Annotated in this window: 91 protein-coding genes and 2 pseudogenes (1 of these 93 cut by a window edge); 34 read left to right on the plus strand and 59 right to left on the minus strand. The window is 71.4% G+C overall.

The genetic code is table 11. From position 1 onward, the window contains the following. The 4 genes from MF672_RS39145 to MF672_RS39160 all read right to left on the minus strand — a co-directional run. Positions 1 to 40: the 5' portion of a GntR family transcriptional regulator gene (locus tag MF672_RS39145; RefSeq protein WP_247815650.1), read on the minus strand. It extends 458 nt beyond the left edge of the window; only the first 40 of its 498 coding nucleotides appear in the window; the start codon lies at positions 38 to 40; the stop codon falls past the left edge of the window. A gap of 41 nt (positions 41 to 81) precedes the next feature. Beyond that, entirely contained in the window at positions 82 to 558 is a 477-nt protein-coding gene (locus MF672_RS39150; RefSeq protein ID WP_247815651.1) for a GntR family transcriptional regulator, read from the minus strand. 1,919 nt (positions 559 to 2,477) lie between these two features. Then, on the minus strand, positions 2,478 to 3,134 hold the full coding sequence (locus tag MF672_RS39155) for a JAB domain-containing protein (RefSeq protein ID WP_242373839.1): 657 nt from the start codon (positions 3,132 to 3,134) through the stop codon (positions 2,478 to 2,480). Between the two features lie 1,066 nt (positions 3,135 to 4,200). Then, positions 4,201 to 4,572 (minus strand): winged helix-turn-helix transcriptional regulator, encoded by a 372-nt coding sequence (locus tag MF672_RS39160; RefSeq protein WP_242373840.1) that lies wholly within the window; start codon positions 4,570 to 4,572, stop codon positions 4,201 to 4,203. A gap of 78 nt (positions 4,573 to 4,650) precedes the next feature. Between MF672_RS39160 and MF672_RS39165 the strand changes: the two genes are divergently transcribed. Beyond that, entirely contained in the window at positions 4,651 to 5,061 is a 411-nt protein-coding gene (locus tag MF672_RS39165; protein ID WP_242373841.1) for a RidA family protein, read from the plus strand. A gap of 403 nt (positions 5,062 to 5,464) precedes the next feature. Here the strand turns inward: MF672_RS39165 and MF672_RS39170 are convergent, their stop codons facing one another. Then, positions 5,465 to 6,520 carry a GntR family transcriptional regulator gene (locus tag MF672_RS39170; RefSeq protein WP_308210615.1) on the minus strand — a complete coding sequence of 352 codons (1,056 nt, stop codon included), beginning with the start codon at positions 6,518 to 6,520 and terminating at the stop codon, positions 5,465 to 5,467. A 135-nt stretch (positions 6,521 to 6,655) separates the two neighbouring features. Between MF672_RS39170 and MF672_RS39180 the strand changes: the two genes are divergently transcribed. From MF672_RS39180 to MF672_RS39190, 3 genes are all read left to right on the plus strand, one after another. Then, positions 6,656 to 7,108 (plus strand): GNAT family N-acetyltransferase, encoded by a 453-nt coding sequence (locus MF672_RS39180; RefSeq protein ID WP_242373842.1) that lies wholly within the window; start codon positions 6,656 to 6,658, stop codon positions 7,106 to 7,108. A gap of 171 nt (positions 7,109 to 7,279) precedes the next feature. Next, entirely contained in the window at positions 7,280 to 8,197 is a 918-nt protein-coding gene (dapA, locus tag MF672_RS39185; protein WP_242373918.1) for a 4-hydroxy-tetrahydrodipicolinate synthase, read from the plus strand. A 54-nt stretch (positions 8,198 to 8,251) separates the two neighbouring features. Next, positions 8,252 to 9,937 carry a ribonuclease J gene (locus tag MF672_RS39190; protein WP_242373843.1) on the plus strand — a complete coding sequence of 562 codons (1,686 nt, stop codon included), beginning with the start codon at positions 8,252 to 8,254 and terminating at the stop codon, positions 9,935 to 9,937. A gap of 813 nt (positions 9,938 to 10,750) precedes the next feature. Here MF672_RS39190 and MF672_RS39195 read toward each other — a convergent pair. The 3 genes and pseudogenes from MF672_RS39195 to MF672_RS39205 form a co-directional block, all read right to left on the minus strand. Further along, positions 10,751 to 11,527, minus strand: coding sequence for an ABC transporter permease subunit (locus tag MF672_RS39195; RefSeq protein WP_242373844.1), 777 nt, complete (start codon positions 11,525 to 11,527; stop codon positions 10,751 to 10,753). Positions 11,528 to 11,621: 94 nt separating this feature from the next. After that, entirely contained in the window at positions 11,622 to 12,386 is a 765-nt protein-coding gene (locus tag MF672_RS39200; protein WP_242373845.1) for a DUF2705 family protein, read from the minus strand. A gap of 62 nt (positions 12,387 to 12,448) precedes the next feature. After that, positions 12,449 to 13,102 (minus strand): annotated as a pseudogene (locus MF672_RS39205) (ABC transporter ATP-binding protein); the annotation flags it as partial. A 113-nt stretch (positions 13,103 to 13,215) separates the two neighbouring features. Here MF672_RS39205 and MF672_RS39210 point away from each other — a divergent pair. Then, a complete protein-coding gene (locus MF672_RS39210) occupies positions 13,216 to 14,517 on the plus strand; it encodes a sensor histidine kinase (RefSeq protein ID WP_242373847.1) in 1,302 nt (433 codons plus the stop codon). Continuing rightward, positions 14,514 to 15,155 carry a response regulator gene (locus MF672_RS39215; RefSeq protein ID WP_242373848.1) on the plus strand — a complete coding sequence of 214 codons (642 nt, stop codon included), beginning with the start codon at positions 14,514 to 14,516 and terminating at the stop codon, positions 15,153 to 15,155. The genes MF672_RS39210 and MF672_RS39215 overlap by 4 nt, the downstream gene beginning before the upstream one ends. 104 nt (positions 15,156 to 15,259) lie before the next feature. Here MF672_RS39215 and MF672_RS39220 read toward each other — a convergent pair whose 3' ends face one another. Beyond that, positions 15,260 to 15,574, minus strand: a complete 315-nt coding sequence (locus tag MF672_RS39220; protein ID WP_242373849.1) for a hypothetical protein — start codon at positions 15,572 to 15,574, stop codon at positions 15,260 to 15,262. A gap of 942 nt (positions 15,575 to 16,516) precedes the next feature. Between MF672_RS39220 and MF672_RS39225 the strand changes: the two genes are divergently transcribed. Then, a complete protein-coding gene (locus tag MF672_RS39225) occupies positions 16,517 to 16,981 on the plus strand; it encodes a TspO/MBR family protein (protein ID WP_242373850.1) in 465 nt (154 codons plus the stop codon). 474 nt (positions 16,982 to 17,455) lie between these two features. Then, a complete protein-coding gene (locus tag MF672_RS39230) occupies positions 17,456 to 18,229 on the plus strand; it encodes a transposase family protein (RefSeq protein ID WP_242373851.1) in 774 nt (257 codons plus the stop codon). A 403-nt stretch (positions 18,230 to 18,632) separates the two neighbouring features. On the opposite strand, the gene MF672_RS39235 is transcribed toward MF672_RS39230, so the two are convergent. Beyond that, positions 18,633 to 19,763 carry a glycoside hydrolase family protein gene (locus tag MF672_RS39235; RefSeq protein WP_242373852.1) on the minus strand — a complete coding sequence of 377 codons (1,131 nt, stop codon included), beginning with the start codon at positions 19,761 to 19,763 and terminating at the stop codon, positions 18,633 to 18,635. Between the two features lie 655 nt (positions 19,764 to 20,418). Beyond that, positions 20,419 to 21,675, minus strand: a complete 1,257-nt coding sequence (locus MF672_RS39240) for a glucarate dehydratase family protein (RefSeq protein ID WP_242373853.1) — start codon at positions 21,673 to 21,675, stop codon at positions 20,419 to 20,421. A 105-nt stretch (positions 21,676 to 21,780) separates the two neighbouring features. Here MF672_RS39240 and MF672_RS39245 point away from each other — a divergent pair, with 105 nt between their 5' ends. Beyond that, positions 21,781 to 23,256 carry an aldehyde dehydrogenase (NADP(+)) gene (locus MF672_RS39245; RefSeq protein WP_242373854.1) on the plus strand — a complete coding sequence of 492 codons (1,476 nt, stop codon included), beginning with the start codon at positions 21,781 to 21,783 and terminating at the stop codon, positions 23,254 to 23,256. Positions 23,257 to 23,790: 534 nt separating this feature from the next. Here MF672_RS39245 and MF672_RS39250 read toward each other — a convergent pair. From MF672_RS39250 to MF672_RS39265, 4 genes are all read right to left on the minus strand, one after another. Further along, positions 23,791 to 24,552 (minus strand): IclR family transcriptional regulator, encoded by a 762-nt coding sequence (locus tag MF672_RS39250; RefSeq protein ID WP_242373855.1) that lies wholly within the window; start codon positions 24,550 to 24,552, stop codon positions 23,791 to 23,793. Between the two features lie 67 nt (positions 24,553 to 24,619). Then, positions 24,620 to 25,480, minus strand: coding sequence for a carbohydrate ABC transporter permease (locus tag MF672_RS39255; RefSeq protein ID WP_242373856.1), 861 nt, complete (start codon positions 25,478 to 25,480; stop codon positions 24,620 to 24,622). Next, complete coding sequence (locus MF672_RS39260; protein WP_242373857.1) at positions 25,477 to 26,406, minus strand: carbohydrate ABC transporter permease; 930 nt, start codon at positions 26,404 to 26,406, stop codon at positions 25,477 to 25,479. The genes MF672_RS39255 and MF672_RS39260 overlap by 4 nt, the downstream gene beginning before the upstream one ends. Continuing rightward, positions 26,403 to 27,713 (minus strand): sugar ABC transporter substrate-binding protein, encoded by a 1,311-nt coding sequence (locus tag MF672_RS39265; protein ID WP_242373858.1) that lies wholly within the window; start codon positions 27,711 to 27,713, stop codon positions 26,403 to 26,405. The genes MF672_RS39260 and MF672_RS39265 overlap by 4 nt, the downstream gene beginning before the upstream one ends. A gap of 135 nt (positions 27,714 to 27,848) precedes the next feature. Here MF672_RS39265 and MF672_RS39270 point away from each other — a divergent pair, with 135 nt between their 5' ends. From MF672_RS39270 to MF672_RS39280, 3 genes are all read left to right on the plus strand, one after another. Then, a complete protein-coding gene (locus MF672_RS39270; protein ID WP_242373859.1) occupies positions 27,849 to 28,643 on the plus strand; it encodes an NAD-dependent epimerase/dehydratase family protein in 795 nt (264 codons plus the stop codon). 94 nt (positions 28,644 to 28,737) lie between these two features. Then, a complete protein-coding gene (locus MF672_RS39275) occupies positions 28,738 to 29,700 on the plus strand; it encodes a LacI family DNA-binding transcriptional regulator (RefSeq protein ID WP_242373860.1) in 963 nt (320 codons plus the stop codon). Next, positions 29,697 to 30,641, plus strand: a complete 945-nt coding sequence (locus tag MF672_RS39280) for an aldose epimerase family protein (RefSeq protein WP_242373861.1) — start codon at positions 29,697 to 29,699, stop codon at positions 30,639 to 30,641. The genes MF672_RS39275 and MF672_RS39280 overlap by 4 nt, the downstream gene beginning before the upstream one ends. Here MF672_RS39280 and MF672_RS39285 read toward each other — a convergent pair. Further along, the gene (locus tag MF672_RS39285; RefSeq protein ID WP_242373862.1) at positions 30,634 to 33,078 is read right to left on the minus strand and encodes a SpoIIE family protein phosphatase; all 2,445 of its coding nucleotides are present in this window, start codon (positions 33,076 to 33,078) and stop codon (positions 30,634 to 30,636) included. The two genes, MF672_RS39280 and MF672_RS39285, sit on opposite strands and share 8 nt — an antisense overlap. Before the next feature lie 95 nt (positions 33,079 to 33,173). Here MF672_RS39285 and MF672_RS39290 point away from each other — a divergent pair, with 95 nt between their 5' ends. The 8 genes from MF672_RS39290 (at position 33,174) to MF672_RS39325 (ending at position 44,752) form a co-directional block, all read left to right on the plus strand. Beyond that, positions 33,174 to 37,475, plus strand: a complete 4,302-nt coding sequence (locus MF672_RS39290; protein WP_247815652.1) for a HAMP domain-containing protein — start codon at positions 33,174 to 33,176, stop codon at positions 37,473 to 37,475. Further along, a complete protein-coding gene (locus tag MF672_RS39295) occupies positions 37,460 to 38,098 on the plus strand; it encodes a response regulator (RefSeq protein ID WP_242373864.1) in 639 nt (212 codons plus the stop codon). Before MF672_RS39290 ends, MF672_RS39295 begins: the two co-directional genes overlap by 16 nt. A 259-nt stretch (positions 38,099 to 38,357) precedes the next feature. Next, positions 38,358 to 40,706 (plus strand): DNA translocase FtsK, encoded by a 2,349-nt coding sequence (locus tag MF672_RS39300; protein ID WP_242373865.1) that lies wholly within the window; start codon positions 38,358 to 38,360, stop codon positions 40,704 to 40,706. Positions 40,707 to 40,766: 60 nt separating this feature from the next. Continuing rightward, positions 40,767 to 41,573: a helix-turn-helix domain-containing protein gene (locus MF672_RS39305; RefSeq protein ID WP_242373866.1), complete on the plus strand. Its 807-nt coding sequence runs from the start codon at positions 40,767 to 40,769 to the stop codon at positions 41,571 to 41,573. Between the two features lie 60 nt (positions 41,574 to 41,633). Continuing rightward, positions 41,634 to 43,043, plus strand: a complete 1,410-nt coding sequence (rimO, locus tag MF672_RS39310; RefSeq protein ID WP_242373867.1) for a 30S ribosomal protein S12 methylthiotransferase RimO — start codon at positions 41,634 to 41,636, stop codon at positions 43,041 to 43,043. Beyond that, the gene (gene pgsA / locus MF672_RS39315) at positions 43,040 to 43,612 is read left to right on the plus strand and encodes a CDP-diacylglycerol--glycerol-3-phosphate 3-phosphatidyltransferase (protein ID WP_242373868.1); all 573 of its coding nucleotides are present in this window, start codon (positions 43,040 to 43,042) and stop codon (positions 43,610 to 43,612) included. The genes rimO and pgsA overlap by 4 nt, the downstream gene beginning before the upstream one ends. After that, a complete protein-coding gene (locus tag MF672_RS39320) occupies positions 43,609 to 44,109 on the plus strand; it encodes a CinA family protein (protein ID WP_242373869.1) in 501 nt (166 codons plus the stop codon). The genes pgsA and MF672_RS39320 overlap by 4 nt, the downstream gene beginning before the upstream one ends. A 286-nt stretch (positions 44,110 to 44,395) precedes the next feature. Further along, positions 44,396 to 44,752 (plus strand): helix-turn-helix domain-containing protein, encoded by a 357-nt coding sequence (locus tag MF672_RS39325; RefSeq protein ID WP_090929002.1) that lies wholly within the window; start codon positions 44,396 to 44,398, stop codon positions 44,750 to 44,752. Here MF672_RS39325 and MF672_RS39330 read toward each other — a convergent pair. From MF672_RS39330 to MF672_RS39340, 3 genes are all read right to left on the minus strand, one after another. Then, complete coding sequence (locus tag MF672_RS39330) at positions 44,749 to 45,528, minus strand: DNA-formamidopyrimidine glycosylase family protein (RefSeq protein WP_242373870.1); 780 nt, start codon at positions 45,526 to 45,528, stop codon at positions 44,749 to 44,751. The genes MF672_RS39325 and MF672_RS39330 overlap by 4 nt on opposite strands. Before the next feature lie 67 nt (positions 45,529 to 45,595). Further along, on the minus strand, positions 45,596 to 46,186 hold the full coding sequence (locus MF672_RS39335) for a PP2C family protein-serine/threonine phosphatase (RefSeq protein ID WP_247815653.1): 591 nt from the start codon (positions 46,184 to 46,186) through the stop codon (positions 45,596 to 45,598). A gap of 11 nt (positions 46,187 to 46,197) precedes the next feature. Beyond that, positions 46,198 to 46,560, minus strand: coding sequence for a hypothetical protein (locus MF672_RS39340; RefSeq protein ID WP_247815654.1), 363 nt, complete (start codon positions 46,558 to 46,560; stop codon positions 46,198 to 46,200). A gap of 240 nt (positions 46,561 to 46,800) precedes the next feature. Here MF672_RS39340 and MF672_RS39345 point away from each other — a divergent pair, with 240 nt between their 5' ends. Continuing rightward, positions 46,801 to 49,041: an ATP-binding protein gene (locus tag MF672_RS39345; RefSeq protein ID WP_242373872.1), complete on the plus strand. Its 2,241-nt coding sequence runs from the start codon at positions 46,801 to 46,803 to the stop codon at positions 49,039 to 49,041. A 12-nt stretch (positions 49,042 to 49,053) separates the two neighbouring features. Here the strand turns inward: MF672_RS39345 and MF672_RS39350 are convergent, their stop codons facing one another. Next, positions 49,054 to 49,503: an RrF2 family transcriptional regulator gene (locus MF672_RS39350; RefSeq protein ID WP_242373873.1), complete on the minus strand. Its 450-nt coding sequence runs from the start codon at positions 49,501 to 49,503 to the stop codon at positions 49,054 to 49,056. 145 nt (positions 49,504 to 49,648) lie between these two features. On the opposite strand from MF672_RS39350, the gene MF672_RS39355 reads away from it, so the two are divergent. After that, positions 49,649 to 50,830 carry an ROK family transcriptional regulator gene (locus tag MF672_RS39355; RefSeq protein WP_242373919.1) on the plus strand — a complete coding sequence of 394 codons (1,182 nt, stop codon included), beginning with the start codon at positions 49,649 to 49,651 and terminating at the stop codon, positions 50,828 to 50,830. Between the two features lie 66 nt (positions 50,831 to 50,896). Here the strand turns inward: MF672_RS39355 and MF672_RS39360 are convergent, their stop codons facing one another. The 4 genes from MF672_RS39360 to MF672_RS39375 all read right to left on the minus strand — a co-directional run bounded on the left by MF672_RS39360 (position 50,897) and on the right by MF672_RS39375 (position 55,598). Next, positions 50,897 to 52,339, minus strand: a complete 1,443-nt coding sequence (locus tag MF672_RS39360; protein ID WP_242373874.1) for a glycoside hydrolase family 3 protein — start codon at positions 52,337 to 52,339, stop codon at positions 50,897 to 50,899. Between the two features lie 75 nt (positions 52,340 to 52,414). Further along, on the minus strand, positions 52,415 to 53,266 hold the full coding sequence (locus MF672_RS39365) for a carbohydrate ABC transporter permease (RefSeq protein WP_242373875.1): 852 nt from the start codon (positions 53,264 to 53,266) through the stop codon (positions 52,415 to 52,417). Further along, positions 53,263 to 54,276: a carbohydrate ABC transporter permease gene (locus tag MF672_RS39370; protein ID WP_242373876.1), complete on the minus strand. Its 1,014-nt coding sequence runs from the start codon at positions 54,274 to 54,276 to the stop codon at positions 53,263 to 53,265. The genes MF672_RS39365 and MF672_RS39370 overlap by 4 nt, the downstream gene beginning before the upstream one ends. Positions 54,277 to 54,278: 2 nt before the next feature. Then, positions 54,279 to 55,598: a sugar ABC transporter substrate-binding protein gene (locus MF672_RS39375; protein WP_242373877.1), complete on the minus strand. Its 1,320-nt coding sequence runs from the start codon at positions 55,596 to 55,598 to the stop codon at positions 54,279 to 54,281. A gap of 137 nt (positions 55,599 to 55,735) precedes the next feature. Between MF672_RS39375 and MF672_RS39380 the strand changes: the two genes are divergently transcribed. The 3 genes from MF672_RS39380 to MF672_RS39390 all read left to right on the plus strand — a co-directional run bounded on the left by MF672_RS39380 (position 55,736) and on the right by MF672_RS39390 (position 58,744). Further along, the gene (locus MF672_RS39380; protein ID WP_242373878.1) at positions 55,736 to 56,884 is read left to right on the plus strand and encodes an ROK family transcriptional regulator; all 1,149 of its coding nucleotides are present in this window, start codon (positions 55,736 to 55,738) and stop codon (positions 56,882 to 56,884) included. Positions 56,885 to 56,896: 12 nt separating this feature from the next. Further along, a complete protein-coding gene (locus tag MF672_RS39385) occupies positions 56,897 to 57,571 on the plus strand; it encodes a M15 family metallopeptidase (RefSeq protein WP_242373879.1) in 675 nt (224 codons plus the stop codon). Between the two features lie 87 nt (positions 57,572 to 57,658). Continuing rightward, positions 57,659 to 58,744: a carboxylate-amine ligase gene (locus MF672_RS39390; protein WP_242373880.1), complete on the plus strand. Its 1,086-nt coding sequence runs from the start codon at positions 57,659 to 57,661 to the stop codon at positions 58,742 to 58,744. A 5-nt stretch (positions 58,745 to 58,749) separates the two neighbouring features. Here MF672_RS39390 and MF672_RS39395 read toward each other — a convergent pair whose 3' ends face one another. From MF672_RS39395 to MF672_RS39445, 11 genes and pseudogenes are all read right to left on the minus strand, one after another. After that, positions 58,750 to 59,496 (minus strand): sulfite exporter TauE/SafE family protein, encoded by a 747-nt coding sequence (locus MF672_RS39395; RefSeq protein ID WP_242373881.1) that lies wholly within the window; start codon positions 59,494 to 59,496, stop codon positions 58,750 to 58,752. Beyond that, positions 59,493 to 61,277, minus strand: coding sequence for a gamma-glutamyltransferase family protein (locus MF672_RS39400; protein WP_242373920.1), 1,785 nt, complete (start codon positions 61,275 to 61,277; stop codon positions 59,493 to 59,495). Before MF672_RS39400 ends, MF672_RS39395 begins: the two co-directional genes overlap by 4 nt. A 47-nt stretch (positions 61,278 to 61,324) precedes the next feature. Beyond that, positions 61,325 to 62,290, minus strand: coding sequence for an ABC transporter ATP-binding protein (locus MF672_RS39405; protein ID WP_242373882.1), 966 nt, complete (start codon positions 62,288 to 62,290; stop codon positions 61,325 to 61,327). Next, positions 62,287 to 63,252 carry an ABC transporter ATP-binding protein gene (locus MF672_RS39410; protein WP_242373883.1) on the minus strand — a complete coding sequence of 322 codons (966 nt, stop codon included), beginning with the start codon at positions 63,250 to 63,252 and terminating at the stop codon, positions 62,287 to 62,289. Before MF672_RS39410 ends, MF672_RS39405 begins: the two co-directional genes overlap by 4 nt. Continuing rightward, positions 63,249 to 64,076 carry an ABC transporter permease gene (locus MF672_RS39415; RefSeq protein ID WP_242373884.1) on the minus strand — a complete coding sequence of 276 codons (828 nt, stop codon included), beginning with the start codon at positions 64,074 to 64,076 and terminating at the stop codon, positions 63,249 to 63,251. The genes MF672_RS39410 and MF672_RS39415 overlap by 4 nt, the downstream gene beginning before the upstream one ends. Further along, on the minus strand, positions 64,069 to 65,028 hold the full coding sequence (locus MF672_RS39420; RefSeq protein WP_242373921.1) for an ABC transporter permease: 960 nt from the start codon (positions 65,026 to 65,028) through the stop codon (positions 64,069 to 64,071). The genes MF672_RS39415 and MF672_RS39420 overlap by 8 nt, the downstream gene beginning before the upstream one ends. Next, a complete protein-coding gene (locus tag MF672_RS39425) occupies positions 65,028 to 66,647 on the minus strand; it encodes an ABC transporter substrate-binding protein (protein WP_242373885.1) in 1,620 nt (539 codons plus the stop codon). Before MF672_RS39425 ends, MF672_RS39420 begins: the two co-directional genes overlap by 1 nt. A gap of 91 nt (positions 66,648 to 66,738) precedes the next feature. Further along, positions 66,739 to 67,416 (minus strand): GntR family transcriptional regulator, encoded by a 678-nt coding sequence (locus tag MF672_RS39430; RefSeq protein WP_242373886.1) that lies wholly within the window; start codon positions 67,414 to 67,416, stop codon positions 66,739 to 66,741. 25 nt (positions 67,417 to 67,441) lie between these two features. After that, a complete protein-coding gene (locus MF672_RS39435) occupies positions 67,442 to 68,209 on the minus strand; it encodes a hypothetical protein (protein ID WP_242373887.1) in 768 nt (255 codons plus the stop codon). A 637-nt stretch (positions 68,210 to 68,846) separates the two neighbouring features. Further along, positions 68,847 to 69,242 (minus strand): annotated as a pseudogene (locus MF672_RS39440) (ATP-binding cassette domain-containing protein); the annotation flags it as partial. A gap of 90 nt (positions 69,243 to 69,332) precedes the next feature. Further along, complete coding sequence (locus MF672_RS39445) at positions 69,333 to 74,015, minus strand: ATP-dependent helicase (RefSeq protein ID WP_407654792.1); 4,683 nt, start codon at positions 74,013 to 74,015, stop codon at positions 69,333 to 69,335. Positions 74,016 to 74,098: 83 nt separating this feature from the next. Between MF672_RS39445 and MF672_RS39450 the strand changes: the two genes are divergently transcribed. Continuing rightward, positions 74,099 to 74,587 (plus strand): VOC family protein, encoded by a 489-nt coding sequence (locus MF672_RS39450; RefSeq protein ID WP_242373889.1) that lies wholly within the window; start codon positions 74,099 to 74,101, stop codon positions 74,585 to 74,587. A 113-nt stretch (positions 74,588 to 74,700) separates the two neighbouring features. Here MF672_RS39450 and MF672_RS39455 read toward each other — a convergent pair whose 3' ends face one another. Further along, entirely contained in the window at positions 74,701 to 74,895 is a 195-nt protein-coding gene (locus tag MF672_RS39455) for a hypothetical protein (protein WP_247815655.1), read from the minus strand. A gap of 44 nt (positions 74,896 to 74,939) precedes the next feature. Here MF672_RS39455 and MF672_RS39460 point away from each other — a divergent pair, with 44 nt between their 5' ends. Beyond that, the gene (locus MF672_RS39460) at positions 74,940 to 75,134 is read left to right on the plus strand and encodes a DUF3046 domain-containing protein (RefSeq protein WP_242373890.1); all 195 of its coding nucleotides are present in this window, start codon (positions 74,940 to 74,942) and stop codon (positions 75,132 to 75,134) included. 46 nt (positions 75,135 to 75,180) lie between these two features. Here the strand turns inward: MF672_RS39460 and MF672_RS39465 are convergent, their stop codons facing one another. After that, the gene (locus MF672_RS39465; protein WP_242373891.1) at positions 75,181 to 75,489 is read right to left on the minus strand and encodes a hypothetical protein; all 309 of its coding nucleotides are present in this window, start codon (positions 75,487 to 75,489) and stop codon (positions 75,181 to 75,183) included. A gap of 377 nt (positions 75,490 to 75,866) precedes the next feature. On the opposite strand from MF672_RS39465, the gene recA reads away from it, so the two are divergent. The 3 genes from recA to rny all read left to right on the plus strand — a co-directional run bounded on the left by recA (position 75,867) and on the right by rny (position 81,564). Then, positions 75,867 to 76,961: a recombinase RecA gene (recA, locus tag MF672_RS39470; RefSeq protein ID WP_242373892.1), complete on the plus strand. Its 1,095-nt coding sequence runs from the start codon at positions 75,867 to 75,869 to the stop codon at positions 76,959 to 76,961. A 1,452-nt stretch (positions 76,962 to 78,413) separates the two neighbouring features. Beyond that, on the plus strand, positions 78,414 to 79,388 hold the full coding sequence (recX, locus tag MF672_RS39475) for a recombination regulator RecX (RefSeq protein WP_242373922.1): 975 nt from the start codon (positions 78,414 to 78,416) through the stop codon (positions 79,386 to 79,388). A gap of 547 nt (positions 79,389 to 79,935) precedes the next feature. Then, positions 79,936 to 81,564, plus strand: coding sequence for a ribonuclease Y (gene rny, locus MF672_RS39480; RefSeq protein WP_242373893.1), 1,629 nt, complete (start codon positions 79,936 to 79,938; stop codon positions 81,562 to 81,564). A gap of 52 nt (positions 81,565 to 81,616) precedes the next feature. On the opposite strand, the gene MF672_RS39485 is transcribed toward rny, so the two are convergent. Both MF672_RS39485 and MF672_RS39490 read right to left on the minus strand, forming a co-directional pair. Beyond that, on the minus strand, positions 81,617 to 83,401 hold the full coding sequence (locus MF672_RS39485; protein WP_242373894.1) for a S9 family peptidase: 1,785 nt from the start codon (positions 83,399 to 83,401) through the stop codon (positions 81,617 to 81,619). Between the two features lie 192 nt (positions 83,402 to 83,593). Continuing rightward, positions 83,594 to 84,490, minus strand: a complete 897-nt coding sequence (locus MF672_RS39490) for a glutamate ABC transporter substrate-binding protein (RefSeq protein WP_242373895.1) — start codon at positions 84,488 to 84,490, stop codon at positions 83,594 to 83,596. A 232-nt stretch (positions 84,491 to 84,722) separates the two neighbouring features. On the opposite strand from MF672_RS39490, the gene MF672_RS39495 reads away from it, so the two are divergent. Continuing rightward, positions 84,723 to 85,169 (plus strand): hypothetical protein, encoded by a 447-nt coding sequence (locus MF672_RS39495; protein WP_242373896.1) that lies wholly within the window; start codon positions 84,723 to 84,725, stop codon positions 85,167 to 85,169. A 44-nt stretch (positions 85,170 to 85,213) separates the two neighbouring features. Here MF672_RS39495 and MF672_RS39500 read toward each other — a convergent pair whose 3' ends face one another. The 4 genes from MF672_RS39500 to MF672_RS39515 all read right to left on the minus strand — a co-directional run bounded on the left by MF672_RS39500 (position 85,214) and on the right by MF672_RS39515 (position 88,521). Beyond that, on the minus strand, positions 85,214 to 86,116 hold the full coding sequence (locus MF672_RS39500) for an amino acid ABC transporter permease (protein WP_242373897.1): 903 nt from the start codon (positions 86,114 to 86,116) through the stop codon (positions 85,214 to 85,216). Further along, positions 86,113 to 86,802: an amino acid ABC transporter permease gene (locus MF672_RS39505; RefSeq protein WP_242373898.1), complete on the minus strand. Its 690-nt coding sequence runs from the start codon at positions 86,800 to 86,802 to the stop codon at positions 86,113 to 86,115. Before MF672_RS39505 ends, MF672_RS39500 begins: the two co-directional genes overlap by 4 nt. Before the next feature lie 73 nt (positions 86,803 to 86,875). After that, positions 86,876 to 87,730, minus strand: a complete 855-nt coding sequence (locus MF672_RS39510) for a glutamate ABC transporter substrate-binding protein (protein WP_242373899.1) — start codon at positions 87,728 to 87,730, stop codon at positions 86,876 to 86,878. Between the two features lie 35 nt (positions 87,731 to 87,765). Continuing rightward, a complete protein-coding gene (locus MF672_RS39515) occupies positions 87,766 to 88,521 on the minus strand; it encodes an amino acid ABC transporter ATP-binding protein (RefSeq protein ID WP_242373900.1) in 756 nt (251 codons plus the stop codon). Positions 88,522 to 88,658: 137 nt separating this feature from the next. On the opposite strand from MF672_RS39515, the gene miaB reads away from it, so the two are divergent. Then, a complete protein-coding gene (gene miaB / locus MF672_RS39520; RefSeq protein WP_242373901.1) occupies positions 88,659 to 90,155 on the plus strand; it encodes a tRNA (N6-isopentenyl adenosine(37)-C2)-methylthiotransferase MiaB in 1,497 nt (498 codons plus the stop codon). Positions 90,156 to 90,389: 234 nt separating this feature from the next. Here miaB and MF672_RS39525 read toward each other — a convergent pair whose 3' ends face one another. From MF672_RS39525 to MF672_RS39555, 7 genes are all read right to left on the minus strand, one after another. Then, positions 90,390 to 90,803 (minus strand): hypothetical protein, encoded by a 414-nt coding sequence (locus MF672_RS39525; protein WP_242373902.1) that lies wholly within the window; start codon positions 90,801 to 90,803, stop codon positions 90,390 to 90,392. A gap of 149 nt (positions 90,804 to 90,952) precedes the next feature. Then, positions 90,953 to 96,691 (minus strand): LamG-like jellyroll fold domain-containing protein, encoded by a 5,739-nt coding sequence (locus MF672_RS39530; RefSeq protein WP_242373903.1) that lies wholly within the window; start codon positions 96,689 to 96,691, stop codon positions 90,953 to 90,955. 111 nt (positions 96,692 to 96,802) lie between these two features. Next, entirely contained in the window at positions 96,803 to 97,465 is a 663-nt protein-coding gene (locus MF672_RS39535) for an HNH endonuclease family protein (RefSeq protein WP_242373904.1), read from the minus strand. 50 nt (positions 97,466 to 97,515) lie between these two features. Beyond that, complete coding sequence (locus MF672_RS39540) at positions 97,516 to 100,623, minus strand: 2Fe-2S iron-sulfur cluster-binding protein (RefSeq protein WP_242373905.1); 3,108 nt, start codon at positions 100,621 to 100,623, stop codon at positions 97,516 to 97,518. After that, positions 100,620 to 100,853 (minus strand): sarcosine oxidase subunit delta, encoded by a 234-nt coding sequence (locus tag MF672_RS39545; RefSeq protein ID WP_242373906.1) that lies wholly within the window; start codon positions 100,851 to 100,853, stop codon positions 100,620 to 100,622. Before MF672_RS39545 ends, MF672_RS39540 begins: the two co-directional genes overlap by 4 nt. Beyond that, complete coding sequence (locus MF672_RS39550; RefSeq protein WP_242373907.1) at positions 100,853 to 102,055, minus strand: sarcosine oxidase subunit beta family protein; 1,203 nt, start codon at positions 102,053 to 102,055, stop codon at positions 100,853 to 100,855. The genes MF672_RS39545 and MF672_RS39550 overlap by 1 nt, the downstream gene beginning before the upstream one ends. Beyond that, positions 102,052 to 104,439, minus strand: a complete 2,388-nt coding sequence (locus MF672_RS39555; RefSeq protein WP_242373908.1) for a GcvT family protein — start codon at positions 104,437 to 104,439, stop codon at positions 102,052 to 102,054. Before MF672_RS39555 ends, MF672_RS39550 begins: the two co-directional genes overlap by 4 nt. A 159-nt stretch (positions 104,440 to 104,598) precedes the next feature. Between MF672_RS39555 and MF672_RS39560 the strand changes: the two genes are divergently transcribed. Further along, positions 104,599 to 105,588 carry a helix-turn-helix transcriptional regulator gene (locus MF672_RS39560; RefSeq protein WP_242373909.1) on the plus strand — a complete coding sequence of 330 codons (990 nt, stop codon included), beginning with the start codon at positions 104,599 to 104,601 and terminating at the stop codon, positions 105,586 to 105,588. Between the two features lie 23 nt (positions 105,589 to 105,611). Here the strand turns inward: MF672_RS39560 and MF672_RS39565 are convergent, their stop codons facing one another. Genes MF672_RS39565 through MF672_RS39590 form a run of 6 tightly spaced genes read right to left on the minus strand, consistent with a single transcriptional unit; the run spans position 105,612 to position 111,804 of the window. Continuing rightward, positions 105,612 to 106,370 carry an SDR family NAD(P)-dependent oxidoreductase gene (locus MF672_RS39565; RefSeq protein WP_242373910.1) on the minus strand — a complete coding sequence of 253 codons (759 nt, stop codon included), beginning with the start codon at positions 106,368 to 106,370 and terminating at the stop codon, positions 105,612 to 105,614. Between the two features lie 16 nt (positions 106,371 to 106,386). Next, complete coding sequence (locus MF672_RS39570) at positions 106,387 to 108,663, minus strand: tetratricopeptide repeat protein (protein ID WP_242373911.1); 2,277 nt, start codon at positions 108,661 to 108,663, stop codon at positions 106,387 to 106,389. A gap of 19 nt (positions 108,664 to 108,682) precedes the next feature. Next, a complete protein-coding gene (locus MF672_RS39575; protein ID WP_242373912.1) occupies positions 108,683 to 109,438 on the minus strand; it encodes an SCO6745 family protein in 756 nt (251 codons plus the stop codon). Between the two features lie 49 nt (positions 109,439 to 109,487). Continuing rightward, positions 109,488 to 110,300 carry a diaminopimelate epimerase gene (dapF, locus tag MF672_RS39580; protein ID WP_242373913.1) on the minus strand — a complete coding sequence of 271 codons (813 nt, stop codon included), beginning with the start codon at positions 110,298 to 110,300 and terminating at the stop codon, positions 109,488 to 109,490. 9 nt (positions 110,301 to 110,309) lie between these two features. Next, positions 110,310 to 111,215: a tRNA (adenosine(37)-N6)-dimethylallyltransferase MiaA gene (gene miaA / locus MF672_RS39585; RefSeq protein WP_242373914.1), complete on the minus strand. Its 906-nt coding sequence runs from the start codon at positions 111,213 to 111,215 to the stop codon at positions 110,310 to 110,312. A 13-nt stretch (positions 111,216 to 111,228) separates the two neighbouring features. Continuing rightward, positions 111,229 to 111,804 (minus strand): methylated-DNA--[protein]-cysteine S-methyltransferase, encoded by a 576-nt coding sequence (locus MF672_RS39590; RefSeq protein ID WP_247815656.1) that lies wholly within the window; start codon positions 111,802 to 111,804, stop codon positions 111,229 to 111,231. On the opposite strand from MF672_RS39590, the gene MF672_RS39595 reads away from it, so the two are divergent. Next, positions 111,755 to 112,666, plus strand: coding sequence for a ribonuclease Z (locus MF672_RS39595; protein ID WP_242373923.1), 912 nt, complete (start codon positions 111,755 to 111,757; stop codon positions 112,664 to 112,666). The genes MF672_RS39590 and MF672_RS39595 overlap by 50 nt on opposite strands. On the opposite strand, the gene MF672_RS39600 is transcribed toward MF672_RS39595, so the two are convergent. The 3 genes from MF672_RS39600 to MF672_RS39610 form a co-directional block, all read right to left on the minus strand. Further along, on the minus strand, positions 112,588 to 113,301 hold the full coding sequence (locus MF672_RS39600; RefSeq protein WP_247815657.1) for a class III extradiol ring-cleavage dioxygenase family protein: 714 nt from the start codon (positions 113,299 to 113,301) through the stop codon (positions 112,588 to 112,590). The genes MF672_RS39595 and MF672_RS39600 overlap by 79 nt on opposite strands. 54 nt (positions 113,302 to 113,355) lie before the next feature. Next, on the minus strand, positions 113,356 to 114,120 hold the full coding sequence (locus MF672_RS39605; RefSeq protein ID WP_242384130.1) for an isocitrate lyase/PEP mutase family protein: 765 nt from the start codon (positions 114,118 to 114,120) through the stop codon (positions 113,356 to 113,358). 89 nt (positions 114,121 to 114,209) lie between these two features. Then, positions 114,210 to 114,902 (minus strand): isocitrate lyase/phosphoenolpyruvate mutase family protein, encoded by a 693-nt coding sequence (locus MF672_RS39610; RefSeq protein WP_302893356.1) that lies wholly within the window; start codon positions 114,900 to 114,902, stop codon positions 114,210 to 114,212. Positions 114,903 to 115,343 lie beyond the last annotated feature (441 nt).

Here is a 115,343-nt window from a genome sequence, read left to right on the forward strand (position 1 = left end):
GCTGGACGTACAGCGGCACAGGCCCTTCACGATCGAGCATGTCCACATCGTAGACGTCGGCATACAAGCAGAGGAGCGGGTTCAAGCCTGGGGCCACGACTCTTCCGGTGAGACGTAGCTGCCGCGCTGCGCGACGGTGTAAATCCATCCCTGCTCGCGAAGAAGCGCCATCGCTCTCCGTACGGTCTCGCGCGCCACGCCGTACTGATCGACCAGTGCGGCCTCACCCGGTATAGCCCGACGCGGCAGAAATTCTCCCGTCTTGATCTGTTCCGCGAGGTCCGAGGCGATCTGCTGGTAGAGCGGCACTTTTCGCTTCTTGCGAGGGGCTTCTTCGGGCATGCCGACAAAGGCACCTTCACCCTGAACCGTGTAGACAAGTCCCTCTTCGCGCAGAACATGGATCGCCCGCCGAGCGGTCGTCCTCGCAACGCCGAACTCCTGCTGGATGTCGGCCTCGCTGGGCACCGGATGCCCGGACGCGAGCCCGGCGACCCGCCGCCGGATGATGTCGGCGATCTGAATGTAGATGTGGGTGTCCCCGTCGTAGTCGAGCACAACGGCAACATAGACCAAGAGGGACAAGAACGGGCATACTAACCTGTCTAAATAGACAGAACCGCCTCACCAAGCGGGCGACGAGATACAACTAGACCTAGGGTTAAGACATGCTCGTCGAGAACCCTCCAGCACCGGCCGACCTCTGCCTCACCGCCCACGTCCTCGATCCTCGCCCCCGCTGCACGCCCCTGCACTGGATCACCCCACGCTCATCCAGCCAGCGAGTACGCGTGCACTCCTACACGTGCTCCTGCCGGCCGACGTACTACGAGCTGTGCCAAACAGGCGGCCTCTTCTTCATCCGCCGAACCCGCAGCGTCAACGGCCACTCGGTGATCGACGAATGCGCACACTCCAGGTACGCCGAATCCGTGAGGATCTGGCAGAGATTGCTGGATGGCCAGGTCCGCTGACTCGCCCTCCCTGCAGCGTCACCATGCCAGCCCGCCTTCGCATCGTTCCCGCTGAATCGCGGCGCCTCCAAATGACACGACCCCCTCCCCGCACCGGCCCGCCTTCGCCACTCCGTGGGACGTGACCTCCGCACCACCGAAGCACACGACCCTCTCACCGTGCCGGCTCGCCTCACATTCGCCGTCCCCCGCTGAATTCCGGTGCCACCCACCCGCATGTCCCCTCCCCAGGTGAGGATCGCAAAGACCTCACCTCCTCAGACGATCCGGGGGCCACACCCCTCCGTCCTGCGGACGGTCCCCGGATCCGCAACGGAACCCGCAGAATCCCGGCTCCTCGCCGCCGCCGAGCCGGGCTCCACACGGCACTCGTACTCAGGGATCTTGAGGTGCTCACGAAGCCGTGTTCCACGGTCGCGGCCCGCTGCCGCGCCCATCACCTCGGACAGCCGGTACCTGCGCCCCTGTCCGATCACACCGCGGCAGGTGTCCCCCTCAAGCACCCCACCTGCCGCCGGTCGTCCGCGAACACGCACTCTCACATCGGCACGCACGAGTTCCGACACACCACCCACGGCACAATTCGTCGCGTCGTTGAACACACACCTTGAACCCCGATGCACACGCACTTCGAACATCGTCCGCCGGCGTCGTGCACGTCTTGCAGCGGCTTCTTCCACCGCAGTCCCCTGCTCACACCGCCGACCGCACCTGCTCACGCTGCCGACCGACCGCACCGTCATCCACAGACGCTCGCCCGCGCGGCATCCGATCACGTTCACGACCCACAGCGCCCGCGAACCCGAGTTCTCGCCCATTCCCACGACGCCTGGCCGGGCTTCCTCCTGATCGCCTTCGATGAGCGATCCAACGCCGAGTCGTCCCACCCATAGTCGCAAGACGATTGCCGCGATCGAGCGCCATTGCCACCACCGCGTACCGAGCAGCCGCTGCCGCATCCCGCTCGCCGAGCAGCCACTGCCGCCACCGCGTGACAGCTGCCATCTCCAGGCAACCGCTGTCGCCACCGCGAGAGGGTTCTCACCACCGGGCAACTGCCATCGCGACCGTGATACGACGGCCACCGCCTGCGGTTTGTCCAGCCCGACTACGCCACGATCAACCCGATGGTTGGCAGAGGGCCCGAACTCAGGTCGAAGCTCTCGACCAGCTGAGTGCGAGCACCTCTGCCGGTGCGCACGTAAAGTCGACCATCCCTCACGTGCTGCGCGCCTTCGCGCCGCACCCCCAGGAGGAACGCCCCGATCAGAAAACCATCGACGCGACCGGGAACGCTCCGCCTGGGACTGGCGCGGAAGCATGGACGTGGCCCCTTGCCAACCAGGAGGCGCAGGACCACACCCACGGCGGGTACCGGCCGGCTGACGTCCATAACGGCCTTCCCGCGGCATTAGATTCTCATGGGCAGTGCTTGGAAAACCGCCGTTCGACGCTATAGACAAGATGATTCCCTTTGCTGTTCGGTGGGCGGGTGACAGGGGTTTACGTGGGGATTCGCCTCCAGGCGGTGTCCGTGATGATGAGGTGGTCCAGCAACCGCAATCCGACCGTTTCGGCGGCCTCGACGAGCCGCGCGGTGGCCTCAAGATCGGCTGTGCTGGGGTCGAGAGAGCCGCTCGGATGGTTGTGGGCGAGTCCGAACATCGCGCCGCCCGCGGTGAGCACCTCGATGATCACTTCGCGGACCGGCATGGCGGTGTGATCGGCGCCGCCTTCGGTGACGACCGAGCGTTTCAGCACGCGGCCGCCGGTGTCGCACACGACCAGCACCAGGCGTTCCTGGGTGTGCCCGTGCAGGAGAGGAGCACAGTGGCCGGCCAGATCGGCGGTGCCGGTGATGCGTTCGCGCTCCGGCCCGGCCCCCGCTCGACGGACAAGGTGAAAAGCCGCCGCCACTCTCGCCGCCTTGGCAGGACCGACGCCCCGTACGGTGAGCAGCCGATGCGGGTCCGAGCGGCCAAGCCCGTCGAGGTCGCCGCAGTGTTCGATGACTTGTGTGGCCAGGTCCAGAGCGCTGGAGCCGCGGAAACCCGAGCCGAGGAGCACGGCCAGCAACTCCCGGTCCGCCAGGGCGCTCGCCCCTCTGGACATGAGCCGCTCGCGCGGCCGGTCTTGCTTGGAAAGGTCTTTGAGACGCATCGGCAACCTCCAAGACCGTTCTATCAACGCTCACCGACAATTCCGCCGCGCACATTGGCCCGCTTCATTCGTGCGTTTAGTGAGCTTTGTGCGCCTCAACAGCAAGAACCTGCCAGAAAAGGCAAGCCGCACCGGTGGACAGTGTGGCAGGTATCGGACGTCCCCCGAATGAACGTGCTGTCTAGCAGGAACGATGCCGAACCTCCACATCGGTGAGAGCACGGCGTGGTGGGTGCCCGATCTCTCTTGACAGGAGTGTGGGCTGGACCTTTATGCGAACCTGGAGTCCTTTGCGGCATAGCTGAGTCATGCGATGTGCGCACATAGTCGGAATGACGGCCATGTTCAAGAGGTCTGCATAAACTATTTTCGCTGCGACTCGCTCTTCATCCGTCCAGCCCACCCGCTCATAGCCGGAGACGCAGTACGTACCACGGCGTCGCCGGACAACCTGTGGGTAACAAGATGTGCTCGGCTGTGCCGCCATACGGCATGCGTGCCAAGAGCGTGGCGCACCACCAGTCCGCGTCCGCAGCCGGGACGATCTCGCGGTCCCCGCGGCAACGAGCAGGCTGGGGCTACTGCGCGACGCTCTCCTCGCTACCGTCGCTCGCCACCCACGAGACACGGCAAACTCGGTCACTCGCCGCAACGGGGTGACCGATGCGGTTCGGGCTACTCTGCGCCGTCGAGGCGGCTCCGCTGACGTACTGTCGAGCCCCGGCCTCAGAAGCGCCTCTGCACGGAAGGCAGCCTCAGCTCAAGAGTTCCGCCGGGCGCATAGAAGGTTGACGCCCCACCCCACGCCCCTGCCCTACCTGGACAGGAGACCGTCTCCGGTCCTCAACGTCCGCTCGGGATGTGGCCGTGTGGCCGTGACCGAGTAGCTGAAAATCGTCGGCTGGGTGGCTGAGGACGGCCTCGCGCCAAGGCGGGGCCTGAGCCGACGATCGACTGGCTGCACCCCGGACGATCATCAGGAGGTGTGTCCGTCATTCCCGCGCCGGTGCTCGACCGGCCGTCGTAGGCATGGGACGCCGGCTTGAACTGCGCCAGGAGGCAGGCGTCAGAGGCCGGTCCCTTCGCGCGTGTCGAAAGCGTCGCGGGCGTGTTCGATGGTGGGCATGTGCTCGCGGGCCCAGGTCAGCAATACGTCAATGGGCTGCCGCAAGGTCTTGCCGAGCGGTGTGATCCGGTACATGATCGCCACCGGCCGTGTGGAGACGACCTCACGTTCGATCACTCCGTTGCGCTCAAGACGGCGAAGCGTCGCGGTCAGCGATTTCTGTGTGACCGCGGGCATGGCCCGACGTAGCTCGTTGAAGCGGCAGGGGCGTTCGCAGAGTTCGTTGAGCACGCTGAGGGACCACTTGTCGAGCACCTGATCAAGGAGCTCGCGGTGCGGCGCGTCGATGCGGATCTCGCTGCCGGTATCCATGGCGAAACCTGGTCTCGTTGAAGTGTCCTTCTCCTACTAAGTAGCTTACAGATACTTACGTTGGCAAGGAGAACAGCTATGACCGTCAAGTACTTCACCCCGGAAGGCCTGCTGCAGCCCACCCCGTACCACCACGTCGCCGTCGGCACGGGGACGACTCATGTCCATGTCAGCGGGCAGGTCGCGCGGCAGGCCGACGGGACCCCGGTGGCCCCCGGCGATCTCGCCGGACAGCTCGCGCACGCGCTGCGCAACGTCGCCCTCGGCCTGGCAGGCGCAGGAGCCTCGTTCGCGGACGTCGTGCGCCTCACGTTCTATGTGACCCGGTGGAGCCCGGAGAGAATCGGTGACTTCATGGCCGGAGTCGAGGCCGTCGCCGAGGAGATCGGCCTTCAGCTCCCCATGCCGCCGGCCTCCCTCATCGGCGTCGACCACCTCTTCGAGCCGGACGTGCTCGTCGAGGTCGAGGCGACCGCGCTGCTCTCCTGAGTCGACACCCGCAGCCGGGCTCGGCCGGTGCGGGACTGCGCACAAGCGATCGGCGACTTCGTCGGTCTGTCCCCGCTCCGGCTTCGGTACGGCCGGTCGGCGACGTTCAGGAGAACGATCGTCCTGGATCGCCCACGAACCGGCCAAACGCAGATAAGCGCTACACCGGCCAGGCGAGCTGCCTCGCGGCCACGCACAGGAGTAACAACCGCACCGCAGCTCAAGAGTCGCCGCAGGAGAGAACGAGGCGCGGGGTGATGTCAGCCTTCCCTTCCTTGGGCCGTGGCCGACGGATGCGGAGTATGGACGGTGGGAGGCTCCGGGCGAGGATGTGGTGGGGCTCGCCCGGAGCCTTTCCGGGTCACCTGCGGATGCCTAGGCGGGCATGTCTAGGCGGGCATGTCTAGGCGGGCATGCTGTAGGTCACGCGGAAACGGTCGCCGGGAATGACGATGTCGCTCGTCTCCACAGGGCGGTCGCCGGCCCAGTGGGTGCGTTCGACGTGCAGGACGTTGACGCCCGCCGACAGGTCGAGCGCGTCGCTCTCGGCCGGGCGGGGCACGCGGGTGCTGACGCTCTCCACGACCTCGGTGATTTTTATGCCGTGCGCGTACAGTCGGGCCACCAGGCTGCGCCGTTCCTCCTCTGTGTGCGGAGCGAAGTCCATCGGCTCGTACGAGGTGGCGAGTTGGAGCGGTCTTCCGTCGCCTCGGAAGACGTAGTGGGTCTTGGTGAGCGTGGTCGTCTCCTTGACCCGGAGCCTGCGGGCGATCTCGGGGCCCGCTTCGGCCGGCTCGCTGTGCCAGTCCCAGGTCACGCGCCTGCCCTGGGACTGCAGGTCGGCGGCGATCGGGGCTGGATGGTCGAGGTAACGCCACCGGTGGAGAGGGGTCAGGACGGGGCGTTCCCTGACGTAATGGCCTGAGCCGACGCGGCCGATGATGAGGCCCTCGCCCGCGAGCACGCGGAGAGCATGACGAGCGGCAGTCTCGCCCACCTGGTATTTGCGGGTCAGTTGCGCCCGTGACGGAATGGGTGCACCCGGGGGAAGGGTGCCGTCGGTGATCTGTCGCCGGATGTCTTCGACGACACGCAGGTAGACCGGATCTGAGGTGGCCACTAGTCCATCCCTGGGGGTTCGTGTGAGGCGTTGCCCCATGTTGCCGTATTCGGCAGGTAACCGACCGTCATCGATGGCTGCTGGAGCCCCAACTTTGCGATGGCGGAAAATTATCGGAGAAACCCTGTAACGCAGCCGTAAGGGGCTCCGATTCTCCGGTAGAGGTCGTCGATGTGTGTACCCCCGAGCACATATCGGCGACCTCTTCCATTGCCTGGCCCTGCCTGGAGAGTCAGCCCGGCCTTCCGTGACCTGGCGCGACGAGGTGACGGATCGGTGCGCGGGCGGTTGATGCCGGGAGGCGCCCGCCTGGCTGGAGGCGCCATTTCGGTCCAGCATGCCGTCTCCGAGCGGTACGTGGGAGGGAAAGTGGTCATCTCGTCTTGGGACGGAGTGGCCGTGCCCGAGAAGCCACTTACGTCCTAGGTTGTGCCATCTAGACCTATTTGACGCTCTGTGAGATCGGGGACATCGATGATCGGCATTGGCCGCCTTCTTCCTGGTGACCGTGATGCTTGGGAAGAGCTGTTCCGGGCGTACATCGACTTCTATGAGCGCAGCGAGCCGGACGAGATGTACGAGAGGGCCTGGGAGGAATTCCAGGCGGACACCCGTTTGCATGCCTTCGGAGCGAGACGGGACGACGACGGGAGGCTCGTGGGGCTCGTCCATTTCCTCACCCACGCGAGCACGTCCGCTCCCGACACCGATGTCTGCTACCTCCAGGACCTGTTCACCGCGCCCGACGCCCGCGGCGAGGGCGTGGGACGCGCCCTGATCGAAGCGGTGACCAGGTGGGCGCGGGAGCGAGGCTGCTCGCGGGTGTACTGGAACACGCACGAGTCCAACAGCACCGCCAGGCGCCTGTACGACAAGGTCGCCGAGAACCGGGGCTTCATCCGGTACCAGATCGATCTGCCGGCGTAGCGCCGTTCGGAAGGGCTTCGGCATGGACCGCGCGAACCCGAAGGTTTGTACGGTCCCCGTCAGGGGATCAACCTCTGAAATGCCCGCGAAGGGGGATGAAGAGCGGTTCCAGGCAGGCAAAGCGGGGTGGCGGCGTCCAATGGATTTCCGAATCCGGGTAGCGTTCGCACTATGGCATCGCCAACTGGAACCACCGACGCACCCTTCGGCCGCATGTTGACCGCCATGGTCACGCCGTTCACTCCGGACGGCGACGTCGACTACGGCGCCGTGCGGCGGCTCGCCACCTACCTGGTGCACGAGCAGCACAACGACGGTCTGATCGTCAACGGGACGACCGGCGAGTCTCCCACCACCACCGACGAGGAGAAGCAGCGCATCCTCAGCGCCGTCCTCGAAGCGGTCGGTGACCGGGCGACCGTGGTCGCGGGGGCGGGCACGAACGACACCCGCCACAGCGTGGAACTCGCCAGGCAGGCCGCCCGCGCCGGTGCGCACGGGCTGCTTGTGGTGACGCCTTACTACAACAAACCCCCGCAGGAGGGGCTCTACCGGCACTTCACCGCCGTCGCCGACGCGACCGACCTTCCCGTGATGCTCTATGACATCCCGGGACGAAGCGGTGTGCCGATCAAGACTGAAACGCTCATCCGGCTCGCGCAGCACGAGCGCATCGTGGCCGTCAAGGACGCCAAGGGTGACCTTTTCGCCGGCAGCCAGGTGATGACGGCGACCGATCTCGCCTTCTACTCCGGCGACGACCTGCTCAACCTCGCCTGGCTCTCGCTCGGCGCGGCCGGGTTCGTCAGCGTGGTGGGACACGTCGTGGGCGCCGAGCTGGCGCGGATGATCCGCCTGCACAAGAGCGGCGACGTCGCCGGCGCGCTGGCCGTTCACACGCAGGTCGCGCCCGTCGTGGACGGCATCATGCTGCGTGCGGGTGGCGCGATCATGGCGAAGGCGGCGCTGAGCATGGTCGGCGTTCCGGCGGGCCCGGTGCGGCTGCCGCTCGTGGACGCCACAGAACAGCAGATCGCCGAGCTGCGTGCCTGCCTGGTAGCCGGCGGGGTGAAGTTGACAGACGTATAGGAACGGGGAGGAACCAGCAGTTTTGTACACACGATTTGACTGTGGGGGCCAAGCATGAGCCATCCACATCCTGAGCTTGGCCCCCCGCCGGCGCTGCCCGAAGGCGGCCTGCGCATCGTCGCGCTCGGCGGGCTGGGAGAGATCGGCAGGAACATGGCCGTCTTCGAGTACGACGGCCGCTTGCTGATCGTCGACTGCGGGGTGTTGTTCCCCGAGCCCGACCAGCCGGGCGTCGACCTCATCCTGCCCGACTTCGAATACATCAGGGACCGCCTCGACGACGTCGAGGCCATAGTGCTCACACACGCCCACGAGGACCACATCGGGGCGGTGCCGTACCTGTTGCGCGAACGGCGTGACATCCGGCTGATCGGGTCCAAGCTCACCTTGGCCCTGATCGAGGCCAAACTTAGCGAACACCGGATCCAGCCGAACAAGCTCGAGGTGGTCGAGGGCGAGCGGCACGTCTTCGGGCCGTTCGACTGCGAGTTCCTCGCGGTCAACCACTCGATCCCTGACGCGCTCGCCGTGGCGATCAGGACACCGGCCGGCATCGTCCTGCACACCGGCGACTTCCGCATGGACCAGTTGCCGAGCGACGGCCGGCTCACCGACCTCGGCGGCTTCGCCAGGCTCGGCAGCGAGGGCGTCGACCTGCTGATGTCCGACTCCACGAACGCCGAGGTGCCGGGATTCGTCACCAGCGAGCGGGAGATCGCGCCGGTCATCGATGAGGTGATCCGCACGTCCGAGCAGCGGGTCATCGTCGCCAGTTTCGCCTCCCACGTCCATCGCATCCAGCAGGTCATGGACGCCGCCGCCAGGCACCGCCGCAAGGTCGCCCTGGTCGGCCGGTCGATGATCCGCAACATGGGCGTGGCTCGCGACCTGGGCTACCTCAAGGTGCCGCCGGACCTGATCGTCGACTCGCGCGACATCGAGGAATGGCCGCCGCAGGACGTGGTGCTCATCTGCACCGGCTCCCAGGGCGAGCCCATGGCGGCGCTGTCCAGGATGGCCAACCGCGATCACCCGATCCGCATCGCCGAAGGCGACACCGTGCTGCTGGCCTCGTCGCTGGTGCCAGGGAACGAGGCGGCGGTCAACAAGGTGATCAACGGGCTGACCAGGTGGGGCGCCAGGGTCGTCCACAAGGGCAACGCCAAGGTGCACGTCTCCGGCCACGCGGCCGCCGGCGAGCTCCTGTACGTCCTGAACCTGACCCGGCCCTCCAACTTCATGCCCGTGCACGGCGAGTGGCGGCACCTGCGCGCGCACGCCAAGCTCGCCGCCCTCACCGGCGTGCCCGATGACCACATCGTCATCGCCGAGGACGGAGTCGTGGTCGACCTGGTCGACGGCCGGGCGAAGATCGTCGGGGCCGTGCACGCCGGCTACGTGTACGTGGACGGCACGTCCGTAGGCGAGATCACCGACACCTCGCTCAAGGACCGCAGGATCCTGGGTGACGAGGGCTTCATCTCGGTGGTCGTGGTCGTCGACTCGAACACGGGCAAGCTCACCGCCGGTCCCGAGATCCACGCCCGTGGCTCGGGTATCGATCCGGCGCAGTTCGACGAGTTCATCCCGCAGATCCAGCGCGCGCTCGAGGAGAAGGCCGCTGACGGCGTGGTGGACATGCAGGAGATCCGCCGTGTGGTCCGCCGCACGGTGGGGCGCTGGGTGAGCGACACCTATCGCCGGCGGCCGATGATCATCCCTGTGGTGCTCGAGGTCTGACATTCCGGGTGGTACGGCAGACGCCGCTCTCGTCTGCCGTACCGATGGCAGCCGCCCTGGCAACGGTGCGCCCCTGCCGCCTGGTACCGAGGGACTGGCTGTGCGATGTCGAACTGATGCCGTGGCCGAGACCTGGAGAGCTGGCGGCAGTGCGCTGTGAACCGGCGGTGGCGCCATGTGAACCGGTGGTCGCTCGCTGAAAAGCGGTGGCGGAGTGCTGCCGGCAGGCGGCCGTACGCTGCGGGTCGGTGGCGGGTGGCGAAGCGGCGGCAACGCAGTGCGAGCTGGTGGCAGCCCACTGCTGAGCACGCCTGACGCGTCGTGCCGCCTGTGCACCGCCAGAATCACTCTGCGTCGGCCACCTGTAGCCACTCGCTCGCGTTCACTGAGCGCAACGGCCTCCCCTTGTTCGCTGTGTGCAGCGGTCCGTGGGCCTGTGAAGGGCGACGCCGTTCGGGCGCGTCCTCCCGGTGCGGCCGCTTGCCCAGCCCTGTTGTACGACGCCGTCCAAGAGCCTCCGCTGAGAGCCGCCGTTCGTGCGCCTGTGCCGGGTGCCGCCGTTCGTACGTCTCTGCCGTCCGCTTTTGCCGGTTGCTCGGGTCCACGCGGCGAGGCGAGTGACATGGCTTTGTTGTCCGCAGCTGAGGGTCGGGTCACGCCGGACGGCATATACGGAGGCGAGGCCGGCCGTCCGGACGGGAGGGCGCGGTGCCAAGCATGACGCAGGTGGCGCGCTGCTTGATGGAGCCCGCGCTCAAGGAGCAGCCGGACCCTGGGCCTCAGCTGACGCATGTCAGGGGATCCTTCGGAGCATCAGACATCCCTTCGGCGCATCGTCCACACGGCCGCGAGGAGAGGGAGGGCCGCGTAGGCGACGAGGACGGCGGTGGCGGCCGCGGGTGACAAAAGCGAGCCGTACACCGAGGAGGCGTTGCCATCGCCGATGATCTGGTGCGGCAGGGCACCGATCATGATCGAGCCGAGGCGCTCGCTCCATGGCTCGGGGATGTTGCCGATGATGATGGGAACCACGTAGACGAGGCCGGCGATGGCGGCGATCGCACCGGCCGCTGAGCGAAGCAGTGCGCCCAATCCCAGGCCGAGCAGTGCGAAGACCGGGACCGTGAGACTGATGACCGTCAAGATCGGCAGCTTGTCCAGGAACGCGACCGTGTAGGCGCCGGAGAACCGGTCGCCCAGCACCACCCGGGAGACCGCGTAGGCTCCGAAGACGGTGACCAGGCCGACGACCAGGCCCAGCGTCCCGATGATGGCGGCCTTGGCAGCGAGGACGGGCCAGCGCCGAGGGACGATCGTGAGGCTCGTCCTGATGAGGCCCGTCACGTATTCGGAGGTCACGGCCAGCGTGCCGAGGATGCCCAGACAGAGCTGCGGCACGATCACCAGGACTTCTTCCAGGTCCGCGATACGGGCGTCGGGGCGCTTGTCCACCGGAGCGCTGTCGTAGGCGCCGGCGGCACCCACGGCGAGTGCGAGGCCCAGCAGGATCGTGCACATGCTGATGCCGAGGATGACGTAGGTCGAGCGGACCGAGCGGACCTTGAGCCATTCCGCCGCGAGCACGCTCATGACGCCGCGCTCCGGTCGGCGGCGGCGGGGGAACGCCCCTGCTGCCGGCTGCAAATGGTCGTGCGGCACGCTGCGCGGGCCTTCGCTGGCGTGGTCATACGTCTCTTCTCCTGAGCAGGTGGTGGCCGATGGCGAGGGCGATCAACGGGTAGGCGACGAGTGCGGCGAGAGCGGCCCAGAGCGGAAGCAGACCGTCGCCGAGGCGGCTGGAAAGGCGTTGACCGGCTATCTGAGGGACGAGGTTGGGCAGCAGGAACGTGGCGATGCGGTTGTTCCATGGCTCGGGGAGGTAGTTGACGACGCCGGGCAGGACGAACAGAACCGCCACGACGGACCCGATCGCGGCCGCCGTCGAGCGGACCGCCGTGCCGAGACCCAGGCCGACCAGAGCGAGAGCGGTGACGGACAGGCCCGAGGCCAGCAGCATCGGAAGGTCGTCGGGTAACGAGGTCGAGTTGAAACCCAGGGAACGGCCGTTCGCGATCAGGCGACTCAGCGAGTAGGTGACCAGGAGGACGACATTGGCCGCGACGAACGTGACCAGGCCGATGAGGGCGGTCTTGGCCAGGAGGAACCTGCTGCGGTTCGGGGCCGTGATGAGGTGGGTGCGGATCATGCCGGTGGCGTACTCGCTGGTGACGGCCAGCACGCCCAGAGTCGCCAGGCTGATCTGGACGAGCGGCAGGAAGCCCTCCTCGGGCGCCGCCGCGCGGAGGGAGCCACGCTGGTCGGCCAGGCCGCTCACATAGAACGTCCACACCACGCCCAAGACGATCATGAGGGCGGCCGCCCCCAGCGCCTGATAGGTGGAGGGCAGGGAGCGCAGCTTGAGCCACTCGGAGGCTATGGCCGCCCTCATCGGACCGACCCGTATTGGACGCTGTCGGCCGTCAGAGCCAGGTAGGCGTCTTCGAGCGACGGATAGCGGCTGGTCAGCTCGGTGACGGTCGCCTCGGCGACCAGCCGCCCCCGGCCGATGATGACGATGCGCTCGGCGGTGAGGGCCATCTCGCTCATCAGATGGCTGGAGAGCAGGATCGTCCGGCCCTCGGCGGCCAAGGAGCGCATCAGGCCGCGGATCCAGCGCACGCCGTCGGGATCGAGACCGTTCACCGGCTCGTCGAACATCAGCACCCCGGGATCGCCGAGCAGGGCGGCGGCGATGCCCAGGCGCTGTTTCATGCCGAGGGAGAAACCGCCCACGCGTTTGCGGGCCACACCCGCCAGGCCGACCTGCTCCAGCACCTCGGCCACGCGCATCGGACCGATGTCGTTGGTGCGGGCCAGCGCGAGGAGATGGTTGTAGGCGCTCCGGCCTCCGTGCACCGCGCCGGCGTCCAGCAGGGCGCCGACCTCGCGCATCGGCTTGCGGAACGTGGTGTAACGCCGGCCGTTGACGAGGGCCTGCCCGGAGGTGGGGGCGTCGAGGCCCAGGATCAGGCGCATCGTGGTCGACTTGCCCGCGCCGTTGGGGCCCAGGAACCCGGTCACGTGACCGGGCTCGACAGTGAAGGACAGGTCATCCACGGCGAGCGTGTCGCCGTAACGCTTGGTGAGGTGCTGTAGTTCGATCACGGCGTAAAGCCTGGCCCGACGAGGGCGGGCGGCGCGTCGGACCAGGGTCCGAACTTCAAGGTCAGACCCTGGGTTGACGTGCGGACACCGTGGCAGCGGCTACGGTTCCTTGCGTGGACGAGACCATCGACAGGGTGAGCAGGGCGGACAAGCACCCCTTCTTCGCCAGACGGCTGAGTCACGGGCAGCTGATCATGCTCGACCTGGCGGCTGGGTTCGTCCTCGCCTTCGTGTTCTTCACCTCGGCGGCGGCCGCGACGCAGCTGCCGCCGTGGGCGAGGATCAGCTTGCCGCTCGCTCTGGGGCTGCCCCTGGCGCTACGGAGGTTGTGGCCGATGCCGGTCTTCCTCTTCACGCTGGTGCTCGCGGTCGTGGGCCAGGTGCTGGGCGCCGTCGCGTTCCCCTACTTAGCGCCTGCGTACGCGCTCTACGTGGTCGCCTTGGGCAACCGCGCCGGCAGCGTGGTGCCCGTCTCGGCCATCGGGACCTTGAGCCTGCTCACGCTGGCGGGGCTCGTGGTGGCGGGCACGCCACAGCAATCCGTCCCCTCCTGGGTCCTGAATCTCGACGAACCCCTGATGGCGATCGCGGCGCTGGGGGGCGCCTGGACGATCGGGCGAGCGGTGTACGAGCGGCGACTGTACGCGGCGCGGAACGCCGAGCGACTGGCGGCACAGGCGGTGACGCGAGAACGCTTCCGGATCGCGCGGGAGCTGCACGACGTCGTCACGCACAACGTCGGCTTGATCGCGGTCAAGGCGGGCGTGGCGAATCACGTGATCACGACCAGGCCCGAGGAGGCGCAGGACGCTCTTCGCGTGATCGAGACGGCCAGCCGGAGTGCCCTGGTCGAGATGCGACACCTTCTCGGGATGCTGCGCTCCACGTCAGAGGCGCCTGACCGGGCGCCGGCGCCGGGGCTTGCCGGCCTGGAAAGCCTGGCGCGCCAGGCGCGATCGGCCGGGGTCGAGGTGCAGTTGGAAACCCGGCTACGCGGCGGGAGCCCAGGGCCATGGAACGTGGGAGACGGAAGCGACGGCGCAACCGTTGCATGTGGCGCGGAAGGGGGGAGTGGCGGCGACCGCGGGGTAGCCGGTTCCGCTGCGGTGGGCCGGTTGCCGGAGGGAGTCGAGCTGGCGGTCTATCGGATTGTCCAGGAGGCGCTGACCAATGTGATCAAGCATGCCTCGCCTGCGCGCTGCCGGGTTTCGGTGGTGGGTGACGGGAAGGACGTGCGGGTCGAAGTGGTCGATGACGGGCCTGGGAGACGTACCTTGCCTTCTCCCGGGGTCGGTCACGGGCTGATCGGTATGCGTGAGCGGGTGATGATGTACGGCGGTGTGTTCGAGGCGGAGAGCCTGCCTGGACGGGGGTTCCGGGTCTTCGCGCGGTTGCCGTACGAGGAGGTCACGTGATCCGGGTGGTGATCGCCGACGATCAGGCGTTGCTCCGGGGAAGCTTCAAGGTGTTGGTCGACTCCGAGCCCGACCTGGTCGTGGTGGGGGAGGCGGCCACGGGTACGGAGGCGGTCGCGGTCGTTCACGAGCAGCGGCCGGACGTGGTGCTGATGGATGTGCGCATGCCGGAGATGGACGGGATCGAGGCCACGCGGCGGATCAAGGACGTTGCCCGGGTTCTGGTCGTGACCATGTTCGACCTGGATGCTCACGTCTATGACGCCCTGCGTGCCGGGGCCAGCGGCTTCCTGCTGAAGGACACGCCTCCGGCCGAGTTGCTGAGCGCTGTCCGGGTGGTGGCCGGAGGTGAAGCCTTGCTTGCTCCCACGGTGACGCGTCGGTTGATCGAGCAGTTCACCAGGAGTCCGGTGGTGCCGCAGGTCAAAGGGCTGGAAGGGGTTACGGAGCGGGAGCGTGAGGTGCTGTTGCTGATCGCGCGGGGACTGTCGAACGGGGAGATCGCGCGCCATCTGCAGGTGAGCTTGGCGACGGTGAAGACGCACATCACGCGGTTGCTGGCCAAGTTGGAAGCGCGTGACCGGGCGCAGCTCGTGATTGCCGCCTATGAGAGCGGGCTTGTCTCCGCGGCGCCTTGAGGGGGTGATGACGTGGTGGCTTTGGTCGGATTTGCGAACGATGGGTGGGCTGTATGGGAGCGGGTGGGTGCCCCCGACCGGGGTCGGGGGCGCGGGTGGTGTGGCTAGGCGCCGTCCTTCTCTACCAGGCGGTCGAGTCTGATTCCTAGGTCGATCATTTCGCAGCGTATGGTGTCAAGCGCCCTCACCAGGTCGGAGCGGGAAGCCTTGAAGGAGTCGTTGAAGTGGCGGCGGACACCGGCCAGCTCGTCGCCCCACGCCTTGAAGTCCTCGGCGATGTCGGCCCGGAGTTCGGCGAGGTCCGTTCGCAGGGCGGTGATGAGGCTCAGGGTTGCCGTGCGGTCCAGGGCGGAGACCATTTTCGCCTCCAGGGCCTCGACGCGGAGCTTCAAATCGAGGATCTCCGTCTGCACGTCCACGCATTCCTACCTTTGCGGTAGTCGGGAGAGACACCGGCCCCGTGACCGGGTCTCACTTGCTGTTACCCATGGTGACAAGCAGTTTGGAGTTGTGTGACACGCCGATCGGGCGACGGGTAGGGGTTTGTACTCCCGCGGATTGAGCCGTTCATACCGGGGTTTCAGCACGTCCCATTTGCAGGCGTTTCCGGAGGAGAAAAACTGCCCCGGCGTGTGAGGCGTTTGGGGGCTATGTCGGGCTTTGTGGATTAAAGTCCGGATGTCCAGGTCTGTGATGATCATGTCGGTTGACGTGGGAGTGTGGACGGCGTGGGCGGGCGATGGCCGGGCGGAGTGGAAGCGAGGTGTGCGGTGGCCGGGCTGAGTGCGAGGCGTTGTGTGGCATGGCCGGGTGGAGTGGAAGTGCAAGTGTGAGGGTCGGGTGGAATGGAAGCGCGGTGTGCGGTGGCCGGGCGGAACGGGAAGCGTTGTGTGGCATGGTCGGGTGGAGTGGAAGTGCGGGTGCCCGATGGTCTAAGGGAAGAGATAGGGCGGCTTTTCTGATTGCTGGCTATGTCGGATATCGCGATCGATCGTCAGATTATGGCCTTGAGTTAACGTATCTGTTGGTTCGATAGCGGAGGGCGGATGGAGTGGGCTTTTGGTAGGTGAACATGCAGCTCGCTTTGTAGTTGGTCAGTCGTTGGTGATTAGGGGCTAGGAGGTTGTGTAGGTGAGTCGTTGGGCTGCGTGAGCGGCAGGTGTGGGTGGTTGGCCGCATTCTGTCTATGGGTGTGTCGATTCCTGCGCGCTGCGCTGAGCTTGCGATGGTGGCATTGGTTGATTGGCGGCCGGCGGTGAGCTCGGGTGCATGGTGAGGGGCTTTGCGGGGATCGGGTGGGTGGTTGGGGCGGTGCTTGAGTTCTGCTGTGGGGGGCAGGGGCGGGAGCTATGGCTATGTCGATGAGGAAAGCGCTGCTCCGGACCGGAGCGGCTACTGCGGCTGCGGCGGTAGCGGGATCATTGGTGACTGATCCTCGTACTCACTGGTACAGGCGGTTGCGGAAGCCGGCCTGGCAGCCGCCGGCGCAGGTGTTCCCGCTCGTGTGGACGCCGCTCTACGGGCTCATCGCGTACGGAGGCGCGCGGGCACTCGCGCGCGGGGAGGAAGGGCAGCGGAAGGCGCTCGGGTGGGCGCTGGGCGGGAATCTGGCGCTCAATGCCGGCTGGCCCGCGCTCTTCTTCCGGGCGCGGTCACCGCGGTGGGCTCTGGCCGAGATCGCGGCCCTCAATCTCTCGAACGCGGTGCTGGTTCGGCAGGCCATGAGGGCGGATCGGGTGGCGGGGGCTGCTCTGCTGCCGTATGCGGCGTGGACGTTGTTCGCGACTGCGTTGAATGCTTCTATTGTGCGGCGTAATCGGGAATAGGTTCGTGGGTTGTGTGCATCGCCGTGCTATTGCCCAGGCGTAGGGCTTTGTGCGGGGTGGGTGCTGTCATGCGTGGATGTGGGTTTTTGTGAGTGTTGCTCGTTAGTGGGAGCTTGGGTAATCGGGCGACGGGGGCGATCTCTGTTGCCTCGGAGCCCCCAGGGGATTTCGGGGGTTGCGGCCAAGTGCAGCAACTTTCGGCAGTGGGGGCGGCCATGTCGGGACCGTGTGGGCGTCGCTCGTGGCGTTTTGGCCATGGAACTGCGCAGTTGGTCGCCGGTGCCGGGTGACCTGCTGGATCCGCCTCGGGCGGCTGGGTCGCCGTGAGGGTGGACACTGAGCCGTTTTCATCCCCATGCGGCGAGTGTTGATCACAGCATGATCGCAAGGTTGACGTTCACCTGAGGACATGGCGAAACCCCTGGTAGACGGGTTGATCACCACAATCACGTCCGCCACCACCAGGGGCCTCGAATGCTTTTCTATCGTGCTGCCGTCGATTTGTCGCGCCGAACTCTGAACTACGTCGCGGGCCTCATCCGCCGGCACCGCCAGGCCATCGGCTCAACCTGGCGGCTGCTCAACCCGGGACAGCAGGCCCTGCTCGTACTGGTCTACCTGCGCAAGGGAGAGACCTTCCCTGAGCTCGGGGCCGGTTTCGGCGTCTCGACGGCGACGGCGTGGCGGTACGTGGAGGAGACCGTGATGCTGCTGTCGGCGCGCTCGCCCAAGCTCGGCCAGGCGCTGCGCAAGGCTAAGCGGGATGGGCTGCACTACCTGGTGCTGGACGGCACGCTGATCCGCATCGACCGGATCGCCGCCGACCGGCTGTACTTCTCCGGCAAGCACCGCGTCCATGGCATGAACATCCAGGTCATCGCGACACCGGACGGAACGATCCTGTGGACCTCGGGCGCGTTGCCGGGTAAGACCCACGACCTGAGCGCCGCCCGCATCTGGGGCATCCTGCGCGCACTGGAGCAGGCCGGCATCGTCACCCTGGCCGACAATGCCTACCAGGGAGCCGAAGGCCCGGTCCGCACCCCGTACAAGGGCAGGCACAAGCCCGAATCCCAGAAGCAGGCCAACCGCGCCCACGCCAGGCTCCGAGGCCCCGGTGAGCGCGCGAACGCCCAGCTGAAGAGCTGGAAGGTGTTTCGGAAGCTACGCTGCAGCCCGTCCAAGGCCGGCCACCTGTGCAAGGCCATCGCCGTCCTGCAGAATCACCGAGTTGCGCAGGCGGTGTGAGGATGAAAAGCGTTCACTGGTGGGCGATGGTTGGTTCCGATGCGAGCCAGCACGTCGGCTGACTTGGCGTCCTCCGCTACAAACCGTCGCCAGCTCGATGCGCGGGACATTTCGGGAATGTGGGTGGGTGGTCGCGGGCTGACTGGGGAGATTGTCCGGCTGATGCTGGGCTTCACGTCGTGATGTCCATCGGGGCGGGCGGCTGCGACGACCGACGTCCGAAGCGCAGCCGCGTCCAGATAGCGGGGCCCTGCTCGGCGAGTTGATGGGCCAGTGCTCACGACGTGTGAGTCCATCGGCGATCATGCGCTGGTGACAGTCTCTGGGGCTGCTCAAGAGTGAGGTGAGGGCGGTGTTGGCTGGTCAGGGGCCACCGCCGCCGGAACTGCCTCAGGAACTTCCGTCAGGTGAGGTGGGTGAGGGCTTCGGTCAAGGCTGTCAGGCGTTGGGGGGAGGCGAGGCCGGCGTGGTACAGGTGGAAGTCCGTGGCGCCCGCCTTGGCGTAGGTGCTGAGGTGGTTGGCCAGGACCGAAGGGTCGGCTGGGCGGGGCGGGAGGGCCAGGACGTAGGCGCCTACCCGCTGGTTCGGGGTGGACAGCGTGGTCAGGTGGGTGAGGCGGGCGGCGTCCTGGGCCGGGTCGCTCCAGCAGTTGGCAACCAGGACGTCTGCGGCAGGGTCGCCGTCAGGGAGGGCGGCGAAGGCGCCCGTGGCCCAGGGGTCGGGGTTCGCGTGCAGGGTGATGGGGACGTCCGGGGCGATATCGCGGGCGGTGGTGAGCAGGCGTCGGCGCAGGGACGCGGAGAGGGCGACGCGGGTGGCGCGCACTTCGTCCGCCAGTGATTCAAGGGCCTCTTCGATCGTGGTGAAGCCGGGGGTGGTGGGGAGGGTGCGGTCGAGGGCGGCGCGGACCCTTGCTCGGGTGGGCTCCGGATAGCGGGGGGCGCAGGTGGCGCAGAAGCACAGGGAGAGCAGGTCGGAGTCGACAGCGGTCCAGTCGGCGCCGGACGTCTTCTCGTGGACGCTCTGGTGGCCGAAGCCCATCGGGCCGCAGGCCTCCAGAATGAGGCCGTCAGGGGAGGCCACCGTGAGGATCTCCCTGACGAGGCGGTCGCAGTAGTCGAGGACGTCCTCGTGGGCGGGGCAGAGCGCGTACGGGTACGGGTCGCCGAAGGCGTTGCGGACCACCAGGTCCGGGTTGGCGGCGCCGAGGTGGGAGTTGTGGGTCAGGACCGTCCAGGCGTGGACCTGGAGGCCGGCCGTCTTCAGGGCGTCCCTGGCCTGCAGGTACGCATCCGCCGGGGTCCAGGTCGGAGCAGCCGGCACCAGGCGGGACCAGGCGGAGGGGCGTACCGGGAGGTAGAGGGCGGGGTACGGGACGTCCAGGACGCGGTGTGACGGATGGTACGGGGTGGCGGCGCGGGTCGAGTGGTAGCTCGCGGCCAGTGCGATCGCGTCCACGCCTAGAGCGGCCAGGCGGTCGGGTGCGGACGGGTCGCCGACCACGTCCCAGGGGTAGACGTAGGCGACGTTCATGGGACGACTCGGCTCCTGAGGCTGGGTACGGCGGGGGTTGGGATGGGTGACATTGGCGGGTCGTCGATGTCGATGTCGATGTCGATGCCGATGTCGGGCTGGGGCATCGGGTCGGGGCGTCGGGTTGGGGCGGGGTGTGCTGGGTTGAGCTGGGGTGTGTCGGGTTGAGGTGGGGGCGTCGGATTGGGGCGGTTGGGCTTAGGGATGGGCTTCAGGGGACGCGGTGTGAAGGCTGGGGCTGGTGGCGGTCAGAACCTGGGCGCCAAGGGCGGGGTGGGTCTGGATTGAGGGCGGCCTGGGGCGGCCTGGATTGAGGGCGGCCTGGGGCGGCCCTGCATTGTGGGTGGGGCGGCCTGAATGGATGGGTGGGTGGGGCGTCCTGAATGGATGGGGCGGGTCTGCGTGGCTGGGGCGAGGCTGATCGGGTGGGTGCGGCGGGTCTGAATGGGTGGGTGCGGCGGGCCTGAATGGGGGGCGGGGTGACGTGATGAGAGCTGGAGGTGGAAGGGCGCTGGCCGAGTGAGCTGGCGTCGTGGATGGCAGGCGGTGTGGATGACACGACGGCACGGGTGTTATCGGGAAGGTGGGGTTGCGGGGAGGTGAGGGTCACCGGCGGGGTGGTTGGTGGAGAAGGCGGGTTGCGGGGAGGTGGGGGTTACCAGCGGGGGCGGTTGGCGGAGAAGGTGGGGGTGAAGCGTTGCATGTACGTCGTGTCGTCCCGTGCCACGATGCCGCACCTCTCGTACTGCTCGTGCATGCGGGCCAGCGCGTCCCGGTCGAGTTCGACGCCGAGGCCCGGGCCGGTGGGGACGGGGACCGCGCCGTCGACGAAGCGGAGCGCGCCGGGGGCGACCACGTCCTGGCCGTCCTGCCAGGGGGTGTGGGTGTCGCAGGCGAACGTGAGGTTCGGGGTGGCGGCGGCCAGGTGGGTCATGGCGGCGAGGCTGATGCCCTGGTGGGAGTTGGAGTGCATGGACAGCGACAGGCCGAACGTGCCGCACAGGCTGGCCACGTGCGAGGAGCGGACGAGGCCGCCCCAGTAGTGGTGGTCCAGCAGGAGCACGCCGATCGCCCGTGCGGCGATGGCGGGGGGCAGGTGGTCGGGGGTGACGACGCACATGTTCGTGGCTAGGGGCATGGGGACCGAGGCGGCGACCTCGGCCATGCCGTCGATGCCGGAGGTGGGGTCCTCCAGGTACTGGAGGCGGCCTTCGAGCTCGCGCCCGACGCGGATGGAGGTCGCGACGGTCCAGGCGGCGTTCGGGTCGAGGCGCAGCGGCACGCCGGGGAACGCCTCGTGCAGGGCGTTGATGGCGGCGATCTCCTCATCCGGCGGGTACACGCCGCCCTTGAGCTTGATCGACCGGAAGCCGTACTCCTTGATCAGGAGGGCGGCCTGCTCGACGACGCCGGCCGGGTCGAGCGCCGCGCCGAAGCGGTCCGGCTCGTCGCCGGGGTGGCCGGCCCACTTGTAGAACAGGTACGCGCTGTACTCGACGGCGTCGCGGACGCGGCCCCCGAGCAGGTCGACGACGGGCACGCCGGCGGCCTTGCCGCGGATGTCCAGGCAGGCGACCTCGAAGGCGGCGAAGACGCGGTCGACGCTCTTCTCCTTGGTCGCGACGCCGGTGAGGCCGTGCAGGTCGGTGACGGCGTCGCCGACGGCGGCGGCGATGCGGGCGTACATCTCGTTGGTGGCGTGCACGTCCAGCCCGATCAGGATCTGGGCGCACTCGCGTACTTTGCCGAGATGTCCCAGGTCGCCGTACGTCTCACCGAGCCCGGTCAGTCCCTCGTCCGTGACGACCTCGACAATGGTACGGAGGGCCCACGGCTCGTGGACCCCGGCGGCGTTGAGGAGGGGCGGATCCCGGAAGGCGATCGGTGTTACGCGGATCTCCCTGATGATCATCTCAACCGCCGTCCATATATGTGAACAATAGCCAGATTTGTGGACAAGTATCCAGAACTGTAAGAATCAGGCTGAAGAAGTGTCAAGACTCCGAAGGGCCATTCGATGATCTACGGACACGACCCCAGGACCGGCCAGACCGTGGGCGACGCCCTGCCAGAGACCGACGCGGCCGGAGTCGACCTGGTCGTTTCCGCCGCGGCGGCGGCCGGGCAGGCGTGGCGGGCCACCCCGGCGGCCGAGCGGGCGCAGGCGCTGGAGGCGGTCGCCGACGCCCTCGCGGCGCACGTGGACGAGTTGTGGCAGCTCGCCGACCAGGAGACCGCCCTCGGCGAGGTGCGCCTGCGCGGCGAGGTGGCACGGACGGCCGGGCAGTTCCGGCTCTTCGCCGAGGTGATCAGGGATGGCGGCTACCTGGAAGCCATCATCGACCACGCCGACGCCTCGCTGACGCCGCCCCGGCCGGACGTGCGGCGGATGAAGCACGCGCTGCCGGGCGTGGTGGCCGTGTTCGCGGCGAGCAACTTCCCGTTCGCGTTCTCGGTGGCCGGCGGCGACACCGCCTCGGCACTGGCGGCCGGCTGCTCCGTGGTGGTCAAGGCGCACCCCGGGCACCCGAACACCTCCGAGCGCGTGGCGAAGATCGTCCGCGAGGCGCTGCCGTACCCGGACCTGCTGGGACTGGTCCAGGGCATGCAGGCCGGAGCGGACCTGGTCAAGCACCCGCTGGTGGTCGCGGCCGGGTTCACCGGGTCGGTGGCCGGAGGCAAGGCGATCCAGAAGCTCATCGACGAGCGGGAGACGCCGATCCCCTTCTACGGGGAGCTCGGGAGCGTCAACCCCGTGGTCGTGCTGCCGTCCGCGCCGGTGGACGCGGTGGCCGCCGGGTTCGCCGGGTCGCTGACGCTGGGGGTCGGGCAGTTCTGCACCAACCCGGGGCTGATGTTCGTGCCCGAGGGCGACGAGCTGCGCAAGGCGCTCGTGGCGGCGGTCGAGGGCACCAGCGGCGGGCCGATGCTGGCCGAGCGCATCAGGGACGGCTACCTCGGCGGCGTCGAACGGCTCGGCGAGCTGCGGCTGCTGGCCGAGGGCAAGGCGGGCGAGGGGAGCTGGGCGGTGACGCCCAAGGTGTTCACCACCGACCTCGACACCTTCGCCGGGAAGCTGCCGGAGATCGGTGAGGAATGCTTCGGGCCGGCGTCGATCGTGGTGACCTACCGGGAGATCGGGGAGCTGCGGGCGGTGCTCGAACGGCTCGACGGCTCGCTGACGGCCACCGTCCACGGCACCGACCCGGACGAGGCCGGCGACGTCACCGAGGTGCTCGCGCGCAAGGCAGGACGGCTCATCTGGAACGGGTGGCCCACCGGCGTGGCCGTGTGCTGGGCCATGCACCACGGCGGGCCCTGGCCGTCCGCCACCACGTCGTCCACCTCCGTGGGGGCCACGGCCATCGAGCGGTGGCTGGCGCCCACGGCGTACCAGGACTGGCCGGAGGGGCTGCTGCCGGACGAGCTCAAGGACGGCAACCCGCTCGGGATCCCGCGGCGGGTGGACGGGCGGTTGCAGCTCGGCGGGTGAACTCGCCGGGGTGGCGGGGTTGCTCCCGTCCCGTCCCGTCCCATCCCGTCTCGTCCCGTCTCGTCCCGTGCACTCGCATCGCGAGGGCGATCGACAACGGCCAGGCATCCTGCGGGTGCCTGGCCGTTGGCATCGGTGCCGGTGCCGGCGTCGGTGCTGGTGTCGGGGGCCGTCGCGTCACGCGGTTACAGGTCCGAGAGGACTCGGGTGCAGGGGGGTGCAGGGGCGAAGGCTCACGGCGCGGAAGGGGCGAGAGCGAAGGTGGAGGCGGCGAGGTGAAGGTGGCGGGGCGAGGGCGGGTGAGGGTGTAGGCGGCGGGGACGAGGATGGGGGTGGCGCGGTGGCGGTGGCGGTGGCGCGGCCATGGCGGTGGCGCGGTGGCGGTGGCGGTGGCGCAGCCATGGCGGTGGCGCGGCCATGGCGGTGGCAGTGGACGGGAGCAGTGGACGGGAGCAGTGGACGGGAGCAGTGGACGGTAAGGGTGGCGGTGGGGGTGGGGATGGCGGTGGGGGTAGGGATGGCGGTGGGGGTGGGTCAGCGGATGCCTTCTCTGCGCAGTGTGGCGGCGAGCTTGCGGGTGTGCTTGATCACCGCGTCCGTCGCCCGTTCGACGTCCGCGGGCGGCAGCCCCGCGGGCATCGAGCAGCTGATCGCGTCCGTGGCGGGGATGCGGTAGTCGACGGCCACCGCCACGCAGGCGACCCCGGGCGTGCCCTGCTCGCGCTCGTAGGACCAACCCCTGGTGCGCACCTGGTCCAGCTCGCCGGTGAGCTTGGCGAGGTCGGTGATCGAGTGCTCGGTCAGCCCCTGCAGCGGGTCGGGGAGCAGGGCCACGACCTCGTCGTCGGTGAGCTGGGCGAGCAGGACCTGGCCGAGCGCGGTCACGTGGGCGGGCAGCCGCCGGCCCACCCGCGGGATGACGTGCGCGGCCTCGCGCGACTCTCGGGTGGCGAGGTAGAGCACGTGCGCGCCGTCCCTGCGGGCGAAGTGCACGGTCTGCCCGATCTCGTCCCGCAGGTCCTCCAGGGTCTCCTGGGCGAACGGCAGCGCCGGGTCCTTGTCAAGGTACGCCGTCCCGGTCAGCAGCGCGTGCGGCCCGATGCCGAACGCCGACCGGCCCGAGTCGGTCTCGACCCAGTTGAGCTCGACCAGGGTCCGCATGAGGGCGTGCAGGCTGCTGCGCGGGAAACCCGTGCGCTGCTGGAGCTCCGACAGTGTCAGGTTCTCGTGCGACTCGGCCAGCGCTTCGAGGATGCGTACGGTCCGTTCCGCGGACTTGACCAGCTGGGGCTCCATGCTCATCCCATCTCGATGACCCGATATCACATCCAGCATACGGGACGACGTCCATATACGTGGACGTCTAACCCTTCACCGCCCCGCTGGTGAGCCCGCGCATGAACTGACGCTGGAACGCCAGGAACGCGATGATCGACGGCAGCAGCGCCAGCAGCGAGGCCGCGAGCAGCACGCCGATGCCCACCTCCTCGTCCGAGCGCAGCGAGCGCAGCGCGATCGGCAGCGTCCACATGGTGGACTCGGTCGCGACGATCAGCGGCAGCAGGTACTGGTCCCAGATCATGGTGAACCCGAACACGCCGATCACGCCGAGCGCCGGCCGGCACAGCGGCACGATGATCGTGGCGAAGATGCGCAGCTCGCCGGCCCCGTCGATGCGCGCGGCCTCCTCCAGCTCGACCGGCACCTCCTTCATGAACTCGGTCATGACCAGGATGGAGAAGCCCCAGGCGCCCACCGGCAGGATCATCCCGGCGTAGGTGCCGATGAGGTTGAGGTGCAGCACCGGCATGTCGGCCAGGACGAGCGACAGCGGGATCGCGATGATCTCCTCCGGCAGCATCATCGTGGCCAGCATCAGCAGCATGACGACCGTCATGCCGCGGAACTTCTTGCGCGCCAGCGCGTACGCCGCGAACACGCTCACCAGCATCTGCAGCAGCAGCCCGAAACCCACCACCACGAACGAGTTCAGCAGGTAGAGGTAGACGTTCTTGTCCTTGGCCTGGACGAAGTTCTCCAGCGTGAACTCGTCCGGCCACAACGTGAACGACGTCGGGTCGAGGGTCTTGCTGAACGCGCTGACGAGCAGCCCGACGAGCGGCCCGGTGAAGACCACGACCATGAGCCCGTAGACGACGAACCGCGCGGCCACGGCCAGCGGCCCCTTGCGCGACTCGAGCCCCAGAGCGCTGTCGAACCTCATGCCGGCTGCCTCCTGCGCATCATCTGCACGATCACCGTGAGCACGAGCGTGGCCAGGAACAGCACGATCCCGCCCGCGGACGCCACGCCCAGCTCGTTCTTCTGGAAGCCGAGCTTGTAGATGAGCGTCATCAGCACCTCCGAGGAGCCGTTCGGGCCGCCGTTGGTGAGCACGTAGACCTCGACGAAGACGCGCAGCCCGCGGATGGCCGCGAGCGTGAACAGGATCCAGAACACCGGCCGCAGCGCGGGCAGCGTGATGTGCCGCAGCCGCCGCCAGGTGGAGGCCCCGTCCACGGCCGCCGCCTCGTAGAGCGTGCGGTCCACGCCGACCAGCCCGGCCAGGAAGATCATCATGTCGTACGGGGTGCCGCGCCAGACGCTCATCAGCATGATCGACCACAGCGAGGAGTGCTCGCTGGCCAGCCAGGGCTGGGGATCGATGCCGGCCCAGCCGATGATGACGTTCAGCATCCCGCTGTCGGCCGGGTGGAACATGATCCGCCACACCTCGGCCACCGCCGCCATCGTGGTCACGACCGGCAGGAACGCCGCCGTCCGGACGAACCACAGGTAGCGGGCCGGGCCCTCGATGAGCAGCGCGAAGCCGAGACCCAGCACGATCGAGCCGACCGTGGTGCCGAGCGCCAGCACCACGGAGTGCCAGATCGCTCCGGCGAACTCGTCGTCGGTGATGATCGTGGCGTAGTTGTCGACGCCGACCCACTCGTCGCCGAGGAACGTCTGGACCTTGAAGAAGCTCTTCCACAGGCCCACGAACATCGGGATGAACTTGAAGTACAGGAACAGCAGCAGCGCGGGCGCCAGGAACAGCCAGGCGACCAGCGGCCCCCGCCACCGCGCCTGCTTGGCGCGGCGACGAGGGGGCGCGGTGGGGGCTCCCGCCCGGGTGACGGTCGTGGTCATGACGCTTTCTGGTTCTGCAGTTCCTGGGTGAGCTTGGTGTTCAGCCCGTCCATGGCCGTCTTGACGTCGGCCGAGCAGTCGGCCCACACGGCGTTGATGGCGTCGGCGGAGGTCTGCCGGATCGGCGCCCAGTTCGGCACCGGCGGCGCGTAGACGGCGAAGTCGTAGGACTCCTGGAACACCTTCCAGCGCGGGTCCTGCCGCTCGGCGGCCATGTCCACGCCCTTGTTGACCGGCAGCCGGACGATGGCGCCGTTGGCGTCCTTGTTCATGCCGATCCGCTGGCCCTCGGGGGAGATGGCGAACTCGGCGAACTTCTTCTGCGCGTCCTGCATCCGCGAGCCGGCCATGAGGTAGACGTTCTCGCCCTCGCCGAGCGTGCCGGGGCCGCCGGAGGGGCCCTTGGGCACCGGCAGGACCTCGATCTTGTCGGTGCCGATGCTCTTGACGAAGCGGGCCAGCACGTACGGGCCGACCAGGTAGATGCCGCCCTGGCCCTTCTCGAACACCTCGTGCGTGACGGTCGTGTCGTTGCTGACCGCGCCCGGGTTGACCGTCTTGGCCTTGCAGAACTGGTCCTGGAGGTACTGGACGGCCTCGACGAACCTCGGGTCGTTCGCGGTGGCGACGTACTTGCCGGGGCCGTTGGCCTTGAGGAAGTCGCCGCCGTTGGCGTAGATGAGGGAGGAGGCGTACCAGGAGGCGTAGCCGCGCTTGGTGCCGGCGGGGGCGACGAAGCCGCTGGTGTCCTTCTGGCCGTTGCCGTCGGGGTCCTTCTCGGTGAAGGCGGCGGCCAGCTTGGCGAGGTCCTCCCAGGTCTTCGGCGGCTCCATGCCGACCTTCTCGCGCCAGTCCTTGCGCACGATCAGGGCGAACGCCTGCGCGGAGAAGGGCGCGCCGTAGTACTTGCCGTCGCTGCCGGCGGCGGCCTGCCAGGCCCGGTCGGCGAGCTGGTCGGCGCCGGCCAGGGACGATTTGTTCACCTCCTGGAGCCAGCCCTGCGAGTGCATGTTGCCGAGCTGGGCGGTGTCGTTGATGACGATGTCGGGGAGCTGCCGCTGGGCGGCCTGCTGGTTCAGCTTGGTCTCGAAGTCGTCGAAGAGCGCGACGACCTTGGTCTTGACGCCGCTCGCCTTGGTGAAGGCGTCGGCGAGTTTCTGCGCGGTCTTGGCGGAGTCGGAATCGGGCGCCTGCCTGATCCAGATCTCCAGGGTGTTGTCCGTGGAACCCGTTCCTCCGGAACCGCAGCCGGTCACCGTTGCGGCGAGGGTCGCGACGAGCGCCACCCCCAGCAGACGACGTGACATCAGACCGCCTCCCGTTCACATACGTGGACATGAGTCAAAGAGATGAACTCGTGGCTGTGAACGTAACTACGCCATGCATCACGGTCAATATTCAAGGATGTGAATTTCGGACAGAATCGTGTACACCATGGAGTCATGCGCATTCTCATGACCGGCGCCGCCGGGAAGGTCGGCACCCTGCTCCGCCCGCGGCTCGCCCGCGAGGGCCGCACGCTGCGGCTCTCCGACCTCCAGGCCGTCGAGACCGGCCCGGGGGAGGAGCAGGTGACCGCCGACCTCGCCGACCCGGCCGCCGTGGCCGAGGCCATGAAAGGCGTGGACGCGGTGATCCACCTGGGCGGCCAGAGCCGCGAGCACCCCTGGGCCGACATCGTGCACGCCAACATCAACGGCACCCAGGTGCTGCTGGAGGCGGCGCGCGAGGCGGGCGTGCGGCAGCTCGTGCTCATGGGCAGCCATCACGCGGCGGGCTTCCACACCAGGCCGGCGGGCGGCGAGGACCTGCCGGACTACGCCTTCCCGCGCCCCGACACCTTCTACGGCGTCAGCAAGGTCGTCATGGAGGCGCTCGGCAGCCTCTACCACGACCGGTTCGGCATGAACATCACCGTCGTCCGGCTCGGCACCTGCAACGAGGGCTCGCTCGACACCCGCGGCCTGGCCACCTGGATCTCGCCCGACGACCTGGCCCGCCTGATCGAGGCCGCGCTGGTCGCGCCCGGCTTCCACGTGGTGTGGGGCGTCTCGGACAACGCCCGCCGCTGGTGGTCGCTGAAGGAGGCCGAGGCCATCGGCTACGTCTCGCGGGACGACTCGGAGCCGCGGGCGGCGGCGCTGATCGCCGAGCAGGGCGAGCCCGACCTGTCGGACCCCGTCCACGACCGCGCCGGCGGCGTGTTCACGCTGAAGGAGCTCGGCGGGCGCTGGTGAGCCCGCAGTACGGCAACCGGTTGCACGAACCTTGACGAGTACAGCGGCGAAGGTCAAGGTTTAGTCTGGCAACCGTTTGCAAGGGAGGACGGCGATGGCGGCGACGATCAAGGACGTGGCGCGCGCCTGCGGCGTGCACGTGTCCACAGTCTCCCGCACCTTCTCCGCACCGCACCTGGTCAATCCTGCCACCAGGAGCCGGGTGCTCGCCGCGGCCGACGACCTCGGCTACCGCCCCAACCGGGCGGCCCGGGCCCTCACCACCGGCCGCACCTTCAACATGGGCCTCATCGTGGCCGACATCGCCAACCCGTTCTTCCCGCCGATCATCAAGGCGGCCCAGGCGCAGGCCAGAGGCCGCGACTACCACGTGTTCGTGGCCGACACCGACGAGGACCCGCGGGTGGAGGAGGAGCTGATCAGGACGTTCACCAAACAGGTGGACGGCGTCCTGCTGTGCAGCCCCCGCCTGTCCAGCAAGATGATCGAGCGGCTGGCCGAGGACGTGCCCTTCGTCCTGGTCAACCGCCGCATCAAGGGCATGCCCGCGGTGCTCATGAACGTCGCCCAGGGCGCCAGGCTCGCCCTGGAGCACCTGGCCGGGCTCGGCCACCGCAGGATCGCGCTCGTGTCCGGCCCCCTCGGGTCGTGGACCAGCAACGAGATGCAGGGCGTCGCCGCCGAGACGCCGGGGCTCGACCTCGTCTTCTTCGGCCCCAACCAGCCGACCGAGGGAGGCGGCCTGGCCGTGGCCGCCGACGTCGCGGCCTGCGGGGCGAGCGCCGTGCTGGCCTACAACGATCTCGTCGCGCTCGGCCTCATCGAGGGGCTGGCCGCGATGGACATCGGGGTACCAGACCAGATAAGTGTCATCGGGTTCGACGACATCCTGCCCGGCCGGCTCAACCGGCCGAAGCTGACCACGGTGGCCATGCCCGCCGCGGCGGCGGGCCGGATGGCCGTCGACCTGTTGCTGCAGTCGGGGGGCGAGGGCGCGACGGTGACCCTCGACACCGCCCTCATAGTCCGCGAGTCCACGGGAAGGGCACAGAAATGATCTTTGGAACGCTGCCGTCCGGCGAGCAGGTCGAACAGGTGGAGCTGTCCTCCGGGCGGCTCCGCGCCGAGGTGCTGACCCTCGGCGCCGTCGTACGCTCCCTGGAGGTGTCGGGCCGCAACGTGGTGCTCGGGCTGGACACCCTGGAGGACTACCTCACCCGCAGCCGCTACTTCGGCGCGGTCGTCGGCCGCTACGGCAACCGCATCGCCGGCGCCCGCTTCACCCTCGACGGCGTCGAGCACGCCCTGCCGGTCAACAACGGCCCCAACAGCCTGCACGGCGGCACCGAGGGCTTCGACTCCAAGGTGTGGGACCTCGTCGAGAGCACCCCCTCGTCCGTCACGCTGCGGCTGGTCAGCCCCGACGGCGACCAGGGCTACCCGGGCACGCTCACCGCGACGGTGACGTACACGCTGGAGGACGACGCCCTGCGCATCGACTACGCCTGCGAGAGCGACAAGCCGACGGTCGTCAACCTCACCAACCACTCCTACTTCAACCTCAAGGGCCAGGGCGTCGGCGACGTGCGCGACCACGTCGTGCGGCTCGCGGCCGAGCACTACCTGCCGGTCGACGACGACAAGATCCCGACCGGCGAGCTGGCCCCGGTCAAGGGCACCCCGTTCGACTTCACCGAGCCGCACGCCCTCGGCGAGCGCATCGACGGCGCCTACGACCACTGCTTCGTGCTCGACGGCCCCATGAGCGTCACCGCCGGCGGCCTGACCATGGAGGTCACCACCACCGAGCCGGGCGTGCAGTTCTACTCCGGCAGCATGCTGGACGGCGAGGCCACCCCGTTCGGGCCGTTCGCCGGCATGTGCCTGGAGACCCAGCACTTCCCCGACTCGCCGAACCAGCCGCAGTTCCCCTCCACCGTGCTGCGCCCAGGCGAGCTGCGCACCTCCACCACCACCTACCGGTTCACCACTACCTGACCTTGCGCAACGCGGCCGCGGCCTTGATCACCAGCAGCGCCATGTCGTCGTGCGACGGCTCCTTGGCGAAGGTCTCGACCGCGTGCCGCACCCGCTCGGCGACCGCGTGCGCGCTCAGGCCCGTGCAGCCCGACAGCAGCCGGGCCAGGCCGTCGCCGTCGTCGAGCAGGCGGTCGCCGTTGCGCCGCTCGGTCACGCCGTCGGTGACGCACAGCAGCAGGTCGTCCGGGGCCAGCGTGAAGCTCTCGACGTAGAAGCGGGCGTCGGCCTCGACGCCGAGCAGGAGCTGCGGCGTCGCCACCGGGCGCACCGCGCCGTCGGCCCCCAGCAGCAGCGGCGAGGGGTGACCGGCCGAGGCGATCGTGCACAGCGCGCCGCCCTGCGGGAGCGGGGTCAGCTCGCCGCACAGCAGGCTCAGGAACCGGCCGTCCTCGCCCTCCTCCAGCAGCGCCTGGTTGAGCCGGTCGAAGATGTCGGCCACCGTGTAGTGCTCCTTGGCCAGCAGCCGCACCGCGTGCCGGGCCAGGCCGGTGACCGCCGCCGCCTCGGGGCCGCTGCCGCACACGTCGCCGAGGGCGAAGCACCAGTGGTCGGCCACGGTGAACAGGTCGTAGAAGTCGCCGCCGACGTCGGCGCCCTCCTCGGCGGGCTCGTACACGACGGCCGACTCCAGGCCCGGCATCGGCGTCGCCACCCGCATCGGCAGCAGGCTGCGCTGCAGCACCCGAGAGGTGGTGGCCTGGCGGGCGTACAGCATGGCCGTGTGCAGGTTGAGGGCCACCAGCCGGCACAGGTCGCCCAGCAGGTCGGCCAGCTCCAGCGGCAGGGCCGGCTCGGCCCGGCCGATCACCAGCGCGCCGTGCGACCTGCCCTGCGTGAGCAGCGGGAACGACAGCACGCTCTCCTGGCCGGCGGGCCAGGTCACCTCGTTGAGCGCGGTGCGCGGGATGGCCGGCAACGACTTGCGCAGGTCGGCGTTGTGCCGCTCCTCGCTGTGCCAGACGTGCGCCAGCCGGGTCATGCCGGCCAGGTCGGTGAGGTAGACCGCGGCCCAGGTGGCGATCTTCGGCACCACGAGCTGCGCGGTCAGCGCCGCGATCAGCTCCTCGTCGTGCACCCCGGCCAGCAGCTCGCCCGCCTCCGCCAGGAACGACAGCCGCCCCCGGTGCGCGCGGTCCTGCTCGGCGAGCCGCTCGCGCTGCACCGGAACCGCCACCTGGTCGGCGATGTGCTGCAGGCTCACCGTCAGCTCCTCGTCGAAGCAGCCGGGCTCCGCCGCCGTCACCACGAGATAGCCCGTCACCTCGCCGGACACCAGCAGCGGCGCGCACGCCAGCGACCGCGCCCGCAGCCGCCCGGCCAGCTCCACGTCGCCCGCCAGCAGGTCCTCCACCAGCGTCGGGGCCCGGCGGCCGGGCCGGAACACCCCGGTCGCCAGCACCCCGACCAGACCCGCCGTCGTCCCCGCGGCCGCCGCCACCCCGAAGCGGCAGCCGCCGTCGGCGGCCAGCAGCACGTACGCCGCGTCGCCCCCGCTGGAGACCTGCACGATCCGCGCGATCGTCTCCAGCAGCTCCGAGAACGGCATGTCCTGGTCGAGCAGGTCCTTGATGCGGGTGCCCGCCTCCCTGCGCAGCGGCGTGGGCGGCGCCGCCAGCACGAAGCGGTGGTCGGCGGCCACCACCATCCACACCGCCGAGCGCTGCCCCTTGGGCCGCAGGTGGGAGACGTAGACCGGCACCAGGCTGCCGTCGTAGTGCCGCATGCGGGCCTCGCCCCGCCAGCGGCCGAGGCTCAGCGTGTCGGCCAGGGCCGGCGCGTACGGGCCGTGCCCCCGCCAGGCCACCAGCTCGTGCAGCGGCATGCCCACCACCTGGTCGGCGCGCCAGCCGAGCAGGTTCTCCGCCTCGGAGTTCCAGGCCTGCACGACGCCGTCGCGGTCGCACCACAGGACGGCCAGGTGCAGCGACTCGACCGGGGCGGGCACCGGGGCGGGCGCGGGCGTGCCCGCGAGGTCCTGCGGCTCGCAGGTGTCGGTCAGCTCGATGCGCACCCAGACCCGTTTGGCGGTGCGGGTGTAGGTGACGCCCCAGGCGTCGGCCAGCATGCCCGCCAGCGCCAGCCCGCGCCCCGAGGCGCGCATGGCCTCCATGGGCGCCGGGTCGGCGGTGTCGATGAACTTGGCCGGGTGGTGGTCGTCTACCTCGATCTCCAGCCGCGCCGGGCTGGACTCCACGTCCAGGCGGCACGTCAGCTCGATGCCGGTGCCCGCGTGGACCACGGCGTTCGTGACGAGCTCGCTGGTCAGGAGCACGGCGTCCTCGGCGAGGTGGCCGAGGCGCCACTCACCGAGCACCTGGCGCACGAACTTGCGCGCGTGCGCCGGGGCATGGGGGGTCCCGTCGAAGGCGGTGCTCGACACCCGGGTCGTGTCCACTCTGCGTCCTAGAACCTCACTCGATGTGGCAGTTCGGTCACTCTCAGAGTGGCAGAATGGCGCCGTTGATACGTCCAGTTGTGAAGAAGGCCGCCATGGTCGCGCAGTTGGAACCCCCGTACGCGGGTGGAGCGCTCCATCCCGCGGAGCTCCGCCCCCTGCTCACGGCGCTTCAGGGCATGCGCGACGGCAACTTCCGGCACCGCCTCGACGTGCCCGGCGACCCGGTGCTGGCGGAGCTGGCGACGGTGTTCAACCAGGTGGCCGAGCGCAACGAGCACCTGACGGCCGAGCTGACCCGGGTGCGCGGCGAGGTGGCCAGGCGCGGCCGGCTCGACGAGCGGCTCAACGCGAGCCCGGGCACCGGCAGCTGGGCGGTCAACGTCACCGCCGTCAACTCCCTGATCGACGCCCTGGTCATCCCGGCGGCCCGGGCCACCCGGGTGCTCAACGCGGTGGCCGACGGCGACCTGACGCAGCGGGTCGACCTCCAGGACGACAACCGGCCGCTGTGCGGCGGGCTGCGCCTGATGGGCAAGGCCGTCAACCGCATGGTCGACCAGCTCGCGCTGTTCACCAGCGAGGTGACCAGGGTGGCCCGCGAGGTCGGCACCGAGGGCCGGCTGGGCGGCCGGGCCAAGGCACAGGGCATGTCGGGGAGCTGGCGCGACGTCACCGAGGCGGTCAACGCCATGGCGGCGCGGCTCACCGCCCAGGTGCGCGACATCGCCGTGGTCACCACCGCCGTGGCGCGCGGCGACCTCACCCGGCAGGTGACGGTCGAGGCCACCGGCGAGCTGCTGGAGCTCAAGCTGACCGTCAACACCATGGTCGACCAGCTCTCGGCGTTCTCCAGCGAGGTGACCAGGGTGGCCCGCGAGGTCGGCACCGAGGGGCAGCTCGGCGGCCGGGCCGAGGTCAAGGGCGTGCTCGGCACCTGGAAGGACCTCACCGACAACGTCAACTTCATGGCCTCCAACCTCACCACGCAGGTGCGCTCGATCGCCCAGGTGACGACCGCGGTGGCCAACGGCGACCTGTCGAAGAAGATCACCGTCGACGCCCGCGGCGAGATCCTGCAGCTCAAGGACACCATCAACACGATGGTGGGGCAGCTGTCGGCGTTCGCCGACGAGGTGACGCGGGTGGCGCGGGAGGTCGGCACGGAGGGGCGGCTCGGCGGCCAGGCGCAGGTGCGCGGCGTGCGCGGCGTGTGGAAGGACCTCACCGACAACGTCAACTTCATGGCGGCCAACCTCACCGAGCAGGTGCGCGACATCGCGCAGGTGGCCACCGCCGTCGCCCAGGGCGACCTCAGCCGCAACATCAGCGTCGACGTCAAGGGCGAGATGCTGCAGCTCAAGGACACCGTCAACACGATGGTGGGGCAGCTGTCGGCGTTCGCCGACGAGGTGACGCGGGTGGCGCGGGAGGTCGGCACGGAGGGGCGGCTCGGCGGCCAGGCGCAGGTGCGCGGCGTGCGCGGCGTGTGGAAGGACCTCACCGACAACGTCAACTTCATGGCGGCCAACCTCACCGAGCAGGTGCGCGACATCGCGCAGGTGGCCACCGCCGTCGCCCAGGGCGACCTCAGCCGCAACATCAGCGTCGACGTCAAGGGCGAGATGCTGCAGCTCAAGGACACCGTCAACACGATGGTGGGGCAGCTGTCGGCGTTCGCCGACGAGGTGACGCGGGTGGCGCGGGAGGTCGGCACGGAGGGGCGGCTCGGCGGCCAGGCGCAGGTGCGCGGGTCCAGCGGCGTGTGGAAGGACCTCACAGACAACGTCAACTTCATGGCCTCCAACCTGACCAGCCAGGTCCGCAGCATCGCCATGGTCACCACCGCCATCGCCAACGGCGACCTGTCCAAGAAGATCACCGTGGACGCCCGCGGTGAGATCCTGCAGCTCAAGGACACCATCAACGCCACCGTGGACAAGCTGTCCGCCTTCGCCGACGAGGTGACGCGGGTGGCGCGGGAGGTCGGCACCGAGGGGCGGCTCGGCGGCCAGGCGCAGGTGCGCGGGTCCAGCGGCGTGTGGAAGGACCTCACCGACAACGTCAACTTCATGGCCTCCAACCTCACCAGCCAGGTCCGCAACATCGCCCAGGTCGCCACCGCCGTGGCCAACGGCGACCTGTCCAAGAAGATCGACGTGGACGCGCGCGGCGAGATCCTGGAGCTGAAGACCACGATCAACACCATGGTCGACACGCTGTCGTCGTTCTCCTCCGAGGTCACCCGGGTGGCCCGCGAGGTCGGCTCCGAGGGCAGGCTCGGCGGGCAGGCCGAGGTCGAGGGCGTCTACGGCACCTGGGAACGCCTCACCAGGAACGTCAACGAGCTGGCCGGCAACCTCACCACCCAGGTCCGCGCCATCGCCGAGGTGGCCAGCGCCGTCGCCCAGGGCGACCTCAGCCGCTCGATCAGCGTCGAGGCCAAGGGCGAGGTCGCCGAGCTGAAGAACAACGTCAACCTCATGGTCGCCAACCTGCGCGAGACCACCCGCGCCAAGGACTGGCTGGAGAGCAACCTCGCCCGCATCGCCGGGCTCATGCAGGGCCACCGCGACCTCGTCGAGGTCGCCGACCTCATCCTGCGCGAGCTGACGCCGCTGGTCAGCGCCCAGTACGGCGCGTTCTTCCTGGCCGAGTCCGACTCACCCGACGGCGCGCTGGCCTTCATCGCCGGCTACGGCGCCGCCCACGACATGTTGCCCGGCCCCGGCCGGCCCGGCCCCGGGCTGATCCGGCAGGCGGCGCTGGAGCGCCAGCGCATCCTGCTGGAGGACGTGCCGCCCGGCTACATCAAGGTCCACACCGGGCTCGGGGAGGCCGCGCCGGCCAGCGTCGTGGTGCTGCCCATCGTCTTCGAGGACAAGGTGCTCGGCGTCATCGAGCTGGCCTCCTTCAGCCGTTTCAGCGACGTGCACCTGGCCTTCTTCGACCAGTTCGTGGTCACCATCGGGGTGGCCATCAACACGATCATCGCCAACGCCCGCACCGAGGCGCTGCTGTCGGAGTCGCAGCGGCTGGCCCAGCAGCTCCAGGGCCGCTCCGACGAGCTGCAGCGCCAGCAGGCCGAGCTGCGCAAGTCGAACGCGGCGCTGGAGGAGAAGGCCCACCTGCTGGCCACCTCCTCGCGCTACAAGTCGCAGTTCCTCGCCAACATGTCCCACGAGCTGCGCACCCCGCTCAACAGCCTGCTCATCCTGGCCAGGCTGCTGGCCGACAACCCGGAGAGCAACCTGTCGGAGCAGGAGGTCGAGTTCGCCACCACGATCCACAACGCCGGCAGCGACCTGCTGCAGCTCATCAACGACATCCTCGACCTGTCCAAGATCGAGGCGGGCAGGATGGACGTGCGGCCCGAGAAGCTGCCGCTCAGCAAGCTGCTCGACTACGTCGACGCGACCTTCCGGCCGTTGACCGTCGACCGCGGGCTGACCTTCGAGATCGAGGTGCGGCCCGGCACGCCGCGCGAGCTGTTCAACGACGAGCGGCGGCTCCAGCAGATCCTGCGCAACCTGCTGTCCAACGCCGTCAAGTTCACCGCCTGCGGCGAGGTGCGGCTGGAGGTGTCGCTCGACCCGGGCCGCCGCACGCCGGAGGGCGAGGTGCTGGCCTTCGCCGTCAGCGACACCGGCATCGGCATCGCCGCCGACAAGCTGCCGCTCATCTTCGGCGCCTTCCAGCAGGCCGACGGCACCACCAGCCGCAAGTACGGCGGCACCGGCCTCGGCCTGTCGATCAGCAGCGAGATCGCCCGGCTGCTCGGCGGCGAGATCCACGCCACCAGCACGCCGGGCGCGGGCAGCACGTTCACGCTGTACGTGCCCGCCCGCTGCCCGTCGTCCCCGGCCACCGGCGAGCCCGAGTGGCAGCCGCCGCCGAGGCCGCCCGAGCTGCGCCTCGGCGCCCCGCCGCAGCCCGAGTGGGCGGCCGTCGAGCCCGTCGACGACGCCTGGCCGTCGGCGGCCAAGCTCACCAAACTCAAGGACGGCCCGCTGGGAGAGGCGTTCGCCGGCCGCCGGGTGCTCATCGTGGACGACGACATCCGCAACGTCTACGCGCTGACCCACGTGCTGGGCCGGCTCGGCATGGAGATCGTCTACGCCGAGAACGGCCGCGAGGGCGTCGAGGCCCTGGAACGCGAGGAGGGCATCGACCTCGTGCTGATGGACGTCATGATGCCGGAGATGGACGGCTACGAGACGCTGGCCGCCGTCCGCGCCATGCCGCGCCTGGCCGGCCTGCCGATCATCGCGCTGACCGCCAAGGCCATGCCGGGCGACCGGGAGAAGACGATCTCCTGCGGGGCCTCCGACTACGTGCCCAAGCCGGTGGACCTCGATCACCTGCTGGATGTGATGCGGAGGTGGATCGAGCGGTGAACCGCCAGGTCAAGATCCTGCTCGTCGACGACAACGAGGAGAGCCTGGTCGCGCTGGAGGCCATCCTGCGCCCGTTGCAGCAGCGGCTGTTCAAGGCCAGGTCCGGCCAGGAGGCGATGAAGCTGATGCTCCGGCACGACTTCGCGGTCGTGCTGCTCGACGTGCTCATGCCCGGCATGGACGGCTTCGAGACCGCCGCCCACATCAAGCGGCTCGACCAGACCCGCGACGTGCCGATCATCTTCCTGACCGGCACCGAGCCCAGCGCCGGGGGGGCCTTCCGCGGCTACGCGGTCGGCGCGGTCGACTACCTCACCAAGCCGTTCGACCCGTGGGTGCTGCGCTCCAAGGTCGCGGTCTTCATCGAGCTGTCCCGCAAGACCTCCGTGCTGGTCGAGCAGACCGCGCTGCTCACCCAGCTCGTGCACGACCAGGAGGCGCTGTCGGGGTTCGCCCGGCGGCTCGGCGCGGTCGAGGCGGGGCTGAGCGGGCTCGCCGGGCTCACCGCGGGCGACGAGGGGCTGCGGGAGGCGGTCAAGGACCTCGCCGACCGGGTGGCGGCCATGCAGGCGGCCTTCGACGCGGTGTCCGCACAGCCGGTGGAGGGACGCTTCACGGACTGAAAGGGCGTTCCCGGGGTCTTTGTGCGGGCTGCGCGGCGAGCCTCCGCGCGTGGCGCGGTGTCTCCGACGTACCTTTGGCATCATGGCCACCCGTACGCCGAAAAGCGCACCCAAGGGGCCGGCGAAGCGCTCGACCTCGGCCCGTTCGGCCTCCGCGAAGCGGACCGGAGCGTCGGCGGGGCGTCCGAGGCCGAGGGCGACCTCCTCCGGCCGCAAGTCCTCCGTCGCCCACCCCGACCCGATCAGCTGGGTCTTCACCATGATCGGGAAACTGATCGTCGGGCTGTGGATGTTGTTCGCGGGCGGCGTCGGCAGCATGGCGCGGGCCTTCGGCAGGAACGCCCGCGAGCTGGACCCGGCGCACCGGCGGGACGGCCTCGGGCTGGCCTGGCTCGCCGCCGCGATCGTGCTGGCCTCGATGACCTGGCGCAACGCCGACGGGGCCGTCTCCGGGGTGGTCAACGCGACGGTGCACGGCGTGTTCGGCTCGCTGGCCTGGGCGCTGCCGCTGCTGCTCGGCCTGCTGGCCTGGCGCTACATGCGCCACCCCGACCAGAACGCCGACACCGGCCGCATGGTGATCGGCTGGGCGGCGCTGCTGGTCGGCGTGCTCGGCGTGATCCACGTGGCCAACGGCACGCCGTACCCGGCGGGCGAGGGCCAGGGCATGGACAAGGTGTCGGCGGCCGGCGGCATGGTCGGGTTCATCGTCTCGGCGCCGCCGATGAGCATCCTGCCGTCGTGGATCACGATCCCGCTGCTGCTGCTCCTGTCGGCGTTCGGCGTGCTGGTGATCACCGCGACGCCGGTGCACCGCATCCCCGAGCGGCTGGCCGAGCTGCGGCACCTGCTGTTCGAGCGGCAGGCCGAGGCGCTGCCGCGCGAGCCGGCCAGGCGGCGCACCCGGGTCAAGAAGACCGAAGAGGGCGGCGACACGGTCAAGCCGTACGACACGCCGGTGTTGTCGGAGAAGGACAAGGAACGCGCCGAGCACTCGCCGGAGATCGTCCCCGGGCTCACCGACGACGAGGAGGCGGCGCCGCCCGTCCCGGTGGCGGAGGCCGAGGCCGAGCGGCGGGCGCCGGAGCCGCCGCTGCCGACGCCCGCGCCGCGCAAGGTCGAGCAGCTCGTGCTGTCGCCGCAGGCGGGGCCGTACGCGCTGCCGGACCTGCAGTACCTCAAGCCGGGCACCCCGCCCAAGCCGCAGACCAAGGCCAACACCACCGTCGTCAACGCGCTGACCAGCGTGCTGGAGCAGTTCAGCATCGACGCGCAGGTGATCGGCTTCACCCGCGGCCCGACCGTCACCCGCTACGAGATCGAGCTGGGCCCGGCGGTGAAGGTCGAGAAGGTGACGGCGCTCACCAAGAACATCGCCTACGCGGTCAAGTCCGCCGACGTGCGCATCCTTTCCCCCATCCCCGGCAAGTCGGCCATCGGGGTGGAGATCCCGAACGCCGACAAGGACCTGGTGGCGCTCGGCGACGTGCTGCGCTCGCAGGTGGCGCAGGCCGACCACCACCCGATGATCGTCGGCCTGGGCAAGGACGTCGAGGGCCGCACCATCGTCGCGAACCTGGCCAAGATGCCCCACCTGCTCATCGCCGGCGCCACCGGCGCGGGCAAGTCGGTCTGCGTCAACGGCCTGATCACCTCGATCCTCATGCGCGCCACCCCCGACGAGGTGCGCATGGTGCTGGTGGACCCCAAACGGGTCGAGCTGTCCGTGTACGAGGGCATCCCCCACCTCATCACCCCGATCATCACGAACCCGAAGAAGGCCGCCGAGGCCCTGGAATGGGTCGTGGGCGAGATGGACCGGCGCTACGACGACCTGGCGGCGTCGGGGTTCCGGCACGTGGACGAGTTCAACAAGGCCGTGCGGGCGGGCAAGCTGCAGCCGCCGCCCGGCAGCGAGCGGGTCTACCAGCCGTACCCGTACCTGCTGGTGATCGTGGACGAGCTGGCCGACCTCATGATGGTCGCGCCGCGCGACGTCGAGGACTCCATCGTGCGCATCACCCAGCTGGCCCGCGCGGCGGGCATCCACCTGGTGATCGCCACGCAGCGGCCGTCGGTGGACGTCGTCACCGGCCTGATCAAGGCGAACGTGCCCTCCAGGCTCGCCTTCGCCGTCTCCTCGCTGACCGACTCGCGGGTCATCCTCGACCAGCCCGGCGCCGACAAGCTGGTCGGCCAGGGTGACGCGCTGTTCCTGCCGATGGGCGCGAGCAAGCCCATCCGCATCCAGAACGCGTTCGTCTCGGAGAAGGAGATCGCCGAGATCGTCGGGCACTGCAAGGGGCAGATGCAGGCCGAGTACCGCGAGGACGTGGCGGCGGCGCCGGTCAAGCGGGAGATCGACGAGGAGATCGGCGACGACCTCGACCTGCTGATCCAGGCGGCCGAGCTGATCGTCACCACCCAGTTCGGCTCGACCTCGATGTTGCAGCGCAAGCTGCGGGTCGGCTTCGCCAAGGCCGGGCGGCTGATGGACCTGCTGGAGAGCCGCAACGTGGTCGGCCCGAGCGAGGGCTCCAAGGCGCGCGAGGTGCTGGTGAAGCCCGACGATCTGCCGGGTTTGCTGGCCGACCTGCGTGGCGAATGACCCCAATGCGGGTTTGAGCGGCTTCAACTGGTTGAATATGAACCACTACGCAGAGTCGTGGTGGGGGAACCAGACGCCATCGGGGAGGCGTACGCCGTGCAGGAGCAGCAGAGCATCGGGGCCATGCTGGCGGCAGCCAGGCAGTCGGCCGGAATGTCGGTCGCGCAGATCAGCGCGGCCACACGCATCCGCGAGTCCATCGTCCATTGCATCGAGCAGGACGACTACGAGCAGTGTGGAGGCCCGTTCTACGCCCGGGGGCACATCAAGTCGCTGGCCGCGGCCGTGGGGCTGGATCCCGAGGCCGTCGTCCACCAGTACGACCAGGAGCACGGCGGGGCGCCGGAGCCGGTGCGGGCCGCCGCGGTGTTCCAGGCCGACAAGAAGATCAACCTGCCGGAGCGGCGGGGGCCCAACTGGACCATGGCGCTGGGGGTGGCGCTGGCCATCGTGGTCGTCTTCGGCATGATGCGGATGCTGGGCGGCTCCGGCGACCAGGTGCAGGTCGCCGGGGTGCGGCAGGCGTCGGCGCGGCCCAGCGTGCCGCCGAACACGCCCATCACCGAGGCGCCGAAGCCGTCACCGACCTCGGCCAAGGAGATGGTGACGCTGCGCATCAAGGCGAAGCGGTCGTCGTACGTCGGGGTGCACGACGGCGAGGGCCGCCGGTTGTTCGCCGGCACGCTGAAGGCGGGCAAGACCTCCGAGTGGCGCGCGCCGGGCAAGGTCAACCTGATGCTGAGCGACGCCACGGCGGTGACGCTGCAGGTCAACGGCAAGAAAGTGAAGAAGCTGGGACGCCGTGGCGAGATGGTGCGGACCTCGTTCGAGGCGCCCAAGGCACCCGTCAAGCAGAAGGCCCGGTAGCCGTCCGGGGCGGGCCAGTGCATCGGGTGGTGGCCAACTCCCGATACCGTAGTGTTCACCATGTCATCCCGCCGAACCGCATCGCTGATCACTCTGGGCTGCGCGCGCAACGAGGTCGACTCCGAGGAGCTCGCCGCGCGACTTGAGGCTGCCGGCTGGCAGCTCGGCGACGACGACCCCGACGTCGTCGTCGTCAACACCTGTGGCTTCATCGACTCGGCCAAGAAGGACTCCATCGACACGCTCCTGGCCGCCTCCGACTCCGGCGCGAAGGTCGTCGCCGCGGGTTGCATGGCCGAGCGCTACGGCGGTGAGCTGGCCGACGCGCTGCCCGAGGCCAGCGCGGTCATCTCCTTCGACGACTACGCCGAGATCGGCGACCGGCTCGACGACGTGCTCGCCGGCCGGCCGCTCAAGCCCCACACGCCGCGCGACCGCCGCACACTGCTGCCCATCTCGCCGGTCGAGCGCGCCGCCGTGCCGAAGTCGGGCATCCCGGGCCACGGCGACCTGCCGGCCGGGGTGGCGCCCGCCAGCGGGCCGCGCGTGCTGCGCAAGCGGCTCGACGAGAGCCCGGTGGCCTCGCTCAAGCTCGCCTCCGGCTGCGACCGGCGCTGCACGTTCTGCGCCATTCCGTCCTTCCGCGGCTCCTACGTCTCGCGCGTCCCCGACGAGCTGCTCGCCGAGGCCGACTGGCTGGCCCACCGCGGGGTCCGCGAGCTGGTCCTGGTGAGCGAGAACTCCACCTCCTACGGCAAGGACCTCGGCGACCTGCGGGCGCTGGAGAAGCTGCTGCCGCAGCTCGCCGCCGTCGAGGGCGTGGAGCGGGTGCGGGTCAGCTACCTGCAGCCGGCCGAGCTGCGTCCCGGGCTGATCGACGTGATCTGCGGCACCGAGGGCGTCGCGCCCTACTTCGACCTGTCCTTCCAGCACGCCAGCAACGGCGTGCTGCGCCGCATGCGCCGCTTCGGCGACCCCGAGCGCTTCCTCGGGCTCCTGGAGACCGTGCGCGAGCGCGCCCCTGAGGCGGGCGTGCGCTCCAACTTCATCGTGGGCTTCCCCGGGGAGACCGAGGAGGAGTTCGGCGAGCTGGTGGCCTTCCTGGAGGCCGCGAGGCTCGACGTCATCGGCGTGTTCGGCTACTCCGACGAGGACGGCACCGAGGCGGCCGGCCTGCCGGGCAAGCTCGGCCAGGACGTCATCGACGAGCGGGTGCGGGTGCTCACCGAGCTGGCCGAGGAGCTGACCGCCCAGCGGGCGGAGGAACGCATCGGCACCGAGGTCGACGTGCTGATCGAGGACGACCTGGGTGACGGCGGCTACGAGGGCCGGGCCGCCCACCAGGGTCCCGAGGTCGACGGCTCGGTCACCGTGCAGGGCATCGGCCTGGTCACCGGCCAGGTCGTGCGCGCGGTCGTGGTCGACGCCGAAGGGGTCGACCTGATCGCGCGCATCAAGGCCGGCCCATGAAGAGGGACGAGCGCCGTGCGGTGAGCCCGTGGAACATCGCCAACGTCCTCACGGTCCTCCGGTTGGTGCTCGTCCCCTTCTTCGTCGTCTGTCTCTTCCTGCCCGGCACCGGCTGGCGGATCGCGGCGCTGGCGGTGTTCGCGGTGGCCTCCATCACCGACCACCTGGACGGCGAGCTGGCCCGCCGCTACGGGCTCATCACCGACTTCGGCAAGATCGCCGACCCGATCGCCGACAAGGCGTTGACGGGCGCGGCGCTGGTGTGCCTGTCGGTGCTGGAGGAGCTGCCGTGGTGGGTCACGCTGGTGATCCTGGGGCGGGAGCTCGGCATCACGGCGTTGCGGTTCGTGCTGCTGCGGCACGCGGTCATCCCGGCCAGCTACGGCGGCAAGGTCAAGACCGTGCTGCAGATCGCCGCGATCGTCCTCTACCTGCTGCCCGGGGTGCCGGACATGCTGCGCTGGGTGGTGATGGGCGCGGCGGTGGTGGTGACCGTGCTCACCGGCGCCGACTACGTGCTGCGGGCGGTGAAGCTGCGTAAGGTGGCCAGGCAGGCACGGGGGGAGTGAGCCGAACTGTGGACGTGGCCGGGGTGCTCGACCTGCTGGCGCAGCGGGGCGCGACGGTGGCGGTGGCCGAGTCGCTGACCGGGGGGCTGATCGGGGCGACCGTCACGGGGGTCTCCGGGGCGTCGCGGGTCTTCCGCGGCGGGATCATCTCCTACGCCACCGATCTCAAGCGCGACCTGCTGGGCGTGCCGGGCGAGCTGCTGGAGCGCGAGGGCGCGGTGCACCCGGAGGTGGCGGCGGCCATGGCGCGGGGGGTCGCGCGGGTGTGCGGGGCCGCGTACGGGGTGGCCGTGACCGGGGTGGCGGGGCCCGAGCCGCAGGACGGCAAGCCCGTGGGCACCGTGTTCGTCGCGGTCGCCGGGCCCGGCGGACAGGTTTGGGGCCGGGAATTGAGACTTGAGGGGTCACGCGAACGTATCCGGGTAGAGACCGTGCACGAGGCTGTTGATCTCCTGTCAGGTGTGCTGAAGGCGAACATAGGGGAACATTCCGGATGATTACCGTGTTACGTCCCGAGCGAACATGCCTTGCACGGTCTGACGCGGTGTCGGTGGATACGGGTACGGTGGAGCTGTGAGTGAGGTCCGTGAGCCAACTGCAAGCACCGAGCGCCCGGCAGGCGGGCCTGATGAGTCGCGCGGCGAGGCACGAGCGGCGGTCAAGGGGCGGCGACGCCCGATGATGACGGCGAGGAGTATGTACGAAGCGAAGAAGACCAATGTGCGGCACGATCCGATCGCGCGGGGCGTGGTGAAGACATCCGCGCCGGGGAGGGAGCGACAGATGATTCTGCTGCGTCAGCTGCTCGGCGACGTGCTGAGGCGGTTGCGCGTGCGCCAGGGACGCACACTGCGCGAGGTTTCCACGCTGGCCCGTGTCTCGCTCGGCTACCTGTCCGAGGTGGAGCGGGGGCAGAAGGAGGCTTCGTCGGAGCTGCTCGCGTCCATCTGTGGCGCGCTCGGGGTGCCGCTCTCGCAGGTCCTGCGTGAGGTGTCCGACCAGTTCGCGCTGGCCGAGCTCCAGGCCGCTCCCGTGCTCGCCGACGTTCCTGAGCACGAGCGTCTGCCGCTCTCGGAGACCGTTCCCGGATCGATCTCCGACTCCGTGTTCCCTGAGGTCAAGGACATGGTGGCTGCCTAGCGCGGCTGGCAGCCGGCACACCACAGGATCAGCCGTTCCTGTGGCTGCGCACCCATCTCCCCTCGGCTGATGCGGGTGCCGCATCGGCGACAGGGTCTTCCTGCCCTGCCGTAGACCCACGTCGCGTTCGACGGGCGGCGATCACCTGTGGTCACCGTGCCCGCATACTCCTTGTTGGCCGCCAGCAGGCGCTGCGCCAGCGTCACGAGCCCGTCCAGGTCCGCGACCTCCCCGACCCTCCGCCACGGCCAGACGCCCCTCAGGAACAGGGTCTCGGCGCGATAGATCGTGCCGATCCCGGCCAGGTTGCGCTGATCGAGCAGCGCCTCCCCGATCGTCCTGCCGGGCGCCGCTCGCAGCCTCCGCACGGCCTCGTCCAGGTCCCAGTCCGGCCCCAGCAGGTCCGGCCCCAGATGACCCACCACCCGCTCCTCGTCGCCGGTCCTGACGAGGTCGACCATGCCGAGCTTGCGGCCCACCGCCGTGCACTCCGCGTTGGCGAGGATCAGCCGCACCTGGTCGCCGGGCGGCACACGGGCCCCCGGCGCGACGATGCGCCAGCTCCCGTCCATCCGCAGGTGCGTGTGGACGGTCAGACCGCCCTCCACCCGGGTGAGCAGATGCTTGCCGCGCGAGAGCGTGGTCAGGACGGCGCGGCCGGTCAGATCGGCGGTGGCGTGCCGCGGCACGCGGAAGTCGGACCTGGTGAGCACGCGGCCGTCCAGGGCGGCGCGCAGGCGGGCCGCCGTGCGGTAGACGGCGTCTCCCTCGGGCATCCCTCCAGTCTAGGAAGCGTTCCCCACCGGAGAGGACCGAGCGGTGTCCGCCGGGGCGCGGCGCTGATCAGGACCGGCGCTGATGGTCGCCGGGCGCCGGGGTGGGGTGCGGGGCGGCGGAGGCGGCGACGGGCTGGGCGAGGATCAGGGTCAGGTCGTCGGTGACGGGGACGGGGCCGCCGCCCGCGCGCTCGCGCAGCAGGTCGAGCAGGTCGCGCAGGGCCGCCTCCGGCGTGGCGGCGGTCAGCGCGGTGTGCATGGCCGCGTCCAGCGGCAGCTCGGCCCCTCCCCGGTCGCGGACCTCGGTGAAGCCGTCGGTGTAGAGCAGCAAACGGTCGGCGGGCTGGAGGCGGACCCGCCACACGTACGGCTCCGGCGACAGGCCGAGCGGCCGGCACGCCCGGGGCGGCTCCAGCACCCGCAGCCGCGCGTCGACGCGCAGCGGCGCCGGGTGCCCGCAGTTGACCAGCAGCACCGCGCCCGGCACGAACTCGGCGAGCAGCACGGTCACGAAGTCCTCGGGGCCCAGCTCGGGCGCGATGCGGGCGTCGAGGTGGCGGGCGAGCGCGGCCAGGTCGGGGGCGGTGGCGGCGGTGCGGCGGAAGGCGTCGAGCACCGCGGCGCTCAGGTGGGCGGCGTCGAGCCCGTGGCCGCGCACGTCGCCGATGATCAGGCGGACGCCGGCGGCGGTGGCGACGGCCTCGTGCAGGTCGCCGCCGATGCGCGCGCCGGCGGCCGCCGAGCGGTGTGCGCGGCCAGCCGGACGCCGCCCAGCTCGGCGGGCAGGGACGGGATCATCGCCCGTTCGGCGATGCGGGTGATCCGCCCGAGGTCGGCGCGCTGCCGGTCGTGGACGCCGGCCACCACCACACAGCCCAGCCCGCCGAGCGCGATGACGAGCACCCGGGCCGCCTGCAGCGCCAGGCCGGCGCCGGCGGCCGGCAGCAGGGCGATGAGGGCCAGCGCGGCGATGGCCACCCCGGCGGTCTGCCGGACGCCGAGGAAGTGCGCGGCGGCCAGCGGCCCGATCATCAGCAGGACGGGCAGCGCGAACGGCGCGTGGGCGGCGTCGACCGCGGCCGCGAGCCCTTCGGCGGTCAGCAGCCCCGGCAGGAGCCAGCGCCGGCTCGTGGTGGGTGGTGTGCGCCGCGCGATGGCTTCCTCCTTGCGGGGACTTGGGAGGTGAGTAACCAGCTTCTCACTTTTAGTGATGGTGCGTCGGTGATTCCGGCAAACTGGTGGGGCAACGGAGGCCCCAGCGAGGTGACGAGCATGCGAGCAGGCTCAGGGCAGGACGACGGGCAGAGCAGGCAGCCGGGCGGAGAGCAGGGCGGGGAGCCGGGCAGCGGGACGGGTGGGCAGCCGGGCAGCGGGCCGGGCAGCGGGCCGGGCGGGGAGCCGGGCAGCGGGCCGGGCAACCTGCCGGGTGAGACGACGCGGCTGATCGGGCGCGGTGCGGAGGTGGCCCGGCTGCGCGCCCTCCTCACCCGTTCGCGGCTGGTGACGGTCACGGGGGTGGCCGGGGTCGGCAAGACCCGGCTCGCCCTGCGGGCGGCGGCCGAGCTGCGGCCTGGCCTCGCCGACGGGGCGTGGCTGGTGCCGCTCTCGCCGCTGGCGGAGGAGAGCGCGCTGCCGTACGCGATCGCCGAGGCGCTGCCGCTGGCCGACCAGAGCGCCGCGCCGGTGACCGAGGTGCTGGCCGGCTACCTGGCCGGGCGTGAGCTGCTGCTGGTGCTCGACACCTGCGAGCATCTGGCCGAGGCGTGCGCGCGGGTCGTCACGGCGCTGCTGGCCGCCGCGCCCGGCCTGCGCGTCCTCGCGACCGGGCGGCGCGCGCTCGGCCTGCCGGAGGAGCAGGTGATGACGCTGGAGCCGCTGCCGGTCCCGGCCGCCCCGCCGGACGGCGGCGCTTCCGGCGCGGCCGGTGGGAGCGGCGCGGCCGGTGGGATCGGAGGGGGCGCGGTGGCGCTGCTGGCCGACCGGGCCGCCGCGGCGGTCCCCGGCTTCGCGGTCACCGAGCACAACCGGGACGCCGTGGTGCGGGTGTGCCGCCGGCTGGAGGGCCTGCCGCTGGCGATCGAGCTGGCCGCGGCCCGGCTGCGCGAGGAGAGCGTGGAGGAGCTGGCCGCGCGGCTGGAGGACCGCTACGCGGTGCTGGGAGTCACCGACCGGCCCGTGTACGACGCCGACCCGCCCTGGCACCAGGCGCTGCGTACCGCGGTGGGCTGGAGCCACCAGCTCTGCACCCCGGCGGAGCGGCTGTTGTGGGCGCGGGCGTCGGTGTTCGCGGGCGGCATCGACCCGGCGGCGGTCAAGCAGGTGTGCGCCGACGACGCGCTGCCGTCCTGGCGGATCCCGCAGCTTCTGGAGTCGCTGGTGGACAAGTCGATCCTGCTCTGGGAGCCGACCGGCGACGGCGACCGCTACCGGATGCTCGACACGATCCGCGAGTTCGGCGCGTCCTGGCTGCGCGACCTCGGCGAGGAGGAGGCGATGCGCCGCCGGCACTGTGACCACTACCTGGAGCTGGCCGCGGCGGGCGACGCCGCCTGGCTCGGCGCCGACCAGTACGCCTGGTACGACCGGATGACGGCCGAGCACGGCAACCTGCGCGCCGCGCTGGAGTACGGCCTGGCCCGCCCGGAGGGCGACCTCGCGCTGCGGCTGGCCGGCTCGCTGTGGTTCTTCTGGTACCCGTGCGGCTACAACAAGGAGGGCCAGCACTACCTGGAGCGCGCGCTCGATCTGCATCCTGAGCCGGGCCCGGCCCGCGACAAGGCGTTGTGGGCGTGCGCCTTCGTGCACCTGTGCCAGGGCGAGCCGGTCGTCGCGGAGAAGCGGGCCGCCGAGTGCCTGGCCGACGCCGAGCGGCGCGGCGCGGAGGAGACGGCGGCCACCGCGCGGGCGGCCCTCATGGTGGCCGCGCTCATCCTCGGCGACCAGCAGCGCGCGGTGGAGCTGGCGCGCTCGCTCCTCGCCGGGGGCGACGGCGTGCTCACCCTGGGCGCGTCGCTGGCCTGCACGAGCCTCGGCCTGCTGTACACCAGCCAGGGCCGGCTCGACGAGGCGATCGCGGTGCTGCGGCGCGGGCGGGCGCTGTCGGACCGGCACGGGGAGCGCTGGCTGCGGGCCTTCGGCGACACCCTGCGGGCCCAGGCGGAGCTGTCCTGCGGCGAGGCGGGGCAGGCGTGGTCGTACGCGCAGGCGGCGCTGGAGGCGAAGTGGCGGCTGCACGACCGGGTCGGGGTGGCGATGGCGCTCGACGTGCTCGCCCAGGCCGCGGTGGCGGCGGGCCAGGGGGAGCGGGCGGCGCGCATCCTGGGCGTGGCCGGGCAGGTGTGGGACGCTCTCGGCAAGCAGCAGGCGGGGCAGCCGGAGCTGGTGGCGGTGCGGCGGGCGTGCGAGGAGCGGGTGCGGCTGACGCTCGGCGACCGCGCCTACGAGCACGCCTTCCGCGCCGGGCGCGCGGCCGATCTGGACACGAGCATCACGTACGCGCTGAGCCGCCCGTGAACGGCTGGCCGGTCAGTCCCAGGCGGCGGGGTCGGCGGCGAGCTGGCGGACGCGCTCGGGCAGCGCGCCGGAGGCGACCTGTTCGAGCGTGACCTCCTCCAGGATCGCCCGCTCGGTGGCGCGCAGCGCGATCCACACCTGCTGCAACGACTCGGCCGGCCCCCGGTAGCCGACGTGCTCGGGCCGCTCGCCGCGCACGTTGGCGAGCGGGCCGTCCACGGCGCGGATCACGTCGGCGAGGGAGATCTCCCCGGCGGGGCGGGCCAGCACGTAGCCGCCCTCGGGCCCCCGCTGCCCGCGCACCAGGCCGGCGCGGCGCATCTGGAGCAGGATGTTCTCCAGGTATTTGGGTGGCATGTCCTGCTCCTTGGCGAGCTCGCCCACCGTGGTCGGGCCGGCTCCCGCGGCGGCGAGTTCGGCGGCGGCACGGAGGGCGTAGTCGACACGAGCGGAAAGGCGCATGTTCTCGATTATCCCTCCTGGTCAACACTGGTTAGGCGCAAGGTCGTCAGAACGGGCAGGAGATCCGAACTCTCCCAGGCAGGAGCGCTAAACTTCCAACATTCTTTTCGATTCCGAAGCAGAACGACGGTGGGGATTCAGCGTGGTGGAGCGACGCCCTGGTGTGCCCAGACTGCTGAGGGAGATCAACGACCGGGCCGCGCTGGAGCTGCTGCTGGCCACCGGTCCGATGACGCGCGGCCAGATCGGCGACCTGACCGGCCTGTCCAAGGTGACGGCCTCGCAGACGCTGTCCAGGCTGGAGGAGCGCGGCCTGGTCGAGGTGGTCGGCACGCAGGCCGGCGGGCGGGGGCCCAACGCCGCCCTCTACTCCGTGATCGCCTCCAGCGCGTACGTCGCCGGCCTGGAGGTCGGCCCCGAGCGCATCTCCTCGGCCGTCGCCGACATCCACGGCCGCACGATCGCCGAGATCACCGTCGACCCGAAGGGCCACGACGATCCGGTGGCCGCCGTGCACGAGGCCATCGTCAAGGCCTGCCGCGGCGCCAAGGTGGGCCTCGGCAAGCTGCGCGGCGTGGTGATCGGCACTCCCGGCGTGGTCGATCCGCGCAGCGGCGACGTGCGTTTCTCCTTCGACCTGCCCGGCTGGCACGAGGGCATCCACGAGGCCCTGGCCGGCGACCTGCGGCGCGAGGTGACGATCGAGAACGACGTCAACCTCGCCGCCATCGCCGAGCGGGCCGACGGGGTCGCCCAGGGCGTCGACGACTTCGTGCTGCTGTGGGCGAGCCGCGGTCTCGGCCTCGCGGTGATGCTCGGCGGCCGGCTGCACCGCGGGCGCTCGGGCAGCGCGGGCGAGATCGGCTACCTGCCGGTGCCCGGGGTGCCGCTGCCGGAGGACATCCGCACCGAGCCCGGCCGGCTGCCGTCGCTGGCGGGCGGCCTGCAGTCGCTGGTCAGCGCCGAGGCGGTGGCCGAGCTGGCGCAGGGCTACGGCTTCGCGGCGAGCAGCGCGGGCGAGTGCGTACGCGTCGCGATGGCCGCGGGCGAGCGCGGCGAGCCGATGCTGGGCGAGATCGCCCAGCGGCTGGCCCTGGGCGTGGCCGCGGTGTGCGTGATCCTCGACCCCGGCCTGGTGGTGCTGGCCGGGGAGGTGGGGCAGGCGGGCGGCGACGCGCTGGCGTCCCGGGTGGAGGAGGCCGTGGCCCGGATCTGCCCGGTGCGGCCCCAGGTCGGCACCACCACGGTGACCGACCGCAACCCGGTGCTGCGCGGCGCCGTGCTGGCCGCCCTCGACCAGGCCCGCGAGGAGCTGCTGGCCCCCTGAGCGACGCCCAGGGGACCCGCGCGGGCGCCGTGCAGACCCGCGCGGGACGCCGCACGGCCTCCCTCGCTAGGCGGTCTGGAGCAGCTCCACGGCGGCCTGGGCGTTGGCGCGGGCGGCCCCGTACGTGGCGATGTAGGCGGCGCTGTCCGGCCGCCACACCGGCAGCCCCATCTCGATGACGGTCGTGTCCGGCCGGGCCGCCACCAGCGCCGTGACCAGGTCGCGGCTGGCGGGGTGGCGGTGGGCGTCCTTGACGACGACGACCAGCGACCGCCCGGCGGCCTTGGCCAGCAGCGCGGGGGCGTCGGCGGCCGACGGCTCGACGCGGACGATCTCCGCCTCCGGCAGCCACGGCCCGACCCCCCACGGCACGTCGCCCACGGCGATCGTCGGCGGGGTGTCCACCTCGACCACCAGCGGCTCGACCAGCGGCTCGGGCGCGCCGGTCAGCCGCACGGCGCGGCGGGCGGCGTGCAGCCCCACGACGTTCTGGGCGGCGGGCACCTCGCGTTCGCCGCCGAACCAGGCGCGCAGCTCGGCCACCCGCGCCGCCGCCTCCTCCAGCCGTTCGGCGGGCAGCCGGCCCTCGCGCACCGCGGACACGATCTCGGCGATGATCGCCTGCACGTCGTCGTAGGTGGGCAGCGGCCCGAGGCACAGCAGGTCGGCCCCGGCCGCGAGGGTCAGCACGGCGCCCCCGGCCAGGCCGACGCCGCGGGTGATGGCGTGCATGTCGAGGGCGTCGGTGACGACCACGCCGTCGAAACCGAGCTCGCCCCTGAGGAGCCCGGTCAGCGCCGCGCCGGACAGCGTGGCGGGCAGCTCGCCCGTCACCGCCGGCACCGCGACGTGCGCGGTCATCACCGATCTCGCCCCCGCCCGCACGGCCGCGAGGAACGGCGCGAGCTCCCGCTCCCGCAGCACGTCGAGGCCGACGTCCACGACGGGGATCGCCAGGTGCGAGTCCACCCGGGTCGCGCCGTGGCCGGGGAAGTGCTTGACGCAGGCGGCCACGCGCAGCGACTGGAGCCCTTCCACGGCGGCGACGGTGTGCCGGGCCACGAGCGCGGCGTCGGCGCCGAACGAGCGGGTGCCGATCACCGGGTTGTCGTCCTCGGTGTTGACGTCCGCGCTGGGCGCCATGTCGAGGTTGATGCCGCAGGCGGCCAGCTCGGCGGCGATGGCCCGGTAGACCGTGCGGGTCAGCGCGGGGTCGTCCACGGCGCCGAGCGCCGCGTTGCCCGGGTACGGGCTGCCGACGTGGTAGGCGAGCCGGGTGACGTCCCCGCCCTCCTCGTCGAGCGAGATGACGGGCTCACCGGCTCCCCGCAGCGCGGTGGTCAGCTCGCTCACCTGGCCGGGGTCGGCCACGTTGAACCCGAAGAGCGTCACGCCGCCCAGGCCGTGCTCCAGCTCGCGCAGCACCCATGCGGGCGCCTCGGTGCCCTGGAAGGCGACGAGCAGTGTGCCGGCCGCCAGGCGGCGCAGCCCCCGATCACTCTGACTCATGGCTCCTCATCAGTGGAAGACAGGCAGGATCGGGCACGGCGCGCGCGGCGCCGTGCCGGAGGTGGTGGTGGTGCGTCAGCCCTTCACGGCCCCGGCGACCAGGCCGGAGACCATGCGGCGCTGCACGAGGAGGAAGAAGATGACGACCGGGACGGTCATCAGGGTGGATCCGGCCATGATCGCCCCCCAGTCGACGCCCTTCTGGCCGAAGAAGTACTGCAGCGCGACCGGCATCGTGTAGCCCTCGGAGCCGGACATCAGGTAGAGGGCGAAGACGAGGTCGTTCCAGGCCGTGATGAACGAGAAGATGCTCGTGGCCACCAGGCCGGGCGCGACCAGCGGGAAGAGCACCTTCCAGAACGCCTGCATGCGTCCCGCGCCGTCGATCCAGGCCGCCTCCTCCAGCGACTTGGGCACGGCCGCGACGAACGTGCGGAGCATCCAGACCCCGAACGGCAGCGTCAGCGCGACCTGGGTGACGATCAGCCCGAGCAGGTGGTCGCCGAGCCCGACCCGCTTGACCATCATGTAGAGCGGGATGAGCAGCCCCTCCGCCGGCAACATCTGCACGATCAGCAGCACGACCAGGAACACGCTGCGGCCCTTGAACCGGAAGCGGGCGATGGCCGTGGCCGACAGCAGGGCGAAGGCCGAGCCGATGAGCACCGTGCCGAGCGCCACGATGGCGCTGTTGCGCATGTAGAGCCAGATGGAGTTGTTCGCGATGCCCTCGGACAACACCCGCGAGAAGTGGTCGAAGGTGAAGTGCGTCGGGAACGGGACGAACTCCGTGGTGAAGATCTGGTCGTTCTCCTTGAAGCCGGTCGCCACCATCCAGTAGACGGGGAAGACGGCGTAGAGGAAGACCAGGACGCCGGCGGTGTTGAGGAGGATCTTGCCGAGCCTCCTGCGGGCGAGCGGGGTCACATCTCCTCCTGCTTCACGATCTGCCTGACGTACACGACGGTGATGATGAGCAGGATGATCGTCAGGACGACCGAGATCGCCGCGCCGGTGCCCAGCTTCTGCGGGGGCTTGAACGCCTCGGCGACCGCGTACATGGACAGGTTGAAGCCCTCGCGGTTGGTGGGGCCGTTCATCAGCACGTAGAGCTGGCTGAAGATCTTGAAGTCCCAGATGATCGACAGGATCGTCAGGACGGCGAAGACGGGCTTCAGCATCGGCAGGGTGATCTTCGTGAACGTGCGCCACGGGCCGGAGCCGTCCACCCGCGCCGCCTCGTACAGCTCGTTGGGGATGCCCTTGAGCCCGGCCAGCACCGAGACCGCGATGAACGGGAAGCCGGCCCACACCACGCAGACGACCAGCGCGATGTAGAGGGGCAGGACGTCGTTGAGCCAGGGCGTGCCGGCCCAGCTCGCCTGGCCGTCGGGCGGCGCGGCCAGCCAGTCGGGCAGCAGGTCGAGCGCCCAGTTGACGATGCCGGCCTCGGCGTCGAAGAGCGAGCGCCAGATGACGCCCTGCGCGACCGGCGGCACGGCCCAGGCGAACATGCACCCGATGACCACGAACAGCGACATCTTCTTGCCGAGCTTGTGCAGCAGCACCCCGACGGCGGTGCCGACGATCAGCGTGAGACTGACGGCGACGAAGGCGAAGACGACGGTGTTGCGGAGGGCCGACCAGAAGATGTCGTTGGCCAGGACGTTCTCGAAGTTCTGCAGGCCCACCCACTCGGCCGGCCTGGTGCCCCTGATCTGCGCCAGGCCCACCTTCTGGAAGGCCATCACGGCCAGCTGGAACATCGGGTAGAGCAGCAGCCCCGCGATGACCAGCAGGCCGGGGACGAGCAGGACGTACGGGATGCTCCACGCCGGCAGCCCGCCGGCCCGCGCGCGAGCGGCGTTCTTCTTGCGCCGGTGTCCCGGGGCGGGGGAGGACCCGCCGCCCCGGGTGACCGTAGTCGGGTTCGCCATGGTTACTGGTTCAGGATCTCTTCGAGTTCCTTGTTGGCGTCGGTGAGGGCGGCGTTGGTGTCCTTCTTGCCCTCGATGACGGCCCGGGCGGCGTTCTGCAGGACCATCTTGGTGGCGTCGGCCTCGGCCCAGTTGGGGTCGGCGGGGAAGGCGCGGGCCTTGGCGAACGCCTGGGCGAAGGCGCCCTGCGCCGGGTCCTCCTCCAGCTTGGCCAGGCTGTCCGGGTAGACCGGGAGCAGGCCGCCCTCGGTCGCGTAGCGGTCGGCCCAGGTCTTGCTGGTGGCCAGCTTGATGTACTCCTTGCCGAGGTCGGCCTCCTTGGTGCCGCCCCACAGCGCGATGTCGTTGCCGCCGAAGAAGGACGGGGCCACGCCGCCGGTCTTGGCGGGCAGCGGGAAGAAGCCGAGCTTGTCGCTCTTCAGCTTGCCCTTGGAGTCCTCCTCGATGCCGGGCAGGTCCCAGGCGGCGGTGAGGTACATGGCGACCTTGTTGTTGGCGAAGCGCTTGCGGATGTCGACCGTGTTGAGCGTGAGGTTCGCCTTGGCCGACAGGCCGCCGGTGACCAGGCCGGTGTAGGTCTCGAAGCCCTTGACGAAGCCGGGCTCGGTGAGCTTGCCGACCCACTTGTCGCCTTCCTTGACGGCGTAGTCGCCGCCCTCGGACCAGGCGAACGCGGCCAGCAGGTGGTTGGCGTCGGAGCCGCCGTTGAAGGCGAAGCCGTCGACCCCGGCGCCCTTCTCCTTCTGGATCTTCTTGGCCGCGGCGACGAGCTCGTCCCAGGTCTTCGGGACCTCGATCTTCATGTCCTCGAACCAGTCCTTGCGGTAGAGCACGGCGCGGGCGCCGGCGCCCCACGGCACGGCGTAGATCTCGCCGTCCACGGTCTCGTAGCCGTAGAGGTTCTGGGGGATCCGCGCGCGGTCGCCCTCGCGGGCGATGTCGGTGATCGGGGTCAGCGCGTCCTGGCTCTGCCACATCGGCACCTGGTCGTTGCCGATCTCGGTGACGTCCGGCCCGGTGCCGGTGGCGGCGGCGGCGAACTTGTCGGCGACCTGCGGCCACGGGATCCACTCGAGCTTGACCTCGGCGCCGGTCTGCTTCTTGAACTCGGCGTTCAGCTCTTCCATGTACTTGGCGGCGGCCGGGTTGCTGTCGCCGAGGCGCCAGACGCTGAGGGTCTTGCCGGCGTACTTGGGGCCGGCGGCGGAGGCCGCGGCGCTGGGCGAGGAGGAGGTCTCGCCACCGCCGGAGCCACAGGCGGCCAGGCCCAGGGCCAGGGCGGCCGTGGTGACCGTAGTGGCTGTGATCTTCGCGATCCTCACAGGGTTCTCCCTTCCCGGGTGCTGGCCTACGGTCCGCACCAGGCTGATCGTCAAATGCCGAACGACGCTGCTAAACTAACAAGAAACTTTCTTAAAAGAAACGCTCGTTAGCCATTCGTGACGAGAGGGGTGCGGTAATGAGTCGAAGCCCGGGTGTGCCCCGGCTGCTGCGTCGGTTGAACGATCGCGCGGCACTCGAGCTCCTCCTCGTGGACGGCCCGCTCACCCGGGCGGAACTGGGCGAAAGGACCGGGCTCTCCAAGGTAACGGCAGGTCAGCTCCTGTCCAGACTGGAGGAGCGGGGCCTGGTCGAGGTGGCGGGCGAGCGGGCCGGCGGGCGCGGCCCCCACGCCGCCCTGTACGGCGTCGTTCCCTCCAGCGCGTACGTGGCCGGCCTGGAGGTGCTGCCCGACAGCCTGACCGTCGCTGTGGCCGACATCACAGGCCGGATCGTGGTCGAGATCACCGTCAACCCCGGCGACGGCGGCGACCCGGTCCGCACCGTGCACACCGCCGTTCAGCGGGCCTGCGACACCGCCGGCATCGGCCTGGACCGGCTGCGGGCCTTCGTCATCGGCACCCGCGGCGTGGTCGACCCCGCGAGCGGGGACGTGCGCTGGTCGTACGACCTGCCCGCCTGGCACGTCGGCGTGCTGGCGAGCCTGCGCCGCACCCTCGGCGCCTCCGTCACCATCGAGAACGACGTCAACCTGGTCGCCCTCGCCGAGCACACCTACGGCGCCGCCGTCGGCCACGACGACTTCGCCGTCATCTGGGCGGGTGTCGGCCAGGGCCTCGGCGTCATGCTCAACGGCCGCCTGCACCGCGGCATCACCGGCGGCGCGGGCGAGATCGGCTGGCTGCCGGTGCCCGGCGAGCCGCTGCCCACCGACGTCGCCGAGCCGCAGTCCGGCTCCTTCCAGCGCCTGGTCGGCCACGACGCGCTGCGCGGCCTGGCCCGCGAGCACGGCGTCCAGGGGGCGAGCGTCCCCGACCTGGTGCGCAACGGCGGCGAGGACTTCCTCGACGCGGTCGCCGCCCGGCTCGCGGTGGGCGCGGCGGCGGTCACCGTCGTGCTGGACCCGGCGCTCATCGTGCTGAGCGGCGACGTCGGCCGGGCCGGCGGCGAGCGGCTGGCCGCCAAGGTGCAGGAGGCCGTGGCCCGCGTGTGCCCGAGCCGGCCCGACGTCGTCACCACCCGGGTGGCCGGGAACCCCGTGCTGCGCGGCGCGCTGGTGGCGGCCCTGGAGCAGGCCCGGGAGCAGGTCTTCTCCGACACTGTGTGAAAATCGTTGCCCATGTGGCAGTCCCCGAACGACCCCCGCAACGACGTGGTGCTGATCTCCGACCCGCGGGTGGCCGCGATCCCGGTGGAGGAGTCCGGCGAGCCGCTGGCCGAGGTGCGCGGCCGGCTGCGGGTGGACGGGCGGCTGGCCGACCCCGACGGCGCCTACGCCCACCTGCGCGCCGGCCTGCTGGAGCGGCTGGAGCACGCCGAGTCGCTGCTGCCCGGCGGCTACCACCTGCTGGTCGTCGAGGGCTACCGGCCCATCGCCACCCAGTCCCGCTACTTCACCCGCTACCGCGACGAGCTGCTGGCGGCCAACCCCGGCATGACGGCCGAGGAGGCGCACGTCGCCGCCAGCCGCTACGTCTCGCCCGTCAGCGTGGCCCCGCACACCGCGGGCGCGGCCGTCGACCTCACCCTGTGCGACCCCGAGGGCGCCGAGTACGACCTGGGCACCGAGGTCAACGACAACCCCGAGCAGAGCGACGGCGCCTGCTACACCGCCGCCCCCAACATCTCGGCCGAGGCCCGCGCGCACCGCAAGCTCCTGGCCGCCGCCCTGGAGCCGGCCGGTCTGGTCAACTACCCGACCGAGTGGTGGCACTGGTCCTACGGCGACCGCTACTGGGCCCTCGCCACAGGCGCCCCCAGCGCCGTCTACGGCCCCACAGGTTTTACCGTCTGACAAGCTGGCGTCCGGAAGGTTTTCCGCGAGCTGTCGCCGGGGCACAACCTGTTGCGGGTACTTGACTCCCCCCAACGAGGTGCAGGCATGATTCCGCTGATCGGGATCGAAGAGGAATACCTCATCGTCGATCCCCGCACCCGCCACGTCTCCCCCCACGCGGCCGATGTGCTGGCCGCCACCACCGGGATGGCCGACGTGGTGCACGAGATCACCCGTTTCCAGGTGGAGGCCCGCACGCCGCCCTCCGCCGACCTGAGCGAGCTGGGCTCGCAACTGCGCGGCGTGCGCAAGGAGGTGGCCGACGCGGCCCGCACGTGCGGCCTCGCGGTCGTCGCCAGCGGCATCCCGGTGCTGGGCGACGTCACCTCGCCGCCGCTCACCGACGTGCCGCGCTACCTGTCCAGCAGAGTGGCCTACCGGGCGCTGCAGGACGAGATCACCATCTGCGCGCTGCACGTCCACGTCGACGTGCCCGACCACGAGCACGCCGTCTTCGTGGGCAACCACGTGCGCTGCTGGCTGCCGACGCTGATCGCGCTGGCCGCCAACTCGCCGTTCTTCGCCGGCCGCGACACCGGCTACGCCTCCTGGAGGGTGATCTCCTGGGGCCGGTGGCCGGTGGCGGGCGCGCCGCCGTACTTCGCCTCCTACGCCGACTACGAGCTGGCGCTGCGGGCGCTGGCCGAGTCGGGCGCGCTGCTCGACCCGAAGACGGTCTACTGGGACACCCGTCCGTCGCCGAGCCTGCCCACGGTCGAGATCAGGGCGGCCGACGTGCCGCTCGACGTGAGCGACAGCCTCACGCTGATCGGCCTGGTGCGGGCGCTGGTGGTGACCGCGCTGGAGGCCGTGCGGCGGGGCGACCGCGGGCTGCCCGTCGCGTCGGAGGTGCTGCGCGCCGCCTACTGGCGCGCGGCCAGGGACGGGCTGCCGGGCGAGGGCCTTGACGTGCGCGACGGCACACGGGTGCCGTCGTGGGTCCTCGCCCGGCGGCTCCTGGAGCACGTACGCCCCGCGCTGGCCGCGGCCGGCGACCTGGCGTTCGTGGAGGAGGGCCTGGACCGGCTGCTGCGCAACGGCTCCGGCGCGATGCGGCAGCGCCGGGTGCACGCCCGCGGCCACGACCTGAGCGAGGTGGTGGACGACCTGATCGAGGCCACGGTCGCCTGACGCGGTCAGCGCAGGGCGAGCGCCACGGCCACCCCCAGGCCGAAGGCGACCACCACGCCCCGCAGCACCTTCGCCGACAACAATCTGGCCAAGCGGGTGCCGAGGAAGCCGCCCGCCAGGCTGGCCGGCGCGATCACCGCGACCGCCGCCCACCGCACGTCGCCGAACAGCGAGTACGCCCCCGCCGACACCGTGCTGATCACCAGCGCGAGCACGGCCCGGACGGCGTTGACCCGGTGCAGCCCGTCGTGCAGGAACACGCCGAGCACGGTCAGCAGCAGCACGCCCATGCCGCCGTTGAAGTACGCCCCGTAACACCCGCCGAGGAACACCCCGGCGTGCACCAGGCGGCTCGGCGGCCCGCCCGCCGCGCCCCCGAGGCGGGCCCGCAGCCACGGCTGGGCCAGTAGCGCGAGGCTGGCGAAGCCCACCAGCCACGGCACGATCGACTCGAACAGCCGCCCCGGCGTGACCAGCAGCAGCGCGCTGCCCGCGGCCGCGCCGGCCAGGGCGGTGGCCCCGAGCGCCACCGCCCTGCGCCGCTGCCCGCGCAGCTCGGCCCGGTAGCCCAGCACGCCCCCGAGGTAGCCGGGCCACAGGGCCACGGCGTTCGTCACCGACGCGGTCAGGCTCGGGTACCCCAGCGCCAGCAGCGCCGGGAACGAGACGAGCGTGCCGCCACCGGCCAGGGCGTTCACCACCCCGGCCAGCAGCCCCGACCCCGCCAGGAAGAACAGCTCCGCCGGGCTCATCGGCCGGCGGCGTAGCCCTGGGCGCCACGCGGATTGGCGGCGGCCTTGAGGAAGCCGCCGTCGCGGGCCACCGCGCTGAGCCGGCCCAGCGACCACGGGCCCTGCACCTCGATCTCGTGCCCGCGCCGCCGCAGCTCGGCCACCACGCCCGGGTCCAGCCGCTCCTCGGCGTGCAGCACGCCGGGGCGGGAGCCGCGCGGGAAGAAGGAGCTCGGGAAGTGCTCGGAGTGGAACATGGGGGCGTCGACGGCCTCCTGGAGGTTCAGCCCGCCGTGCACGACCGCGAGGAAGAAGTTCACGCTCCACTGGTCCTGCTGGTCGCCGCCCGGCGTGCCGAACGCCAGCCACGGCCGCCCGTCCCGCAGCGCGAGCGACGGCGACAGCGTGGTGCGGGGCCGCGCGCCCGGCCGCAGCGAGGCGGGCAGGCCCTCCTGCAGCCAGAACATCTGGGCCCGCGTCCCGAGGCAGAAGCCCAGGGAGGGGATGGTGGGGGAGCTCTGCAGCCAGCCGCCGCTGGGGGTGGCCGAGACCATGTTGCCCCAGCGGTCCACGACGTCCACGTGGCAGGTGTCGCCGCGGACCTGGCCGTCCGGGAGCGTCTGCTCGACGCCGCCCGCGCCCGCGCCGACCGTCGGCTCGCCGACGCCCTGCGGGGACCGCGCGCCGGAGACGCCGGGGGCGTCGCTCGCGGTGCCCGGTTCGGGCAGGACCGGCAGCCGGGGCGTGCGCCCGCCGGGGGAGCCGGGCCGCAGCTCCAGGCTGGCCTCGGCGCCGATGAGCGCCCGCCGGTCGGCGTTGTAGGCCGGATCGAGCAGGTCGGCGAGGGGCACGTCGGTGTCGCCGTACCAGGCCTCGCGGTCGGCGAAGGCGAGCTTGGCAGCCTCGGTCACCGTGTGCACGTAGTCGGCGCCGAGGTAGCCCATGGCGTCCAGGTCGACGCCGTCGAGCAGGGCGAGCTGCTGCAGAAACACCGGCCCCTGACCCCACGGGCCGGTCTTGAGCACGGTGTGCCCGCGGTAGTCGAACGCGGCCGGCTCCTCGACGGTGGCGCGCCAGCCCGCCAGGTCGTCGCCGGTGAGCAGGCCGCCGTGCACCTCGCCGGAGCTGTCGCGCCACGCGGTGCTCGCGCTGAAGCCGGCGACCGCCTCGGCGACGAAGCCCTCGTACCAGGCGCGGCGGGCGGCGGCGAGCTGCCCCTCGCGGGTGGCGGAGGCGGCCTCGGCCTCGGCGACGACCCGCCGGTAGGTCGCGGCGAGCACGGGGTTGGCCAGCTTCGAGCCCGGCGCGGGCACCTGCCCGCCGGGCAGCCAGGTGGCCGCCGAGGTCGGCCAGTCGGCGGTGAACAGCCCCTCGACCGAGGCGATCGTGGCCGAGATGCGCTCCAGCACGGGCACGCCGTGCTCGGCGTAGTGGATGGCGGGCGCGAGCACGTCCGCCAGCCGCCAGGTGCCCCAGCGCTCCAGCAGCAGCATCCAGCCGCCGAACGCGCCCGGCACGGTGGCGGCGAGCAGGCCGGTGCCGGGCACGACGGCCAGGCCCAGCTCGGCGTACTTTTCGATGGTCGCGGCGGCCGGGGCGACGCCCTGCCCGCACACGACGTGCGCCCGCTGCTCGGCCTCGCTCCACAGCAGGATCGGCACCTCGCCGCCGGGGCCGTTGAGGTGCGGCTCGGCGACCTGCAGCACGAAGCCGGCGGCCACGGCGGCGTCGAAGGCGTTGCCGCCGCGCTCCAGCACGCCCATGCCGGTGGCGGAGGCCAGCCAGTGGGTGCCGGCGACCATGCCGAAGTCGCCCGTCAGCTCGGGCCTGGTGGTGAACAACGTTGCTCCTATCGTTTCGGGGGTGCGGCGGCGTCGGGGACGCTGTCCGCGGTCACAAGATGGCAGGCGGCCGGATGGCCCTCGCCGAGCAGGGCCGGCTCCTCGGCGCGGCACCGGTCGAAGGCCAGCGGGCACCGGGTGTGGAAGCGGCAGCCGGACGGCGGGTCGAGCGGGCTCGGCACGTCGCCGCCCAGCACGATGCGGCGCCGCTCGCGCTGCCGCACCGGGTCGGGCACCGGCGCGGCCGACAGCAGCGCCTGCGTGTACGGATGCCGCGGCCCGGCGAAGATCTCCGCCGTGGGCCCCGACTCGACGATCTTGCCGAGGTACATCACCGCGACCCGGTCGGCCAGGAACTCCACGACCGACAGGTCATGAGTGATGAACAGGCACGAGAACCCCATGTCGCGCTGCAGGTCGGTGATGAGGTTGAGCACCGACGCCTGCACCGACACGTCCAGCGCCGAGACCGGCTCGTCCGCCACGACCAGCCTGGGCTCCAGGATCAGCGCGCGGGCCAGCCCCACGCGCTGCCGCTGCCCGCCGGACAGCTCGTGCGGGTGGCGGGCGCGCATCTCCGCGCGCAGCCCCACCCGCTCCAGCATCGCGGCGACCCGCCGGGAGACCTCCCGCCGGTCGGCGACCTTGTGCCGCAGCAGCGGCTCGCCGACGATGCGCTCCACGGTGAAGCGCGGGTTGAGCGAGGAGTAGGGGTCCTGGAAGACCATGTGCACGTCGCGGCGCAGCGGGCGCATGGCCCGCCGCGACAGGTGGGTGATGTCGCGGCCGGCCAGCTCGATCCGGCCCGCGGTCGGCTCGGTGAGCCGCAGCACGCACTTGCCGACCGTCGACTTGCCGCTGCCGGACTCGCCGACCAGGCCCAGCACCTCGCCCTCGCCGATCTCCAGCGACAGGCCGTCCACGGCCCGGACCGGGCCGTAGTGCTTGACCAGGTCGTCGATGCGCAGGATCATCGCGTGCCTCCCGGGTGGTAGCAGGCGGCCAGGTGGCCGGGCGCGTGCTCGTCGAGCGGAGGCCGGCTGAGACGGCAGTCGGCCTGGGCGCGCGGGCAGCGGGCCTGGAAGGCGCACTCGTCGGGGTCGGTCAGGGGCGAGGGCACCATGCCGGGGATCTCGGCCAGCCGGCCGTTCACGGCCGCCGACGGCAGGGCGTTCATCAGGCCCACCGTGTACGGGTGCCGCGGGCTCGCGAACAGCTCGGTCACCGGGGCCTGCTCGACGGCGCGGCCGGCGTACATGACCACCGCCCGGTCGGCGATGTCGGCCACCACGCCGAGGTCGTGCGTGATGAGGACGACCGCGGTGCCGAGCCGGTCGCGCAGGTCGCGGAAGACGTCCAGGACGCTGGCCTGGATCGTCACGTCGAGCGCCGTCGTCGGCTCGTCGGCGATGAGCACCCGGGGCGAGCAGGCCACCGCGATCGCGATCATCACGCGCTGCCGCATGCCGCCGGAGAGCTGGTGCGGGTACTCGCCCATCCGGCGCGCCGCGGCCGGGATGCCGACCAGCTCCAGCAGCTCGACCGCGCGCCCGCGGGCGGCCCGCCGCGACAGCCGCTCGTGCCGGCGCAGCACCTCGGTGATCTGGTAGCCGACGGTGAACGACGGGTTCAGCGAGGTCATCGGCTCCTGGAAGACGACCGAGACGTCCTTGCCGCGCACCTGCCGCATGGCGGACTCGGGCAGCGCGGTCAGCTCGCGGCCGTCCAGCGTGATCGAGCCGGACAGGCGGGTGGTCTCCGGCGGCAGCAGCCGCGGCACCGACATCGCGGTGACCGACTTGCCGCAGCCGGACTCGCCGCACAGCGCCAGGATCTCGCCCTGCTCCAGGCTCAGCGAGACGCCTCTGACCGCCTGCACCAGGCCGTCCTCGGTGGTGAAGTCCACGGTCAGGTCCGTGATCTCCAGCAGGCTCATCGGGCGCTCCTCGGGTCCAGGACGTCGCGCAGCCCGTCGCCGAGCAGGTTGAAGCCCAGCGTGGCCAGCGCGATCATCACGCCCGGCCAGATCGCCAGCCAGGGCGCGTCGCCCAGGTACTGCTGCGCGGTCGTCAGCATCACGCCCCACGACGGCGTCGGCGGCTGCACGCCGAGCCCCAGGAACGACAGCGTGGACTCGCCGATGACGGCCGCCGGGATCGCCACCGTGGCCTGCACGATGAGCGGGCTGGCGCAGTTCGGCAGCACGTAGCGGAAGATCAGGTGGGCGTCGCCCGCGCCGTCGGCGACGGCGGCGGCCACGTAGTCCATCTCGCGCACCGCCAGCACCTCGCCGCGGGTGATCCGGATGACGGCCGGGAGCTGGGCGAAGCCGAGCGCCAGCACGACGCCCTTGAGCGACGGCCCGATGATCGCGGCCAGCCCGACCGCGAAGACCAGGAACGGGAAGGCCAGCGTCACGTCCACCAGCCGCATCACGACCGGGTCCAGCCAGCGCCGGTAGAACCCGGCGACCAGCCCGACCGGGATGCCGACGGCCATCGCCAGCAGCGTGGACAGCACGCCGGCCTGCAACGACACCTGCGCGCCCGAGGCGATCCTGGCGAAGGCGTCGCGGCCGAGGTCGTCGGTGCCCATCGGGTGCGCCCCTGACGGCGGGGCCAGCGTGGCCAGGTAGTCCTGCGCGGCCGGGTCGGCCGTCACCAGCGGCCCGACCAGCGCCAGCAGCAGGAACGCCGCCACCAGCGCCAGCCCCGCCACCGCCATCGGCCGCCTGCGGAAGCGCCGCCACGCCCTAGTCATGACGCGCCCCCGCCAGCCTGATGCGCGGGTTGAGCAGCGCGTAGGCGAGGTCCACCAGCAGGTTGACCAGCACGTAGCCGATCACCGTCACCAGCACGACGGCCTGGATGACCGGATAGTTCCTGGTCAGCACCGCGTCCACGGTGAGCTTGCCGAAGCCGGGGATCACGAAGATCTGCTCGGTCACGACCGCGCCGCTGATCAGCGCGCCGAGCTGGAGGCCCAGCACCGTGATCACGGTCGTCAGACTGTTGCGCAGCGCGTGCGCGCCGACCACCTTGACCTCCGACAGGCCCTTGGAGCGGGCGGTGCGGACGTAGTCGGCCGACAGCGCGCCCAGCATGGCCGAGCGGGTCTGCCGCATGAGGATCGCGGCGAAGCCGGTGCCGAGGACGAGCGCGGGCAGGATCATCCGCTGCAGGTTCGCCGCCGGGTCCGCGGTGAACGGGACGTAGCCGGAGGCCGGCAGCACCCGCCAGGTGACCGCGAACAGCAGGATGCCGAGCAGCCCCAGCCAGAAGTGCGGCACCGACAGCCCCGCCAGGCCGAACCCGGTGGCCACGTAGTCGGCGAACCTGCCGCGCCGCACGGCCGCCACGATGCCCGCGCCGACGCCGACGACGATCGCGACGAGCATGGCGAGGGCCGACAGCTCCAGCGTCACCGGCAGCCGCTCCGCGATGATCCCGGCGACCGGGAGCTGGTCCTGGGTGGAGCGGCCGAGGTTGCCGGCGAGCGTCTGGGTGACGTAGTCGAGGTACTGGGCGGGCAGCGGCTTGTCCAGGCCGAACTCGGCGCGGATGGCGGCGACCACGGCCGGCGAGGCCTCCTGGCCCGCCATGACCGTGGCCGGGTCGCCGGGCAGTGCCCTGATCCCCAGGAAGATCAGGACGCTGGCCAGGAAGAGCACGATCACCGCGGACCCGCAGCGCCGCAGGACGAACCAGAGCATCACGCGGCGTACCCGGCGGTGACGAAGCGCGGCAGGCCGTCCTTGAAGTATTGGACGCCGGCGACCTTCCTGCTCATGCCCAGGTAGTACTTGTTGTGGTACAGGTACAGCACGCCGCGCAGCTCGGCGGCCTTCCGCATGGCGGCGGCGTACAGCGCGGCGCGTTCGGCGGGGTCGCTCTCGGCGGCGGCCTGCTTGATCGGGTCGTCGATGCCGGGGTCGGACATGCCGCTGTAGTTGTTGCTGCCGCGGGTGGTGACCAGGTTCGTCAGGTTGCCGTCCGGGTCCACGCGGCCGGACCAGCCGTTCAGCACCACGTCGAACTTGCCGGACTTGCCCTGCTCCAGGGTGCTGACGAACTCGGCGGTCTGCACGCTCACGTTGAAGCCGGCCTCCTTGGTCATCTGCTGGATGACCTGGGCGAGGCGGACGTTGGTGGCGTCGTTCGGGCTGGTCACCGTGACCGGGATCGGCGTCGGCACGCCGCTCGCCCGCACGAGCTGCCTGGCCTTGGCGAGGTCGCGCTTGGGGCAGGTCAGGCCGGGGGCCCGGTAGGGGCTGTCCACCGGCACGGGGTAGCAGTCCACCTCGTGCAGGCCGTTGTAGACGGTCTTGTTGATCAGGTCGCGGTCCAGCGCCAGCTCGAACGCCTCGCGGAGCTGCGGGCTCCTGGCCAGCGCCGTGTCGACCGGGCCGGGCTTCTCGGTGGAGCCGGCGGCGTTGCCGACGTTGATCGTGATGCCGTAGTAGCCGAGGCCGCCGCCGGAGACGACGCTGAGGCCGGGGTCGCTCTGCACGCTCTTGACGGTCGTGGTGGCGAGGTTGTCGCCGACCTGGACGTCGCCGGACTTGAGGTTCGCGGCCCGGACGTTCGGGTCGACGATGATCCTGTATACGAGCTTGTCGAGCTTGACCTTGGCGGCGTCGTAGTAGTCGGCCGACTTCTCCAGCGTGATCTCGTTGCCGGAGGTGCGGCTGACGAACTTGAACGGGCCCACGCAGACGGGGCTCGCGCCGAAGTTGTCGCCCGCCGCGTCCAGCGCCTTCGGCGACATGATCATGCCGGCCCGGTCGGCGAGCTGCGCGGTCAGCGGCGTGAACGCCTGCGACAGCGTCAGCCGCACGGTCGCCGGGTCGACCGCGGTGACCTTGGTGACGGCGGCGAGGTCGGCCTGGCGGGCGGACTTCTCCCAGGTGCGGTGGCGGTCGAGCGACTTCTTGACGGCCGCGGCGTCCAGCGGGGTGCCGTCGTTGAACTTCACGCCCGCGCGCAGCTTGATCGTCACCTCCCTGCCGTCGCCGGAGACCTCGGGCAGGGCGGCGGCGAGCTGGGGGACCAGCGCCGACTTCGCGTCGATGTCGTAGAGCTTCTCGCACATGTTCACGAACACCTCGCGGCCGACCAGGGTGGTCGAGACGCTCGGGTCGAGGGCGTCGGGGTCGGCGCTGAGCGCGACGGTCAGCGTGCCGCCGGCCTTGACCGGCCGGTTGTCGGCCGAGGCGTCGGCTATGGAGGGCGGGGCGGCGGGCGCCGAGGCGGTGCCGCCGCCTCCGCCGCACGCGGTCAGGGCAAGGGGGAGGACGGCGAGCGCCGCGACGAGCCTGGGGGACGGTCTCATGGGAGCCTCCGGTGGAAGGTTTAGGAGACTGTATACAAGAACCGGCGTTTCCGAGGTGTTACATCCTTGTTTGTTGTTATCTGAGTGTTTTCTAATCGTTCGGGTGTTTTGGCATGCGGCCCATCGCGGCCAGGAACGACCGGCGGGCCGCCGCCACGTGCGCGACCGCTCTGGCCTGGGCCTCGTCCTCGTCGCCCGCGATGATCGCCTCGCACAGCCCGAGGTGCTCGGTCCAGGAGTGCGGGCCGCGTACCGAGGCGGTCTGGCTGAAGACCCACTGCGCCCGCTGCAGCATCGGCGTCATCATCAGGCTGAGGTAGGAGTTGCCCGCCGCCTCGCCCACCGCCAGGTGGAAGGCGGTGTTGAGGTCGGCCACCCGTTCGAGACGCCCGGCCTCCACCGCCTCCTTGGCCTGCTCCAGCACCGCGCGCAGCCGCCGGGCGGAGGCCGGCGTGCGCTTGCGCGCGGCCAGCCGCGCCGCGAGCCCTTCGATGGCCATGCGGACGTCGAACAGCTCCTCGCCCTCCTCGGCCGAGAGCCGCGCGACCGTGGCCCCGAGGCGGGGGACGACCTCGATGAACCCCTCGGCGGCCAGCACCCGGATGGACTCGCGCACCGGGTTGCGGGACACGCCGAGCGTGGCGGCCAGCCGGTCCTCGACCAGCCGCTCGCCCTGGGCCAGCTCGCCGGACAGGATGCGGCGGCGCAGCTCGGCGGTGACCTCGTCGCGTAAGGTCCGGTGGGCCGCGCCCAGCGTCTGATCCGTCATATCGGGCTAATCGTATACAGAACTATCAGGTGTCCGAATCCTCTCGCCATGGCCGCGCCACCTCCCACATGCGGTCGAACTCGGCGGTGAAGTGCTGGAACCAGAAGTGGTCGCGGCGGGGCGTCAGCGTGAAGACCGGGTCGCGGCCGGCCGAGCTGTGCGTGCCCAGCTCGACGTGCACGACCCCGTCGTCGTCGCGCGGGTCCAGCAGCACCAGCCCGAACGCCGGCACGAACGGCAGGAACCGCACCTCGATCGCGCCCTTCAGCTCCTCCAGCAGGTAGAGCGTGGAGGTGACCCGGTGCTCGAACACCTCGCCCCGGCCGACGATCGTGCTGCGCCGCGCCGCCTCCTCAGGGACCGTCCCCTCCGGGTCGATGAGCAGCACCTTGACCGACGCGCCCCGCTCCAGGGCCGCGCGCAGCTCCTCGACGTGCCCCCGGACCGTGCGGCTCAGCGTCACGCCCGCCAGGCGCACGTCCCGCGCCCGGCCCACCCGCTCGCCCAGCCCCTTCCGCTCCGTCGTCAGGAAGACGTCGCCGGCCAGGCGGGCCTCGACCAGGCGGTTGAGGTCGGCGATCCGCGCTTCCAGGTCGGTCACCTGGTGGCGCGGGCCGAGCGCGTTCACGGCGACGAGGGCCAGCGTGGCCAGCGTCGCCGCGCCGATGATCTGCGCGTCCACGACACTGAGGACGCCGAGCACCCCCACCGTCAGCGCGATCAGCGCGGTGAGGTAGATCTCCAGGTTCTTGCCGGTGCTGAGGTCCGCGCGCAAGCGACGAAAGGGGCCCATCCGATCATTGTGATCGCTTCTTGGCGCGGTACGGGAGCCAGAATCCCAGACCGTACATGGCCAGGCCGAGCAGCATCATGCCGACCGCCACCGGCCACCGCAGCCCCGGCCCCACGTACGTGGCCAGGAACCACGAATGCCTGAGCTGCCCGCCCGACACCATCACCGCGGCCACGTTCCCCTGCGGCACCAGCGGGATCGCGCCGAGCGAGACGCACGTCACCGCGACCGCCCGCCGCCCCTTCGGCATCTCCGGGAACGTGAACGACGAGCCGGGCCCGGCCCCGCCGAGCCGCCTGCCCCACCAGCCGGCCGCCAGGGCCACCGCGGTCGCGGGCGCGGCGCTCAGCGGCACCAGGAACATCATCAGGTACGCCAGGCCGGTCAGCGAGCCGTCGTCCTCGCTGGTGCGCAGCGGGTTGCCGCCGCGGTTGCGCGGGTCGGTGCCGGGCACCAGCGCGAACACCGAGACCAGCGGCACCAGCCCCGAGGCGCCGCCCAGCGCGGCCAGGTGGCGGCCAGGATCAGCGGCCAGGGTCCGTCCGCGACCGCCGTCAGGACCACCGCCAGGGCCAGCGCCACCGGGGCCACGGCCGTCAGCCAGGCACGCCGGCACCACCAGGCTGATCGCCGGGGCCACGCCGGCGAACGCCGCGGCCGCCGCCACCCGGCCCTGGTCGATCACCGCCACGTGGTCGCAGAGCTGCTCCACCAGCGCCATCACATGGCTCGACAACACGATCGAGCCGCCGCCCGCGACGAAACCCCGCAGAATCATCTTGATCGTCGCCGCCGACACCGGGTCCACCGCCTCGAACGGCTCGTCCAGCACCAGCAGCCGCGGCGCGTGCAGCAGCGCCGTGGCCAGGCCGATCTTCTTGCGCATGCCGGTCGAGTGCTCGATCACCAGCGTCTTCTCCGCGCCGTCCAGCTCCAGCACCGACAGCAGCTCCTCGGCCCGCGCCGCCACCACGTCCTTGCCGAGCCCGCGCAGCAGCCCCAGGTACGTCAGCACCTCGCGGCCGGTCAGCCGGCCGCCGCGGCTACCCGTCGCCTCCGCATCTCCGTGACCTGCGGCTCCCGCGTTTCAAGCCGCTGCTGCGCGGGCGGCCACCTCCACCGGTCAGGCGCGCAGCCGCAGCCCCCGCGGGGTGGGATGGAAGCCGGCCGCCTCCAGGGCCGCCGCCAGCGGGGACTCGGTGATCGACCCCCCGTCGGCCCGCTCGACCGTCAGCTTGCCCAGCGCCCCGTCGCGCACCGCCAGCGCCAGCGCGTCCACGGCCGGCTGCAGCCGCTCGTCGTCGGCGAACGACAGCAGCGTCTTGCCGCCCCGCTCGACGTACAGCACGAGATGCCCGTCCACCAGCACCACCAGCGCCCCCGCCTTGCGTCCCGGCTTGTGCCCGGCGTCGCCGGGCCGCTGCGGCCAGGACAGCGCGGCCCCGTACGGGTTGGCGGGATCGGCGGCGGCCAGCACCACGGCCCGCCGCCCGGTCTCGCGCCTCGGCGCTTCAGCCCACGGCGCGGGAGCCCCGCCGAAGCCGTCACCCTCGTGGGCGGGAGCGGCGGCCGGGGCGATGCCCGGGGCCATGGCCCGCATCCGGTCCACGGCCCCGGGCAGCGCGAACTGCGCCCCGCCGAGCCCTTCGACGAAGTACCCCCGCCGGCACCGGCCGCTCTCCTCGTACGCCCGCAGAACCTGATAAACGGGCGTGAACCCGCCCGGCAGCCGCTCCGACGTCACGGCCCCCCGCGTCACCACGCCATGCCGTTCGAGCAGCGCCTCGGCCTGGGCCTGGGCCCGCTGCGCGGCGTCGGCGGCGGGCCCGGGCAGCAGCCACCACCGTCCCGCCACCGTCGGCGGCCCGCTCCGGGTGGGCAGCACCGCCCGCCGCCGCCGCGTCGTCGCGGGCCGGTGCGCCGGACGGCCGGTGCCGAGCGTGGCCCGCAGCGGCGCGAGCGTGTCGCCGGAGACGCGTCCCGACCACACCAGGTCCCACAACGTCGTCGCCAGCGCCTGGTCGTCCTGAGACCCCAGCTGGTCGGAGAGCCCGCGGAAGAACAGCGCGCCCCCGCCGCCCAGCAGCTCCAGCAGGCGCTCGTGCGCCGCCGTCATCGTGATCTCGGCCGGTTCGGGCAGCAGCAGCGGCGCGGTGTCGGCGAAGTACAGCGACACCCAGCCGTCGCCGCCGGGCAGCGACCCCTGGCCCACCCACATCACCTCGCCGGACGAGGTCAGCTCGTCCAGCAGCGACGGATGGTAGCCCGGCACCCGCGACGGCAGCACCAGGCTCTCTAGCGCCGACGCGGGAACGGCGGCCCCCTGCAGCTGCTCGACGGCCCGGACCAGCGCGTCCATAGCCCGCGCCGTCCCGCCGGCGCCACGCGGCCCCCAGCCCGCGCCTCCGGGTCCGGCGCCCGCGCCGCCCCGGCCGGCCTCCGCCGCGGACGTCCCCGTGACGCCGTGCCAAGCGGGCAGGAACAGGGCGAGCGTCTCCGGCGCGACCGGCTCCACCTCCTTGCGCAGCCGGGCCAGCGACCGCCGGCGCAACATCCGCAGCACCCCGGCGTCGCACCACTCCTCGCCCCGCCCGCCGGGCCGGAACTCGCCGCTCGCCACCCGCCCCGCCGCGGCCAGCCGCCGCAGGGCGTCGGTCACCACGGCCACCCCGAGCCCGAACCGCGCGGCGGCGGTGCCGGCGTGGAACGGCCCCCGGGTGCGGGCATGCCGCGCCACCAGGTCGGCCAGCGGATCGGGCACCGGCTCCAGGAACACGTGCGGCACCCCCACCGGCAACGGCACGCCCAGCGCGTCGCGCAGCCGCCCGGCGTCCTCGATGGCCGCCCACTGCTCCTCTCCCGCGACGCGCACCCGGATCGCGCGCCGCGCCCGTTCCAGCTCCTCCAGCCAGGCCGGGTCGCCGCCGCGCACGCTGACGTCGGGCGCGAGCAGCGGACCGTGCGAGCGCAGCAGGTCAGAAAGGTCCTCGGCGTCGCGCAGCGGCCGGTCGAGCCGCGCCAGCTCGCGCTCGGCGTCGGAGATCACGTCAGGGTCGAGCAGCTCGCGCAGGTCGGCCTGGCCCAGCAGCTCCGCCAGCAGGGACGTGTCCAGCGCGAGCGCCTGCGCCCGCCGCTCGGCCAGCGGGGCGTCGCCCTCGTACATGAACGCGCCCACGTAGTGGAACAGCAGCGACGCGGCGAACGGCGAGGCCTGCGAGGTCTCCACCTCCACCACCCGCACCCGCCGGGCGGCGATGTCGCGCATGAGCCGCACCAGCCCCGGAACGTCGAAGACGTCCTGGAGGCACTCGCGCATCGTCTCCAGCACGATCGGGAACGAGGCGTACTGCGAGGCCACCCCCAGCAGGTGGGCCGCCCGCTGCCGCTGCTGCCACAGGGGGCTGCGCCGGCCCGGCGTGCGGCGCGGCAGCAGCAGCGCCCGTCCGGCGCACTCGCGGAAGCGGGAGGCGAACAGCGCGGACCCGCCCAGCTCCTCGGTGACGAGCTGCTCGATCTCCTCGGCGTCGAACGCCGCCACGTCGGCCGGCGGCTCCGCCAGGGTGTCGGGGATGCGCAGCACGATGCCGTCGTCGGAGTGCACGGCCTGCACGTCCACGCCGTAGCGTTCGCGCAGCCGCCGGTTGATCGCGAGGGCCCACGGGGCGTGCACCCGGGCCCCGTACGGCGAGTGGATCACCACTCGCCAGTCGCCGAGCTCGTCGTGGAAGCGCTCGACCAGCAGCGTGCGGTCGTCGGGCACGTAGCCGGTGGCCTGGCGCTGCTCCTCCAGGTAGGCCCGGAGGTTGCCGGCGGCGTACTCGTCCAGCCCGGCGGCCCGCACCCGCTCCTCCGAGCCGCCCTTGGCCTGCTCGCGCAGGAACTCGCCGATGGCCCGCCCCAGCTCGGCCGGCCGCCCCGGCGCGTCGCCGTGCCAGAACGGCAGCTTGCCCGGCTGACCGGGCGCGGGGGAGACCAGCACCCGGTCGGCGGTGATGTCCTCGATGCGCCAGGAGGTCGCGCCCAGCACGAACACGTCGCCGACGCGCGACTCGTAGACCATCTCCTCGTCCAGCTCGCCCACCCGGGAGGCCCGCTCACCCACCAGGAACACGCCGAACAGGCCCCGGTCGGGGATCGTGCCGCCGTTGGTGACCGCCAGCCGCTGCGCGCCGGGCCGGCCCTGGAGGGTGCCGGTGACGCGGTCCCAGACGATGCGCGGGCGCAGCTCGGCGAACTCCTCGCTCGGGTAGCGCCCGGCCAGCATGTCGAGCGTGGCCTCCAGGGCGGTGCGCGGCAGCGTGGAGTAGGGGGCGGCCCGCCTGACCACCGCCTCCAGCTCGTCGACCGTCCACTCGTCCATGGCGGTCATGGCCACGATCTGCTGGGCGAGCACGTCGAGCGGGTTGCGCGGATAGCGCATCTCCTCGATGCGGCCGTCCTTCATGCGCTCGGCCACCACGGCGGTCTGCACCAGATCACCCCGGTACTTCGGGAAGATCACGCCCTTGGACACTGCGCCCACCTGGTGACCCGCCCGGCCGATGCGCTGCAGCCCGCTCGCCACGCTCGGCGGCGCCTCCACGCACGCGACCAGGTCGACCGCGCCCATGTCGATGCCCAGCTCGAGGCTGGACGTGGCGACCACGGCCGGCAGCCGCCCCGACTTCAGCGCCTCCTCGATCTGCGCCCGCTCCTCCTTCGACACCGAGCCGTGATGAGCACGCACGATCTCCGTCACCACGCCCTTGCCGCTGCCCGCCTGCGCCATCACCTCGGCCGGCGGGCGGCGCGGCGCACCGGGATCGGGCGGCGTCTCCCAGATCGACAGGTCCACGGCCTCCATGCCCTGCGAACGCTCGTAGGCCAGCTCGTTGAGCCGCGAGCACAGCCGCTCGGCCAGCCGCCGCGAGTTGGCGAACACGATCGTCGAGCTGTGGGCCTCGATGAGGTCGAACAACCGGTCCTCGACGTGCGGCCAGATCGACCTGCTCCGGGGCGGGCCGCCGTCCTCGCCGTCCTCGCCGCCGCCCTCCAGCGGGCCGGGCCCGGCGTCGGTCTCGGTCATGTCCTCGACCGGGACGACGACCTCGACCTCGATCCGCTTGTCGGCGGGCGGCTGCACCACCGTGGCCGGACGCGCGCCGCCCAGGAACGCCGCCACCTCGCTCACCGGCCGCACCGTCGCCGACAGGCCGATGCGCTGGGCGGGCCGCTCCAGCAACGCGTCCAGCCGCTCCAGGCTGAGCGCCAGGTGGGCGCCGCGCTTGGTGGCGGCGACCGCGTGCACCTCGTCGACGATCACGGTCTCGACGTCGCGCAACGCCTCCCGCGCCTGGCTCGTGAGCAGCAGGAACAGCGACTCCGGCGTGGTGATGAGGATGTCGGACGGCTTGGCCGCGAACTTCCTGCGGTCCTCGGCCGGCGTGTCGCCCGAGCGGATCGCCACCGAGATCTCCGGCACCGGCAGGCCGAGCCGGCGCGCCGTCTGCCTCAGGCCCGCGAGGGGGGCGCGGAGGTTGCGCTCGACGTCCACGGCCAGGGCCTTGAGCGGCGAGACGTACAACACCCGCGTGCCCTTGCCCCGCTCCCCGGCCTCGCCCGGGGTGGCCTCGGCGGCCAGCCGGTCGAGCGACCACAGGAAGGCCGCCAGCGTCTTGCCCGACCCGGTGGGCGCGACGACCAGGGTGTTGTCGCCACGCGCGATGGACTCCCACGCCTGCTCCTGGGCGGCCGTGGGAGCCTGGAAGGCTCCGGCGAACCACTGCTGCGTCGTCCGGCTGAACTGGTCTAGCGAGCTCACCAGCACATATTGCCTCGCGCCACCGACAGAAAACGCATTGTCCGGATGCCGCGCGGTTGAGCGGCCCTCCTGGCGGACATACAGCGACCGTGACCATTGACTATGCGGCCATCGAAGCCCGCCGTGCCGAGCTCAGGCGCCGTCACGTGTTAGCCCGCCGGCCGTCGAGCAGCGCTCGTGGCCTCCACCACGTCGCCCTGCTCTCCTCCGACGTGGAGCGCACCATCCAGTTCTACCAGGACCTCCTGGAGTTCCCGCTCACCGAGATCATCGAGAACCGGGACTTCAAGGGCTCCAGCCACTTCTTCTTCGACATCGGCAACGGCAACCTGCTCGCCTTCTTCGACTTCCCGGGCCTCGACCTCGGCCCGTACCAGGAGGTTCTGGGCGGGCTGCATCACATCGCGATCTCCGTCGACCCGGCCACGTGGGAACGGCTGCGCGGAAAGCTGGAGATGGCCGGCGTGCCGCACCAGATAGAGAGCGGCGCCTCCATTTACTTCAAGGACCCCGACGGCGCACGGCTGGAGCTGCTCGCCGACCATCTCGGTGAGATGTACGGCGCACGGGTGCTGTGACCCACCTGGGGCCTGGCGTCCCGCGCGGACTTGATGCTGCTCTGGCGACGAGACATCGCCACGTCACTCGACTTGCCGTTCGGCGTCGCCCGACGTTCGGCGTCGCCCGACGTTCAGCGACGCGACGCCCGGCGGGTGCGGGGCTTGCCCGCCCGAGGCGCCTGCCTGATGCCGGCGTGCCGCTCCGATCGTTCCGCCTTCTCCTTCTGAACGGTGATGCGTAAGGCCAGCAGCAGCCGGCGTCGTCTGGCCCTGTTGGCCTTGATCTGGGGCGTCTTCGGGGGTGAAGACTTGTGGGTCTTTGGCATGCGGATGTCCTACCCACCCCCCGTCCGCTTTCATACTTGAGGGCATGCGGCTTACGGAATTCTGGCGGCGGATGAACGCCCACTTCGGCGAGACGTACGCCGAGTCGTGGGCCCGCGACTACGTGCTCGCGCCCCTGGGCGGGCGCACGGTCATGCAGGCGCTGGCCGACGGCGAGAGCGCCAAGGCCGTCTGGCGCGCGGTCTGCCAGGTCGAGGACGTCTCGTCCAAGCTGCGCTGACGCCGCCGTGCCGCGCCGGCGCAGCCGCCACCGGCGCGCGGCCGCCTCACTGCTCGTGCCCCGGGGGAGCGGCGCCCTCCTGCGCCTGGGGAGCGGCGTCGAGGGTCTGCCGGAGCGCGTCGGCCGCGTGCTCCAGGTCGTCCGCGCTGCCCTGGCCCCTCGGCGACCACAGGAACACCCAGCCGCCGGCCGACGGAGTGGCGAAGACCAGCGTCTGGCGACCGGTACGCGGATGCCACGCCCACAACACCGGTTCGTCACCGCCGACCATCCTGCTCACCAGCCCGTGATCCGGCAACAGCGCGGCGAGCGCCTGCAGATGGGCGCGCCGTTCCCCGGTGTAGCCGCTCGCCACGTCGCCGCCTCCAACCGTCGCCCCTCCAGTGAGTCTCCCCAGCTCACCCCGCATGACAACACGCCGGCGCGAACGGTCGTGAACATCATCAGGGCCCGTCCGCCGTACGCGAACAACCCGCCACCCGCCGAACACCCGCACCACTGGAACCAGACCGTCGGTACCCCCGCCGGACACGGCTTCGCCGGCCGCCGGCCTGCGGAGAACCCGCGCCCGCGCTCCCGGTGTTCCTGTGTGTTCCTGCTGTGATCGAACAGCCGTTCGGCTACCATGGAGAACGCCGGGCCACGTCTTCCCCGGCAGTCGCAGAAAATGTCGGTGGCAGGCCGTAGCTTTCACTCGACTGATCGGACCACGACCCTCCAGGGGGAGTTCCCATGGCAATCAACGACCGCGAGAAGGCCCTCGAGACCGCACTCGCTCAGATCGAGCGGCAGTTCGGCAAGGGCTCTGTGATGCGCCTGGGCGACGATGCCCGAGCTCCCATCGAGGTGATCCCCACGGGCTCGATCTCCCTCGACGTGGCACTCGGCATCGGCGGCCTCCCGCGCGGCCGCATCGTCGAGATCTACGGTCCGGAGTCGTCAGGTAAGACCACGATCGCCCTGCACGCGGTGGCCAACGCCCAGCGCGCCGGGGGCATCGCGGCGTTCATCGACGCCGAGCACGCCCTCGACCCCGAGTACGCCAAGAAGCTGGGGGTCGACACCGACGCCCTGCTGGTCTCCCAGCCCGACACCGGTGAGCAGGCGCTCGAGATCGCCGACATGCTGATCAGGTCCGGCGCCGTCGACATCATCGTCATCGACTCGGTGGCCGCGCTGGTCCCGAAGGCCGAGATCGAGGGCGAGATGGGCGACAGTCACGTCGGCCTCCAGGCCCGCCTCATGTCGCAGGCACTCCGCAAGGTCGCCGGCGCCCTCAACAGCACCGGCACCACCGCCATCTTCATCAACCAGCTGCGCGAGAAGATCGGCGTCATGTTCGGCAGCCCCGAGACCACGACCGGTGGTAAGGCGCTCAAGTTCTACGCCTCGGTGCGCATGGACATCCGCCGCATCGAGACGCTCAAGGACGGCACGGAGGCGGTCGGCAACCGCACCCGCGTCAAGGTCGTCAAGAACAAGATGGCCCCGCCCTTCCGCGTCGCCGACTTCGACATCCTCTACGGCGTGGGCATCTCCCGCGAGGGCGGCCTGATCGACATGGGCGTGGAGCACGGCTTCGTGCGCAAGTCGGGGGCCTGGTACACGTACGAGGGCGACCAGCTCGGCCAGGGCAAGGAGAACGCGCGCAACTTCCTGCGCAACCACCCCGACATGGCCAACGAGATCGAGAAGAAGATCAAGGACAAGCTGGGCGTGGGCCCGCGCCTCGACGCCCCGGCCGAGCCCGCCGCCGCCGCGCCGGCTCCGGCCCCGGCCACCTCGGGCCGCGGCTCCAAGTCCACTCCGAAGCCGGGTGACGTCTGATCGTCGCCCATGCATGACACACACCGGCCACAGGCGCCCCGGCCGCGGGGCGCCTGGCCGACCACCCCTGCACCGCTGAGGGCCTGACCCGTGGCTGACACGCCGAGCACTCCCCGCTCCCACGACCTGGCACGCTCCTCCACCGACGGCTGGCCCTCGGTGGAGGACTGGCGCGCCCAACGCGCCCGCCAGCGCACCCCCGAACCCCCCTCGGAAGAGGAGGAGAAGCCCCAGCCCCCACGGCACCCCGGCATCCCGGCGGCCCCCACTCAAGCCAAGCCCACCCCGCCCAAAGAACCCGCTCCGCCTGCCACGGCCGCACCCGCCACGACCGCACCCGGACGCAGCCCCGCCGCTGCAAAGGGCCGCCGCCCCAGACGCAGGACAACCGGGCACAGCACCCCCGAACCCGCCACAGCCGAACGCGACGCAGCCGAACCCGCCCCTGCCCCACGTCGCCCATCCGAACGCGACTCCGCCGGACGCGACGGCGACCTCATGCCCGAGATGCCGGGTGAACCATGGTCGCCCGCCTCGTACCGGAGCAGCGCCGCGGCGACGTCCTTCTTCGGCGACGCCTCGACCAACCCCGGCGAGGCATCGAAGACGCACCCCTTCTTCGCCGGCACTCCAGCGGTCCCCTCCACCAGCCCTGGTGACGACACCCCACCCACCGCGTCCCCTCACAGGAGGGCAACCGCCACACCCCACGGCATGGGCCCCTCTACCGGAACTCCGCCCGAGCCGCCCCCAGCCATGCCCTCCGCGAGCGTCCCGCAAGAGATTCCGGCCGCTGCCGTCGTCGCTGAGCCGACCGAGAGCTCGCTCAACGAGCTCAACGCCCCCACCCCGCCCGACGCCCCCACTCCGCCCGACGGCAGTGCCCAGCTCGACGGCTCCACCCGGTCCCAGCACTCCGCCCAGCCTGAGGACTTCGCCCAGCCCGACGCTTCCGCTCACTCCGCTGAGGCCGCTCGACTCAGCGAAACCAGCGAGCCAGATGAGGCAGCTCAACTTAGCGGAGCCGACCAGCTCAGCGGCTCTCATGGACTTGGCGAGTCTGAACAGCTCATTGAGGCTCGCCAGCTCGGCGAGATCGACCAGCTCGGGGGCTCTGATGGACTCGGCCAGTCTGAACAGCTCACTGAGCCTGGCCGGCTCGGCGAGCGGGATCGGCCCAGTGAGCCCGGTCGGCTCGGCGGAGTCGGTCTGCTGAGCGAGGCCGGCTGGCTCGGCGGCGTTGGCCAACTCGACCAGCCCGATCGGCTTAGCGAGCCTGGCCAACTCCGCGAGCCCGGTCGGCTCGGCGAGCCTGATCGACCCAGCGAGGGCCAACTCAGCGATTCCCGCCAGCCCAGTGAGTTCGCCCAACGGGGCGACTCTGCCCACCCGAGCGAGCTCGGCGAACCCGCTGACGTGCCTGATGAGCAGTCGGATGGCGTTCAGGACACGATGACGGATGGTGTCTACTCGGCCGCCCCTCTTGGCGGGTCTTCCGACACGGGCGGCTCGACGGGGGACCCTGGGGACAGCAGCGCTTCTCCAGACGGGTCTGCCGTTGCTGCGGATGAGGACGGCGTCACCGACGATGTCGTCGCGGCTACGGCCTTCGGCGGTGATCGTGGCGTTGGCGGTGATCGTGGCGTGGGCGGTCGTTCGGAGGAAGGGGCTTCGGGCGGTTCTGGTGGTCTTGACTGGGGCGGGGGTGTCCTGGGCGGCCCGGCTGAGGACGACGGACAGAGTGGCGGCGCCAGGAGAGGGCGGAGCGGCGCCAGGGGTGGGCGGAGCGGCGAGCAGGGACGACGGGGCGGCGAGAGAGGGCGGCGAGAGGGCCGGCAAGGACGCCGCGCCGGTGGCAGGGGGCGGCGCGACACCGGAGCCGGTTGGCTGCCGGAAGGGCCGGATGACGAGAGCCCGGCCGCGTCCGTTCCCGAGGCGGATCCGGAGTCGGTCGCGCGGGCCATCGTTCTGCGGCTGCTCACCATGGCGCCCAAGACGCGAGCGCAGCTCGCCGAAGCCTTGCGCAAGCGTGACGTGCCGGAGGAGGCGGCCGACGCGGTCCTCGACCGGTTCGCGGAGCTGGGCCTGATCAACGACGAGGCGTTCGCCGAGGCGTGGGTCGATTCCCGGCACCACGGCCGCGGCCTCGCCAAGCGGGCGCTGGCGGCCGAGCTGCGTCACCGGGGCGTGGACAACGACACGGTCAAGGACGCCGTGGAGCGCCTGGACGCCGACCAGGAGGCCGAGACGGCCCGGCGGCTCGTGGACCGCAAGCTCGCCTCCACCCGATCCCTCGATCCGCAGGTCCGCACCCGTCGGCTCGCCGGCATGCTCGCGCGTAAGGGGTACTCGTCGGGGCTGGCGTACCGGGTGATCCGGGAGGCGCTGGAGCAGGAGGGGATCGACCTGGAGGACGACTTCTCGTAGGAGCCTGGGCCGGTGCCGGGGGATGGGGCGGTCCGGGGCCGGAGATGGGCGCGGGTTGGGGCTGAGGTGACCTTGGGATGGGAGGGGCGGGGGGTGGGGCTCCGGGTTTGTCCTGGGTTGTGCGGGGCACGGTCAAGGTTCCGGAGAAGGCTGTGGGATGGGAAGTGCCTGGTCGGGGCGATGGCGGTGGTTCCGGTAGCGGGCAATTCAGGCATAAATGGGTGATCTTGGGTTCTATGTGGAGATGGTGGCCTGTAAGACACGCTTGATGACTCGTTTGCTTGCTCGTGACCAGTTCGACGCATAACCTCGACGGCAGTGAGGAGTTACTCCGCGCAGCGCGGATTGCCATACCGGTGAACGACGGACGAACGAGCTTGGTCTATCGAGGCGGGCGAGGTGTCGACTTTGCGGGTCGACGCCCGGTCAGCCTTGGCTTGAGATCGATCCAGGCGCCGTACGGGCTTCGCGTGGCGCGCTTGTGACCCCTCCCATTGTCTGGGTCCGCGTTATGAGGTGTTGACGACGCGAGGAGGGCGGGGCACACATGGGGCCGCTGGTCGTGGTGCTGATGGTGGCGGTGCTCGTGCTCGCGTTCGGGATGATCGTCGCGCTGCTCGTCGTCATCCGCCGCACCTCCGGATCGTCGGGCGCCCTGCCGAAGGGCGCCGGCAGACCGAGCCCCGAGCAGGTGCAGGCCGTCCACGAGGAGCTGGAGCAGGCGCGTGAGGAGGCGCGGGAGATCCGCCAGAAGGCGGAGGTCGACGCCGAGGAGATCCTGCGCAGGTCCGAGGCGGCCGCCGACAGCGCCGCGCAGATGCGCAAGGAGGTCGAGCAGGAGAGCCGGATCCTGAAGTCCGAGCTCAAGGAGCTGCGCTCCGACCTCGAACGCCGCGAGGCCCGCCTGGCCGAGCGCGAGCGGCGGCTGGACGAGGAGGCCCGCAGGCAGACCGAGCGCGACCGGAAGCTGGCCGAGACCGAGATCGAGCTGGCCGACCGGCGCGAGGAGCTGCTGCAGGTCGAGGAGGAGCGGCGGCTCATCCTGGAGCGGCTGGCCGGGCTGACGGCCGAGCAGGCCAAGGCCGAGCTGGTCAAGGAGATCGAGAACCAGGCCAAGCGCGAGGCCGCGCTGATCATCCGCGAGATCGAGAGCCAGGCCCGCAAGGAAGGCGAGAAGCGCGCCACCAAGATCGTGACGCTGGCCGTGCAGCGGCTGGCGGCGGAGCAGACGGCCGAGTCGGTCGTCAGCGTGCTGCACCTGCCCGGCGACGAGATGAAGGGGCGCATCATCGGCCGCGAGGGCCGCAACATCCGGGCCTTCGAGTCCACGACGGGCGTCAACCTGATCATCGATGACACCCCCGAGGCGGTGCTGCTGTCCTGCTTCGACCCGGTCCGCAGGGAGACGGCCCGGCTCACGCTGGAGAAGCTGGTCCTCGACGGGCGCATCCACCCGCAGCGCATCGAGGAGGCGCACGACCGCAGCCGCCAGGAGGTCCAGGACCTGTGCGCGCGGGCCGGCGAGGACGCCCTCGTCGAGCTCGGCATCACGGACATGCACCCCGAGCTGACCCTCCTGCTGGGCCAGCTCCGCTACCGCACCTCCTACGGCCAGAACGTGCTGAAGCACCTCATCGAGTCCGCGCACATCGCCGGCATCATGGCCGCCGAGCTCAAGCTCAACCAGGCGCTCGTCAAGCGCTGCGCCCTGCTCCACGACATCGGCAAGGCCCTCACCCACGAGGTCGAGGGCAGTCACGCGCTCATCGGCGCCGAGATCGCCCGCCGGTACGGCGAGGAGGAGGACGTGGTGCACGCCATCGAGGCGCACCACAACGAGGTCGAGGTGCGTACCGTCGAAGCGGTTCTCACGCAGGCCGCCGACGCGATCAGCGGCAGCCGGCCGGGCGCGCGCCGGGAGTCGCTGGAGGCGTACGTCAAGCGGCTGGAGCGGCTGGAGGAGATCGCGCAGTCGTACGAGGGCGTGGAGAAGGTGTTCGCCATGCAGGCCGGGCGGGAGATCCGGGTCATGGTCAAGCCGGACGCCATCGACGACATCCAGGCCCAGGTGATCGCGCGGGACGTGGCCAAGCAGGTGGAGGAGGAGCTGACCTATCCCGGGCAGATCCGGATCACGGTGGTGCGGGAGTCGCGGGCCACCGAGTTCGCGCGCTGAGCCCGCCGCCCCGCTGCCACGCCGCCCGCCGCGGGGGTGCAGGCGGGCGGGGTCAGGAGAAGATCTGCTGGTAGAAGGCCAGCTCGGCGGCGAGGGCCGCGGTGCGGGTCTCGGTGCGGCGGAAGCCGTGCGACTCGCCCTCGAAGGCCAGGTACGTGCACGCAACCCCGCGCTCCGACAGCGCGTCGGCGAACGCCTCGGACTGCTCGGGCGGCACCACGGGATCGTCGAGCCCCTGCAACAGCAGCATGGGGCAGGACACGCCGCCGACCAGGGCGAGCGGTTCGCGTTCTGCGTAGACCGCCGGGTCCTCGGGGCCGACCAGCCACTCCACGTACCGGGACTCGAAGTCGTGCGTGTGCGCGGTGAGCGGCCCGAGGGCGCTGACCCCGTAGTACGACACCCCGCCCGCGAACACGCCGGACCGGCAGCACGCGGCCATGACGGTCCAGCCGCCCGCGCTGCCGCCGCGCACCGCGATCCTGGCCGGGTCGGCGAGCCCTTCGGCGGCCAGCCACTCGGCGGCGGCGACGGTGTCGGCCACGTCGACCAGGCCCCACTGGCCGCGCAGCCGCTCCCGGTAGGCCCGGCCGTAGCCGGTGGAGCCGCCGTAGTTGACGTCGAGCACGCCGATGCCGCGTGAGGTGAGGAACGCCTTCTCCAGGTCGAGCGCGGTGCCCGCGTGGGAGGTGGGGCCGCCGTGGACGAAGATCACGTATGGTGGCGGGCCCTCGGTGGCGGGCTCGTACGGCGGGTAGAGGAAGGCGTGCACCTCCTCGCGCCCCGGCACCCGCACCGGCCGCGGAACGGGCAGGACGGCCGGGTCGGGCAGCCGTCCCGGGTCGGGTCGCGGGCGGGAGATCGCGCCCGTGGCGGTGTCGACGGTGACGACGGAGCGGGGCAGCGTGGCGGCGTAGCCGATGCCGGTCACGGACGTGCCGTCGGCGGTCAGCGCGCCGTCCCAGCCGCCGCACGGCGTCTCCAGGTCGGCCAGCGTGCCCGACTCCGGGTCGAGCACGCCGAGCCGCAGGTCGCCGCGCCCGTGCAGGACGGCGAGCCGGCCGTCGCCGAGCACCGCGTACGGCCGGCCGCCGAGCTGCCACGGCGCCGTCGCGAACTCCTCCTCGGCCGGGTGCAGCGCCCGCAGCCCTTCGCCGCGCAGCCCGGTCTCGTACAGGTTCCACCAGCCGGAGGCGTCGGAGACGAGGTAGAGGCGGGTGTCGTCGCGCCAGGACGGCGCCAGCACCGACTCGGCGGGCCCGCCCTTGACCGGCCACGACTCGCCGGTGCCGAGGCTCGTGACGCGAACCTCGGTGCCGTTCCAGGGCATGCGAGGATGGTTCCAGCAGACGTAGGCGAGGTGCCGGCCGTCGGGGGAGACGGCGGGCGAGGCGTAGAAGTCGTGGCCGGTGACGCGCTCGCGCGGCTCGCCGCCGTCCAGGGGGACGGTGACGATGGCGCGGGTGACCTTGCCGTCCTCGGTGTGCCGCTCGCGCACGCACCACACCTGGCCGTCGCGCACCAGCAGGTCGGCGTAGCGGGAGCCCTCCGAAGTGAGCGGTTTCGGCTCGCCGTTATCGCCGAGCAGGTACAGGCGCTGGTCCTCCAGGCGGGTGAAGACCACCTCGCCGGCGGGGGTGACGGCGTAGGGGCGGCCGCCGTACTCGTGGACCCTGGTGCGCGCGCTCCAGGGGGCGGCCAGCAGCTCATGGCAGGTGCCGTCGGGGGCGCGGCACATGATCGTGGTGCGTCCGCCCTCGTCAGGGCGGTCCTCCGTCCACCACACGCGGCCGTCCTGGGCCGTCGGCCAGGCGGGGCGCACACTCGCGGACGCCACGTCCCGCGTCGATATGGGGGAGGGCCAGAAAGGCATAACCGCATCCTGCCGGAAGATCACCGGCGGTGCTGCCCGGTCCCCCTACATCGGGGCGCACTTCTCGTCAGGACGGCGATCAGTGGGCTGAGCTGGGCTCAGGTTCGATCGGCGGATACGGACGGGAGCGGACAACTCCGGGCGGAGCGCGCGGGGTCAGGGGCAGCCCTCGGGACGGGGGAGGGCGGACGGCAGGGCCAGGCCGGTGTCGCCGAACCACTTGCGCAGCAGCCGCGCCGCGGTCCCGTCGCGCCACATGGCGGCGATCGCCGCGTTCACCGCCCGGCAGGTCGCCGCGTCGCCCTTCTTGATCCCGACGCCCCACCTCTCGTCGCTGATCGGATCGTTGAGCAGCCGGAACCGCCCGGGCGCCGCCGCGGCGAACCCGGCCAGCACCAGGTTCTCGGTGCTCACCGCGTCCAGCTCCCCGGCGGCGAGCTTGCGCACGCAGTCGGAGTAGTTCTCCGCCGGCACCAGCCGCGCGGGCAGCCCCAGCCTGCCGTCCGGCGGCGGGTCGACGACCCGGCGGTAGGAGTTCGAGCCCTTGGCCAGGCAGACGCGCTTGCCCCGCAGGTCGGCGACCGTCCTGATCGTGGTGTCGGCGGCGCGGACCATGGTGTCCTGGGGCACCGACACGTACGGGCCGCCGAAGGTCACCCGGGGCTTGCGGGCGTTGGTGATCGTGTAGGTGGCGAGCACGAGGTCGACGGTGCCGTTCTGGAGCAGGGCCTCGCGGGTGGAGGACGGCGACTCGCGCCAGGTGATCCGCACGTCGCCGCCCGGCGCCAGCGCCCCGACGAGGTACCTGGCGACGTCGGCGTCGAAGCCCTGCGGCTCGCCGCTGCCGCTCCGCAGGCCGAGGCCGGGCTGGTCCCACTTGGTGCCGATCGTGATCCGGCGGCTGCCCCTGACCTTCTCCACGACGTTGACGTACGACGCCCCGCCGCCGCACGAGGCCAGGGCGACGAGCAGGCCGAGCGGCAGGCAGAGCGGCAGGCAGAGCGGCAGGCAGACGGTCACCGCGCTCGCGTACCGCCGGGACGCCCGCCCCATCGCACCCCGCCTCCCCTCCTCCGTTCCAGGAAAGTGTGCGGGCAGGGGCGGGCGCGGGGGAGGGGCCGCGAGCGGTTCTCGCCGAGCCGTGACGCCTTTTTGGGATTCTCTCGGGAAGCGTTTCAGTAAATGTCGGTAATTTGGCGGTGGCCGGTCCCGGAAGAATAACCGTGCGGTTTTTCTGGCGCGGGCATAGTTTTGACGTTGCCCAGTTCGACAAAAAGGAGCCGCCGTGCAGGGAATGTCATTCGTGCTCGCCCGATGGGCAGGGGCGCTCGCCGTCGCGGCGGGCGTCGTCGCCGGGCCGGCCGGCAGCGCGCGGGCCGCCGACGGCTGGCAGAGCTGGGGCGCCTGGACGTGGGACGCCGACCCCATCACCCACCAGCGCTTCGCCTGCCGCAACTACGTGGACGCCACGGTCGCCAAGGGGCGGCGGCTGCTGATCAGCGGTTCGTTCACCTGCACCAAGGGGCTCGGCGGGGCGCTGAGCGTCACCGCCAACGTCTCCGGGGGAATCAGGACCAGGTATTGCCGGGCAATCGATTTGTCCGACCGAACCTGTTATTTGTCGTTCTATATCCCGCTGCAGGCGAAAAGCCGTTCATGGGTGGTGGTCGCCGTGTCCCACATCGGTGGCGCCACCGAGCCGCGGGCCGCGCGCATCGCCTTCCAGCGATGAGGGCGGTGGTGCCGCGGGAGCGCGCACCACCGCCGGACGCGCCGTCACATCGTCGCCGCGGCCTCCGCGCCGGGCCCGCCCGGCCCGCCGGTGCCGATCGCCGGGGGAGCCGCCACCGGCCCGGCCGCCGACGTGCGGCTGCGGCGGCTGCGCCGCTCCAGCCAGTGCGCGAGCGCGCCGAGCGCCAGGTTGATCAGCACGTAGATCAGCGCCAGCACGATCGCGCTCGGGATGAGGTTGCCGTAGTTGACCGCGAACTGCTTCAGGCCCGCGTTCAGCAGGTCCTCGTAGGCGATGATCCAGCCGAGGGCGGTGTCCTTCAGCAGCACCACCATCTGGCTGACGATCGCCGGCATCATGGCCGTCGTCGCCTGCGGCACCAGCACCAGCCGCATGACCTGCGACTTGCGCAGGCCGATGGCGTAGGCCGCCTCCGACTGCCCGCGCGGCACCGCGAGGATGCCGGCCCGGACGATCTCCGCCAGCACCGACCCGTTGTACAGGGTGAGCCCGATGACCACGGCCCAGAACGCCGGCACGCTCACCGTGTAGCCGCTCAGCGTGGCCGGCCCCGCCTGCACGAAGAAGATGAGGATCAGCAGCGGGATGGCCCGGAAGAACTCCACCACCCCGCCGCAGACCACGCGGATCACCCGGTGGTCGGAGAGCCGGCCGAGGCCGAAGGCCACGCCGAAGAGCAGCGCCAGCACCGCCGAGACGACCGCCGCCTGCAGCGTGCCGATCAGGCCGGGGACGATGAACCCGGTCCAGGTGTCGCCGCGCAGGAACGGCTCCCACTTGGCGGCGTCGAGCTGGCCCTTGTCGCCCAGCGTGGAGATCACCAAGTAGGCGATGAACAGCAGGACGACGGCCGACAGGAGCGTCAGCGCGTTGTTGCGGAAGCGGGCGCGCGGCCCCGGGGCGTCGAACAGGACGTTCGTGCTCATCGCGCCACCGCCATGCGCTTGGCCAGCCAGCCGAAGAAGAAGCCGGTGGGAAGGGTCAGGACCATGTAGCCGAAGGCGAAGCCCAGGAAGATGGGGATGGTGCCGCCGTAGTCGTCGAACATCTGCTTCATCTGCGCCGCCGCGTCGAGGTAGCTCGCCACGATGACGATCGTCGTGTTCTTGGTGAGCGCGATCAGGATGCTGCCGAGCGGGGAGATCACCGACCGGAAGGCCTGCGGCAGCACCACGAGCCGCAACGTCTGGAGGAAGGTGAGCCCGACCGCCCGGGCCGCCTCCGCCTGCCCCATGGAGACGGTGTTGATGCCCGCGCGCAGCGCCTCGCACACGAACGTCGCCGTGTAGGCGGACAACCCGGCCACGGCCCACCAGAAGTAGTTGGTGGTGGGGTCGCCGGAGAAGTTGAGCTGCATCGTGTCGCTGAGCCCGAGCGCGCACAGGATCAGCACGAGCGTGAGCGGGGTGTTGCGCACCACGTTGACGTACGCCGAGCCGGCCCAGCGCAGCACGGGCGTCGGCGCGACCCGCATGCCCACCAGGACCGTGCCGAGCACGAGCGCGATCACCGCGCTGGTCAGCGTGAGCCTGATGGTCGCCCAGAAGCCGAGCAGGATCTTGTCGAGCTCCTGGATGAGCGGGGAGAAATCGAAAAGCGCGGAGGTGTCCATGACTTTCCTCGTCAGGAGAGCTCACCGGCGGGCACGCGGGGCCCGCCGGTGAGCGACCGGGTCTGGACGGGGATCAGGAGCAGCCCTCAGCCGGGGGCGCCGAGGTCTCCACCTTCAGGCCGGTGCCGGCGAAGTGCTTCTCCAGCAGCTTGGCCGCCGTCCCGTCGGACCACATCTGACCGATGATCTTGTTGATCTCGTTGCAGGTCTCGATGTCGCCCTTCTTCAGGCCCACGCCGTACTTCTCGTCCGTGAACGGCGCGCCCGCGACCTTGACGCTGGAGCCCTCGCGCTTGGCGAAGCCGGCCAGGATCGTGTCGTCGGTCGTCACCACGTCCACCGCGCTGCTCTTGAGCTTGGCGATGCACTCGTCGTAGCCGCCGGCCGGCACCAGCGTGGCCTCGACCTTGAGCTTCTCCTTGTTGGTGCCCTCGGTGATGTTCTTCCACGAGTTGGAGCCGCTGACCTGGCAGACCTTCTTGCCCTTGAGGGAGGCCAGGTTGGTGATCGAGGAGTCGTCGGCCCGGATCAACGAGTCCTGGTGCGCCAGGTAGTAGGGACCGGAGAAGGTCACCTGCGGCTTGCGGGCGTCGGTTATCGAGTAGGTCGCGATGACCATGTCGACCTGGCCCTGCTTGAGGAAGCTCTCACGGTTGGCCGAGCGGGCCTCCTTGAACTCGATCCCGCTCTCCGGCACGCCCAACTTGCCGGCGATGTACTTGGCCACATCGACGTCGAAACCCTCGACCGTGCCGTCGGGCTTCTTCAGCCCGAGGCCCGGCTGGTCGTACTTTACGCCGATGACGAGCTTCTTCTCGTCCTTGGCCTTCTGCAACACGGTGGTGGGGCCACCGCCGCCGCAGGCGGTGAGACCGGCGATCATGGCCCCGGCCGCGGCCAGCGCAACGCCCACGCGTCGGATCTGCATGTCCTACCTCGGCTCTCTCTTATACGTCAAAGACATCAGTGCGTGAGGATCTTGGAAAGGAAGTCCTTGGCCCGGTCGGTCTGCGGCGAGCCGAAGAAGGCGTCCGGGGTGTTCTCCTCGACGATCTGGCCGTCGGCCATGAACACCACCCGGTTCGCCGCCCGGCGGGCGAAGCCCATCTCGTGGGTGACGACCATCATCGTCATGCCCTCGCGGGCGAGGCTCACCATGACGTCCAGGACTTCCTGCACCATCTCCGGGTCCAGCGCCGACGTCGGCTCGTCGAACAGGATCATCTTCGGATCCATGGCCAGCGCCCTCGCGATGGCCACGCGCTGCTGCTGGCCGCCGGACAACTGCGCCGGGTACTTCTGCGCCTGGGCGGCGATGCCGACCCGTTCCAGCAGCTCCATGGCGCGCTTCTCGGCGGCCTCGCGGCCCTGGCCGCGCACCTTGATGGGGCCGAGCGTGACGTTCTCGAGGATCGTCTTGTGCGCGAACAGGTTGAACGACTGGAAGACCATGCCGACTTCGGAGCGCAGCCTGGCCAGCGCCTTGCCCTCGTCGGGCAGCGGCTGTCCGTCGAAGACGATGCGACCGCCGTCGATCGTCTCCAGGCGGTTGACGGTCCGGCAGAGCGTGGACTTCCCACCCCCCGATGGGCCGATAACGACCAGGACCTCGCCCCGGAAGACGGTCAAGTTGATGTCCTTCAGGACGTGCAGCGCCCCGAAGTGCTTGTTGACGTTCTCCAACCGTACGAGTGGAGCGCCGTCACCGTTCTCCGTCATGGGTAGAACCGTAGATGCCTCCAGGACGCTGTGCACTAACCGAGCGGTACCGATCCGATCACATCCGGCCATCAAGCTGGCCTTTTAGATCTGTGCGGACCGTCCGCGGCCGGACAACGACTACCCTTGGAAACGCCATGACTGTGACCCAGGAGGGCGCCCGCACGTACGAAGTGCGCACATACGGGTGCCAGATGAACGTGCACGACTCCGAGCGCCTGTCCGGCCTGCTGGAGGAGGCGGGCTACGTGCCCGCGCCCGACGGCGAGACCGCCGACGTGGTCGTGTTCAACACGTGCGCCGTGCGGGAGAACGCCGACAACCGCCTCTACGGCAACCTCGGCCACCTCCGCCCCGCCAAGACCCGCAACCCGCGCATGCAGATCGCGGTCGGCGGCTGCCTGGCGCAGAAGGACCAGGGCGAGATCGTCCGCAAGGCGCCCTGGGTCGACGTGGTGTTCGGCACCCACAACATCGGCTCGCTGCCGGTGCTGCTGGAGCGGGCCCGCATCGAGGGCGAGGCGCAGGTCGAGCTGAAGGAGTCGCTGGAGACCTTCCCCTCGACGCTGCCCACCAGGCGCGAGTCCCCCTACGCGGCCTGGGTCGCCATCTCGGTCGGCTGCAACAACACCTGCACGTTCTGCATCGTGCCGTCGCTGCGCGGCAAGGAGAAGGACCGCCGGCCCGGCGACGTGCTGGCCGAGGTTCGCACGCTGGTCGGGCAGGGCGTCCTGGAGGTCACGCTGCTCGGCCAGAACGTCAACACCTACGGGGTGGAGTTCGGCGACCGGCTGGCCTTCGGCAAGCTGCTGCGCGCCTGCGGCGACGTCGAGGGCCTGGAGCGGGTGCGCTTCACCTCGCCGCACCCGGCCGCCTTCACCGACGACGTGATCGCCGCCATGGCCGAGACGCCCAACGTCATGCACCAGCTCCACATGCCGCTGCAGTCGGGCTCCGACCGCGTGCTGCGCGCGATGCGCCGCTCCTACCGGGCCGAGCGCTACCTCGGCATCATCGAGCGGGTGCGCGCCGCCATGCCCGACGCCGCGATCTCCACCGACATCATCGTCGGCTTCCCCGGCGAGACCGAGGAAGACTTCCAGGCCACGCTCGACGTCGTACGCCAGAGCCGCTTCGCCAACGCCTTCACCTTCCAGTACTCCATCCGCCCCGGCACCCCGGCGGCCACCATGCCCGACCAGGTGCCGAAGGAGGTCGTCCAGGAGCGCTACGAGCGGCTGGTGGCGCTCCAGGAGGAGATCTCCTGGGCGGAGAACAAGAAGCAGGTCGGCCGCACCCTTGAGGTGCTGGTGGCCGAGGGCGAGGGCCGCAAGGACGACGCCACCCGCCGCCTGTCCGGCCGCGCCCCCGACAACCGCCTCGTGCACTTCGCCGCCGGCGACGAGACGCCGCGGCCGGGCGACATGGTGACGGTCGAGGTGACGTACGCGGCGCCGCACCACCTGGTGGCCGACGGGCCGGTGCGCGCGGTGCGCCGCACCCGCGCGGGCGACGCCTGGGAGGCCCGCCAGGGCGCCGCCCCGGCCGGCCCCGGCGTCATGCTCGGCATGCCCACCCTCGGCCGCCCGGCCCTTCTTCCTACTGTGCCAGGAGGGCCCTGCTCCGTCTTCTAACCCTGTGCTCGCCACAATGCTGATGCCTGACATGACCGCTGCACGTACGGGTGCCTCCGTTGACGTGCCGTGCGAGCGCGCCCGATGACATTCTGCGCGAGCGGAGTTGATTAGCACCGAAATGTGAGCAGATCCCACACGCCACACTCGACACCGTGGCCAGGCGGGAGGGATCGACCGGTCGTCGGCTGTGAGGGCCGGAGCACGGGTCCGCAATTCGATCGCGCGATCGCGTTACGGGCACGTCCTGTCGTCCGAGCAGGGTTGCACGTCCGTAATCCACACTTCGCCCATATTCGGATGATTCATAAGGGCTCGGAGGAATTCCAGCGAGGCGTTTTCGATCAAAGTGCCATGGATAAGTCCCTTGTCCGCAGCCGTGCGAATCGCTGCCACGGAAAGGCCAAATCCCGAGAGTGTCACATCATCGGCTGGAGTAAGCTGTGCGGCCCACGCCTTGAACTGTTCAACTGTTGAATACTCTCGGCAGACGATGCGACCTGCCGTCTCGGGGCATCCTTCTTCTCCGGACCAGTAGATGGGGAGACCGGAGGGGCGTGCTCCGGAAATAAATGTCGGCAACGCATTCTCGGCGAAATTGAGCGGACCTATCTTCTGCTCTTTTACTGGCCGCCTGAATTCGATCATGGCGGCAATTTTCATCTTCTCCGGGAGAGATTCTTCCGGGAGGGTGGAGGCGGCATCGCCAGCCCGTCCTTGCTGGCTGTGGTTGCCGCCAGGCGAAAGTGCGGCCGGGGCGGGACGCGCCCGCCCCGGCCGCTAGAGACTACCCGCGCCTAGGACTTAGAGCGCCAAAGGCTAGTCGCAGTGATGTTCTTGATGGATTTGTATCCCTTACTTACGGCCCAATTGAAAGTGCCTACGGTTTTTTGCTGGTACTTCTGAATGTCGCAGGTGGTGCCTATGCTCTGCCAGCATCGCACCTCAAGGGCGTCCTGGGACCACCACATGGCCGCTCTGAAGGCGTAGTTCTTCTCAATGTCACCCCCGACGAAACCTGTAACCCCAGGTTGCGTGGGACAGTTTTCCGTCTTTCCGTGACCGAAGGTCACGCCTCCGCCGACCTCCCCTTCGGGGATCGGCCCGGCTATCGCGCCTTGGACGGTGATTTGGTAGGTGGCGGCGCTGATGACGAAGCAGGGCGTGCTGACGGCATCGACACTGGAGTTGTCGAGGGTGTACTTCTCGGTCGAGCCCTTCTTAGCGGCGCGCTTTCTGAAGGTTCCATCCGTGTACACGGTGATCACTGCACCGAACTTATCGATCTTCCAGGTGGTGGAGTCCTTGGGAATGCATTCACGCCACACGGATCGTCCCACCACCTCGACCAGAAGATGTTTCGCCAGACGCAGCTTCTTTGAGTCGCTGGTCGAAAAGGTGCCTACAAGGGTGGGGCAGTCCGAGGCAGCCAGGGCGGCGCGTGCATCCGACCCAGGTATGAGGCTGCCACCGGGAATTTTGCCGGTGATGTAGGCTTCTCCATCGGTCGCAAAGAAGTCGCTGGAGTCTTCCTCGACCTCCAGCGCCACCTGGATGACGGTCATATTCCCGCACCGATCGAAAACGTGCACGTTGATCGTGGGCTCGCTCGGCTCGACCTGCCCAAGCGAGGCGGAAGCCGCGGCTTCTCTGATTCCTGTGACGGGCACTTCTCGCCAACTGCGCGTTACCTTGGTCGTTACCTCGGTCGCCCCGCTGGGCAGAGCGCGCACCACGGTGTCCGCAAGGTCGACGGCCGAATCGATGCGAACGAGGCCCGCCTCTTGGAGCGCGTCTCGTTCCCGCACCAGAGCAGTATTCAGCAGGGACAGCTTGGCCGTGCTGGGAGTACGCGCCGTTACTCCGGGCGCCTGCCAGATCGTGGCCGCTTCTCCTTGCAGTACCGCGTCTTGCGCCTCGTAGTACGCCTTCACCCGCTCGACGAACTGTTGCCGGCCGCTGCCTTCATCGGCGGCGGCGCGGGCACCGACAGGCGGTGTGTCCAGGAACGGGATGCAGTCCTCTTCGGAGGACGGAGGAGGCGGCGCGGCCTTGGGCGTTACCGCGGTCTCTTCCCACTCTCCAGAGCCGAACGCTGTCCGGGCCCGGACTTTCACCGTATACATCTCTCCATTGGTTAAGCCTTCGATGGTCACATAGGGGTCGGAGACCTTAACGTCTCCGCTCGCCGCGCCGCTACCGTCGACAATCGCGACGTCAAAGCCATCGATCGTCGCCATGCTGCCGTTGTCCTCAGGCAGGCCCCAGCTGGCGATGGCGGATGCGTCGCCTGCCTTGGCTGTCAGGTTGAGGACCTTGCTCGGTGCCTGGGGTAGCCGATAGGTCAGCGCGATGGACGGTTGCTCAGTAGAACTATCCGTGGCGAAAGTGATCATCGCCTCGGACGGCGTCGTCAGCAGCATCCATTGGTAGATGCTTGCTGCCACGTCAGTTTGCGGGTCGGCGACCCGCATGGTGTGGCCAGCGCGAGTGGGGTCGGTGTCAGCGGTCAGATCAGAACTGCGTGTCTCACCGGTGACTGGGCTCTTCAGAGGAGTGACATTGATCGTCGCATCTTGCGGACAGGCGACGGGTGCACAGGTCGGCGTCCCGAGCTTGAGGACGCCTTCCGTGATCGAGGTACCGTCCGGTAGCTCATCAAGTTTGACCTTGACGACCGTGGCTGTCTTGTCGGCCCCTGTACCGCCAATCTGCAACGAAGCAGAATCCTGCACCGTGCACGCGGACCCGTTGCACGCGGCAGGATCCATCTTGACGGTCTTGATCACCAGGCTTTCTTTGCCCACCGTGACATGGTGAAGATCCTCCTCCGGATCATCCGATGGTGTGCCAGGCGTGGTGAAGCTGACGGGTGCCGTCTTGGGCGTGCAGACTTCGCTACTCGCTTCATTTGCGATGGCGGCGGTGGCGGCGCGGGCCGTGCTGGCCGAAGCGGTTGTTCCCCCGATGGAGGTATTCATGTCGGTGGTGATTTCGGCGGCGGTCTGGGCGCGGTTGTAGATGCGGACCTCGTCGATCACGCCCTTGAAGTACTCGCCGTAGATGCCGTTGCCGCCGATGTGCAGGAAGCTGGCGTCGTTGGTGATCGAGCCGCTGAGGCTGGTCTGGCCGATCTGGACGCCGTTGCGGTAGATGCGGGCGGTGCTGCCGTCGTAGGTGACGGCGAGGTGTGCCCAGGTGTTGGCCGTCAGGGCGCTGGTGGCGCTGACGGGCTGTGGTTGGCCGTTCAGGGTGAACCAGCCGGTCGGGCCGCCGTCGGCGGCGGCGTAGAGGCCGTAGGACAGGTCGAAGAGGCTGTCGTTGTCCTTGGCGATCAGGGTGCGCCAGCCGTCCACCGCGCTGGGCTTCACCCAGGCTGAGAGGGTGAGCGCGTTGCTCAGCCGCAGGGCGGGTGCGTCCTCGATGTCGACCGTGCCGTAGGTGCCGTTGAAGGACAGGGCCTTGCCGTACTTGCCGGTGACCCACGTGGTGCCCGCGGCGCTGCCGTCGTTGCCGCCGATCGGGTCGGTGACGGTGCTGCCGGTGCCCTCGTTCATTCCGTAGGCGGCCACCAGGCCGCCAGGAGTGGGAGTCGGGGTGGGTGTAGGAGTCGGTGTCGGTGTCGGTGTAGGTGTTGGGGTCGGCGTGGGGGTGGAGGTTGGGGTTGGGGTGGGAGTTGGCGTAGGACCAGGGTTGGAGCCGCCGTCCTGCGGGCCGGTGACGCAGGCGGTCATCTGCCACTTGTAGGTGCGGCCGGCCTGGACGGTGTTGGCCGGGAGTTGGAAGGAGGCGCGTTCGCCGCCGTTGACGGTGCGGCTGCCGAGCGGTGCGGAGCCGACGGGCAGGCCATTGTTGTCGTACAGGTAGTACTTGGCGGTTACCGCGCCGCCGCTGGGGCGGTTGACCATGCCGGACAGGATCGGCTGGGCCGGGTCGGCCATGCCGGTCTCGGCGTCGGAGGGCAGCATGGGCGCGTCGGAGGTGATGCGGTAGGCCGGGCTCTCGTTGCAGGAGGGCGGGGTGACGCCGCTGCGGCAGGCCTTGACGACGAACTTGAAGCTGGCCGGGTTGTCCAGGGTGAAGACCTTGTCCAGCGTCTGCCCGGAGGGGATGTTGTTGTGGGTGGTGGTGCCGGGCACGCCGACCAGGGAGCGGATCTCGTCGCCGGTCAGCACCCGCTGGTAGGTGTGCACGTCGTCGATGGCGCCGTCGAAGGTGACCTCGTCCGGGACGATGACGGTGCCGCGGCCGATCTGGAAGGCGCCGCGGGCGTTCCAGTTGACGGTGTGGTCGCGTTCGGCATTCAGCTCGCCGTCGACGTACAGACGGATCTTGTGAGCGGTCGCGTCGTACTGGACGGCCAGGTGTGTCCAGCGGCCGACGCCGGCCAGTTTCTTGGACCCGATCGGGACCGGGTTGGGGTTGGCGGTGTCGGCGTCGTTGACGGTGAGGATCCAGCGCTGGTCCAGCTCGGCGGCGTTGGAGGCCAGGTAGCCCAGGCTGAAGCCGGGCTGGTTGGTGCCCATCTGGGACAGGACGGCCTGGTCGCCGGCGCCGCTGTCGAGGCGGGCCCAGGCGGTGACGGTGTAGCTCTGGTTGGTGTTCAGGACCGGTTTGCCGGTGCTGATCAGGCCGCCGGACGACAGTTTGACCGCCTGGCCGAGCTGGCCGGGAATGCGGCTGTAGGTGCCGCTCAAGGTGGCGTTGAAGCCCTTGCCGGTGGCGTCGGCGGCGCTGGTGCCGGAGGTTTCGTCCAGCTTCCACCAGGCCGCTTCCCCGGTGGGCAGCTGGGCGGCGGGGGGCGCCATGGTGGAGTCGTTGACGGTCACGGTGTAGTCCAGGTTCGCCGTCTCAGGGACGCTGGACTTGTAGGTGACCTTGACGTTGGTGCTGCGGGCGATGGCGTCGTTGCCGCTCATGGAGTCGATCGACTCGGCGGTGACGGTGGGGATCTCCGGGGGGAGGACCCAGTCCACGCTCAGCTTGGGCACCTTGGAGCCGCCCCACGACTGGGCCCAGAACTCGTAGTCCTCGCTGAGGTCCTTGGGCACCGGCAGCTCGGTGCCGAGCCGCAGCTGCAGGCCGTGGTTGGGGGTGCCGGTGGCCCAGGCGCGGGCCATCGCGGTCAGGTCCCAGCTCCAGATCGCCCCGTCGCTCTGGACCTGGGCGCACGGGTCGAGCGAGGACCGCTCGTCCGGGCTGGTGGCCGGCTGGTTGTCCCAGTAGGTGTCGTCGGCGACCCACTCCTCGGTGACGCGGGAGGCGATCACCGCCTGCAGGCTGCTGCAGGTGTAGACGTCGCCGTGCAGGGACAGCTGCATGGTGGCCTTGACCACCTGCCGGTTGGTGATCGGCGCGGTGTCGAAGGCCAGCAGCGCGCGGGTGGCGTACTCGTTGGTGTAGCCGCAGGTGGAGGGGGTGGGGCAGCTCCGGTAGTTGGACCGCGACACCAGGCCGGGGCTCGTGGCCGAGTCAGGGGAGCGGACCGAGGTCTCCTGTGTCACGGTCAGCGTGGTGGTCGGATCCACGGTGACCGGGTACTGGGTCGCCGGGTCGGCCAGCCAGGCGGCGTCCGGCTTGAGCACCAGCACGCTCTCGCCGTGCTCGCCCTTGGCCACGTCGGTGGCGACCTTGGCTTCGCGGCCCGGCCGCTTGGCGTCGGCCTTGGCCGCCGTGGCGTCCCACATGCGCGGCGCGGGGGCGGAGGCGATCTTCTCGCCCTTGTCCTTGCCCTCGTCGTCGGTGAGGGTGAGCGCGCCGGACCTGGCCTTGCCGAGCTTGACGCCCTGGGTCCGGGCCGGCAGCCGGAACTCCACCGGCCCGGTGGGCCGCTCACGCAGCACCACGTCATGACGGAACCCGGTGGGCAGCGCGGTCACCACCAGGTCGGCCGACGGGCCGGCGACGCCGGCGTAGGTGGCCACGTTGCCCTTGATCTGCGGCTTGGGCAGCGCGGTGGGCCAGGACAGGCCGAAGCTGCCCGTCCGGCCGACGCGCATGGTGGCGAACGGCCCGGTGCCGCCGGCCGACAGCCGCAGCCCGGCCTTCGCCAGCCGCGGCCTGAGCACGCCGTTCTCCTCGACGAGGGTGGTGTCGATCCACGCCCACGTGTTGCCCTGCCGTAGCTGGGCCGGGCCGTTGTAGGACTGGGTGGACAAATGGCCGTCCGGGAAGGCCCAGGTGCGCGAAGACTCGGTATAGGCCGCTTCTACCGCGATCGGCTTGTTCTGTTTTTTCGCCTCTGCGATTGCGGTCCGTAACGACGCGTCCGGATCCTCCGGCTTGGGGAACGTGGTTATTGAGGGAGTTGTCGGCCCGGCCGGCTCCGGCTCGGCCTGCGCCGGCGGGATGGTCCCCGCGACCAGCAGCGATGCTGTCACCGTGAGCACCGTTGCCATGGCTACTTGTGATGCGGGTCGCCGACGTTTGAGTCTGTTGACTAACTTGTTCACTAACACCTTCAGCGTGGTGTGGGTCTGAAACAGCAAACAAGCTTTACCTATCAACAGGTGTCGCGACCATGTGGTGATGATCACAATAAGTTGTGTATAAATATCCGTAACATCGCCCGTCCGGGCGGCGATGAGAATGGCACGGAGAACTGGTAATTCATATTTCCCGTGGGATTCCTCATGCGGCCGCCCGGGTCAGCAGTCGTCGAGGATCTTCTCCATGGCGGACTTCTCGCCCGAGGTGACCCAGACGCCGTACTTCGCCTTGACGTCGATCTGGCGGGCGACGTACGTGCAGCGGTAGGACCTGCGGGGCGGGAGCCAGGTGGCGGCGTCGGAGTCGCTCTTCTGGCCGTTGAGCGGGCCGTCCACGGCCTGGAGGTTCAGCGGGTCGTTGGCGAACTCCTTGCGCTTGGTGGCCGACCACTGCTGGGCGCCCTTCTGCCAGGCGTCCGAGAGCGGCACCAGGTGGTCGATCTGGACGGCGGTGCTGGTGTCCTGGCCGCGCTTGAACTCGATGGTCTTGCCGCTGTAGGGGTCCTTCAGCGTGCCGGTCAGGACGATGCAGTCGTGGGTGCCGGACTTGAAGGTCTCGTCCGTCAGGTCGCGCTTGAGTATGTCGTTGCGGGTGTCGCAGCCGTTGTGGTCGACGTCGGACCAGGCGGGGCCGAAGTTGTCGCGGTCGAAGCCGGTCCTCGGGGCGCGGCCCTTGACGTCGAGCTTGGCGAGCTTCTTGCGGGCGTCGGAGATCGAGGCCGAGTCGGGTTTCGCGGGCTTGTCGTCGGCCGTGGAGAGCTGGGCGCCGGCTCCGCCGCCGCAGCCCGCCGTCAGCATCGCCACCGTGGAAAGACCTGCCATCAACGCCCGTACGCGCACGCCGTACCCCCAGACTTCAGCTTTCGTAAAGTCTAGGTATAAATGCCCTCAAGAGCGTCAAGTAGCCATTCGGCCAAGTATCGGGTGAAAGACGATCTGACGTAGATCCGGTACGTGTCCGGGGCGCGGCGTTCCAGCAGGACGGGCGCCTGCCCGAGCAGCGTCTGGGCGTGGCCGGGGAGCGCCGACGGGTGCAGGTCCAGCGGGCAGCCGGTGATCAGCACGTCCTCGGCCGCCGGGCCGGACAGCTCCAGGACCGTCCGCTGATTGGAGACGTCCACCCAGTCCGGGCCGGGCGCGACGGCGCCGGTGACCAGCCACCAGGACGGGCCGAGCGCCAGGCCCATCCCGGGATCCGCGCCCCGCACCTCCCACATCGGCTCGAAGGGCAGCTCCCGCAGCCGCGCGGACGCGGTGCTCGCGGCCTGGAAGCGCGCGGCGAACGGGGCCGCCGGGCTCTCGGCGGGCGGCGGCGCGGCGGCGTACGGCGGCACCTCGGCGGTGAGCGGCAGGCCGTCGCGGCGGGCGTTGTCCGGGTCGTGGAAGACGGGAGGGACGAGCGTGACCGGGTAGGCGACGCCGCCGCAGAGCGCGGTCAGCCGGTCGCCCGGGGCCGCGTCCCTGACCAGGGCGAGGCCGAAGGAGCGGCCGAGCGTGGCGCTCGCGTAGCTGGAGGTCACATGTCCGGCGCCGGCCCGGTCCGCGGGGCGGACGAGTTGCGCGCCCTCGGGCACGACCGTCGCGGGGTCGTCGGGCAGGAAGCCGGTCAGGCGTTTGCGGCCGGGGCGGGCGGTGTCCGGGCGGGAGTGGGAGCGTTTGCCGACGTAGCCGGGCTTGCGGGTGGAGACGAGCCACGACAGGCCGAGGTCCTGCGGCGTGACGGTGCCGTCGGTCTCCTGGCCGACGATGGCGAAGCCCTTCTCGGCGCGCAGCACGTGCATGGTCTCGGTCCCGTACGGCACCGCGCCCAGCGCGAGCACGGCCTCCCACAGCGCGCGGCCGTGCCGCCAGGGCACGTTCACCTCGTACGCCAGCTCGCCCGAGAAGCTGATCCTGAACACCCGCCCCGGCGTCCCGAGCACGCCGGTCTCCGCGTACCGCATGAACGGAAGGTCCACCGCCCCCGGCGCGACGGCGGCGATCACCTCGCGCGCCCGCGGCCCCGCCACGGCGACCGTCGCCCAGTGGTCGGTGACCGAGGTGAACGACACCTCCAGCTCCGGCCACTCGGTCTGGTGCCACTCCTCCAGCCAGTCGAGCACGGCGGCGGCGTTGCCGGTGGTCGTGGTCATGAGGTAGTGCCGGTCGCCGAGGCGGGTGGTGGTGCCGTCGTCGAGGACCATGCCGTCGGCGCCGCACATCAGCCCGTAGCGGCAGGCCCCGACGGGCAGCGTGGAGTACAGGTTCGTGTAGATCCGGTCGAGGAACGCGCCCGCGTCCGCGCCCCGGATGTCGATCTTGCCGAGGGTGGAGGCGTCCATGGCGGCGACGCCGGTGCGGGCGGCGCGGCACTCGCGCCGCACGGCGTCCTCCATGCTCTCCCCGTCGCGCGGGAAGTACCGGGGCCGCTTCCACTGGCCGACGTCCTCGAACACGGCCCCGAGCGCGACGTGCGCGTCGTGCAGCGCGGTGGTCCTGACCGGGTCGGACAGCTCGCCCCGGTCGCGCCCGGCCAGCGTGGCGAAGGACACCGGCGTGTACGGCGGCCGGTACGTCGTCGTGCCCACCTGGCCCGGCTCCGCGCCGAGCAGGGCGGCCATCACGCCCACCACGACCGCGCCCGACGTCTTGCCCTGGTCGGCGCCGGTGCCCGCGGTCGTGTAGCGCTTGACGTGCTCCACCGACCGCATCCCGGTTCCCGCGGCCCTCGCCAGGTCGGCCACGGTGACGTCGCGGTGCAGGTCGGCGAAGGCGGGCTCGGGGTCGTCGCCGGCCACGTGCCAGAGGGCCGCGGGGAGCCGCGGCGCCACCCAGCCGTCGACGGGGACGCGCAACCCGTGATCGGGACGCCCGGCGCCCGCCGCGTAGCCGTCGGCGATGGCCTCGCTCGTCCCGTACCGGCCGCGGCAGGCCCCGGCCGGGTCTACGGCCTGCGCGGACGTGTCCGGCACGAACGCGGCCAGCCCGTCGTCGTAGCGGAGCCGGCCCTGTGACTGGCTGAACAGGTGCACGACCGGGTTCCAGCCGCCGGCCACGGCCAGCAGGTCGCAGGCGAAGCGCCGCCCGCCGGCGCGGACCCCGCTCAGCACGCCCTCGGCGTCGCCGTCGGTGCCGGTGACGACCTGCCCGGCCAGCACCTCCACGCCGTCCAGCGGCAGCTCGGACGGGCGCGGGTCCACCACCGCCAGGACCTCCACCCCGGCCGCCATCAGGTCACGCGCGGCCTCGTAGCCGGAGTCCGCGCAGGCGAACACGACCGCCCGCCGCCCGGGCCGCACCCCGTACCGGTTGGCGTACGTGCGGGCGGCCGAGGCCAGCATCACCCCCGGCCGGTCGTTGCCGGGGAAGGCCACCGGCCGCTCGTGCGCGCCCGTCGCCAGCACCACCCGCCGCGCCCGCAAGTGCCACAGCCGCTCGCCGCGCGCCCGCCGCTCCACGGCCACCACGTAGCCGTGGTCGTAGAAGCCGATCGCCGTGGTCCTGGTCAGCACGCGGGCGGGCAGGTCCAGGGCCGCCACCCAGTCCAGGGCGGGCCGGCCGTCCAGCAGGACGCGGCTGTTCAGCAGGTCGCCGCCGAGCCGCGGCTGGTCGTCGAGGAGGATCACCCGCGCCCCGGAGCGCCCGGCCGCGACCGTGGCGGCCAGCCCGGCCGGGCCGCCGCCGACCACGAGCACGTCGCAGTGCAGGTACGCCTTGTCGCAGCGGCGGTCGTCGGGCGCGTCCGGGTCGAGGCGGCCCTTGCCGCGCAGGCTCCACGCCTCCAGGCCGTCGTACAGCTCGACCGTGGTGGCCGCCACCATCGGGTCGGCGCCCACGCGGACCAGCGCGTTCGGCTCCTCGGGGCCGGCGGTGCAGATCCCGCGCGGGCGGCCCAGCTCCACACTGCGGCTCACCACGCGCACGCCGTTGCGCAGCAGGGCGGCGGCCAGCGTGTCGCCCGGCTCGCCCCGGTAGGCGCGGCCGTCGAAGGCGAATCTCATCTGATCTCCTGCGTGAGCGTGTGCCGCTCGACGGTGAACCAGGTCCGGCAGCCGTGCGCGTGGAACCAGCGCTCGCGGAACCAGCCCTTCGGGTTGTCGCGGACGAACAGGTACGCGGCCCACTCGGCGTCGCTGGTCTTGCGCTCGGGGCAGGCGACGCCGGCCTGGCCGCCGTAGCGGAACTCGTTCTCGTCGCGCGGGCCGCAGAAGGGGCAGGGGATGAGCAGCATCAGTGCGCCACCGCCGCCGCGCCGTGCTCGTCGATGAGCGCGCCCGTGGTGAACCGGTCCAGCGCGAACGGCTCGGCCAGCGGGTGCGGGCGGCCGTGCGCGATCGTGTCGGCGTACACCCAGCCGGCGCCCGGCGTGGCCTTGAAGCCGCCGGTGCCCCAGCCCGCGTTGACGAACAGGTTCTCGACCGGGGTGCGGCCGATGATCGGGGAGGCGTCGGGGGAGACGTCCACGATGCCGGCCCAGGTGCGCAGCACGCGCACCCGGCTGAAGACCGGGAACAGCTCCAGCGCCGCCGCCATCTGCGCCTCGATCACGTGCACGCCGCCGCGCTGGCCGTAGGAGTTGTACGCGTCGATGCCCGCCCCCATGACCAGCTCGCCCTTGTGCGCCTGGCTGACGTAGACGTGCACCGCGTTCGACATCACCACGCAGTCGAGCACCGGCTCCAGCAGCTCCGACACCAGCGCCTGGAGCGGGTGCGACTGCAGCGGCAGCCGGAACCCGGCCAGCTCGGCCAGCACCGAGGTGTGCCCGGCGGCGGCCAGCGCCACCGTGCCGGCGGCGATGCGGCCGCGCGAGGTCCGCACCGCCGTGACGCGGCCGCCGCTGATCTCGAAGCCGGTGACCTCGCAGCCCTGGACCAGGTCGATGCCGTACGCGTCCGCCCGCCGGGCCAGCGCCCAGGCCACGTGGTCGTGCTTGGCGATGCCGCCGCGCCGCTGCAGCGTGGCGCCCAGGACGGGGTACCGGGCGCGCGCGGAGACGTTGACGAGCGGGCAGAACTTCTTCACCTCGTCGGCGTCCAGCCACTCGGCGTCCACGCCGTTGAGCCGGTTGGCCTCGACGCGGCGCCGGCCCTCGCGCACGTCGCCGAGGCTGTGCGCCAGGTTGAGCACGCCGCGCTGGCTGAACTGCAGGTCGTAGTCCAGCTCGGCGCTCAGTCCCTCCCACAGCTTGAGCGAGTGCTCGTAGATGGCGGCGCTCTCGTCCCAGAGGTAGTTGGAGCGGATGATGGTGGTGTTGCGGGCCATGTTGCCGCCGGCCAGCCAGCCCTTCTCCAGGACGGCGACGTTCGTCAGGCCGTGGTTCCTGGCCAGGTAGTAGGCGGTGGCCAGGCCGTGGCCGCCGCCGCCGACGATCACCACGTCGTAGGAGGGCCGCGGGTCGGGGTCGCGCCACAGGAAGTCGGGGTGGGTCAACGCCTGATCTTCTCCATCCCGGGGTCGTACAGCGGCTCGGCGGCGACCTCCGCGGGGACGCGGCGGCCGAAGTAGGAAATGTCGACATGCGTACCGGGGGTGGCCAGCTCGGCCGGCAACCAGGCGTAGGCGATCGGGCGGCGCACGGTGTGGCCGTAGGCAGCGCTGGTGACGTACCCGACCGTGCGCCCGTCGTGCCGCACGGGCTCCTTGCCCATGACGACCTCGGCGCTGAGCAGCGGCACGAGCTTGCGCGTCGGCTCCGGGCGCAGCGCGTCGCGGCCGAGGAAGTCCTTGTCGCCGCGGACGGCGAAGCCGAGCCCCGCCTCGTACGGGTCGTGCTCGGTGGTCATGTCCACCCCCCACAGCCGGTAGCCCTTCTCCAGCCGCAGGCTGTTGAACGCGGCCCGCCCGCCGGCCACCGCGAGGCCGGTCGCCCAGAGGGTGTCCCAGAGCTTGAGGCCCAGGTCGGCGGTGGTGTAGAGCTCCCAGCCCAGCTCGCCCACGTACGAGACGCGCAGGGCGAGCACCGGAACGTGCCCGACATATCCGGACTTGCAGGTGAAGTAGCGGAACCCCGCGTTCGACAGGTCCAGATCCGTCAGCGGCTGCACCAGGTCGCGGGCCAGCGGCCCCCACACGCCGACGCAGCAGGTGCCGGGCGTCAGGTCGCGCACCCGCACCCCGCCGGGCGCGTGCCGGGTGAGCCAGTCGAGGTCGAGGTTGCCGTTCGCGCCGATCTGGAAGCGCTCCTCGGCCAGCCGGGCGACGGTCAGGTCCGAGCGGATGCCGCCCCTGGCGTCCAGCAGCAGGCTGTAGGTGACCGAGCCGGGCTTCCTGTCCACGTTGTTGGTGGTCATGCGCTGCAGGAACGCCGCCGACCCCGGGCCGCTGACCTCGATGCGCTTGAGCGGGGTCATGTCGTAGAGCGCGACGCGCTCGCGGGTCGCCCGCGACTCGGCGGCGGCGATCGGCGACCAGTAGCGGCTCGCCCACGCGTCCCGCTCCCCGGCGGCGGGCCGGTCCCGCTCCTCCAGCAGCGGCGCGTTCGCCTCGAACCAGTGCGGCCGCTCCCACCCGGCCCCCTCCAGGAAGACCGCCCCCAGCTCCCGCTGCCGGACGTGGAAGGGGCTGGTGCGCAGCGGGCGCGGCGACTCCATCGGCTGGAGCGGGTGGATCACGTCGTAGACCTCGACGAAGCTCTGCCTGCCGCGCTCCTCGACGTAGGCGGGGGAGAGCTGCGCCGGCTCGAACCTGGCCAGCTCGCACTCGTGCAGGTCCGTCCTGGACGTGCCGTCCACCAGCAGCTCGGCGACGGCCCGCGCGACCCCGGCCGAGTGCGTCACCCACACGGCCTCGGCCAGCCAGAACCCGTCGAGGTGCGGGGCCTCGCCGATCAGCGGGAAACCGTCGGGGGTGAAGGAGAAGATCCCGTTGATGCCGTCCTCGTACTTGGACCCGTGGAGCGCGGGCAGCAGCTCGGCCGCGTCCCGCCAGGCCGGTTCGAAGTCCTCCTCGGTGAACGCCTGCACCGACGGCATCACGGTGCCCCTGGGGCCGATCTCCTCCTGCCTGACCGGCATCGGGCGGTGGGCGTAGGAGCCGATGCCGATCCGGTCGCCGTACTGGCGGACGTACAGGTCGCGGTCCTGGTGGCGGAGGATGGGGCCGGGGCGGACCAGGTCGAGCGGGCCCGACCTGGCGTACTGGTGGGCGAGCGGCAGCAGCGGCACGGTGAGCCCGGCCAGCCGCCCGACCGACGGCCCCCAGAACCCGGCCGCGCACACCACCACCTCGGCGGGGATCGTCCGGTGCTCGCCGCCGGCCAGCGCCGAGACGCCGGTGACCCGGCCGCCGCGCTGCTCGACGCCGACGACGGTGTGGCGCTCCAGGAAGCGCGCGCCGCGCTCGGCCGCGCGGGCGGCCTGCGTCTCGCCGCAGGCGACGGCCGCGGCCAGGCCGTCCGTGGGGACGTGGTAGCCGCCGAGCACCTTCGAGCGGTCCAGCAGCGGCCACAGCTCGGCGCACCGGGCGGCGTCGACCAGCCGGCCCTCGACGCCCCACGACTCGGCCCAGCCCTGCTTGCGGTGCAGGTCGGCCCAGCGTTCCGGGGTGGTCGCCACCTCCAGGCCGCCGACCTGGCGGAAGCAGTGCGCGCCGAGGGCGGTGTACTTGCGCACGGTGTAGGCGGCGAACTCGGTCATCGTCCTGGACGGGTTGGTCTGGAAGACCAGGCCGGGCGCGTGCGAGCTGGACCCGCCCGCGGCGAACAGCGGCCCCTGGTCGAGGACGGTCACGTCGGTCCAGCCGCGCTCGGTGAGCTCGTCGGCCAGGGCGCACCCGACGATCCCCGCGCCGATGATCACCGTACGGGGCCGACTCATGGCGCCTCCGGTTGTTCCTTATTACGCAACTAGAACCGGACTACGCAACGACCATAGATGCCCGCCCGCCCGCTGAACAAGACCTCGCCCGCCTGTGGACCGCCGGACGCGGTACACCGTACGCTCGTCACGGATCATGGCATGTCGGGAAAGGTCGGTATGGCGCAGCGGCGCTTGCTGGAGGGCCTGGGGGTCACCGTCGCCGAAGAGACGGCGTACCGGGCCCTGCTGCGTCACGGCCCCGCCACCCTCAGCGAGCTGGCCGCCGAGACCGGCTCCTCGGCCGCCGCCAACCGCCGCATGCTGCCCCGGCTGGAGGACCTCGGGCTCATCTCGCGGGTCGCCGGGCGTCCGCTGCGGCTCGTCGCGACCCCCCCGAACATCGCCATCGACATCCTCGTCGCCCGCCGCCAGGAGGAGCTGACCCACAGCAGGGCCGCCGCCGCGCTGCTCGCCACCGAGGTCGCCGCGCGCAGCGGGCCGCAGCCGGAGGAGGTGCTGGAGGTCGTCACCGGGCACGACGCCGTGGCGCGCCGCTACCTCCAGCTCGAACGCAACGCCACCAGCGAGCTGCTGGTGCTGGTGCACCCGCCGTACGCGGTGGACATCAGCGACGACCGCGAGAACCAGCGCCGCGCCGCCCGCAGGGGAGCGCCGGTGGTGCGCGGCATCTACAGCCCGCTCGCCTTCGAACACCCCGGCATGCTCGCCCACACCCGCCGCGCCATCGCCGACGGCGAGCAGGCCAGGCTCGGCCAGGTGCCGGTCAAGCTGGCCGTCGCCGACGCCCGCACCGCCATCCTGCCGCTGGTCTCCGACGAGGACCGCGCCGTCGAGACCGCCCTCGTCGTGCACCCGTCGGCCCTGCTCGACGCACTGGTCGGCCTGTTCGAGACGTTGTGGCGCGCCGCCGTGCCGCTGCGCCTGGCCGAGGACGGCCTGCACCCCGAGGGCTGGCCCCAGGCGCCGGACGCCGAGGTGCTGGCCCTGCTCGCGGGCGGCATGAAGGACGACGCGATCGCCCGCCAGCTCGGCCTGAGCCCGCGCACCGTGCAGCGCCGGGTGCAGGTGCTCTGCGAACGCCTCGGCGCCCGCACCCGCTTCCACGCCGGCTTCCTCGCCGCCCAGCGCGACCTGCTGAGCCAGTGACCAGCCCCCAGCGAGCCGGCCCGCTAGGTGAGCAGGAAGCCGCCGTCCACCGGGAGCGTCACGCCCGTCACGTAGGAGGAGGCGTCGCAGGCCAGGAACAGGGCCGCCGCGACCAGCTCGGCCGGGTCGCCGGCGCGCTTCATGAGCACCCGCGACTCGATCGTCCGCTCCAGGTAGCCCGGCTGGTACTGCTCGGTCATCTCCGAGGTGAAGAAGCCCGGCTCCAGGCAGTTGACCCGGATGCCGCGGCGGCCGGTCCACTGCTGGGCGAGGTCGCGGGTCAGCCCGGCGAGACCCGCCTTGGAGGCGGTGTAGGCGGCCTGCGGCAGCCCGGCGGTGGTCTCGGCGAGCACGCTGCCGACGTTGACGATCGACGAGCCCGGCCGCATCACCCGCGCGCACGCCTGCGCCATCCAGTACGCCCCCATCAGGTTGACCTCGACAACCTGCCGGAACTCCGCGGGCGTCTCCTTCAGCGCCGGGACGGCGGTGCCGAGGCCGGCGTTGTTGATCAGCACGTCGACGCGGCCCAGGCCCTCGACCGCGGCGGCGGCGAGCGCGTCGCAGTCGTCGGGCCTGGCCACGTCGGCGGGCACCGCGAGGCACCGCCGGCCGGTCTCCTCGACCAGCCGCCGCGTCTCCTCCAGCCGGTCGGCCCGCCGGGCGCCGATCACGAGGTCGGCGCCCGCCTCGGCCAGCCCGCGGGCGAAGGCCACCCCCAGCCCGGACGACGCCCCGGTGACGATCGCCACCTTGCCGTCCAGGCGGAACCGCTCCAGCACCGGCCGGCCGTCCCTTCTAGAGCCCGTATTCCTTGACGATGCGCTCGTGCCGCTCGACCTCGACGTCGATCTCGCGCGCCAGGTCGAGCCAGGCCAGCGGGTGCACCCAGCGCTCGGTGGCGTCGTCGAGCAGGGCGTCGACCTCCTGCGGCGAGACGTCCGGCGGCACCGCGACCCAGCCGAACACGCCCGGCAGCGGCTCGCCCGAGGACGGGTGGGTGACCTTGTAGTTCTCGTCGCTGTAGACCCACATCGGCCAGCCGCGCTCGGCCATGACCTCGGTGAACTCGGTCCAGTCGGCCTCGCTCGGCGCCGCGCCGTCGAAGAAGTAGCTGGTGTAGCCGCCCGGCCGCAGGATGCGCACCGCGGCGAACGGCGGCACGAAGTTCTGCTGCTCCTGCGGGTCGTCGGGCACCGGCTCAAGGAGCTGCGGGTCGAAGACCACGAGGTCGCCGGCGTTGTAGTCCATGCCGCGCGGCTGCGGCAGGGCCAGGCGGGCGGTGGCGGGCCCGGTGCGGATCGACAGGACCTGGCGCTGGCCGCCGTCGGGCGCGGGGAGGATGACCCGGATGAGGCCCATCTCCTCCTCGATCGGGCCCTCCTTGGACTTGATCGGCATGCCGATCCTGGCCGCGCCCTTGCGCACGGTGTCCCAGTCCTCGGCCGAGGTGGCCATGACGATCATGCGCCAGACGTCCTCGTCGGACAGCTCGTCGATGACCTCCAGCAGCACCTCGGCGGCCCTGGCGTTCTGGTCGAGCTGCTGGGCGGCGCCGGACAGCAGGCGGCGGGCGTCGATGCCGGCCCCGGCGGCGACGGCGTGCTCGGCGGCGTCGAGCGCCTCCTGCCAGCGCTCGCGGGCGCTGTGCAGGCGGGCGAGCGCGACCTGCTGCGCGGCGTGCGGCAGCAGCGCGGCCATCTGCTCCAGCCGCTCGTCCTGGCGGGCCTCGATGAGCAGGGTGGTGAGGTAGGCGACGTCGTCGGACTCGGCCTCGCCGATCTTGCCGGTGTCGACCAGCGTCTTCCAGTAGATGTCGGCGCCGGTGGCGGGGTAGCCGAGGAAGCCCAGCGTGGTGGTGTGGCGGCGGGTGGCCTCCAGGTCGTCGCCGGACAGCGGCGCCAGCCAGCCCACCCACTTCTCGGGGTCGGCGTTGAAGCCGTCGGCGGCGTCGAACAGGCCCACCCGCTCCTCCAGCGGGCCGGGGGGCGCGGGCTCGCCGGCGGCGTCGGCGGCGGCGCGCAGCGCGGCGACGCGCTCGGCGACGCCCTCGCTGTCGCGCAGCTCGGCGGCGCCGGACTCGGCGAGGTCGGCCAGCAGCCTGGCCTGCCAGACGCCCTGGCGGGCGACGGCGAGGTCGCCGGCGACGAGGGCCAGCTCGACCCGGGCGCGGTAGCCGCCCATCATCGCGAAGTAGTCGACCCACTGGCGCAGCACCCGGCCGAGCTGCCAGGTGTTGGTGATCTGCGAGGAGCCGGCCAGCAGGCTGACCGCGCGCGACCACTCGACGAACACGCGCGGGTGCTCGCCGACCACGTCGAGGTCGGGCAGCGCGTCCACGGCCTCGGCGACGCGGCCGAGCGTGGCGAGGATGAGCGCGCGGCGCACGCCGTCGCGGTGCTCCTTGGCGACCGGGTCGTCGGGCTGGTGGCCGGAGGCGGCCTGCAGCGCGTCGAGCGCGGCCTCGGCGCGGCCGGCGGCCAGCAGCGCGCGGGCGTGCTCGGCGCCGAGCTCCCAGCTCGGCTCGCGGCCGGCGGTGCGCAGCCGCTCGGCGGCGGACTCGGCATAGGTGACGGCCTCGTCCGCCTTGCCGGCGTCGACCAGCGCGGCGACGTACTGGGTGACGAGGCCGGCGAAGGAGGACTTCTCCGGGCTCAGGCCCTCGAGGTAGGCGCCCAGCGTCTCCAGGCGCTCGCCCGCGTAGCCGGGGCCGTCGGTGTTGGCCAGCGCGAGGGCGAGGGCCTCGACCGCCGCCGGGACGGACGGGCACTCGCGCACGTCTTCGCGCTGGGCGAACGCGAGGAGCTGCCGGGCGTCGTCGAGCGCGACCGCGCCCTGCGCCCGGTCGCCGACGCGGCCCATGAGGTGCCAGTAACGGGCGTAGAACTCGAGCCACGGCAGCTCCAGGGCCTCGGCCTGCTGCGCGATGGCCGGGGCCATCACGTCGAGCTGCGGGTATCGGCCCTCGTAGGCCTGTGCGGGGAGGTCTCCCAGCGCCATGGCGAGGCCAACGTTGCCCGCCTCGGAAAGCTGCTGCTGGGTGTCGCCGACCCAGGCCCAGATGTCCACGTCCATGGGCAGTCAGTCTGCCAGGTCAACGACCGTGCCCAAAACGCAGAAGCTCGATCAGCTCGTCCGATTCGCCGTCGCCGAGGACCGAAAACACCGGAGCCATGAGATCGTCGGTGCGCTCCTCCACCTCGGCCCTGCGGGCCACGACCTCGGGGGCGGGCTCCGGGTAGGGTTCCGGCCAGGTGAAGAACCGGGCGATCTGGGCGCCCGCGGCGTTGCCGAACGGGGTGGCGTCGTGGGCGGTGGCGAGCGTGGCCTCCAGGGGGTGCAGCCCGGCCGCGACCACGGCGTTGGCGTGCAGGCCGCCGCGCAGCTCACGCAGGCAGTGCATGAGCTGGACGGCCCGCGCCGGCGGGTCGTCGGGCAGCGGCACCGCCCGCCAGCCGGCGAACAGCGGGGCGCCCACGGACGAGGCCGCCCCGACGACCCGCTCCAGCAGCTCGGCGAGCCGGGCGCAGCCGTCGTACCCGCCGAGCTTGCGGCGGCCCCAGGCGCGGCACACCTCGGCGTAGAGCTCGACGGCCCGCTCGACCGGCAGCTTGCGGCCGTTGTTCCAGCTCTCCTCGACGTGCTCGCGCGGGAAGAAGACGGCGACGGAGTGGACGACGTCGGCGTCGCACTCGCCGAGCACGCCGCAGCGGCCCCGGAAATAGAGCTCGCGGGCGCCGAGGCCGTGCTCCTCGCAGACGGCCTTGGCCTCGCGCGAGATCATGAACCCGCCGCCGAGCTGCCCGATGGGCGCCTTAACCTGGACTGCGGTGGTGCGTGGGTCTGCCATGTCCCACCTCTCAGTTCGGGAAACAGACCCAGCATGCCTCAGCAGAACTTCATTCTGCAAGCATCAGCTCGCCGCTGGCCACGATCACCGCCGGGCCGGACAGGTAGCTCATGTCCGCCTCCAGGATGACGGTGAGCGTGCCGCCGAGCACCTCCACGGTCCAGGTGCCGGTGGTGTCGCCCGACAGGGCCGCCGCCGCGACCGCCGTGGCCACCGCGCCCGTGCCGCACGAGCGGGTCTCGCCGGAGCCGCGCTCGAAGACGCGCATGACCGCGCGGCTGACGCCCACCGGGTTGAACAGCTCGATGTTGACGCCGCCGGGGAAGACGCCGATGTCGAAGCCGGGCTGGTGGGTGAGGTCGAGCTGGACGACCGGGTCGCCGATGGCGCAGGCCAGGTGCGGGTTGCCCACGTTGACGCGCAGGCCCGGGTACTCGCAGCCGCCGACGGTGGCCACGCTCTCGCCCTCCACCACCGGCTTGCCCATGGCCACCGTGATGTCGCCGTTCGGCTCGACCCGGACCGGGCGCAGCCCGCCCCGGGTGGCGATGGCGAACTCCGCCGGGTCGGCGAGGCCCGCGTCGATGAGGTAGCGGGCGAACACCCGCACGCCGTTGCCGCACATCTCGGCCACGCTGCCGTCGGCGTTGCGGTAGTCCATGAACCACTCCGCGCGGGACGCCTGGCCGGCCACCTCGTGGCTGCGCTTGGTGCGCACCACCCGGAGGACGCCGTCGGCCCCGAGGCCCGCCCTCCTGTCACAGATCTTGGCGACGAGCGCGGCCGACAGGTCGAGCTCGGCGTCGGGATCGGGCAGGATGACGAAATCGTTCTCGGTGCCGTGGCCCTTCAGGAAACGCATGCCGCAAGTCTAGGGGGAGGGGTGCCCGGTGATCTCCGCCAGGGCGCGCTCCACCAGGTCCGGGGCGTCGTACGGCAGCCAGCGCACCCGCGGGTCGCGCCGGAACCACGACTCCTGGCGGCGCGCGAAGCGCCGGGTGGCCCGCACCGTCTCCTCCCGCGCCCGCTCCTCGCTCCACTCGCCGCTCAGGTAGCGGACGACCTGCTGGTAGCCGAGCGCGCGGCCGGCCGTGCGGCCCTCGGCGAGGCCCTGCCCGAGCAGGCCGCGCACCTCCTCGACCAGGCCCGCCGCCCACATGCGCTCCACCCGCAGCGCGATCCGCTCGTCCAGCTCCGGCCGCGGCACCTCCAGGCCGAGCTGCACGCTCGGGTAGACCGCGTCGTACGACGGCATCGTCGCCGAGAACGGCCGGCCCGAGTGCTCGATCACCTCCAGCGCCCGCACGATGCGGCGGCCGTTGCTGGGCAGGATCGCCGCCGCCGCGGCCGGGTCGAGCCCGCGCAGCCGCTCGTGCAGCGGCGCCGGGCCGCGCTCGGCCAGCTCCGCCTCCAGCCGCGCCCGGATCTCCGGGTCGGTGCCGGGGAACTCCAGGTCGTCGAGGGCCGCCCGCACGTACAAGCCGCTGCCCCCGACCAGCACGGGCGCCGCCACCCGGTCGATGACGTCCCTGGCCAGCTTCTGGTACTCGGCCACGCTCGCGGTGACCGTGACGTCCCAGACGTCCAGCAGGTGGTGCGGCACGCCGCGCATCTCCTCGGGGGTCAGCTTGGCGGTGCCGATGTCCATGCCGCGGTAGAGCTGCATGGAGTCGGCGTTGACGCACTCGCCCCCGAGGCGGAGGGCGAGCTCCACGGCGAGGTCGGACTTTCCGGCCGCGGTGGGGCCGACGACGGCGATCACTGGCTGCTGGCGCACACGCACCAGTGTGCTAGAGATCGAGCAGCGTCGGTTGCAGGTACCCCTCGTGGGTGAGCAGCCACCGCTTGGTCTCCACGCCGGTGCCGCCGCTGAACCCGCCGAGCCCGGTGCCCGAGATCACCCGGTGGCAGGGCACGACGATCGGGATCGGGTTGGAGCCCATGATCGAGCCGATGCCGCGCGCGGGCACGGTGGAGCCGCTGAGCCGGGCCAGCTCGCCGTAGGTGACGGCGGTGCCGTACGGGACGGCGTGCAGCGCCTGCAGCACCCGCCGCCGCGACCCGGACGTCAGCCGCCAGTCGATGGGCGTCGCGAAGGCCCGCAGCTCGCCGGCGAAATAAGCGTTCAGCTCGGCGACGGCGGAGGCCGTACGATCCGAATCATGCACTTCGACCAGCCCGAGCCGGTCCGCCAGGCCCGCGTGGGAGGAGCCCCAGCCCGACGCCACCAGCCCCGTCTCGGTGACGGCCAGCGTGAACGCGCCCACCGGCGTCGCCACCGTGGCGAAGGCGACCGAATCTCCCGCTGGGGCCATGATGTCCTCTCGTGAGCTCGTGGTGCTGGGCACCTCCAGTGCGGTGCCCACCAGACACCGTAACCACAACGGCTACTTCCTGCGCTGGGACGGGCAGGGTTTCCTGTTCGACCCGGGCGAGGGCACGCAGCGGCAGATGGTGCACGCCGGGCTGAGCGCCAACGACGTCCACTGGGTGTGCGTGACGCACTTCCACGGCGACCACTGCCTCGGCGTGCCCGGCGTCGTGCAGCGCATCGCCCGCGACCGGGTCAGGCACCCCGTGCGGGCCGTCTACCCCGCCTCGGGGGCGGTCTACTGGCGGCGGCTGCGGCACGCCGCCGCCTTCGCCGACACCGGCGTGATCGCCGAGCATCCCGTCTCCGGCGCGCTCGACGGGGCCGGGCCGCTGATCGCGCGCCGGCTGTCCCACCCCGTCGAGTCGTACGGCTACCGCGTCCAGGAGCCGCCCGGCCGCCGCATGCTGCCCGCGAAGCTGGCCGCCCACGGCATCCGCGGCCCCGAGGTCGGCGAGCTGCAGCGCACCGGCTCGGTGCGCGGCGTCACGCTGGAGGAGTGCAGCGAGCCGCGCCCCGGCCAGGGCTTCGCCTTCGTCATGGACACCCGGCTCTGCGACACCGTCTTCGAGCTGGCCTCCGGGGTCGACCTGCTGGTCATCGAGGCCACGTTCCTGTCGGGGGAGAGCGCGCTCGCCAAGGAGTACGGGCACCTGACGGCGTACGAGGCGGGCGTGGTCGCGGCGGACGCCGGGGTGCGGCGGCTGGTGCTCACGCACTTCTCCGAGCGCTACGGGTTCGGCGACGAGCCCGCGTTCGTGGCCGAGGTGCGGCGCAGCTACGACGGCGAGGTCGTGCTGGCCCGCGACCTGATGAAGGTGCCGGTGCCGCGCCGGGTCCACACAGCGGCGTGGTAACCGACCCCGAAGGGGGCGGAGCGGGCGAGCAGCCGGCCGTCGAACGGCTCCGGCCCGGCCGCGCCGGCGAGCACCTGGAGCGCGGCGCGGCCGGTGGCCCACAGGCGGTCGGCCTCCCCGGGGTCGAGCGCGGCGAGCGCGCCGGGGGCGGCCGTGTCCAGCGCGTGCGCGACCAGGTCGTCGAAGGGGCGGGCCGCCTCGTCGTACCTGCCGGGGGCCCGGGGCGTGAGGCAGGCCGGGCCGTCGGCGAGCACCAGCAGCCCCACCCGCTCGCCCGAGGCCGCCAGCTTCTCGCCGAGCGCCCGGCACTCGGCCGGCGCGGCGTCGTAGGCGACGGCCTGGCAGGCGTCGGGCGCCTGCCCGCCCAGCAGGTGGCGGCCCACGGTCAGCGACAGCGGCAGCACGGGCTCGCCCTCGCCCGCCGTGACCCGCAGCCCCCACGGGCGCAGGCTGCCGGCCGCCCGGCCCGCGTACGCCGCCGTGTCCGCGGCCCCGCCCACCACGGCCAGCACGTCGGGGCGGGCGGCGAGCAGGCCCGCCACGGCGGCCCCGCACGCGGCGCGGAGCTCCGCGAGCACGGGCATCCCGGTCACGAGCAGCGGGGTTTGCGGGCAGACGGCCGCGGCGGCAAGCACGAGCGCAAGCGTACGCGGACCGGCGCCACCGCCCTCGGCCAGGTCGGGCCTGACCTAGAAGGGGCTCTCGCCCGCCTTCACCCGCGCGAGCAGCGCGGCGGCGTGGGCGTACACCAGCCGGTGCAGCCCGCCGCCGAAGCTGACGCGCGCCACGCCCAGCTCCGCCAGCCGCCGCAGCGACGGCGCGCCCGGCCGGAACAGCACGTTGACCGGCCGCCCGGCCAGCTCGGACACGAGCGCCCCGATCTCGTCCTCCTCGCCGAGCACGATCGGGTACACGCAGTCGGCGCCGGCCTCCAGGTAGCGCCGCGCCCGCGCGAGCGCGTCGGCGCGGGTGCGGTCGCCGTGCAGGTACGTGTCCACCCGCGCGTTGATCACCAGTGCCGGGCCGGCCGCCGCGCGCACCCCGGCCAGGAACTCCGCCTGCTCGCCCGGGTCGACCAGCTCGCCGGTGCGCGGGTCGCTGTCCTCCAGGTTGCAGCCGGCCGCGCCCGCCGCCAGCAGCCGTTCGGCCAGCTCGGCGGGCTTGAGCCCGTAGCCGCGCTCGACGTCGGCGGTGACCGGCACGTCCACGGCGCGGGCGATGCGCGCCACGGCGGCCAGCATCTCCTCCGCCGGGACGCGCTCGCCGTCCTCGTAGCCGAGGACCTGGCAGACGGCGGCGCTGCCGGTCGCCACCGCCGGGAAGCCGGCCTCCTGGACGGCCCGCGCCGAGGCGGCGTCCCAGATGTTGGGCAGGACCAGGGGCGTGCCCGGCACGTGCAGCCCGCGAAGGACGCCGGCCCGCTCGATGGGGCCGGCTCCGTCAATCGTCGTCATGTCTCCTGACCCTAGGCTCGCGGGCCGCCGTCGCCGAAGGTCCAATGGCGGCCACAACCTTCGAGCCACTTGGCCCGCCGCCCAGGGGGTCAGCAGCCGCTCGTCGCGCACTGCCCGGCGACCAGGCCGCCGGGGCCGTCCGCCGGGTTGTCGGCCGCCGGGGACTGCGGGGCCTTGGCGGGGGAGGTGGGCTTCTTGCCGTCGCCGGTCCGGGTGGCGCCCTGGTCGCGGCCCGTGGAGGTGCCGCCGTCGGAGTCGCCGGTGCCGGCCGGGTCGCCTCCGCCGCCCGGGTCGGTGGCGGCGTCGCCCATGGTCGCCTCGTCGTCCTGGAAGGCGTCGTCCTGGGTGCCGCCCGTGCCCTGCGACGGCCCGGCCTCCTGCCGGGTGCCGGGGGCGGCGGGCGTGCCGGGGCCGGCGGCCAGCTTGTAGCCGACGCCGCCCGCCGCCAGCAGCCGTTCGGCCAGCTCGGCGGGCTTGAGCCCGTAGCCGCGCTCGACGTCGGCGGTGACCGGCACGTCCACGGCGCGGGCGATGCGCGCCACGGCGGCCAGCATCTCCTCCGCCGGGACGCGCTCGCCGTCCTCGTAGCCGAGGACCTGGCAGACGGCGGCGCTGCCGGTCGCCACCGCCGGGAAGCCGGCCTCCTGGACGGCCCGCGCCGAGGCGGCGTCCCAGATGTTGGGCAGGACCAGGGGCGTGCCCGGCACGTGCAGCCCGCGAAGGACGCCGGAAATCGATGCGGAAACGCCGCTTACCGTGAGATCAATAACACCGAACGCCACTCCCCGGGTGTCCCATATGACATTGATCGCATCTCCGCCGCATATGAGTGGAACGGTCCAAAGGTCGGCCGGGGCGCGGGTGCCGGCTCCCTGGGTGCGGGCGGTGCCGTCGCCCGGCGCGCCGCCGTCGGCGTACCTGCCGCCTTCGGTGTACGGGCCCTCGGGGTACGCGCCCTGGGCGTCCCCGCCGGCAACCCGTCCCGACGGGTACCGCCCGCGTCACGCCACCGTGCCGCGACCGCCCGCCCGCCGGCGGGCCGGCCCGCACCCGCGGCCGCGCCGCACCGGCTCACCCGTGCCGCAGGCCCCGCCCCAGGCTCCACCCCAGGCCCCGCCCCAGGCCCCACCGCGGGCCCCGCGCCAGGCCCCGCCGGCGGCCCCGCGCCGCGAGCCGCCCCGGCCCGCGCTGCCCCGGGGCCCCGTCGACCCGTGCGCGACCTT

It is taken from the genome of Actinomadura luzonensis, assembly GCF_022664455.2.
Taxonomy (GTDB): domain Bacteria; phylum Actinomycetota; class Actinomycetes; order Streptosporangiales; family Streptosporangiaceae; genus Nonomuraea; species Nonomuraea luzonensis.

Coding starts and splice junctions, on each gene's coding strand:
- MF672_RS39260 (WP_242373857.1), bottom strand. CDS start 26,406: ATGACCACGACCGTCACCCGGGCGGGAGCCCCCACCGCGCCCCCTCGT.
- MF672_RS39560 (WP_242373909.1), top strand. CDS start 104,599: ATGGCGCAGCGGCGCTTGCTGGAGGGCCTGGGGGTCACCGTCGCCGAA.
- MF672_RS39225 (WP_242373850.1), top strand. CDS start 16,517: ATGAGGAAAGCGCTGCTCCGGACCGGAGCGGCTACTGCGGCTGCGGCG.
- MF672_RS39170 (WP_308210615.1), bottom strand. CDS start 6,520: ATGCTGGACCGAAATGGCGCCTCCAGCCAGGCGGGCGCCTCCCGGCAT.
- MF672_RS39490 (WP_242373895.1), bottom strand. CDS start 84,490: ATGGGGCGGGCGTCCCGGCGGTACGCGAGCGCGGTGACCGTCTGCCTG.
- MF672_RS39250 (WP_242373855.1), bottom strand. CDS start 24,552: ATGGAGCCCCAGCTGGTCAAGTCCGCGGAACGGACCGTACGCATCCTC.
- MF672_RS39410 (WP_242373883.1), bottom strand. CDS start 63,252: ATGAGCCTGCTGGAGATCACGGACCTGACCGTGGACTTCACCACCGAG.
- MF672_RS39570 (WP_242373911.1), bottom strand. CDS start 108,663: ATGGACGTGGACATCTGGGCCTGGGTCGGCGACACCCAGCAGCAGCTT.
- dapF (WP_242373913.1), bottom strand. CDS start 110,300: ATGCGTTTCCTGAAGGGCCACGGCACCGAGAACGATTTCGTCATCCTG.
- MF672_RS39385 (WP_242373879.1), top strand. CDS start 56,897: ATGTGGCAGTCCCCGAACGACCCCCGCAACGACGTGGTGCTGATCTCC.
- MF672_RS39155 (WP_242373839.1), bottom strand. CDS start 3,134: ATGCGTCTCAAAGACCTTTCCAAGCAAGACCGGCCGCGCGAGCGGCTC.
- MF672_RS39415 (WP_242373884.1), bottom strand. CDS start 64,076: ATGACTAGGGCGTGGCGGCGCTTCCGCAGGCGGCCGATGGCGGTGGCG.
- MF672_RS39425 (WP_242373885.1), bottom strand. CDS start 66,647: ATGAGACCGTCCCCCAGGCTCGTCGCGGCGCTCGCCGTCCTCCCCCTT.
- MF672_RS39545 (WP_242373906.1), bottom strand. CDS start 100,853: ATGCTGCTCATCCCCTGCCCCTTCTGCGGCCCGCGCGACGAGAACGAG.
- MF672_RS39240 (WP_242373853.1), bottom strand. CDS start 21,675: ATGATCATCAGGGAGATCCGCGTAACACCGATCGCCTTCCGGGATCCG.
- MF672_RS39360 (WP_242373874.1), bottom strand. CDS start 52,339: ATGAGTCAGAGTGATCGGGGGCTGCGCCGCCTGGCGGCCGGCACACTG.
- recX (WP_242373922.1), top strand. CDS start 78,414: ATGACGGATGGTGTCTACTCGGCCGCCCCTCTTGGCGGGTCTTCCGAC.
- MF672_RS39575 (WP_242373912.1), bottom strand. CDS start 109,438: ATGGCAGACCCACGCACCACCGCAGTCCAGGTTAAGGCGCCCATCGGG.
- MF672_RS39510 (WP_242373899.1), bottom strand. CDS start 87,730: ATGCAGATCCGACGCGTGGGCGTTGCGCTGGCCGCGGCCGGGGCCATG.
- MF672_RS39395 (WP_242373881.1), bottom strand. CDS start 59,496: ATGAGCCCGGCGGAGCTGTTCTTCCTGGCGGGGTCGGGGCTGCTGGCC.
- MF672_RS39455 (WP_247815655.1), bottom strand. CDS start 74,895: ATGCCAAAGACCCACAAGTCTTCACCCCCGAAGACGCCCCAGATCAAG.
- recA (WP_242373892.1), top strand. CDS start 75,867: ATGGCAATCAACGACCGCGAGAAGGCCCTCGAGACCGCACTCGCTCAG.
- MF672_RS39380 (WP_242373878.1), top strand. CDS start 55,736: ATGAGTCGAAGCCCGGGTGTGCCCCGGCTGCTGCGTCGGTTGAACGAT.
- MF672_RS39245 (WP_242373854.1), top strand. CDS start 21,781: ATGATCTACGGACACGACCCCAGGACCGGCCAGACCGTGGGCGACGCC.
- MF672_RS39525 (WP_242373902.1), bottom strand. CDS start 90,803: ATGATCGAATTCAGGCGGCCAGTAAAAGAGCAGAAGATAGGTCCGCTC.
- dapA (WP_242373918.1), top strand. CDS start 7,280: ATGGCATCGCCAACTGGAACCACCGACGCACCCTTCGGCCGCATGTTG.
- MF672_RS39350 (WP_242373873.1), bottom strand. CDS start 49,503: ATGCGCCTTTCCGCTCGTGTCGACTACGCCCTCCGTGCCGCCGCCGAA.
- MF672_RS39460 (WP_242373890.1), top strand. CDS start 74,940: ATGCGGCTTACGGAATTCTGGCGGCGGATGAACGCCCACTTCGGCGAG.
- MF672_RS39300 (WP_242373865.1), top strand. CDS start 38,358: ATGATCGGGAAACTGATCGTCGGGCTGTGGATGTTGTTCGCGGGCGGC.
- MF672_RS39370 (WP_242373876.1), bottom strand. CDS start 54,276: ATGGCGAACCCGACTACGGTCACCCGGGGCGGCGGGTCCTCCCCCGCC.
- pgsA (WP_242373868.1), top strand. CDS start 43,040: ATGAAGAGGGACGAGCGCCGTGCGGTGAGCCCGTGGAACATCGCCAAC.
- MF672_RS39605 (WP_242384130.1), bottom strand. CDS start 114,120: ATGACGACGATTGACGGAGCCGGCCCCATCGAGCGGGCCGGCGTCCTT.
- MF672_RS39290 (WP_247815652.1), top strand. CDS start 33,174: ATGGTCGCGCAGTTGGAACCCCCGTACGCGGGTGGAGCGCTCCATCCC.
- rimO (WP_242373867.1), top strand. CDS start 41,634: ATGTCATCCCGCCGAACCGCATCGCTGATCACTCTGGGCTGCGCGCGC.
- MF672_RS39275 (WP_242373860.1), top strand. CDS start 28,738: ATGGCGGCGACGATCAAGGACGTGGCGCGCGCCTGCGGCGTGCACGTG.
- MF672_RS39535 (WP_242373904.1), bottom strand. CDS start 97,465: ATGGCAGGTCTTTCCACGGTGGCGATGCTGACGGCGGGCTGCGGCGGC.
- MF672_RS39265 (WP_242373858.1), bottom strand. CDS start 27,713: ATGTCACGTCGTCTGCTGGGGGTGGCGCTCGTCGCGACCCTCGCCGCA.
- MF672_RS39195 (WP_242373844.1), bottom strand. CDS start 11,527: ATGAGCGTGCTCGCGGCGGAATGGCTCAAGGTCCGCTCGGTCCGCTCG.
- MF672_RS39165 (WP_242373841.1), top strand. CDS start 4,651: ATGACCGTCAAGTACTTCACCCCGGAAGGCCTGCTGCAGCCCACCCCG.
- MF672_RS39330 (WP_242373870.1), bottom strand. CDS start 45,528: ATGCCCGAGGGAGACGCCGTCTACCGCACGGCGGCCCGCCTGCGCGCC.
- MF672_RS39280 (WP_242373861.1), top strand. CDS start 29,697: ATGATCTTTGGAACGCTGCCGTCCGGCGAGCAGGTCGAACAGGTGGAG.
- MF672_RS39390 (WP_242373880.1), top strand. CDS start 57,659: ATGATTCCGCTGATCGGGATCGAAGAGGAATACCTCATCGTCGATCCC.
- MF672_RS39430 (WP_242373886.1), bottom strand. CDS start 67,416: ATGACGGATCAGACGCTGGGCGCGGCCCACCGGACCTTACGCGACGAG.
- MF672_RS39420 (WP_242373921.1), bottom strand. CDS start 65,028: ATGCTCTGGTTCGTCCTGCGGCGCTGCGGGTCCGCGGTGATCGTGCTC.
- MF672_RS39190 (WP_242373843.1), top strand. CDS start 8,252: ATGAGCCATCCACATCCTGAGCTTGGCCCCCCGCCGGCGCTGCCCGAA.
- MF672_RS39230 (WP_242373851.1), top strand. CDS start 17,456: ATGCTTTTCTATCGTGCTGCCGTCGATTTGTCGCGCCGAACTCTGAAC.
- MF672_RS39180 (WP_242373842.1), top strand. CDS start 6,656: ATGATCGGCATTGGCCGCCTTCTTCCTGGTGACCGTGATGCTTGGGAA.
- MF672_RS39555 (WP_242373908.1), bottom strand. CDS start 104,439: ATGAGTCGGCCCCGTACGGTGATCATCGGCGCGGGGATCGTCGGGTGC.
- MF672_RS39400 (WP_242373920.1), bottom strand. CDS start 61,277: ATGGTCGCCGGCACCCACTGGCTGGCCTCCGCCACCGGCATGGGCGTG.
- MF672_RS39505 (WP_242373898.1), bottom strand. CDS start 86,802: ATGGACACCTCCGCGCTTTTCGATTTCTCCCCGCTCATCCAGGAGCTC.
- MF672_RS39255 (WP_242373856.1), bottom strand. CDS start 25,480: ATGAGGTTCGACAGCGCTCTGGGGCTCGAGTCGCGCAAGGGGCCGCTG.
- MF672_RS39270 (WP_242373859.1), top strand. CDS start 27,849: ATGCGCATTCTCATGACCGGCGCCGCCGGGAAGGTCGGCACCCTGCTC.
- MF672_RS39515 (WP_242373900.1), bottom strand. CDS start 88,521: ATGACGGAGAACGGTGACGGCGCTCCACTCGTACGGTTGGAGAACGTC.
- MF672_RS39435 (WP_242373887.1), bottom strand. CDS start 68,209: ATGGGCCCCTTTCGTCGCTTGCGCGCGGACCTCAGCACCGGCAAGAAC.
- MF672_RS39405 (WP_242373882.1), bottom strand. CDS start 62,290: ATGATCCTGCGCATCGACGACCTGGTCAAGCACTACGGCCCGGTCCGG.
- MF672_RS39340 (WP_247815654.1), bottom strand. CDS start 46,560: ATGATCGGGCCGCTGGCCGCCGCGCACTTCCTCGGCGTCCGGCAGACC.
- miaB (WP_242373901.1), top strand. CDS start 88,659: ATGACTGTGACCCAGGAGGGCGCCCGCACGTACGAAGTGCGCACATAC.
- MF672_RS39235 (WP_242373852.1), bottom strand. CDS start 19,763: ATGAACGTCGCCTACGTCTACCCCTGGGACGTGGTCGGCGACCCGTCC.
- MF672_RS39200 (WP_242373845.1), bottom strand. CDS start 12,386: ATGAGGGCGGCCATAGCCTCCGAGTGGCTCAAGCTGCGCTCCCTGCCC.
- rny (WP_242373893.1), top strand. CDS start 79,936: ATGGGGCCGCTGGTCGTGGTGCTGATGGTGGCGGTGCTCGTGCTCGCG.
- MF672_RS39160 (WP_242373840.1), bottom strand. CDS start 4,572: ATGGATACCGGCAGCGAGATCCGCATCGACGCGCCGCACCGCGAGCTC.
- MF672_RS39325 (WP_090929002.1), top strand. CDS start 44,396: ATGATTCTGCTGCGTCAGCTGCTCGGCGACGTGCTGAGGCGGTTGCGC.
- MF672_RS39540 (WP_242373905.1), bottom strand. CDS start 100,623: ATGAGATTCGCCTTCGACGGCCGCGCCTACCGGGGCGAGCCGGGCGAC.
- MF672_RS39345 (WP_242373872.1), top strand. CDS start 46,801: ATGCGAGCAGGCTCAGGGCAGGACGACGGGCAGAGCAGGCAGCCGGGC.
- MF672_RS39595 (WP_242373923.1), top strand. CDS start 111,755: ATGTCCTCTCGTGAGCTCGTGGTGCTGGGCACCTCCAGTGCGGTGCCC.
- MF672_RS39500 (WP_242373897.1), bottom strand. CDS start 86,116: ATGAGCACGAACGTCCTGTTCGACGCCCCGGGGCCGCGCGCCCGCTTC.